The organism is Moraxella sp. VT-16-12, assembly GCF_002224245.2.
Classification (GTDB): Bacteria; Pseudomonadota; Gammaproteobacteria; order Pseudomonadales; family Moraxellaceae; genus Moraxella.
In genome coordinates this window covers 113,368-217,393 of record NZ_NKHK02000003.1, presented here as the reverse complement: position 1 = coordinate 217,393, position 104,026 = coordinate 113,368, and the positions used below count along the sequence as shown (strand labels likewise).

The following is a 104,026-nucleotide window of genomic DNA, read 5'->3' as shown; positions in this document are numbered from 1 at the left end:
CATCAGTTAAATTATCATCAGTTAAATTATCATCAGTTAAATTATCATCAGTTAAATTATCATCAGTTAAATTATCAACTGGCACAGTCATTTGATTGATGGCAAGTGGGCGAAATGCCAACAGCCTTAAAATTCCCATCTCTAATGCCTGTATGGGCGTACTGGCAAGACGTACACTTTCTCTGGATTTGCTGGCAATTTCATAATATAACTGTAGCACATCACTTGGGATGGTTTGTGCCAACGCCAAAAATGCTTGTTTTTGTGCATCATTCATATCCAGTGGCACATCAGGCAAAATTTGCACCAATGCCAGCTGATGAAACGTATCTACCATCTTATCTAGCATACTTGTGGCATCCACCATTTGCATACGCATACGTTGAATGTGTGTTGCCACTGCTTGTCGATTATCCACAAAAATATCACCAACCAATGCCAACACATCAAGACTGTCCACCAGACCAAGCATTTGGGTTACTGTGTCTGTTTGCACCTGACCACCCCCAAAAGCAATCGCTTGGTCGGTCAAAGACAAGGCATCACGCACCGAACCTTTGGCAGACTGGGCAAGTTGCCATAGGGCTGTCTCATCAAAAGCGATTTGCTCTTTTTGCAAAATACCGCTTAAATGTCCATGCAACAGCTCTTGAGACAAAGGACGCAGCACAAATTGCAAACAGCGAGAAACAATGGTAATCGGCAATTTTTGGGGGTCAGTGGTCGCTAGGATAAATTTGACGTGTTCAGGGGGTTCTTCCAAGGTTTTAAGCAGGGCATTAAATGAATGCGTGGAAAGCATATGCACTTCATCAATCAAATACACCTTATAACGCCCTTGGGTGGGAGCATAGGGAACGTTTTCTAACAAATCCCTTGTGTCTTCTACTTTGGTGCGACTGGCAGCATCAATCTCAATCAAATCAATAAACCGCCCACTATCCACACTTACGCAAGTGTCGCACACACCGCATGGCGTACTGGTAACACCTGTTTCACAGTTGAGACATTTTGCCAAAATACGAGCAATGGTGGTCTTGCCCACGCCCCGTGTGCCAGTAAACAAATACGCATGATGAATACGCCCTGTATTGATGGCATGGGATAGAGCTTGCCAAACATGGTCTTGCCCCAAAAGCTCACTAAAATCTTTGGGGCGGTATTTACGAGCAAGGACTTGGTATTCAGACATAGCCGCCCATCACAAAAACATAAAAAATACAATCAATACCAACACAACCACCAAAAGAAAATGGCGAAAATGTTTGGCAAAAACCCATTCTTCAAACAAAAACTTGATGATATTGCATAAAAAATCCAACATCATCATTTATCCCAAATCGCATTTAATCCTTTTTACGCATGTGCGGAAATAAAATCACATCACGAATGCTCGGAGCGTTGGCAAAGAGCATGACAAGGCGGTCAATACCAATGCCCTCGCCTGCAGTTGGTGGCAAGCCGTATTCTAGCGCTTCTACAAAATCGGCATCATAGTGCATGGCCTCATCATCGCCAGCGTCTTTTTCTGCCACTTGCTGTTTAAAGCGTTCGGCTTGGTCAATGGGGTCATTAAGCTCACTAAACCCGTTAGCAAGTTCACGCCCACCAATAAACATCTCAAAACGGTCAGTAACGTGTGGATTGTCATCATTACGGCGTGCCAGAGGTGATGTTTCGGCAGGATATTGAGTAACAAAGGTGGGCTGACGCAGCTTGGTTTCTACCGTTTCTTCAAAGATGATGGTTTGTAGTTTGCCCAGTCCAAAAGATGGCTTGACTTCTTCTTTGAGTTCATTTTTGACAAAGGCTGCCAAAAACTCACGGTCATTTAGATTATCCGCTGTCAAATTGGGATTGTGCTCTAAAATCGCATCAAACATACTAATCTTGGCAAATGGGGCTTTAAAACTAAACACTTCATCGCCATAAGGCACATCGGTGCTACCCAAAATGTCCACCGCCAATTTTTCAAGCATACGCTCGGTCAATGCCATCAAATCGGTATAATCAGCATAGGCTTGATAAAACTCAATCATGGTAAATTCTGGGTTGTGGCGAGTAGAAACACCCTCATTGCGAAAGTTGCGGTTAATCTCAAACACTCGGTCAAAACCGCCCACCACAAGACGTTTTAGATACAACTCTGGGGCGATACGCAAAAACAGCTCCATATCCAAAGCGTTATGGTGCGTAACAAAAGGTTTGGCAGCCGCCCCACCGGGAATCACATGCATCATCGGTGTTTCTACTTCCATAAAGCGTTCGCCAATCAAATACTCACGAATGCCTGAGACCACTTTGGAGCGAATTTCAAAGGTTTTGCGGGTGTCTTCATTGACCATTAAATCCAAATAACGCTGGCGATATTTGACTTCGGTATCGGTCAGTCCATGAAATTTATCTGGCAAAGGACGCAAAGATTTGGTCAAAAGCTCAAACTCTTCCAAATGCACATACAAATCCCCCTTGCCAGAGCGTCCAATAAAGCCACTTGCTCCCACAATATCACCCAAATCCACCGATTTAATCAGCTCCAAGGTGTCGGCAGGTAAACCTTTTCTGTCCACATACAGCTGAATGCGTCCAGTCATGTCTTGTAGCACGATAAACGAGCCACGATTAAACATGACACGCCCTGCCACTTTGACAGACGTTTTGTTGCCTTGTGCCACATCATTTTCAATGGTGACTTTGTCTATGCCATCAAATTTAGCTTGTAAATCAGCACAAAAGGCATCAGGCTTAAAAGTGTTGGGATAAGCAGTTTTGCCCTGCTCGCTTGCCTTTTGCTTTAATACATCTAATTTTTCAAGACGCTGGGCAATGAGCTGATTGACATCGGTCTGTTGTTCAGAAATTGGGTAATGATTGGTCATGTTTTTTTCCAAAGCTAAGAGTGATTAAGATGATTTAAAGTTTAAAAAATACATGATGAGTTTAGCCATCTTTTTGAATGGTCAAATCCACTAATTTTAACACCACAGGTCTTAGTATCGCCACGCACACAAAAGCAATCGGAAAGGCGATTAAATACGCACCCAATACCCGCATGACATAATTACCACCAAAACCCGTATTGACTGCCACCAAGACACCTGACATTAAAAATGCCATCAAAGCTGACATATAAAAAGCAAAGACCACAGGGGTAAATTTTGCAGGGATAAAACCTTTCATAATCATTCTGCTCCCACACTTGCCATCAAATCCGCTTGATGTTCTCTTAGCAGGCTGTCCAAAATTTCCGTCAAATCCCCTTCCATAATCGCATCCAGTTTGTACAAAGTTAAATTGATACGATGGTCGGTCATACGCCCTTGCGGATAGTTGTAAGTGCGAATGCGTTCGGAACGGTCGCCAGAGCCAACCAAATTGCGTCTCATCTCGCTAGATGCGTCCACTTGGGCTTGGACTTTGGCTTGTTGGATTTTGGCAACGAGCATTTTCATGGCTTTGTCTTTGTTGGCGTGCTGTGAACGCTCCTGCTGACATTCTGCCACCACACCTGTGGGAATGTGGGTGATACGCACCGCAGAGTCGGTAGTATTGACGTGCTGACCGCCTGCTCCGCTTGACCGATAAGTATCAATGCGTAAATCAGCAGGATTAAGCTCTACCGTATCATCAATCTCAATCTCAGGCATCACCGCCACCGTACAAGCAGACGTATGCACTCGCCCTTGACTTTCGGTGGCAGGTACTCGCTGCACACGGTGAGCCCCACTTTCAAACTTTAAGCGACCATAGACATCGCTGCCTGATATGCGAGTGATGATTTCTTTGTAGCCTCCGTGCTCGCCTTCGTTGGCAGACAACACTTCCACTTGCCAACCTTGGCTTTGGGCGTATTTTTGGTACATACGAAACAAATCGCCACTAAAAATCGCCGCTTCATCACCGCCTGTGCCTGCTCGAATTTCCAAAAAGGCTGGCACTTTGTCGTTAGGGTCTTTGGGAAGCATAAGAATGTTTAGTTTGTCGCCCAAAGTTTCTATTTGCTTTTTGGCATGGTCTATCTCATCAACCGCCAACTCTTTCATATCAGGGTCAGCAAGCATTTCATTGGCAGTTGCCAAATCGTTTTCGGCTTGTACAAAGGCTTGCCATGCGTCCACCACTTCGGACAAATCACTATGCTCTACCGACAAAGCACGAAATTTTTTATTATCGCTGATGGTGTCAGGGTCAGACAAAAGGGCGGTAACTTCTTCAAATCTATCAACCATCTGGTCAAGACGCTGGCGTAAACTTTCTTTCATGATGTTTATGGCTTATAAAGATAAATAAACGTGGTATTTTGCCATATTTTAGGGAAATTTACCAATTTTTTATCTTTTTGTCAGCCAAACTCCGCTTTCTACATGGTGCGTATAAGGAAATTGGTCAAATAAGGCAAAGCGTTTTATTTGGTGCGTGGCATTTAACACTTGCAGATTATTAAACAAGGTATCAGGATTACAAGAAATATAAATGATGTTATCAAAATTTTGCAAGATATTTAAGGTTTTATCATTTATCCCTGCTCGTGGTGGGTCCACAAATACCGTGTTAAAGTCATAATCTGCAATGTTAATATTTGCTTCATTCAAACGCCGAAATGCTCGCTCGCCCTGATGAGCTTGGCTAAACTCTTCGGCAGACAATCGGGCGATGGCAACATTATCTGTCTGATTTTTTTCAATCGCCCATTTGAGTGCATGAACAGATGATTTTGCCATTTCGGTGGCCAATACTTTATGATAATACTGCGATAAAGGCAACGTAAAATTACCATTACCACAATACAGCTCCAACAAATCTTTTTTATGATGACTGGTGATACCATCTGCCACATCACAAGCAAAGTTGAGCATATCACGGCAAACATCAGCATTCGGCTGACTAAATCCACCTTCTATTTGCTGATAAAAAAACTGTTTTTCATCACCTTTGATATTTACCGCCATTTTTTCAATCACAAAATCATCAGACAACACCAGCTTTTGACCACGACTGCGACCAATCAGTTTAATGCCCAACTGATTTGCCAAATCAGTCGCCAAACTTTGCCAATGGTCATCTAATTTTTTATGATAAATTAAGGTAACCAACATTTGCCCATATAAAGTATTTAAAAAATCAATTTGAAATAATTTCTCTTTTAAAATGGCTGATTTTTTTAGGGCATTTAATAACACTGGCATCAAATCGTTAATATCACGACTGGCAATGGCAAACTCATTGATTTCTATGACTTTTTTGGATTTGCCGTCCTTTTCAAACATGGCATAAAACATGTCGTCCACGCCATCACGCACGGTATGCCAAATCCGAAATTCAGCACGCATACGAAAATGACTGGCAGGCGATGGATAGATTTCTAAGGCAGGTGGATTAAATGGAGAAAATTGATGGTTAATGCGGGTGATTTTTTCGTCAAGTTGGGTTTGGTAAGTGTGATTGATGTCAGTCATGGCGCGCATTGTAAAGCAAGATAAAACGGCATTGTATAAAAAAGCCACCAAAAAATCAAATCCCACATCAATAGCACCCACAAAAAAAGTGCCAATAATTCTATTAGCACTTTTTATTACCACACTTTCACAGTGGTCTTGGTACATACCCAACAAGAGGAATCGTTATGTACTGCTATGGTTTTAAAACTTAGTAACCATGAAATACTATGTTCACCAAGTTAAATAGATTAAAAAATTATTTGCACTCATAGCTTATCAAATAATTTTATCATTTTATCAATGAAAAATCTTCATTATAAGAGTATCATTTTCTAATCATCATGTCAAGTATTTTTTAAACTTTTTTGACAATCACCGAACCAATAGAATATCCTGCCCCAAAAGAGCAAATCACGCCCAAATCACCGCTTTGTACACCATCTTGGTGCTCGTGAAAAGCAACCATTGGACTGGCTGAGCTGGTATTGCCATATTCATAGATGGAAATGGGGGCAATGCTCTTATCTGCATCTTTACCCATGACCGTACGCAATATCAAATCAATCATGTTGATATTGGCTTGGTGTAACCACAAACGCTTGACCTTATCGGTGGGGATGTGATTTTTTGCCAAATGCGTGGTGATGATTTCTGAAACCTTGGGACAAACTTCACGAAACACCTTACGCCCTTCTTGCAAAAATAGCTTATCATAAACAGGCTCAACCATGCCTTCGTGCATCACCTGCTCGCCTGCGGACAAACTCTCGCTTCTGTCCATAAAGCCATATTGCTGAGTGATATTGGTAGAAAATTGGGTGAATAATTGACAATCCACAATCTCATAACCCTTGGGCGTGTCAAGCTCTTCTATGATGGTCGCCGCTGCAATATCGCCAAAAATAAAATGACTGTCTCGGTTACGCCAGTTGAGCTGTGCCGACATAATCTCAACATTGACAATGGCGATTTTTTTGGCAAGCCCCATTTTGATATTGCCCACCGCCTGAGCAATCCCAAACGTTGCCGCACTACACGCCACATTCATATCAAAAGCAAAACCACCCACCATGCCAATGGCGTGCTGAATTTCAATGGCAATCGCTGGATACGCTCGCTGAAAATTAGACCCTGCACAAATAATCCCATCTAGCTCATCGGCTTTTAGCCCTGCATTATCCAACGCCTGCTGTAATGCTTGCACGCCCATCTGTGCCATCACTGACAGCTCTTCACCAATTTTGCGAGCAGGGAAAATCGGTGCCATAATTTCTGGGTCTAAAATGCCTTTTTTATCAATGACATAACGTGATTTTATGCCCGATGCTTTTTGGATAAATTCTGCTGATGAGTGTTGTAAGGCAACCTTTTCGCCTGCTTGTATCGCTTGGGCATGGGTTGTATTATAATTATCCACATAGGCATTAAATGCCACGACCAACTCTTCATTGGTGATTTTGTCTTTGGGAACGTGTAGTCCTGTGGCGGTGATACAAATGGTCATTGTATTATCCTTGTTAATATCAATTTGTGCTATTGTAGCATAAAATACAATAACAAGTTATAAAAAACAAATGTTCACAAAAATTTTTAGCCGCCCTACACCAAATAAAAACGACAAACCGTGGTGGTTTGTCGCTTGATACAGATAAATCATCAATCAAAATGATTGCTTGGATAAATCTCGCTACGTTTCACCCATTTAGCCACAGGATTTTTGACATAGTTTTGGCAGTCGCCTCGATAATCTCTTTGAGTGCATTGCAATTCGGTGGTCTGCACCTGCACAAGATTGCCTTTGATTTCAAAAATCATGCCCTTGCCAGCATCATTACTGGTCTCATAAAAAACATCATCACCTTGGGCAAGTTTTTTACGAAACTCTGCCAGTGATGAGCGTTTGGTCAATACCTTACCTGTTTTGTCAATATAAAAAGCATAAGGTGTTTTGCTATCATCTGCCCCAACTAGTGCTAAGCCTTCGCTAAAATCACCAACATAATCATATTGCAGGGCAATGACCACTTGACCTGTTTTATCAATAAAGCCCCATTTATCGTTCTTTTTAACTACTGCTAAGCCTTCGCTCAAACAATCCACAATGTCATACCCACTTACCTGTGGCTTTTCACACGCCCATACTCCTTGACTGACAGATAATACGCCAATAGTAGCGATGGCTAGGTACAGTTTACGGATTGGATTGGGAGCTGAAATTGTTATCATTTGATATTCCTTACATTAAGATAAAATAATCGCTAAGCAATGGTACTAACCAAAAATACACAATAAACACGCTTTGTGTAAGAAATACTAACAAATCTGTACAGATATTGCAAGTATGTATCTCTTAAAATGTCCAAGTTTTAAACACATCAGCCATCACCGAGTCGTTAACACCGCCCACACCTTTTCTAGCCGTTTGGCAGACACAGGTACAGCGGTTTTCATTGGCTGAGCAAATAGCTGTATGCGATACTCTTCAACAAGCCAGCGATACTCACCTATCTTCACATCATGCACACGATGAGCCAGTCGCTCCATGTGTTCATCAAGCAAATACACGCCGTCCAAATCATTGTCCAAATTATTTGGCAATCTATCAAGACGCACTTTTAGTGCCGACAAATAGCGAGGGTAATTTTGCCAAACCCCATAAGGCACACGATAAATAAAATCCGCCAACGCCAAATCATCAAGCTGGTCTTCGATATCATCCATGCTTTCACCAAAAATCTCACGGTCAAGCATCAGTAGCTGTCCACGCACCGTCTGCCATGTGATGTAGATGTCTTTTAAAACTTTGAGTATCTCTTGTCCCACCAACAAAAACTGACTGCTAATGACCCCTTTGACCGTCTCAAACTCGCCTGCATTGAGCGGTAATTTGTCCAAAAGCTCGCCCATTTGCTCATCACGTACCAATCCGCCCACCTTTTCACGCACGTCTGTTTGAAATGGCGTGGCATATTTATCAAAAGTCGCCTGCAAGGTGGCATCAATGAGCAAACGTTTTAATTTTTCCAAATCGCCAAGCGGCGCAAATGCCAGTTTAAAGGCTTTGTCAATCTGACTGGTGAGCTGTTTTTGTTTTGCTCCAAGGCTAAGTTTAATCAGCGATAGCACCCCTGTTTTGTGAGTGTGTAACGCCTGCGTCAAGTCGCCAAACTCTGCCAGCGACACCTTACCCGTCTCATCAGGGCTTAGAGCATACATCACTTGGGTTACCATGCCCTTTTGGTGTTTGGTTTTGATAAAATCAAAAAACTCTGGAAACTCATCATGAATGCCTTTACTTGGCAAAGCGCAGACGGTGTGTTTGCGATATTTGGCTTGTAGTTTTTCCAAATCCCTACTTTTGTCTATCACTCGCCCTTTGTCATCAATCACACAAATCAATGGCTGCAAATACTTATCAATGCCATGCACATCAAAATCATCGGCTTTGACCACCACACCCAATCGCAACAAGTGATGGCAAAGCTGGTCAAGCAGTCCTGTGCCATTGCCTTGTACCAGTTTGTCCATCAAAGCACACGCCGTATCTGGAATGGGGACGATTTTTCGGCGAATGTCTTTTGGCAAAGTTTTGAGCAATGCTGACACCAGCTCATACCGCCAACCTGCCACCCCCCAGAGCAAATCCACGCCATCAAGCTGAGACAATGCCCCCACCCCCACACGCACACTCACGCCATCATCAAGAGAGCTGGGGTCAAACACATAAGACAATGGCAGTTTGACTGCTCCCACCTGCCAATATTCTGGAAACTCTTTGCCTGCTTTGGCGGTTTCTTTAAAGACATCTTCATCGCTAAAATACAGCCGTTTGTCATCGCCAAGCTCACCCAGCCAATCTTCAAACGCTTTGGCAGAGGCAACATGACTTGGGATTTTTTCTTCATAAAACTGGTACAACGCTTCTTCGTCCACCAACAAATCACGCCGTCTAAGTTTGTCTTCTATTTTTTGGGCGTGTTCTATTTTTTGGCGGTTGTGGGTCAAAAATGGCAATGCTTTTGGATAATTATCCGCCACCAAACCATCACGAATAAAAATCTCACGACTCGCCACCAAATCAATGCTTTCATAAGAAACAAGCTGTTTTTGCACCACAATCAGCCCAAACAAACTAATTTGGGCATAAGCTCGCACTCGCCCTTCTTTTTTTGACCAATGCGGTTCAAAATAATGATATTTAAGCAGCTCGCCTGCACTGGCTAAAATCCACGCAGGGTCAATTTTGGCAAGACAACGCATATACACTTGACTGGTCTCCACCACTTCAAAGGCAATCACCCAGTCTATGCCTTTTTTGTGCAAGGTACTGGCAGGGAAAATGCGTGCTTTTTGGTTTCTTGCCATCAGATACTCGCCTGCCGTGTCTGTTTTGTGTGCCACAAAAGACAAAAGGGCAGTTAATAAGGCTCGGTGAATGTTGGCATAATCTATCGCTGATTTATCCACCGTCCCTTGTACGTTTTTTAGGCTTTTTAATAGGTCAGCTTTGGCAAGTTTGGGGTTGGCAATCTTGGTCTTTAAAGACAAACGCACGCCTTTTTGGGTATCTGCTTTGTCTGCTTGTGTGTGTTTGTCGTCTTTGATGACAAAGCCCAATTCTGCCATCATTTGCGACAGCTGTTCATGCGTTTTTTGCCATTCTTTGATACGAGCAAAACTTAGATAATGTTTTTTGGCAAAACTTTTACGCCCATTGCCAGTGAGTTTCTCGCCCCCATGCATGGCATGGCTACCAAATAGCACGTCAAACAGCTCCACAAAAAACAAAAAGTCTGAATTGTCTTTTTTAAACAAAGCATGCTTTTGGTCAGCCTGAGCTTGTTTGTCCATGGGTCGCTCTTTAACGTCTTGCACCGCCAATGCCGAGACGATTTTAAGCATGGCAGGCAAGCAGGCAAAAGCATCGCCAGCAATGAGCATGCGAGCTAAACGTGGGTCAATGGGCATTTTTGCCATTTGTTTGCCAATGGCGGTCAAAGACGATGGGCGACTTTGGCGTTTTTTGGTGGCGGTTTTGGTGGGTTTATCGCTGATGGCTCCTAGCTCATGGAGTAACTTTTTGCCGTCATTGACCAGACGAAAATCAGGTGGCGTGATAAAATCAAAACTTGCCACATCACCCAGTCCCAAACTTTCCATCTGTAAAATCACGCTTGCCAAATTGGTACGCAAAATCTCAGGCTCGGTAAACTCAGGACGGGCATGAAAATCTTCTTCGTTATACAGACGTATGCACACACCATCACCAATCCGCCCACACCGCCCCTTACGCTGATTGGCGGCCGCTTGGCTGATGGCTTCTATGGGCAGCCGCTGAATGCGTGAGCGGTAATTATAACGGCTGATACGAGCAAAACCCAAATCAATCACATAGCGGATGTTGGGGACGGTCAAAGCGGTTTCGGCAACGTTGGTGGCAATGATAATCCGCCGACCACCTGTGGGATTAAAAATACGCTGTTGCTCAGCAAAACTTTGGCGAGCAAACAGGGGTAAAATTTGCGTGTGGGGCGGTGCGTAAGCGGTCAAAATCTCTTGCAGTTCACGAATCTCTGCCTCAGTGCTAGCAAATATCAAAATGTCCGCTTGATTGGGGTGTCCTTTTTGCTTGGCGTCAAAAAAGCACTCATTGACCGCCGCCGTCAATGCTCGTGGCAATTTGTCCTCAACATCATCAAACACATCATCGTCATGGCTTTTGATAATCTCATCAACAAGTGGGCGATAACGTACTTCCACAGGATAGCTTCGCCCTTCTACATTGATAATAGGTACGTTTGTTTTGACAACCGATTGAAAATACTGGGCAAAACGCTCGGTATCTAGCGTAGCAGATGTGATAATCACTTTTAAATCAGGGCGTTTGGGTAGCAGCCGCTTTAAATAGCCCAAAATAAAATCAATGTTTAAGCTACGCTCATGAGCTTCATCAATGATGATGGTGTCATAACGCGTCAAAAACTTATCTGTGCCAAGTTCAGCCAGCAAAATCCCATCCGTCATAAGTTTGACCAAACTGTCTTTGCTGCCTTCTTCGCTAAATCGTACCTTAAAACTGACCGTCTGTCCCAAATGCTCGCCCAGCTCTTCGGCTATCCGTGTCGCCACCGACCGTGCCGCAAGCCTACGTGGCTGCGTGTGTCCGATTTGCCCTGTTATGCCACGCCCAGCGAGCATGGCAAGTTTGGGCAGTTGGGTGGTTTTGCCTGAGCCTGTCTCGCCTGCCACGATGATGACTTGGTGATTTTGTATGGCGTTGATGATGGTATCAGCCTCTTTGGTAACTGGCAAATCAGCATTGAGTAGCTTTTCTAAATTGGCAGGCACGCTGTTTATTCTATCTTGCACCGCTCGTTGTGAGCGTTCGAGCACGCTTTGTAGATGTGCTTGTTTTTTGGCTTTGTCATCGCCATGGGCGTGCTTGATGTCTTTTGAAAGTTTGGCGATATAATGGCGGTCTTTGGCAAGTATGGATGTTGTCATTTGTTAAACTGGTTTTGATTAAAACGGCGTATTGTAGCCTTTTTTACCATTTAAATACAATCTGTTGGGCAAATTCATGTTTTAATACCCAAAAATCGCCCGCTAAGCCCCAAACATGGCAATTTTATTTAAAAGACGGTATAATAAAGTATTTTTGTCATTTTAAAAAAATCATGAACGAACTCAATATTTTAGACTTAGTCATGGACGCAAGCCTTGTGGTCAAGGCAGTCATGGCGATACTTGTTTTTTTATCACTTCTGGGTTGGGGGCTAATTTTTCGACTGATGGCAAAATTAGGCAGTGCCAAAAAATTTGATGATGAGTTTATGGCGTGGTTTTGGAGTGGCAATAGCCTAAACAAACAATTTCAAGCGGTCGCAAATGAGCCTGAACGCACCGGACTTGAACAAGTCTTTTATGTGGGCTATGATGATTTTTTAAAGTCATCGCCCACCCAAAGCCACGAACGCACCTTACAAAACGTGGAGCGTAAATTTCGTGTGGCACTTGGCAGACAGCAAGCCATTTTAGAAAGCGGACTTGCCACGCTTGCCAGCATTGGTTCGGTCTCGCCTTATATTGGCTTATTTGGTACGGTTTGGGGGATTATGAATGCTTTTATCGGTCTTGCTGATGCTGACAGCGTAACGCTGGCAACGGTTGCCCCCGGCATTGCCGAAGCTCTGATAGCCACCGCCATTGGCTTATTTGCTGCCATTCCCGCCACACTTGCCTTTAACCACTTTACCGCCAAAGCCAATGCTTTATATGAGTCTCGTGCTTTATTTTGTGAAGAATTGACAGGTGTGTTCGCCCAAAAACAACAAGGCGGTCAGTCATGAAAGCCCCCTACGCTCGCCATAAAAAGCCCCTAAACAGTCAGATGAATGTTGTGCCATATATTGATGTCATGTTGGTACTGCTTATCATCTTTATGGCGGTCTCTCCCATGCTCACCACGGGTGTGGATGTCAATCTACCCAGTGAAAAAACCGCCAATATCGCCCAAAGTGAACTGACGCCCATCATTGTCTCTTTACAAAAAGATGGTTCACTTTTTATCAGCTCCGAGCAAGCCATAGACAAAGCGGTCAGTGAGCAAGAACTTCGTGTTACCTTGACGGAGATTGTACGAACCAAAGGCAACAATGCACAAAATTTACAAGTATTCATCAATGCTGACAAAGACAACAAATACAGCAAAGTCATGCACCTGATGGCAATCGTACAAGGTGCAGGCATTACCAAGGTAGGACTACTTAGCACACCCCCAAAAGCAGGTAAATGACATGATAAGCACCAATGTCCAAGAGCCAAGTTTTATCAAGTCCTTTTTGGCAAGCGTGCTTGTTCATGGCTTGGTGATTTTGGGCGTGCTATTTTTGGCAAAACCCAAACCACTGCCCCATGTGGAGACCATGCAAGCTAGCCTTGTGGGTGGCGATGGTTTGGCGGACATTCAAGGTCAAATCGCCCAAGCTCATGCCAAATATCAAGCAAAAAATCAAATCAACACAGACAGCACGCCCACGCCTACCACCACGCCAACACCCCGTCATGATTACCAAGATGATTTTGCTAAACGTGAACAAGCCTATCAAGCCCAAATGCAGGCCTATGCCGAAGCCTTAGACCAAGAGATTGCCTCTGAATTAAATGCTTATCGTGAAGCCCTATCTGCCGAAGAAACCGAACGCCAAAGACAAGTAAAAGAGCTTGAACAACGTGAACGCAGCAACGATGAGATTGCTCGTGAAAACGCCAAAGAACTCAACAAAGCTCGTGAACAAAAACCCCCAACCCAACAAGCCAAAACTGCCAATACAGACAGCTCATCAGATGGCACGCCCAACACACCAACGCTTGGGCAAGGCGGACAAATTGGCGGTGATACATCAGGTGGTGCACACAGTACAGGTAGTGGCACAAGTCAAGCCGATGTCATTGCAGCACTGCAAACACACATCAAACGCCATTGGCAACCCTTAGGGACAAACGCCCAGATGAATGTCCGCTTAAAAGTGGACGCACAAGGTAATGTGCAAAGCGTGCAAGTTACTGGTGGCACAGATGCCCTACAAAACGCCTTGGAAGACACCATCAGGCGAGCCAGCCCCCTAACACCCATTGAAGGCACAAGCTACCGCAACTTAAATTTTAAATTTACTATCAATTAGTTTTAGGAGTTTTTATGACACATATCCGCCACATAAAATCACTACCAAATGCCCTAGCACTTGCTTTATTGATGGCGAGCACAAGCGTATGTGCCAATACAGATTTAAATTTTGAGATTAATGTACAAGGTGTACAAAACCCCTACCAAGTCGCCTTTATTCCTTTTGCAGGAGATGCCACCGTAAGTCGCATTGTATTAAACGACTTACAACACACCGAAATCAAAACCACCAGTCAAAACCTACCTGCCCAAGGTTCATCATCTGCTCACATCAGCCAAAACCTTGGCATTTGGCAAGCGTCAGGTTATCAATATGTTGTGGTCGGTCATGTTGCACCAATGGGCGGTAAAGTCTCCATTAATTTTGAAGTGATAGAAGTTGCCACAGGGCGAGTTATGCAAGGCAGGCAAACACAAATGGCAGACAATCACCAAAGTGCCATACGCCACGCCAGTCATGTGGTGAGCGATAAAATCTATGAAATTATCACAGGTGAGATGGGGGATTTTTCTGGTAAAATCGCCTATGTAGAAGAAACGGGCAACCCAAAAAATAAAGTCTCCACCTTAAAAGTGATGGATGCTGATGGTCAAAATATGAGAGTGTTATTTAGTGAACAAGGCTCTATTTTTAGTCCAACTTGGTCGCCTGATGGCACACGCCTTGCTTATGCTGTTCAAAAACCCAATGGCTTTCCTGTCATTCATGTACAAAGCGTTGCAGGTGGTGGCAGTCGTGTCGTTACCCCCTTTAAAGGTAATAACTTAGGACCTTCATTTTCACCCGATGGCTCAACTTTGCTATTTTCAGGTAGCCACGAAAATAACGACCCTGCCATTTATCAACTTCATTTGGCATCAGGTCAGCTTAAAAAACTCACTCACATGACAGGGGCGGAAAACTCTCCTAGTTACACACCTGATGGTCGCTCATTTGTCTTTACTGCTGACAATGGCTCTCGCACTCCCAAGCTGTATCGCTACAACCTATATACAGGGCAAATCCAATCCATCGGTGGCAACGCCGCCAACCCACGCATGAGTCCTGATGGTCAAAAAATCGCCTTTGTATCGGGTCGCAGTCTCGTCATTGCCAATACCGCAGGTGGCTCTACCAATATTGGTACAACAGGTCTTGATGAGTCCGCCACTTTTTCACCCAACTCCAACCGCATCATTTATTCATCCTACGCAGGCGGTCGTGGACAAATGACCATTCGCTCGCTTAAAACAGGACAATCTTTCACCCTAAGCACACAAGGGACGGTGCGTGAACCTGCTTGGTCTGGTAACAATGTTCGCTAAATTGATTATGGTGGTTGTCATAAGTGTCTTGACGGCTTTAACAGGCTGTCAAACACTTCAAACCACTAAACATCCCCTACCTTTTGGCGTGCATTCAAACCCTAAGACACCCACCCCCCAAAAGCCCACACCCAAACAAAATGACCCATCAAATGATGAGCCGTTTTTTTTGCTAGAAAGGTGGTTTTAGCCAAACTAAGGCAGTGTCGCTACATGGTGGTATTTTAACACCGTCTTTGCCAAATGCTCACCAAACCATACTGCCGTTTGTATGTCGCCTTGACATGGTGTAAGTTGAGGCGATGCATCCATAGATTGAGTCATCAACCCCAAAAAGGACGACAGACGATTTAAATCCGTCTCGCTACTGCCAGTTGGCACAAGGGGAAGCCCCACCCAATTCATGCCGTGCTGCATGGAAAATAGACACAGATGTTGCAAAACTGCCAACTTATCCCCAGATAAACCGCCTGAATTGGCAAATCCTGCGGAAAGCTTACCTTGCCAAGAGCGATTGACCCACCGCCGAGACGTGCTATCCATAAAAGCTTTAAATTCTGCCGTTACGCCACCTAAATACACCGCCGTGCCAAAAACAATCATGTCAGCAGCATCCAAATACTGCCAATCAGATTCGCCGATGGTTGCCACGTCAATCAAAGCAGTTTCTACAATGACATTCGCCCCCAATTGTATCGCTTGGGCAACACGGCGAGTGTGCCCATAATTTGAATGAAACACAATGGCAATCTGGTGGTTTTTTTGCTCAGTCAGCATGATTATCTCATTGATTAATTATGATGTTTTGCCAGCTTCCATCTCACCAGCTTCTAAGGTTTGACGAATTAGCGTATTGATGGTCATCGGACCGACCCCACCTGGTACAGGTGTATAAAATGACGCAATCTCATCAATGCCACCTAGCTCAATATCTCCCACGCCACCATCATCGGTTGGGTGAAAACCTGCATCTACAACGACTGCCCCTTGTTTTATCCAATCTTTTTTAATCAGTTCAGGCACGCCCACCGCTCCTACCACGATGTCTGCTTGACGTACATGTTCAGCAAGATTTTGGGTTTTAGAATGGCAAATGGTTACGGTGCAGTTGGCGTTTAATAACATCATCGCCATAGGTTTACCCAAAATCGCACTACGCCCTACCACCACGGCGTGCTTGCCTGCAAGTGGCACGTCATAATGATTTAATAAATGCATGATACCTTGTGGTGTGGCAGAGCCATAAGCACGCTCACCCATTGCCATACGCCCAAATCCCAAACAAGTTACACCATCCACATCTTTATTCAAAGCAATCTCATCAAAACACGCTCGTTCATCTATGTGATTTGGAACAGGGTGTTGCAACAAAATACCATGCACATCAGGATTGTTGTTTAGCTCACGAATTTTGGCAAGCAACTCATCTGTGGTGGTTTCTTTTGGCATCTCCACACGAATGGACTCCATACCAACACGGCGACAAGCATTGCCTTTCATGCGTACATAGGTTGCTGACGCTGGGTCATCGCCCACCAAAATGGTTGCCAAAATAGGCGTGCGTCCTGTTTTGTCTTTTAGTGCTTGCACACGCTCTTTAAGTTCATTTTCAATTTGAGTTGCGACCGCTTTGCCATTTAATACAGTAGCCATAAATCCACCTTTTATAAAAAATATCTCATTTGGTAAAAAATTATCAAAAACACACTACGCCAATTCTACTGATGGCATGGGTGTTGTATCAAAATGCAGTTTGCCATCTTGCAATGACACCCTGACCACACCACCATCGGTCAGCTCTCCAAAAAGTATCATCTGGGCAAGTGGTTTTTTAAGCTCATCGGTGATAAGTCGTGTCATCGGTCTTGCCCCCATGAGTTTGTCATAACCTTTATCCGCCAAATATGCCTTGACATCGTCATTGACTTCCAAAATGACCTGCTTGGCTTCCAAGGTGCTTTGCAGTTCTATCACAAATTTATCCACCACCGAACCAATAACATCAGATGATAAGGGAGCAAACTGCACTGTGGCATCTAAACGATTACGAAACTCAGGTGTGAAGGTGCGTTTCATCGCTTCAACACCATCTGTGCTGTGGTCTTGCTCGGTAAAGCCCATAGACGCACGGCTCATGTTTTGAGCACCGACATTGGTGGTCATGATAAGTATGACCTGTTTAAAAGATACAGTTCGTCCGTTGTTATCGGTCAGCATGCCATTATCCATCACTTGCAAAAGCAGATTAAAGACATCAGGGTGGGCTTTTTCTATCTCATCTAAGAGTAACACACAATGGGGATGTTGGCTGATTTTTTCGGTCAAAAGCCCGCCTTTATCGTAGCCCACATAGCCTGGGGGAGCTCCTATCAGTCGTGATGCGGTGTGAGCTTCCATATACTCACTCATGTCAAAACGAATAAGCTCCACACCCAATGTAAACGCCAACTGACGAGCAATCTCCGTCTTGCCTACGCCTGTGGGACCTGCAAACATGAATGAGCCTATTGGCTTATTGGCAGGTTTTAATCCAGCACGAGCCAACTTAATGGCATCTGAAACCTGTTTGATGGCTTCGTCTTGCCCAAAAACCACTTGGCACAAATCACGTTCTAAATTTTTTAAGGCTTTGGTGTCATCCACCGAGACAGATGCAGGGGGAATGCGTGCGATTTTGGCAATGGTGGTTTCTATCTGAGCCACATCTATCACCAGATTGCCATCATGCGTGCCAAGTTTTACTCTTGCTCCTGCTTCATCAATAACATCAATGGCTTTATCTGGCAAAAATCGGTCATGAATATGGCGTGCAGACAGCTCCACCGCCACACGAATGGCATCATTGGTGTAGCTGACCTGATGAAATTTCTCATAATGAGATTTAAGACCTTGCAAAATATCAATGCTGTCTTCAATACTTGGTTCTTTGATATCAATCTTTTGAAAACGTCTGGACAACGCGTGGTCTTTTTCAAAAACTTGGCGATATTCTACAAAGGTGGTTGAACCGATACAACGCAACTCACCATTTGCCAAAGCTGGTTTTATCAGATTGGAGACATCCATACTGCCATTCATAGATGACCCAGCTCCGATGATGGTATGAATCTCATCTATAAACAATACAGCATTGGGCTGTTTTTTGATGGCATTTAACAAATCTTTCATGCGGTTTTCAAAATCGCCACGAAATTTCGTCCCTGCCACCAAAGAACCAATATCCAAACTGTAAATCACCGTTTCACTCAGTGGCTTTGGGGCTTTACCACTGACAATCAGCCACGCAAGCCCTTCGGCAATGGCAGTTTTGCCCACGCCTGCATCTCCCACCAACAAAGGGTTATTTTTACGGCGGCGACACAGCACCTGAGCGGTACGTTCTATCTCATCAGCCCGTCCAATCAGTGGGTCGGTCAAGCCTTGCATGGCTCGCTCATTGAGATTTTGAGCAAATTCTTTTAGGGGGTCTTTTTTGGGGGGTGCTTTTTTTGGGGGTGTCTCTGCTTGGGTATCAGTATCATTTTGTAGGTCGCCATGAGCAATGCGTCGCATGACTTTTAAGCCTGACAAGCCCAACTGATTTAAAAGTGCCACCGCATGACTGTCATGTTCCTTAAAAATAGATGACAGCACATCAAGCCCCGTCAGAAGACGGTTGTCTTGGCTGGTCTGCACTCGCCAAATCGCCCGTTGCAAAACACGCATAAAGGCTTTGGTGGTGGTTGGTGGTTTGCCCTGTTTGGATTTTGGAATGTAGTTGGTTAGGTATTTTTTAAGCTCATCTTCCAAAAACTCAACATCAACATCACCATCATCAAACACGCTTTTGGCATCTGCATCATTTAACAAACCCAACAACAGATGCTCCACCGTAACATATTCATGCTTTTCGGCAATGGCAAAATTTTCAATTTCTAGACGTGTTTTTTCAAATTCTTCACTAAACATAAAGCCCACTTATCATGCTGGTTGCAGGGTCAAAAGTAGCGGAAACTCTGCTTGTTCTGCCATCTCTTCTACGGTGGCAATCTTCATCTCTGCAATCTCTTTGGGAAAGGTTGCAATGGCTGCCCACCCTTCATAATGCACCTGCATCATTATATCTACCGCCTGATGTGGCTCATAATCAAACACGCCCACCAAAACCATCACCACAAAATCCATCGTGGTAAAATCATCATTGTGCATGATGATATCATATAAAGGCGGTTCTTGGCTTACCGTTTGTGTTTGTAGAACAACATCAGTATCGTGGGTATATTGTGTTTGTGCCATGAAATTCAAGTCTATTATAAGTTGATGTTAGGGTTTTTGAGTCTCGCTTCCGACAGGTCGCTCATCTAAACCGCCAAGCGGTTCACCTTCGGTCATACCAATCACTTTGCCCACTTGCCAATTATAAAGCTCTTCGGTGTTTTGATTGCCTGCTTGCATAGAAATCTTCATTTGCTTTGGCTCAAACTCATCAGGCATGACAAACCGCCCACGAATCCTAGCAATGCCATTAATCTCATAAGTGGCAGGCTTTAAAGGAATCTCTACCATATTTGTGGCGTTGAGCAAGGTCAGTTTGGGGGTCATCATCACCGCTTTACCTGATCTGTCCACCATCGCCACATCGAAACGATATTCAAAAGTACGGTCTGGCAAAGATGCAATTTCGCTTGCCAACACCCGCAAAGGCACACCCCCTGCTTTGGCAACACTGTCTAATAATAAAGCATTAAATTGGGTGATTTGTAGGTTTTGGGTGGTTAGTACTTCGTTTTGAGTTTCTAAGTTTTCAATATTTGATAGACCAATGTCCCGCTCTTGGGTAACGGTTTCAAGTTGTTTTTTAAGTTTGTCTAGCTCTTGGGTATTGCTTTGTTCTTCGCTTTGAACCACCACCGTACCCGCCTTGCTTGAACCTTGTTTATGACCGATTTTATAGCCAAACACCGCCATCACCATCGCCACCAAAATCAAAGCGACCACAAATAACAGTAAAATCTGCTGAATAGAACCACGTTCGTGCTTAACATTTAACTGATAGTTTTTCATGACTCGTGCTATTAAAAGTAAGGATAAAATTACGCCATTATAACAAATATTACCCAAATATGAATGTCTTTTTGTAAAAGCAGTTTTGAGTAATCTTAGCCAAATATGCTGTAATTTAGGCGTTTTATCTTGGATTAATGTTACGCAAATATTGCTATATGGGCAAATTTATCCTGTGGTAATCAAGTTTGGCTTTGGGCGAGCAATGGCATAAATTACCCCTGTTAAAACAGACCCAATCGCAATCGCCCCAAGGTATAACACAGGCTGTGAAACAAAAGGAATCACAAACAGACCGCCATGTGGTGCTTTTAGCTCAATACCCAACCCCATAGAAATCGCCCCAGCCGTTGCCCCACCGATGATAGACGCCACAATGACACGAGCAGGGTCAGATGCCACAAAAGGCAATGCCCCTTCAGAGATAAAACACAGCCCCAACACAAATGATGCCTTGCCTGCATTGTGTTGATTTTCATTAAATTTACGCTTAGCAATCCAAGTTGCTATCGCCATACCAATCGGCGGTACCATACCAGCTGCCATCGCTGCGGCAATCGGCGTATAAACCCCTGAGGCAATCATGCCCACCGAAAAAGTGTAAGCGGCTTTATTGACAGGTCCGCCCATGTCAGTACACATCATCGCACCCAATACTAAGCCCAAAATAACTGCGTTTGCATCATTCATGGATTTGAGCCATTCGGTCAATGCATTCATCAAGCTTGCCACTGGCGGATTAATGGCATACACCATGAGCAGCCCCACAATGAGCGAGCCAAGCAGTGGCAAAATCAAAATCGGTTTTAATGATGTCAAACTTGGCGGCAGTTTGATTGCACCATTTAAAAATCTAACCGTATAACCTGCCAAAAATCCTGCAATGATACCACCTAAAATCCCCGCTCCTGCGGTATTGGCAAGCATGCCACCAATCAAACCCACCGCCAAACCGGGGCGGTCAGCGATGGAATATGCCACATAACCTGAAAATACCGCAATCATCAAGGCAAAAGCACCGCCACCGCCAATGTCCATAAGTGCTTTTGGCAAACCAAAAGCAATCGCTTGGTCTTTAAAAGCTTCCACGCCAAACATAAAAGATATGGCAATCAGCAGCCCCCCTGCCACAACCAACGGCAACATATGCGACACACCCGTCATCAGGTGTTGATACACGCCCTTTTTTTCGTCGGTTTTGCCATCTGTTTGAGTGTCAGCTTTGGCTTGATAGACGTTGGCAGATTGCAAGGCTTTATCAAATTCTTGGGGGGTCTTTTTAAGTGCCAAAGCAGTAGATGTGCGATACATTTTTTTGCCTTGAAATTTGGACAAATCCACATCAATATCCGCCGCCACAAAGACCAAATCTGCACTTGCCACTTCGTCTGCTGTAATGACATTGCCTGCACCTACTTGCCCACGAGTTTCTACCTTGATGTGCCAGCCTTGGGATTTGGCATAGCTTTCAATGGCTTCTGCTGACATAAATGTGTGTGCCACACCTGTCGGACACGCCGTTATTGCCACCACAGAAAACGGTTTATCCGTGGCTGTCTGGCTTTGAGTAGCGTTGGTGGTGTTAATATATTTATCTAGCAATGTCATCAGATAATTCTTATCAGATAACTGTGATACATCAATGGTTTTGGGAGAGATTTCACCACTTTGCTCGCCAAGTGCGATTAAAATGGCATCTTTTGTGTCTGCTGTGCCATCTGTATCAATACTAACGATTGCTCCTTGTGCTGATAACCCTTTGGCAAGCTGTTTTGCGACCAATAAAGCAAATGCCGATTGCGCACGAATGATGATATGTTGTGAAAATTGCATGATTCACCTATGATAATTTTTCCACTTGGGTTTGGCTAAGAAGTTTATTCATATGCAAAGGCTCAGGCACGCCCACACCCACAATCGCCACCGCATGAGCCGATAGTGCTGTTGCAAAACGCAGTACGTCCGTAGGTGCTTTATTGGTCAATAACCCAAATATCATGCCCGCCACCATCGTATCACCTGCCCCAACAGTGCTTTTGACCGTCATCACTGGTGGTATGCCACGATAAATTCCACCATCAACAAACCAATGTACGCCTTTGCCCCCCATGGAGACCAAGATATTTTTAATGCTTGGAATTTGACTGATGGCTTGTTTTTGAGTGTCCAAGTCTGTCATATCACCGCCAAAGACTGCGGACAACTCATCATTGTTAGGCTTAATCAGCCAAAGTTTGTGCTTTATAGTAACGCTCAGGGCTTCTCCACTGACATCTACCGCCACTTTATCGTGCCTGTGAGTCAAATGGCTTAGAAGTTCATCAAAATCATCGGCATTAAAACCATTTGGCAAACTGCCTGCCACAAGCACAGCATCCACGCCATCTATTAGTGCATCAATCCGCTCTATCAAGGCGGTTTTGTCATCTTGTGCCACAACAAAGCCTTGACCGTTAATGTCTGTGGTGCGTCCATTATCCACCAATTTGACGTTAATGCGAGTGCTGCCTGCCACTTTAATAAAACCATCTGTCATCTTGCCAATGCCTTCTATGCTTTTGATGTCGGCATGGCTGGCAAATAATGCACGAAACAGCTCATCATTAGCACGCCCCAAAAATCCTGATGCCACCCCATTTATGCCAAGCTCAGACAAAACATGAGCCACATTTAAGCCTTTACCTGCTGGCGTGGTTTGGGTATCTGTGGCGCGATTGACTACCCCAAGCGTCAATGTTTCCAAAGTGATGGTCATGTCAATGGCAGGGTTTAGCGTGATACAAAGTACGGTTTTATCTGATGTGATGTGATTTGTCATGTCATTCATGATGGTTGCTCCGTGGTTAAACTACCAACTAAGGCTCTTACTTGTTTGGCAGTTTGACACATTAAGGCTCGTTTAGCAAGCTGTTGGCAAGCTGCTTGGTTGAGCTGTCTGATAAGTGCTTTGGTCAAGGCGATGGATTTGGTGGACATAGAAAGCTCGTCCACGCCCAACCCCACAAGAATTGGCACTGCCATCTCATCACCTGCCAGCTCTCCGCACACACCCACCCATTTGCCATGAGCGTGAGCAGATGCCACAGTATGATAAATCAACTGTAAAATACTTGGGTGCAAGCCATCAGCGTCCTTGGATAAGGTGGGGTGTCCACGGTCTATCGCTAGGGTGTACTGAGTCAAATCATTTGTGCCAATACTAAAAAAATCCACTTCTTTGGCAAAATGCTCTGCCATAATCGCCACGCTTGGCACTTCTATCATAATGCCCACTTGTAGCTTATCATGTGGATAATCGCTTAATACATCATTGAGTATTTTTTTGGCTTGTCGCCATTCTTCTAGCCTGCCCACCATTGGGAACATGATTCTCAAATCTCTGCCTTTGGATGCTTGTATCAAAGCAATTAGCTGATTTTTTAATAGCTCAGGACGTTCAAGTGATAAGCGGATACCCCGCACGCCCAAAAATGGGTTATCTTCTGCTGGCATGGGCAAATAAGGCAAAGGTTTATCGCCACCCACATCAAGCGTACGCACCACCAATGGGCGACCATCTAAGGCATCAAACACTTTGGTATAATCTGCCACTTGCACGCTAATGTCAGGCACTTGGGTGTGAGCCATAAACACAAGCTCAGTACGCAACAGACCCACCGCTTCTGCTCCTTGTGCCACAGCATCTGGCGTGTCATTAACATTACCAATGTTTACCGCAATTTCTATTTGATGACCATCTGTGGTGATGGCAGGCTGATGAGCTGCTGCTAGGGCAAGCTGTTGGCGTTGGGCAATCTCTTTTTGTTTGCTTAAATACTCATCAACAAGCACGTCGTCAGGATTGACCACAAACCACCCTTCACCCCCATCTAACAGTACTGTATCGCCATCTTTAATGTCAAGCACGCCCACGCCCGCTCCCACCACGCAAGCAATACCCAAAGCACGAGCCACGATGGCACTATGAGAGCTTGCACCACCAAACGCTGTAATGACCCCTGCCACTTGTGTTGGGTCAAGTTTGGCAACATCAGATGGCAACAAATCATCTTTTATCAGCACATAAGGCTCATTTGGGGCGTTTTTGGGCTTTTGACCTGTCAAATAGCACAGTACTTTTTGACCAATATCTCTTAAATCAGCCGCACGCTCTGCCAACACTTGATTACCCAAAGAAGCTTGGGCATCTGCCATGTTTTTAATGTGGCTGTGCCAAGCGGCGGCGGCGGACGACCCTTGATGAATGCCATCTTTTGCCCCAAGCACAATCTCATCGTCATCAAGCAATGCCAAATGAGCAGTAAAAATCTTGGTGATGGATGATTTTTGGGTGTTTTTTATCATCGCTTTTAAATCTTCTTTGACATCATCAATCGCCAAATTTAAACGAGCAATCTCTTCTTTTGGATTATTTGATGTCATCGGATAATCAAAATTGGTGTCTTCAAGCACATAAGCTTGCCCCACCGCCACGCCACGAGATGCTGAAATTGCGTGTGTTTTTTGACCATTAATGATGTGCTGAGCTGTTGCTGGTGTTTGAATGGGGGCAGGCAGTACCGATGGTGCTGATGGCACAATCGCAATATCATCGCCCAACCCTTGCTCCACCGCCTGCACTAATTTGGGTAACAACGCCACCGCATCTGTATCAGGCTCTGCCATAAAAGTCAATGTTTGTCCAAATCCTGCCCCAAGCGACAAAAGACGTGCCAAGCTCTTTGCTGAAACAAACTCCCCCTTATCTACGCACACCCTAATCTCGCCTGTGGCAGTTTTGACCAGCTCAGATAAAGCGGTGGCAGGACGAGCGTGCAAGCCTTGGGGCATGGGGATTATCACGCTGACCGACTGCCAAGATGGTTCGCAAGCCACCCCCAAACGATGAGCGATTTGGGAGACATCAAGTGTGCCAATCTCATCAGCCAAATCATGAGCCATCAGCACATCATATATCTTTGATAATGACTGTGTATCTACATTATCATTGCTTGCAATGACCGCCAAAGCACTTAAATCTGACCCTTGATATTTAATGACATCATGAGCCACCATCAATGCTAAGGCTGATTTGTTTATCAATGGGCTTTCTATGACTGCCCCATAAATCGGATAACGCCCCACCGACAATGGCACAAATTCAGCTTTTATGCCCAAAGCACTTTGCAAAACTTGCTTTTGTTTTAAACTTTGCAAAGCAACATGATACAGCTCATCAACATCAGTAGCAGGCACGCCTGTTTCAATCAAGGATTCATGTAACAGCAGTTGTTTTTGGGCGGTTTGCTCTTTATTTTTCAACAAAGAGATGACATCATCGGCGGTTTTTGCCTGATGAATTTTATCGGCAATATTATCCGTCAATGCTCCTGTCAGTTGTTTTAAAATGCTCAAATGCTCATCAGATTTTGCACAAATACCCACCATCAGGTACACTTTATCGCCATCATCACTCCACACCACCCCATCAGCAAAATGCACCAAACGCACACCTGTTTTGTTAATCAGATGACGCACTTGGGGCGTGCCGTGTGGTATGGCAACTCCTTGTCCTAGATAAGTATTCGCCTGATTTTCACGTGCCAACAACCCATCAAGATAGCCATCTTGGGTCAATCCATCATTCACAAAAATCTGAGCCAATAATGTCAAGGCTTCATCTTTTGATGACGCATGAGCATTCATACGCACATCATCACAAGTCAGGCTAAGCATAATTTTCCTTGGAGCGTTTTTACATAAAATTCACTAATTTTACCATCTTTTCGCTAAAAAATACCGTTTATCGCAAAAAATAAACGGCAATCCCATAAGGTGTGTTACATCTTGATACATGGGCGATTTTTGATGAGAGATGTTAAGCATTTTGGGCAAAAACCATTTTTAAACAACAAGCTGTGTTATACTGATAAAATTTTAGGGACTGATGGTGTCATACCAATTTTAAAACCAACAAACATCCCCCTTAGGAGTAATTTATGAGCAATTTAATTCAAACCCTATTATCTATCAAAAGTCCTTATAATAATTTCATTGAACGCCCTGAACTTATTCAAGGTTATACAGAAGATGAAATCAAACAAATAGAACAAAAATACAATATCCCAATCCATGGTCAATTTAAAGAACTATTAATGACAATGGGTAGATGTTCGGGTGGGATATTGCGTGGAGATGAGATATATATATATAGAGCGACATTAAATTACGATGATTTTCACAATGAATTAAATATAGAAATTCAAAATGACCCAGATTGTCAAGAATTTATTAAAAACATGGGTGATATTGATTTGGTAGAAAAAAAATACTTTGCTTTTGCAGGAATTAATGAACACATGCTTCAGTATTTTATGCTTCTTGCAAATCAAGACGACACTATCTATGAATGGGATACCAATGAAGATACTGTTAAAGAATTCGGCACCCTATTTGATTTTTTAAAATATTATCGCCAAATTATAGGTTCGGATATTACTGGTCAAAATAATGAAGTATTTAAAAGACTAACCACAGGTAGATTATTATGAGCAATTTAATCCAAACCCTATTATCCATCAAAAGCCCTTATGACAGTTTTATTGATAGACCTGAGTTGATAGAAGGCTATACCGAAGATGAAATCAAACAAATAGAACAAAAATACAATATCCCAATCCACGGTCAATTTAAAGAACTATTAATGACGATGGGTAAGTGTTCGGGTGGGATATTGCGTGGAGATGATATATACATATATAGAGAGACAAGAGATGAGTATGACTTTTCTGATGCCATGAGACAAGAGATACACGAAGACCTAGATTGCCAAGAATTTATTAAAAATATGGGCAATATCAATTTTGTAGAAAAAAAATATTTTGAGTTTGCAGGCATAAATGAGCATATGATTAAATATTTTATGCTTCTTGCAAATCAAGACGACATTATCTATGAATGGGATACCAATGAAGATACTGTTAGGGAATTCGGCACCCTATTTGATTTTTTAAAATATTATCGTCAAATCATATTCTCACGAATTACTGGAAAGGAACATAACTATTTTAAAGAATTAACCACAGGTAGATTATTATGAATAATCTAATCCAAACCCTATTAAGCATTAAAAACCCACGCAATAATTTCATCGAACGCCCTGAACTGATTCAGGGCTATACCGAAGAAGAAATCAAACAAATTGAACAAAAATACAATATCCCAATCCACGGTCAATTTAAAGAGCTACTGATGACGATGGGTAAATGTTCTGGTGGGTTGTTATTTAGTGATGAGATATACATATATAGTGATAGCTATGCAAATCATTACTTAGATGATTATATAAGAGAAGTTATTCAAGAAGATAGTGATTATGAATATCTCATGCAATTTCTTGGTAATGTAGATTTAGTGGAAAAAAGATTTGTTATCTTTGCAGGCATTAATGAGCATATTATTCAATATTTTATGCTAACAGCAGATGATAACGATACCGTTTATGAATGGGATACCAATGAAGATACTGTTAGAGAATTTGGCACCCTATTTGATTTTTTAAAATATTATCGTCAAATTACCACTTCAAAAATCACAGGAAAGCATCATAATGACTTTAAAGAATTAACCACAGGTAGATTGTTATAATTAATTTAATGACGTATAAACAACAGGCATTTCTTGTATGTTATGTCTGTTTTTTAGATTATGTTAAATAAATTATGAGTCAAAATAAAAGGGCAGAAACAATCTTCCGCCCTTTTGTTTAAATGATTACCATGCTTGTGATAGTGCGGACAACACCCCTTTTAACATCGCTGATACTGTGCTGTTACATACACCAATGCCCGAATACACTTTGTTACCAATATTGAGCTGAATGTATGCCACCGCCGCCGCATGAGTTTGGTTATCGCCCAACTCGTCATCAAGCAGACTTTCGGTTGCCTTGGTGTTAATGGCGTGTTCACTATAATTGGTTACATGAATGTCTCGCCCTGTCGCTTTGACAAGCCCATCTATAAACGCTGATAACGCACCATTACCCTGCCCATCAAGAGTCAGCACATCTGTTGGTGTGGCAACTTGCCCTACAAACGACACTTCCCCACCTGTGTTTTTAATCTGATAATCGCTTAACTTAAAGGTTTCTTGAATTAAAAATGTTTCGGTAAAAATGTCCAAAAGCTCTTGGGTTTTTAGCTCTCTTGCCAAACTTTCAGCACGATTTTGCACCACTTTGGCAAAATCAATTTGGGTCCAACGTGGCAAATCAAATCCATAATGACGTTGTAGAATGTATGCCGCCCCACCCTTACCAGACTGGCTATTAATCCGCACCACGTCTTGATAACTACGCCCAATATGCACAGGGTCAATGGGCAGATACGCCACGTCCCAATGATGTTTGGTTTCATCATGTTTTTCGTTATAATCCAGCGATTTTTTAATCGCATCTTGGTGAGAGCCACTAAATGCCGTAAACACCAGCTCGCCCACATAGGCATGACGTGGGTGCACAGGCAGATTGTTGCACTCTGTAACAACTTGGATAATCTCACTCACATCAGACAAATCAAGCTCTGGGTCAATGCCTTGACTGTACAAATTCATCGCCATGGTCAAAATGTCCATGTTGCCTGTTCGCTCACCATTGCCAAGCAGTGTGCCTTCCACACGGTCAGCTCCTGCCATCACACCAAGCTCGCTGGCTGCCACGCCACAGCCACGGTCGTTATGGGTGTGCAGACTGATGATAACGTCTTTACGGCTTGGCAAATGACGGCAAAAATACTCAATTTGGTCAGCATACAGGTTGGGTGTACTGGCTTCTACGGTGGCAGGCAGGTTTAAAATCACCTTTTGACCTTGTTCAGGTTGCCACACGTCGCACACCGCTTGGCACACTTCTACGGCAAAATCGGTTTCTGTCTGGCTAAAACTTTCAGGGCTATACTGAAAAATCCATTCAGTTTCAGGATAGCGTTTGGCAATGTCGCGTAATAATGTCGCCCCATTAACCGCAATGGCTTTAATGCCTTCTTTATCAAGCTGATACACCTTATCGCGTTGTACTTTTGAAGTACTGTTATACACATGAACAATGGCACGTTTAGCACCTTTTAAGCTTTCAAAAGTACGCTCAATCAAATGCTCACGAGCCTGCACAAGCACCTGCAAAGTAACATCATCAGGCACATGACCACCTTCAATGAGCAAGCGTGTAAAATCAAACTCCACCTGTGCTGCTGATGGAAAACCAATCTCAATCTCTTTAAAACCAACCGCCACAAGCAATTTAAAAAATTTTAATTTTTGCTCAATGGTCATTGGGTCAATCAAGGCTTGATTGCCATCTCGCAAATCCACACTCGCCCAAATCGGTGCTTTGGTAATGCGTTTATCACACCAAGTGCGGTCAGGCAAATGTGGTGCAAACTCAAAGGGACGATATTTGGTAAAATCAAAGGCAGGGTTTTTTGGGGTAATTTTGGGTGTTGGCATGGTTGGCTCACTCATTACTTAATGTTTAACTTTTTACAGTCATATCATATCAAAATTTTAGATAAATTTTTACCAATTTTACAAAAATTTTGCTAAGAATTTATTAAAATTTACCAAAAATTTCTAAAATTATAGTAAAATTCACTAAATTATTAATAAATTTTCATCATGACAATCCCTAGCTTAGATTTTATAGACCACAAAATCCTAAAACTGCTCACCCAAAACGCACGCCTTACTGTGGCAGACATCAGCGAACAGGTCAATTTGTCCGCCACGCCTGTGATTCGTCGCATTAAACGCTTAGAAGAGCTGGGGGTTATCACAGGTTATCACGCCAGCACAGACGCTCATGTTTTGGGTTATTCTCTGTCGGTTTTTGTGGCAGTGAGCATGGACAGACACACCTGCGAGTGCTTTGATGAATTTGAACGTGCCATTTGTGCCTTTGATGAAGTGGTCAGTTGCAGCTTGATTACAGGGCGGTCAGAAGATTATCTGCTTAAAGTTGTGGTGCGCGATATGGCACATTATGAAAAGTTTTTGTTAAATGGGCTAAGCAAAATCAATGGCGTCAGTCAGCTACATACCAGTTTTGAATTAAGAGAAGTGTTTAATCGTGGGGCGATATGAATGATTTTAACATCAAACACCGATTGACCCCTTAAAACTGGTACAATAGCACATCAATGTTTGTCAAAATCCAACAAAAGTACCCCTAATCCAAACCACCAATGACAGCTTCACTCAAATTTAGGCACGCACCCTCTTATTGCCAGCTTTACAAAAAATTTCTTTCATCTCTTGACAAATCCTGCCTGCCTTTTGCTGATTGACTTTGGTCAAGGCACGCTCACCATCAAGCATAAATCCCCAAAAAATACAAGCTGGTAATTTAAAAATTTTTAGGCTATATTGTGGCACTTAAAAACAGTAACACTACATATAGTGTTTATTTTTATGCCGTTTATAAATATAACTGTTTGAGTTATCAGCGATTTTTTAAAAAAGAAGGTAGCACCATGACACACATTGACCTCATCAAGGTACAAAAACGAGATGGCACTTTTGAACCGATTAACCTAGAAAAAATCCACAAAGTCATCACTTGGGCAGCCGAAGGGCTAAATAACGTCTCTGTATCACAAGTTGAGCTCAAATCACACATTCAGTTTTATGATGGCATCAAAACCCAAGACATTCACGAAACCATCATCAAAGCGGCAGCCGATTTAATCTCAGTTGATACACCTGATTATCAATATTTATCCGCTCGTCTTGCCATTTTTCATCTACGCAAGATTGCCTATGGTGAGTTTGAACCGCCCCACCTATATGACCATGTCTCAAAACTGACCAAAGCAGGCAGATATGACAAACATATTTTGGCTGATTATGGTCGTGATGAATTTGATGAGCTAAATGCTTATATTAACCATGAACGAGACATGAACCTTGCCTATGCTGCGGTAGAGCAAATGATGGGCAAATATTTGGTACAAGACCGTGTAACCAAACGTGTGTTTGAAAGCCCACAGTTTTTGTATGTGCTGGTGGGCATGTGTCTATTTGCCAATTATGACAAGTCAGTACGATTGGACTATGTCAAGCGTTTTTATGATGCAACGTCCAATTTTTACATCTCCTTACCAACACCCATCATGTCAGGGGTGCGTACGCCCACACGCCAATTTAGCTCATGTGTGCTGATAGAGTGTGGCGATAACCTAGACAGCATCAATGCCACCACTTCCGCCATCGTCCGCTATGTCTCACAACGGGCTGGCATCGGCATTAATGCAGGAGCAATCCGTGCCTTAGGCTCACCCATTCGTGGTGGCGAAGCCCAGCATACAGGGTGCATTCCATTTTTTAAAATGTTCCAAGCGGCGGTTAAATCTTGCTCACAAGGTGGTGTGCGTGGCGGGGCAGCAACTTTATTTTACCCACTTTGGCATTTGGAAGTGGAAAACTTGTTGGTGCTAAAAAACAACCGTGGCGTAGAAGACAACCGTGTTCGCCACATGGATTATGGTGTGCAAATCAACAAAACCCTCTACACTCGCCTAATCCAAAACAAAGACATTACTTTATTTAGCCCATCTGACGTGGCAGGGCTTTATGAAGCGTTTTTTGCTGACCAAGCAGAATTTGAACGCCTATACACTTTGTATGAAAATGATGACACCATTCGCAAACGTAAAGTACCTGCTCGTGAACTGTTTAGTTTAATGCTTCAAGAGCGTGCCAGCACAGGGCGAATTTATGTACAAAATGTGGACCATTGTAATACACACAGTCCTTTTGACCCAAGTGTTGCCCCCATTCGCCAATCTAATTTGTGCATGGAGATTGCCCTGCCCACCAAACCACTTGATAACATCAATGATGAGCATGGCGAGATTGCCCTTTGTACTTTATCTGCCATTAACTTAGGCAAAATTGATAAAATTGAAGACATGAAAGAGCCTGCCGAGCTGATTGTGCGTGCGTTAGACACATTATTAGACTATCAGGATTACCCTGTCATCGCCGCCAAAAAAGGCAGTATGAACCGCCGTACGCTTGGTGTGGGCGTAATTAATTATGCCTATTATCTTGCCAAAAATGGCACTCATTATTCAGGTCAGGACGCACTTGGGCTGACACATCGCACCTTTGAAGCCTTCCAATACTATCTATTGCAAGCATCAAACAAACTTGCCAAAGAAAAAGGGGCTTGTCCTGCTTTTAAAGAGACCACTTACGCACAAGGCGTGCTACCCATTGATACCTACAAGACTGATTTGGATGACATTTGTGCCGAGCCATTACATCTGGATTGGGAAAAATTGCGTAGCGACATCAAAACTTATGGGCTTAGAAATTCCACCTTGTCAGCACTCATGCCTTCTGAAACATCAAGCCAAATTGCCAATGCCACCAACGGCATTGAGCCACCAAGGGGTTTGGTTTCAGTCAAACAATCCAAAGATGGCATTTTAAAACAGGTCGTGCCTGACATTGAGAATTTGGCAACCCAATATGAATTGTTATGGCAAATCCCTGATAATAGCCACTATCTAAAACTTGTTGGCATTATGCAAAAATTTATTGACCAATCCATCTCTGCCAACACCAATTATGACCCTGCCAAGTTTGAAGGTGGTAGAGTGCCAATGAAAGTGCTTATTCAGGACTTGCTCACCGCTTATAAATACGGCGTAAAAACCCTATATTACCACAACACCAGAGATGGTGCGGACGACAGCCAAGGCGAGCTTGATGGTTGTGCTAGCGGTGCGTGCAAACTATAAACCGCCAAATAAAAAATACCCCTATTTTGGGGTATTTTTTTAATCATAAACTTGCCAAAATCTGTTGCAGTTTTGCGGTGGGGTCTTTTGCGTTGGTGATGGAACGCCCTATCACCAAGAAATCTGAACCATTTGCCAAAGCGTCTTTGGGTGTACAAATACGCTGTTGATCATCAGCACTGTCATCAGGCAAGCGAATGCCCGGAGTAACCAACTTAAAATCTGCACCAAACTTCTCTTTTAATAGTTTGGCTTCTTGGGCAGAGCACACCACGCCATCAAGCCCTGATGTTTTAGCAAGATTTGCCAGTCTTAACACTTGATTTTCTAAGCTGTCATGAATGCCAAGTTCTGTGAGCATTTGTTGAGTCATGGACGTCAGCACCGTAACACCAATCAGCAAAGTATCATAGCCACCTGACATCAAACGCTCTTTGCACAGTTTCATGGTTTGACTGCCACTCATTGCATGCACATTGACCATCCACACCCCCAAATCCGCCGCACTTAGTACCGCTTGGGCGGTGGTGTTGGGTATGTCATGAAACTTTAAATCCAAAAAAATCTCAAAGCCACGCCCTTGCAATGATGTTACCACATCCACACCACAGGCAGTAAACAGCTCCTTACCCACCTTTAAGCGACAAAGTCTGGGGTCCAAACCATCTGCCAGTGCCAAAGCTAATGACAAATCAGGCTTATCCACCGCTACGATGATAGGAGATTGTACCTTTGACATCATTTCCCCTTAGTGCTTAACAACATCAATTGTTGCATCGGTAGGTATAACAACCTGCTCTTTTTGCTTTGCCTGTTCTAGCTCTTGCCCCAAGACTTCCAAATTGGTTTTGCTTTCTAGCAGTCGGCTCTCCAAGGTGCTGATTTCTTTGCGTAATTTGCGTAATTCCAGCTTGTTTTGTAGTACCTTAAACAAAAGCAATGCCAACAGCACCCCAATCAAAATGCCAAGTGCGGTTGTCAAAATCAACACCAAACCCAAATTGGTGGTTGGTGCTTGGGAAAACAGCAAATTTACTGCCACTTCACTATTATTTGCCAACACCAACGCCAACGAATACCCAAAAAATATGAGTAATAAAATCATTAAAAACAAAGACATATAAATACCTTACTGATTATTCACCAATTCACGCAACGCTTTACCTGGTTTAAAATAAGGCACAGCTTTTGCCCCCACTTCCACAATATCGCCCGTCTTTGGGTTGCGAGCTTTACGAGCTTGTCTGTGATGCAAACAAAAGCTACCAAAACCCCGCACTTCTATGCGGCCATCATGGCACAATACATTACCCATCAAACCCAAAATCTCACGCACCGACTCATCAACCAATCGCTCATCTAAATGTTGGCATTTGGTGGAGATGTTGTTGATTAAATCGGATTTTTTGATGATTGTTTGATTGACCTTTCGCATGATTTGCTCTTTTTAACAAAACTTAACTAATCTTAATGATAGCCTAAATTGACCAAAATGGGAAATATTTTTTTAGCTTTTGTGGTTTTTGGCAAGCTCGCTAACTTCCACCGCTTGTAACAAGCCCAGTTCAGGGTGCTGCTTACGTAATGCTTTGACCGCTTGTATTTGTTTAGGCGTGGTTTTGATGATGGCTTGGTAGCTTGCGATATAGCCACCTTTATCCACCGCTCGCCACAGTTTTTGATATTTTCTTCTTAATAAAAAGTTTTGAATGATTAAAAATAACATCAAACTTAGCATGATATGTTCATATTTCATCATCTTTCCTTGTGGTGTTTAAATTTAAATCAATACCTATCAAAGCGTATCGCATCATTGGCAAAACTTTGTACAGGTGGCTGATTTGCCAAATAAGGGGCGGATAAAGGGCGTTTTATGATAATTTTGCCATTTGGCATCAGTTGGTTTTGGGCGATTTTTAAAAACAAACATTCATCATCCATGCTGGGTGGACTGGCAAGTGTATGTAATATTTGCATATTTTTATTGACCTTGGCAGCATAACTGTCGCTTGGAAACATGGGGTCAAGATAAACCAACGCCACTTTTGGCAAAGTTGCCATAAATGATACATTTAAAAAATCATTGTGATGAATATCAATTCGGCTTAATAATTTTTGCCAATTAGGATTATCATTCATCATCTGATATTCACAAAATAACAGCAAAGCAATCATGGGATTTTGCTCAATCATCACAACGTTTGCCCCAGAACTTGCAATTATCAAACCATCATGACCAAAACCTGCCGTGCCATCTATCACACGCATCTGAGCATCTGGTTTGCACGCCTGCAAAATCAGCTCAGACTTTCGCCCCGCAGTTACGATACGTTTAGTCAAACTTTGCCAATTTAAATAAGATTTAACAATGCCGCCATTATCCACCTTAATTAACATGGGGATATTTTTGATGATGGCGATGATGGGTGTGGTTGGATGATTACGCACAAAAACACTGACAAATTTATCACTCAGCTTATTGAGCATATAAAATGATAAAGCCAAGTTTAGCCCTTGCTCATCATTAATCACTTGTAATTTATCAAAAATGGCTTGGTCGTTATCAGTACCGATAACAAACACCGTCATATTTTGCTGATGTAGCATACACACCATCAACCTGAAATTTGATAGCCAAACACAAAATACGCCAGCAGTACAATCACCCCTGTAACAATCCGCAAATAGGCAAAAATCATAAAGTCTTTTTTGGAAACCCACGCCACCATAAAGCGGATACACAATAGCGCCACAATAAACGACACCACCGTTCCCACGCCCAAAATCGCCCAATCTTGGGAAGTTTGCAAAGCGTCTTTTTTATCAAGCAAATCTAATAATGCTGCCCCCACAATCACAGGAATGCCCAAAAAAAATGAAAACTCAGTCGCTGCCTTACGAGACGCTCCAAACCACAACGCTCCGATGATGGTTGAACCAGAACGGCTTGTGCCGGGGATTAGAGCAAGGCATTGAGCCAGTCCGATTTTCAGTGCCATTTTAAAGTCAATGTGTTCGGCTTCTTGGGCTTTGATGGGGCGTGGGTGTTTTTCCACATACATAATCAGTATCGCCCCAATGATAAGCATGGTCGCCACCACCAAAGGGTGAAACAACACCCCTGTGATATAATCTTTCATGGTAAAACCCACCAACATGACAGGCACGGTGGCAATGATGAGTGCCACGCCAAGCCCGCGTGGATTTGCCATGCCGTCAGCCTTGCCTGTGATTAACCCCATAAATGCTGTCCACAGTCGCCCCCAATAATCATAAATAACCGCCAAAATCGCCCCCAACTGGATAAAGACAATGAATAAATCACGTTTATCTTTGTTCCAAAAATCCATCATGTCTGCTGATAAAATGAGATAACCCGTGCTAGAAATGGGTAAAAATTCAGCAATGCCTTCAACAATGCCCATGATGATGGCTTTAATCAATAATAAAATATCCATAAGGTCAGCTTTGAATTTGGTGTGATTTTTATTGGTTGGTCTGATGGGTGGGATTATTTTTGCCTTGCTCTGCAAGTGTTTTCCAAGCATTATGACGCAAATATACAGGCAAAGCGTGTTCGGCTGTTACCGCTTCACCTTTGATAAACAAAGGATAAGCAAGGCGTGCGATGTGCTGGGCGGTTGGTTGTACAACCATTTTTTGAGCATTTGTTTGCACCAAATCCACCCCATCACCCACAACCATGTCCGCTTGTACTACGCCGTCATAATCTAACAGATACTCATCTTTGCTAATCAGCGTGCCATTATCAATGATAAAATCGCCTGCATAAACTTGATTTTGACGTGCGTCCATTACCGCCGTGATGGTCATATTTTGTTCTTTTTGAGCGCTCTGCTCATACGCCATATATGCCAGTGTCATCAAGCTAGATACACCAACACAAGGTGAGTTGTTGGCAATTGACAATGCCTGTACAACCGCAGTATTGATACGAATGCCACTAAATGCCCCCGGTCCACGGTTAAACGCCCAAACACCCACATCAGATAAATTAATATTTGTCTCTTTCAAAGCATTATCTAGCATGGATAAGATAATCTCTGTCTGTCCACGTCCGCCTGCCACCGTCTTGGTATAAATCACATCATCGCCCTGCAAAATGGCGATGGAACATTGGTCAAAAACCGTATCAAAGGCAATCAAAATGGGGGAGTTTGTCATAGCGGTTAAATATCAAAATGGCTATCATAACATAAAGCCAAAATCAGATAAAGCATAATTTATCAGCAAAAACACCAATAAAAACACCGCCCAAAAGCGGTGTCATCTACCAAAATGTCATTAAAAACGCTTTTTAAACTTACCGCCCATCGCATGATTGGCGTTTTGCAGCTCATTCATCTTTTTGCGAATTTCATCTTCGCTCATGTTCAGATTAATGCTACTTGGGTCCAGCCCCATGGCATGTATGTCATTTGCCATTTTTGCAAAATCCTGCTTGCCATGCTGATTGTTGCCGCCAAACAACGGTCCACCACCGCCTGACATGCCCTTAGTCAAACCTTGTACTGCTTTCATCATCTTGGCAATACCGTCAGGACGGCTTATCATTTTCATCATTTTTGCCATCTGTTTGTGTTGTTTTAACAAAGCATTGACATCTTGAATTTGCTTGCCTGAACCAGCTGCGATACGGCGTTTACGGCTAGGTGTGATTTTATCAGGGTTTTGACGTTCAAAAGGTGTCATGGAGTGAATCAGTGCCTCCATCTCTTTGACACGCTCCTCTGGTTTGGCTTGTGCTAAGGCGTCTTGGATATTGGCTCCACTCATGCCCGGCATTTTATCCAAAAATCCTGCCATGCCCCCCATGTTTTTCATTTGTTGAAATTGATTTAATAAATCATCTAAATCAAACTCACCGCCCTTTTGGATTTTTTTTGCCATGCGTTCGGCTTGTTCACGGTCAATTTTATTTTCAACCTCTTCCACCAAACTTAGCACATCACCCATGCCCAAAATTCGCTGAGCAATACGTTCAGGGTGGAACATCTCAAGAGCTTCTAGCTTTTCACCACGCCCCAAAAACTTAATCGGTTTACCTGTAATGGCTCGCACCGATAATGCCGCCCCACCCCGAGCATCGCCATCAGTTTTGGTCAAAATCACACCCGTCAAAGGTAAAGCATCATTAAACGCTTTGGCAGTATTGGCAGCGTCCTGACCTGTCATGCTGTCCACCACAAACAAAGTCTCAGTAGGAGCAACCGCTTCTGTGAGCTGCTTAATCTCTGTCATCATCTCTTCATCAATGGCAAGGCGACCTGCGGTATCAATGATAAGAATGTCGGCAAATTTGATTTTAGCTTCTTCAATGGCACGTTTGGCAATGTCAATGGGGTTTTCACTGATGCTAGATGGCACAAACATCGCTCCGACTTGATTTGCCACAAATTCAAGTTGATTGATGGCAGCAGGTCGGTACACGTCTGCTGAGACAAGCATGACTTTTTTCTTTTGTTTTTCTTGTAAAAATTTGGCAAGCTTACCAGCAGTGGTGGTTTTACCCGCCCCTTGCAAACCTGCCAGCAAATAGACCACGGGTGGCTTACCTGTCATTTCTAAGGCTTGGTTTGCCGAACCCATCATCTCCGTGAGTTCATCATAAACAATTTTAACAAAAGCCTGACCAGGGGCAAGCTCTTTTAGCACTTCTTGACCAAGTGCCTGCTCTTTGACACGAGCCACAAAATCACGAGCCACACCCAATGCCACGTCAGCTTCCAAAAGTGCCATACGCACTTCACGCAAAGTATCTTTGATGTTATCTTCGGTCAATGTTGCTTGACCTGACAGTTTGTGCAACGTACCTGATAGGCGTTCAGTTAAGGTATCAAACATGAGTCTTCCAAAATCATTGATAAAAATTTGGGTTATTTTATGCTAATTTTAAAAATTATGCTATTATTATCGCATATTATTGTCTGCTTTATTTACCTTATGGTTGCATTTTTTGTACCAATTTGACCAACAAAGGGGCTTTTGTGTTTGTCTTATATTTATGTAGCATACTGATTTATGCAGGGGTAGGTTTACATCTGTATCATGCTTTGCTCAAAGAAAAATCCATCAAAAAAGCCCCCACACTTACCATGCTGACACTCGCCATCATCTTGCATGGTATGGTCTTAACACCCCAAATCATCACGCTTTATGGGTTAAATTTTAATATTTTTAACGCCCTAAGTTTGACAGGGATATTTTGTGCGATATTTTTTGTGCTGTTTAGTTTGTATCGTCCGATTTTAAGCTTGGGCGTACTTGCTGTGCCAACCGCCATCATTGGCATGAGTTTTGGACAATTTGGACAAGCCCCCTACCAACCACTCACCAACATGAATTTGGGCTTACAAAGCCATATTTTACTGTCTTTTGGGGCGTATTGCGTGTTGCTGATGGCGTTTGTACAAGCGGTTTTATTGAAACTGCAAATCCGAGAGCTTAAACGCAAAACTCGTCAGCGTTTTTGGGTGAGTAAATTACCAAACTTACAAAGCATGGAAAGTTTATTGTTTGATATGATTTTGATGGGTTTTGTGCTACTTAGTCTGGCACTTGGTTTGGGACTGATGGCAACTTATAATGTCCTAGAACAACACATCGCTCACAAGCTGTTTTTTAGTGCATTATCTTGGTTGGTATTCGGCGTGTTTATCATTGGGCATTATAAACAAGGCTGGCGGGGGAATCGTGCCGCCAACTTTACCATTTATGGTTTTATCCTGCTTGCGATGGGGTTTTTAGGCTCAAAAACTGTAATGGAATTAATATTATCCTAAGCCAATTAAATAAGCTTTTGCACACAAGCACTTAGTGTTTGCGTAACCGCCTTAGTAACAATCCGTGGACGTGCTGAACTGTCAATGACCGCCTGACCAATTTCATTCATGCTGACACTTTTTATCGCTTCATCTGCCACACAGCCACACACTTTATCTTCCAGTTTATTTTTTTGAACATCACTCATCAACAACGCCACCATTTGATAAGTTTTGTTGTCATTAAGTTCACTGCGACATTTTTTATCCACCGCTTCGGTAAATAACTGTGTGCTGACATCGCCCAAAAAATTACCATCTGTACTGGCACAACCCGTTAAAAACAAAGACGTCATCAATGCCATTGTTGCTAATTTTTGCATAAAATATCCCAGATTTTGATTAAATACTACTCATCTACAATACCGACAAACTCCGCTGACAAGACCTTAGCCAAATCATCAGGAGCGATTGCGATATCTAGCCCACGCCGACCGCCACTGACATACATGGTATCAAGTTGTTTGGCACGTTCATCAATGACCGTCTTTAAACGCTTTTTTTGAGCAATGGGGCTAATGCCACCCACAATATAGCCTGTGATACGCTCAGCATCGGCAGGATTTGCCATCACCAATTTTTTCACATTCACGGCAGTTGCCATCTTTTTTAGATTAAGTGTGTTTTGTACTGGCAAAATCGCTACAAAGCACTGTTTACCATCAGTAGTCAGTAAAGTTTTAAACACTTCATCAGCAGATAAGCCTAGCTTCTCACACGCTTCCAACCCAAAATTGGTGTTATTGGGGTCATGTTCATACTCATGAACACTATGGGCAATGTTTTGCTGTTTTAGCAGGCGAATGGCAGGGGTCATGGTTTGCTCTTGTCTTGGTTTTCGCTTGACATTGTGGCAATGTTTGGTTGTCTTGTGGTGCACGTTGCCATCGCACCTGTTACCACACCACTAATGGCTTTGGTGTCTATGCTGCCTTCTTTAAGAAAGCTTGATAATTTATCTTGGCTTAAATTTGCCTTTAATTCATCAGCCGTACAGCCACACAAATTTACTTTTTGCCCTTCTGTCAGTACCAAATTGGCAAAGGCTTCATTGTTTTGTAATTGATTTTCACACTCGGTTTGTACTGCATTAGCAAACATATTGACACCAATGTCAGTGATGTTTTCTACACCAAGATTTTTGGCGGTTTGCTGAATGTTTGGGTCGTTGCAAGCAGTTAAAATCAGTAAAGACACAACAAAGAATGACTTAATTTTCATCAGCTCACCTATTTAATTGGCATCAAAGGCTGCACCACATCAGCGTTTTGGGCACGATGACGCAAATAATGGTCAAGTAGGACAATTGCTAGCATGGCCTCAGCAATCGGCGTGGCTCGCACACCCACACAAGGGTCATGGCGACCTTTGGTGATGACCTCCACAGGCTCACCTTGTAGGTTAATGGTCTTGCCTTTGGTGGTGATACTGGCGGTTGGTTTTAGGGCGATTGCCACACGAATGGTTTGACCGCTACTAATCCCACCCAAAATCCCGCCTGCATGATTTGCCAAAAAACCATCAGGGGTCAGCTCGTCCTGTGCTTCATGACCAAACTGCTCCGCCACGGCAAAACCATCCCCAATCTCCACCGCCTTGACGGCATTGATACTCATCATTGCATGAGCAATATCAGCATCTAGCCTATCAAATACTGGCTCGCCCAAACCCACTGGCACATTTTCAGCAAAAATCTCGAGCTTCGCCCCACAACTGGTGCCTTGCTCTCGTAAAGAGGTGATGAGTTTTTCAAAACGGAGTATGGCGTTTTCATCACCACAAAAAAACGGATTTTGATTGACCAGCTCCCAATCTAATTTTTCCGCCTTTTCATTGCCGATTTGCGTTACATGACCACGAATGACGATACCGAGCCGCTCTTTTAAATACTTTTTGGCAATCGCCCCTGCCGCCACACGCATGGCAGTTTCACGAGCAGAAGAACGCCCACCGCCCCGATAATCGCGAAAGCCATATTTCATGGTATAAGTATAATCGGCGTGATTGGGGCGAAAGGTGCTGGCGATGTTGCCGTAATCTTTGGATTTTTGGTCGGTATTGCGAATGAGTAGCCCGATGGGTGTGCCTGTGGTTCGCCCTTCAAACACCCCAGAGATAATCTCCACCACATCATCTTCACGGCGTTGGGTAGCAAATTTAGACGTGCCGGGTTTGCGTCTGTCAAGTTCAATTTGCAAATCCGCTTCACAAAGTGGCAGATTGGGTGGCACACCATCCACAATCGCCATCAACCCCACACCATGCGATTCGCCACAGGTGGTTACTTTAAACAGTTGTCCTATTGTATTGCCTGCCATGATTGTCCTTTATGATTTAAATGCCAATGGAAACATCACCACTTGACGTACTTGACTGCCTTCATCGTGCTGTTTTTCATAAAAAGGCGTGCCTGCAAGCACCACTTCACCTTCATATTCATAAACGTTTGATTTAGGATTGTTAAATAAGAGTACGGTAACACCATTGGTCCTTGATTGTGCCAAAGTTTTGTTTTGGCCAAAATCAATGTCTTGGTCGCCCTTCAAGCCCATACCCGTATAAAGTAGCTTATCATCTTGCCAACGGTCTTGATAAACACTGTCTTTTTTATGAATTAAAATCAGCAGATTGTTTTTAAGGCTACGCCGCATACCGCCAGAATTAGAGACACCAAACTTTTCCATCAACTCAGCATTGGTAAAAATGGTGCCAATTTTGATAGAAGCCATTTCTATCATAACTCACCTTTTACCCGCACCACTTGTTTTTTAAACTCATCTCGATACTCCAAAAGCTCATCACAAGTCATGGCAAACACACCACTGCCGCCCTTTTCAAAATTCAGCCAGTCAAACTGTATCTGTGGATAGGCTTGACGAAGCGCCCATTCGCTCTCGCCCACTTCACATACCAAAAGTCCATCACGGGTCAGATAATCAGGAGCGTGATACAAAATCTGATGTACCAAATCCAGCCCATCTTGTCCTGCGGCCAAGGCATGCTCTGGCTCATGCAAAAACTCAGGGGGCAACTCCGCCATAATCGCTGCATCCACATAAGGCGGATTGGTAACAATCAGCTCGTACTGATTTTCAGCAGGTAATTTTTCAAACAAATCACTTTGTAATAAATTGACCTGATGGGCAAGCTCATGATGTTCCACATTGGTCCATGCCACTTCTAGGGCATCTTTATCAATATCAATGGCATCAACATTGGCATCTAAAAACTGTGCCGCCAACGCAATGGCGATACAGCCTGAGCCAGTACACAAATCCAAAATCCGCTCAGGGGGCGACAGTTGCATCTCTGGCAAACCATGAACAAAAAATTCGCTCTTTTTGCTGTCGTCCACATCAAAATAAGGATAAAATTTTTGGTTAATCAGCTCAGCTATCGGTGAACGTGGAATGAGTACTCGCTCATCCACGTAAAAAGGCATGTTGCAAAAATATGCCAAATTTATCAAATAACTCAAAGGCTTACGCTGAATGATACGTTCTGATAACAAGGTCAAAACTGCCTGTTTTTCACCATCAGTCAAACGACAATCCAAAATTTGCTCATCTGCTGACCAATCTAAGGATAAGGTATGTAGCACAATCGCTGCCGCTTCGGCAAACTCGTCCGTGGTACCTTGGGCAACCACCACATCATATTGACGCAGTTTGCTGACACAAAAACGGATAAAATCACGAATGGTGCGTAAATTTTGTCCTGCTTCGTCAAGCTCAGCGTACAGCTCATTCATCTGCGATTGACTTAATTTACCATCTTCTAAACACTCGTCTTGAAACTCATCGCTAAACTGGTGCGTATCTGACATGATATTCTCTAAATGACACAAAATAAAACTCCCATTATAAAGAAAAATATCCAATTTTTAAACCAATTTTTAAACCCCATCAGTTAATTTCATCAGCAAAAATGTTTTTAAGACAGAATATTGCTATAATAGTGCAGTTTGAACCCAAATAAGAGCATATTATGAACGATAAACTCCCTTTTTGTTTGCCCAATGACATCACGCCGCAGATTTTTTTGGCAGAATATTGGCAAAAAAAACCACTTTTAATTAAACAAGGTTTGCCTGCATTGGTGGGTATGTTTGAGCCAACAGACGTGCTAGATTTGGCAGTACAAGAAGGGGTATCAGCTCGGCTCATCACCCAAAAAGATGGTAATCCTAATGAGTGGACACTTAAAAACTCACCGCTTAGTGAACATGACCTGCAAAACACGCCAAAACTTTGGACGATTTTGGTACAAAACCTAGAAGCATGGTCGCCAGAGCTGGGGGAATTATGGCAAGCCTTTGATTTTATCCCTAAATGGCAACAAGATGACATCATGGTGTCGGTTGCTCCTGTGGGTGGCTCGGTGGGGGCTCATTATGATGAATATGACGTGTTTTTGGCACAAGGTTATGGGCAAAGACGCTGGCAACTGGGCAAAATGTGCGATGAAAACACGCCATTTGTGGAAGGTCAGCCCATTCGCTTGCTTGATGATATGGGCGAGCTGATTTTTGATGAAGTGCTAGAAGCAGGCGACGTGCTTTATGTGCCACCACGCCTTAGTCATCATGGTATTGCTCAAAATGACTGTTTGACCTTTTCTTTTGGTTTTCGTCGTCCCAATATGGTGCAGATTTTAGATGAAGTGGCGGACGTTGCCACAGGTGAGCAGTCGCTATTTTCGCCATTGACTCTGCCCCAAGCCCTACAAACCAATGCCTATGAGCTTAGCCATGAGAGCATTTTGGCAATCAAAAATAAGCTGATTGACTTACTCAACTCTGATAAAGGCAACACCATCATCACCCAAGCCATCAGCGAGCTGGTCAGCAAACGCCAATATGAGATGATTGCTTTTGAAGATGAGCTTAGTTCTGATGAGCTAAGCGAACGCCTACAAAATGGTGAATGCTTGATGATAAATCCTGCCAGTCGTTTTGTTTTGCAAGATGACAACTGGTACATCAATGGTGAAAACGTGTACTTTACTGATGATGAGCGTTTACTCATCACACGCTTTACCAATAATGATGCAATTTTGTTTGATGATTTGACTGATGACTTGTTGATGAGTGCTGCCACTTGGCTAAATGAACATTGGCTGATTTTAATTTAAATCAACTTGTAAAAATAAGGCGTGTTATCATGAGCATGATGACCACTTTATTAGTTCATGGCAAATAAAACATTCACAAATTTCTACTGTAATAATTGGGTAAATTTAGTTAAAATTTTGCTAAAAAAACTCACTGATTTAGTAAATTTGTTACCACCAAAGCCTGCTATAATACGCCATTAACTTTTAGGAAATCTCAATGAAACAATCAGAACATGGTATCAGTATGTTAAAAATCCTGCCGTGGATTATGGTGTTTGCCCTAGCAGGACTGTTGGCGTGGGTTGCCCAAGACCCTAAAAAAAATGGTGATGAATTACAAAGTTATCTACCCCAAGAATTACATGTCCGCACACCACCCAACGAAAACACCCAAGAACCTGCACAACAAATAGACAAAACTGACACATGGCAACCCATCATAGACACCCAACCAAAAATCAACCCTGACACGCCTGCTCCCATCAACTCCTATCACGATGCGGTGAGCCGTGCATCTGTGTCGGTGGTAAACATTTACACCACCCAAAAAGCATCAAGTATTTACGCCCATGACCCTGTGTTACAGCAGTTTTTTGAATACTATGGGCAAGGTCAAGAACACAGTGAAGGAACAAGCAGTCTTGGCTCTGGGGTGATTGTTTCCGAAGATGGCTATATCGTAACCAACGCCCACGTCATAGAGCGAGCTCACGAGATTGTCGTGGCATTGGCAGATGGCAGAAAAAGCAAGGCAACTGTGGTTGGCAGTGATACCGACAGTGATTTGGCAGTGATAAAAATCGCTTTGGATAATCTGACGCCCCTTGCCTTTCGTAAAGATGCCATTAATGTGGGCGATGTGGCACTTGCCATTGGCAACCCCTTTGGCGTGGGTCAAACCGTTACCCAAGGCATCATCTCTGCCACAGGACGTGCTGGGCTTGGCATTAGCACGTTTGAAGATTTTATCCAAACTGATGCCGCCATCAACCCCGGCAACTCTGGCGGTGCCTTGGTAGATGCCAACGGAGCTTTGGTAGGCATTAACACAGTCATTTATTCACGTTCTGGTGGCTCTATGGGCATTGGTTTTGCCATTCCCACCAGCATTGTTGAGCAGGTCATGAACAGCTTAATTACACATGGTAAAGTCAGTCGTGGTTGGCTAGGTGTCGGTCTTGCTCCCACACCGATTAACCCAACCGATTTAACCAAACATAACGGCGTTACCATTGCCAACGTCATGCCAAATGGTCCTGCTGATAATGCTGGCATTAAAGCAGGTGATGTCATCATCTCTATTGATGGTGTTCAGACCACCGACCCAAATACTTTAGTTGGCATTGTATCCAAAAAATCCCCCAACAGCACCTTAAACACCATGATTTTAAGAGACGGTGTAGAACAAACCCTGTCCATTACTGTGGGTGAACGCCCCACTCAGCAAACCGTCCAAGCCCCCACCCAAAGACAGCTCACCCCCCAAGAGTCTGAACGTCTCAACGAGCTACTTCGTCATCTGCAAGGACGCTAAACCAAAAAGGGCAAATTCGCCCTTTTTTAACATCTCATCATTTAGTCGCCAAAATAACTGGCAAAGCACACATTTGATTTGACATTTGGCAGAATATTGGCAGGTATAATTAGCAGACATAAGTTGCTTTTTTTCTTAAAATTTACTTCAAACCAATTGCACCAAACAACACCTTACAACCATTCATCTGATATTTTTGTCAAGTCGTGCTCACAAAGGCACTGAAAATGTTACAAAATATTACCTGATAATGCCAAATGCTCATAAAAATAGCCATTTGATACACTAGCCATCAAATATTTTTATGCTATAATCGCCATCAACAAACGCCTTTTCACACCATATAAAACACACCGATTTTATACAGCTGCTCTGACATAAAGGCGGTTTTGGCGTTTGTGTTAGTGTATTTTTGGTGGTACAATACCGCTCATTTTAGAGAACAAGTGTATATTATGGTTGATGATGTTCAAATCGCCCAAGTGCGAAAGTTTTTATTACTCTTGCAAGACACCATTTGTCATAGCCTAGAAGTTCAAGAAAGCCTAGGTGGCATAGATGGTGCCAGTCATGAAAAATTCATTGATGATGTTTGGGAACGTGCTGAAGGTGGTGGGGGTCGCTCATGCGTTTTGTCAGGCGGTCAAGTCATAGAAAAAGCAGGTGTGATGTTCAGTCATATCCATATGGACCAAATGCCAGCATCTGCCACCGCTCGCCACCCCGCTTTGGCAGGTCAAAAAGCCGAAGCCCTTGGCGTGTCTTTGGTTGTGCACCCCAAAAACCCCCACGTCCCTACCAGCCATGCCAATGTTAGGCTATTTGTTACCAAACCTACTGATGGCAGTGAGCCGATTTGGTGGTTTGGGGGTGGTTTTGATTTGACACCTTTTTATCCTGTTGTTGATGATTGTGTGCATTGGCATAAAGTCGCTCATGAACTGTGCCAAGCTTTTGATGATGATGTTTATCCCAAATTTAAAACATGGTGCGATGAGTATTTTTATCTTAAACATCGGGGCGAATGCCGTGGTGTGGGTGGTTTGTTTTTTGATGATGTCAATACTGACAGCATGGGGTGGGATTTTGATAAGTGCTTTGCATTCATCAAAGCGGTCGGACACGGCTACCTAAAAGCCATATTGCCCATTTTTGACAAAAGACGAAACACCCCTTACACTCCCCATGAACGTGCCTTTCAGCTTTATCGGCGTGGTCGCTATGTGGAGTATAATTTGGTGTATGACCGTGGTACCCTGTTTGGCTTACAATCCAATGGACGCACCGAATCCATCTTGGTGAGCATGCCCCCTTTGGCAAGCTGGGCTTATCGTTATGAGCCTGTGATAGGCAGTCGTGAGTTTGAGCTGACCGATTTTTATCTTAAACCCAAAGATTGGCTCAGTCTTGATAAGGAAAATTGAACAAATACCAAAAATCTGACATTTATTTGATAATTTGTGATTAAATGTAACGTTTAACAGTATTTGTGAAAAATTGATTGAGTGGCTTTGGTGGCTGTGTTATAGTTTAGCGATTTTTAGCCACCAAATAGGGAGCCATATGAACATCAAACACTTGATGGCTATTACTTTTATTGCCATGACACTTACTGCCTGCGGGGGAGACAAAGGGACAGACAGCCAATCTGACAGCGTAAAAGCTCGCCAAAATCTCATGCAAGATTGGCGTGGAGCGAACGACATCATGAAAGGTATGATGGAAAACCCCGCCACTTTTGATGCTGCCACCTTTAAAGAGCAAGCCAACTTCATCAACGACAGCAACCAAGCCATGTGGTCGCATTTTGCAGATGCCAACGCCAAAGGCAAATCCCAAGATGCTGTATGGACAGATGCCCAAGGTTTTGCTGACAAAAAAGATGCCTTTATGACCGCCAGTGCCAACTTAGCCGTACAAGCAGACACCGCCAAGACCGCCGCCGATGTAGAACAAGCATTCGGTGCAATGGCAGAAAATTGTGGCTCATGCCATAAGGCTTATAAACAGTAAGTTTAACCAAATAAAACACGGTGTCATGACCGTGTTTTATCAGCGTGTTTAAATTTATGCCTTTTTAATGCCAAGCACATCAAGCAGTGCCTGCGTACTAGATGACAAGGTCAAGGCAGGATTAATCACAATGCCCAAATGACGAGACAGCTCCACATCATCTTTCATGTCAATTTTTACCAAATCTTGGTTGATGAGTGTCTCTGGCAGTACCGACCAGCCCAGCCCCACCGAAACCAACATGCGAATAGACTCCAAAGGATTGGTATTCATCGTTGCGTATGGGTGCAGGCTATGTTTGGCAAATTCTGCCAAAGTAATTTGACTGGTAAAGGTATCAGCAGAAGGCAAAATGGCAGGACAACGAGCCAGTTTTAATAAACTAACATCTGACTCTTTTGCCAAAGGGCTAACCACACCTGTTACAAAATATAGTGGGTCAGACCACAAAGTATGATAAGACAATCGCCTATCAAAAGTTGGTGGCAAAGTCAAAAAGGCAAGTGATACCAAACCTTCTATCACCGCCTTATGAGCCGTCTCGCTGTCCATAAACTGCACTTCCAACTGTACCGCAGGATATGTCTGTATGAACTGTTTTAAGACAATGGGCAGATGATGTAATCCGATATGATGGCTGGTACCAATAATGAGCTTGCCTGTGGCGACTTCCTTAGAATACAGCAGATTTGCCTTACACGTTTCGTATTCTTCTAGCCATTTTTTGGCATAAGGCAACAGCTCATAAGCCGAACTGGTTGGCGTAATCCCTCGCCCCACCCCATCAAAAAGCTTGCTACCAAACTCATCTTCTAAACTTTTAATGCGTTTTGAGACGGCAGGCTGAGTTACACAGAGTTTTTCAGCAGCAGCCGAGATGCTCTTGGTCTGCATGACGGTCATAAAAGTAGCCAAATTAATCGTATTCATACATCGTTCATCATCAAAACTCATTATTTGTTCAATTTTAGCAAATTTTTTGTTATTATTTAACACTTTTTCTGAAAAAAATTGCTACAATGCCAACACAACATCGCCAAAATCCTGCACATTTTCCCACTTCTTCGCCCACGCCATCCGTGATTGAAAAACTGACGGTTGCTTTAATTGGTGTTTTTGCATTTTTACAAGTTTATTCAGTACAAGCCATTTTGCCTGTATTGATGAGCGACTTAAATGCCAGTGAAGTCAAAGCAGGTCTATCTGTTGGGGCAACGGTCATGGCAATTGCACTGATGTCGCCTTTTACAGGCATGCTTTCGGACGCTTTTGGTAGAAAACGCTTTATTGTCGGGTCGCTACTGCTTTTAGCCATACCTACCGCACTGATTGCCCTAAGTAGCTCCATAGACAGCTTAATCCTATGGCGGTTTTTGCAGGGGTTGGCAGTGCCAGGGATTACAGTGGTGCTGATTGCCTATATTGGTGAAGAATACAGCGACAATCTGGCAGTCATGATGAGCCTATATGTGATGGGAACGGTGCTTGGGGGATTTTTGGGGCGGTTTTTGGGCGGTCATTTACATGACTTAATCGGTTGGCGATGGGCGTATGGCGTGATGGCGATTTTGACCATTGTTGGTATGTTGTGGGTCATGAAAGGACTGCCAAACTCCAAAAACTTCACCAAAAGCAAAAACTTTCATGTTGCCTTTGCCACCTTATTATCCCACACAAAAAACCGCCACGTACTCAGTGCTTGCTTGCTTGGTGGTTGTGTTTTATTTAGCTTGGTGGGGTGTTTTACTTTTATTAATCTGCATTTGGCTCAAACACCATACCAACTATCAGCGTCCCAACTTGCCAATATTTTTGCCTTATATTTGGTCGGCATGGTCATTACACCTTTATCATCTCGGCTCATCACACGCTTTGGCATGACCAACACCATCATTGGGGCGGTATTATGCTCTATGATGGGGCTATTTTTGACCGCCACCACTCCTTTATGGCTCATCATCTTGGGCTTGACCATCATGTCATCAGGGGTATTTATTACCCAATCTGCCACCATCAGCTATATCGCCAGCCACGTCAAACAAGGTCGCTCATTAGCCTCAGGGTTGTATTATATGGGATACTATGGTGGGGGCAGCGTGGGGGCGTGGCTTTGTGGCATCGCTTATGCACAGGGACAATGGCATTACACGCTGATGACCATTGCTTTGGTACAAATTTTTGCCTTATTGATTGTGATACTGCTTATGAAAAAAGCCATTTGATGAGCAACCACTATTTTGCCCTTTTTTTGGGTAAATCTGCTAAAATAAAGGGTTTTTGATAATTTATAATCATCATGTCTTTATTTTCGTATTTTGAGAAACGTCTTAATCCCTATCCTGCCAGCCCCATGCCTGCCAATAAAAACGGCTTAATGGCTTTTTTTTGGGCGTGCACCGATGGGGCTAGGGGTTGGATTTTTTTGCGTATCATCATCTCTATTTTTTTGGGCATATTTGGTTCGTTGTTATTTGCATGGGTTGGCGATGTCGTGGATTGGCTGACCATTTATACCCCCCAAACACTTTTGCCTGCCAAATCCCAAGAAATCACGTTTATTTTGGGATTGTGTTTGCTTGCCGTTTTTGTGGAATTTTTTGGCAATCTTATCCGCTTTCAGGTTCTACAAGGCGTGCTGCCCATGCGACTTCGCTGGTGGTTTCACAAACACATGCTGGGTCAGTCCATGCAGTTTTATCATGATGAATTCTCAGGACGTGTTTCTGCCAAAGTCATGCAAACCGCCCTATCGGTGCGTGATACCATCATGACAATGGCAGAGATGGTGTCGTTTGTGCTGGCCTATCTGATGACCAGTGGCGTGATTTTGTTCAGATTGGATTTTTGGCTGTTTCTGCCGTTTTTGGGGTGGCTGATTTGCGTGGTCATTATCATGAAGTTTTTTTTGCCACGCCTGCGACAAACCGCCAGTAACCAAGCAGATGCCCGAGCTTTAATGACAGGGCGTATCACCGATGCTTATGCCAACATCGGTGCAGTAAAGCTGTTTAGCCATTCAAATCGTGAACTTAAATACGCCAAATCCGCCATGCAGGATTTTATGAGCACCGTGCATGCCCAAATGCGGTGGGTTTCTATTTTGGGTACCACCACTGAAACACTCTCGCTTGTCATGATAGTTGGCAGTACCGCCATTGGTATGTATCTGTGGCTCATCGGTCAGGTCAGTGTTGGGGCGATTGCTGTTGCAGGGGGGATTGCCTTGCGTTTAAAAGGCATGGTACAGTGGATTATGTGGGAGATGGCAAGCTTATTTGAGCAAATTGGCACCGTTCAAGACGGCATGAAAACACTCACCACGCCCCACGCCATTACCGACAAAAAAGACGCACGACCACTTGTGGTCAGTCAAGGAAAGATTGATTTTTATGGTGTGGCTTTTAATTATGGCAAAGATGATAAAACAATACAGCTTTTTAATGATTTTAACCTACACATCAAAGCAGGTGAAAAAATTGGCTTAGTTGGGAGAAGTGGCTCGGGCAAATCTAGCCTTGTCAATCTACTGCTAAGATTTTATGATGTGAATCACGGCAAAATCAGCATTGATGACCAAGACATCAGCACCATCACTCAAAATTCCTTGCGTGAACAAATCGGCATGGTTACCCAAGATACCGCTCTATTACATCGCACAGTGCGTGAAAACATCGCCTATGGCAAACCTGATGCAACCGATGATGAGATTATCACGGCAGCCAAAAAAGCCCATGCGTGGGAATTTATCCAATCTTTGCAAGACAAACATGGCAATACAGGACTAGATACCCAAGTGGGCGAGCGTGGCGTAAAGCTTTCAGGCGGTCAGCGTCAGCGTATTGCCATCGCTCGGGTTATCCTAAAAAATGCCCCCATTCTCTTGTTAGATGAAGCCACATCCGCCCTAGATAGCGAAATAGAACACGCCATCACCCAAAGTCTTGATATGATGATGGCGGGTAAAACCGTGATTGCTATTGCTCACCGCCTGTCCACCATCGCCAGCCTTGACAAACTGGTGGTGATGGATAAGGGTCAAATCATTGAAATGGGCAGTCATGACGAACTGGTTGCCAAAGGGGGCGTTTATGCCAATCTGTGGGCAAGGCAATCAGGTGGGTTTTTGGGAGAGCTGTCTTAATTTTAACTCATGGACACAAAAAAGGGTATAGACCCTTTTTTATCATTCTGCCCAACCTTGACCATCGATATACAAAACTTCCTTTTTTGGTAGCACATAGCGACAAGGCGAATTTGATTGGGTAAACTGACCGCCCCACTTACGATAGCCTTGGGTATCTAAATGTATTGCACCTGTGGCATAAATCCCCAAACCAAACTGACGATTTTCGCCATTATCTATCCAATACTGACATAATTTGTCCTGAACAGCACTCAACTGCCACGAACCTACCTGATAATTAGGCACCCAAATGTCCATCGCCCCATTGGTAATGTGCTTGCTGGCAGGAGCACCCCCTGCACAACGATTTAACTCAGGACTGCGATACACAGAGCGAATTTGGGTATGAGCTGGCAAAATCCCTGATTTTTTTAGGTCATTATACAACCGAATGGTAGGCACCATTTGATGCCAAAGTTCGCTTGGTGGCACTTGATATGGCTCTGCCCCACATTTTTTCCAAGAGCGGGCAGTGGTCAAAAGTTCATGCATGGGCGGCACATTTTCTTTGCCCAACTGTTTTATCAAAAAATCTTCATACGCTTCGGCGGATTGACGATAATAGTTGCTTTGGTTTAACCACATTTCATAATCTACTCGTGTGCCAACATTTCGCTCTATGTCATGACTGTGGTCGCTGTGGTCTTCTCCTACGTTGCCAACTGTACGCACGATAACACGGCGGTCATCTGTGGTTTGGCTTGGTTGGTTTTCTTTGTCTTTATCAAACAGCCAAGAAAATATGCCCGCCTGAGCTTGACCGCCAAACAATAGTACAGACAACAAAGACACCCTAATGATTACAGATGAGTTTTTTATCATGACAACCCCTTTTTTATATTTTTATGGTGCAAATAGACTACCAAAATGCCCAAAGATGAATTACAATAGACCATTTAGCTACCCATTAAGATGGCTATATTATAACACAAAATACTCAAACTTTCGCCAACTTTCATAAAATCCATGAACACTCAACAATACCGCTTTTCTCGGCACAGTCATCATTTTGTTGGCAGAGACCTAGAACCCACCATTTGGCAACGTTTGCATATTGACCCTTGGCTTGGCATGCTCCTAATCAGCATCTGTTTTATTGGTTTGACCGTATTATACAGTGCGTCCACCCAAGATACTGACATGGTCATGCGTCAAGCGGTCAGTTATGGCATTGCCTTTGTTATCATGTTGGTGATGGCACAGCTCCCCCCAAACTTTTATCGCACATTAACACCAATATTTTATGTGTTAGGTTTGGTATTATTGGTCTTGGTGGAGCTGATAGGTGAAGTGCGTATGGGGGCTCAAAGGTGGATTCGCATTCCCGGCTTTGGTAGTGTCCAACCATCTGAGTTTATGAAACTTGGTATGCCGATGATGTGTGCATGGTACTTATCCAAAAAAGATTTACCCCCCACTCTAAGCACCATTTTTACAACATTAGCCATCATTATTGTGCCTGTGGTGCTTATCGCCAAAGAGCCTGATTTAGGAACGTCTATTTTGGTCATGGCAAGCGGACTGTTCGTATTATTTTTGGCAGGGCTACCTTGGTGGCTCATTGGCAGTGCAGTTGCCGTTTCCGTCCCATTATTGTGGGTGATGTGGAATTTTTTAATGCACGATTACCAAAAAACTCGGGTGATCACCTTGTTTGACCCAGAATCGGATGCTTTGGGCAAGGGCTGGAATATTATCCAATCCCAAACCGCCATCGGTTCAGGTGGCTTGACAGGCAAGGGTTACTTGGAAGGCACACAATCACATTTACACTTTTTGCCAGAAGGTCATACTGACTTCATCATTGCTGCATTTAGTGAAGAGTTTGGTTTGGCAGGTGTATTATTACTCTTGTTCTTTTATGCTTGCTTGCTCATGCGGTCATTTTATATCGCTTTTGTCAATCCTGACATCTATTGTCGATTATTGGCAGGAGCATTGACCATGTCATTTTTTGTATATATTTTTGTTAATATGGGCATGGTCGGTGGCATTTTACCTGTTGTTGGTGTTCCTTTGCCACTCATCAGCTATGGCGGTACTGCGATTATCACGCTGATGGCAGGATTTGGCTTATTAATGTGCATTCATACCCACCAAACAACCACTAATTACTAAATACCTACCTTAAAATCCACAAATCAGTTAGAATAATACTAAGATAAATCTCATCTTGGTATTATTTTTGCATATATTTTCTATCAAAAAAGAAAAAGATGAGTTTACGTTCTTATTTATCTTTAACTTGATTGTAAGTCATTAAAAATACTTGATTGTATTTTTTGACATTTTTTGGTATAAATACATCTTATTTATTTAGGGAATGATAAACTTGATTTTTATCAAAAAAGCCCTACTATAATGATAGATTTGACCAAATGGAACAACTTTTTTAAAGTCAGCTTAGGTATTGAGCGAAGTACACCCATCATCACTGATGATAACCCGAGTTTTTATTGGTTTAGACTTGGGCGGTGTGAAACAAAACCAAGAGGTAATCACCATGAAACAAAAATATAACGCACAATTGTTCGCCATAGCCAGCATTGTGATTGGACTAAATGTATCAACATCAGCCCATGCCGCAGGCTCTAACGGCGATATTGATAAAGTGCTTGGTGAGCTAACTCGCCAACACAATAGCTCATCCAACCTTGTCAAAAACACTCGCCAACCTGCATCATTGGCACTTAGTAGCACCTTGGTAAACCCACCCAAGGCAAATAAAACTGGTGGCAATAACGTCCTAGGTCAGCTAACTGCTGTCGCATCTAGCACAGTAAGCAAATTTAAACAAACTGGCACAGCATCATGGTATGGTCGTCAGTTTCACGGACGCAAAACCACCAGTGGCGAATCTTTTGACATGAATGGCTTTACCGCCGCTCATAGCACCCTACCAATGAACTGCTATATTAAAGTTACCAATAAAGACAATGGCAAATCCGTTGTGGTTAAAGTAAATGACCGTGCTTCTTTTAAGGATAATCGCATACTTGACCTATCTTATGGAGCTGCCAAAGCCATTGGCATGACCCAAAAAGGCACAGGCAATGTCAGCATTGAGCGAGTAGATGCTCCCTGATACATCGCCAGTTCGCTGAATATACCGCAAGTTTCCTTGCGGTTTTTTATTTACATTTATTTAATTTACATAAAAAAGCACCCAAAATAGGTGCTTTTTATCTGATGCATCAATTAGGCATTATCAAAGTTTTCTTGGGCTTTATCCCAATTGACCACATGCCAAAACGCTTTGATATAATCTGGGCGTTTGTTTTGGTATTTTAGATAGTAGGCATGTTCCCACACATCAAGACCAATAATGGGTGTGCCTTCACAGCCTGCCACATCTTTACCCATCAATGGGCTGTCTTGGTTGGCCGTAGAGACCACCGCCAACTTATCACCCTGCTTAACAAGCCACGCCCAACCAGAACCAAAACGAGTGGTGGCAGCCTTTTCAAATTGTTCTTGGAATGCTTCCACTGACCCAAAATCACGCACAATGGCTTCTTTTAGAGAACCTTTTAGCTCTGTGCCTGTTTTTAAAATTGTCCAAAATAGGCTGTGGTTGGCGTGTCCACCTGCGTTATTGCGTACGGCGGTTTGCTTGTCAGCAGGCAACTTGTCAAGATTGGCAATCACTTCTTCGGCTGACTTATCCGCCCATTCTGTGCCTTCTAAGGCAACATTGGCGTTATTGACATATGCTTGATGATGGCGTGAGTGGTGAATTTCCATCGTTTCTTTATCAAAATGTGGTTCAAGAGCATCATAGCTATAACCTAGCTCAGGCAAGGTAAATGGCATGGTAATTCCTTAATAAAATTGTGGGTAAACTAATGACAAATCAATGATTTGCATTTCTAATATAAAGCCAAAAGTAGCAAATTTCAAGCAGATTTTATGCTTTATGCAAAAAATTCTTTAACTGCCTGTTATTTATCAAAATCGCAGTAATCATTTAAATCCGTCTTTTAATCCAACAATCTGATTAAACACAGGATTATCAGCCGTATGCTCCACGCCATCTGCCACAAAGTAGCTTTCACGCTCAAATTGGAATTTTTCATCAGGTTGGGCATTTGCCAAAGATGGTTCAATCACAGCATTCACCACTTGTAACGAATTTGGATTGATGTGTGTTAAAACCCAAAGCGTGTCATCATCAGCAGTTGGATTTTGTGCTTTGACATTGGCGATATGCTCTTCTGTCAGCTCATCATCTTCAAACAACAAATGTTCGTACAATCTGATGGTTGCAGGAACACCAAGGCTTGCTGACACCCAATGAATTACCCCTTTGACTTTTCGCCCTTCTGGGTTGTTGCCCAAAGTTTTGGGGTCAATACTGGCAATAAGCTCGCTCACTTGCCCATTATCATCCACTTGCCAGCTTTCCACTTTTAGAACATAGCTGTTACGCAAGCGAATTTCTAAGTTATTTGGACTTAGGCGTTTATAGCCGTCTGGGGGATTAAGCTCAAAATCTGTTTTATCAATATAAATCTCTTTGGTAAAGGGGATTTCACGCTCACCATTGTCCATATTAGTATTTTTTGGCTGAGTAATCCATAGCACACCATCATCCAAACGAGCTTTGACACTGTCTTTTTTAAGCGTTTCAAAATTTGCCACTGCTTCATCAAAATTACTAATGGTAACTTTTAAAGGACGTAAGACCGCCATGCCACGGTTTGTGGTATTTTCTAGCACATAACGAATGCTAAATTCAAGCTGGCGAAAATCCACCACGCCATCTGCCTTGGACACGCCAATGCGCTGACAGAAGTCTCTTAAGCCTTCGGCAGGATAACCACGCCGTCTCATGCCTGCCACGGTTGGCATACGTGGGTCGTCCCAACCTGAGACCACGCCCATCTCCACAAGACGTTTAAGTTTACGCTTAGACGTCAAAGTATGGTCAAGATTTAAACGACTGAATTCATATTGGTGTGGCGGCACATCAAAACCAATTTTTTGCACCACCCAATCATAAAATGGGCGATGGTCTTCAAACTCCAACGTACACAAAGAATGTGTGATGTTTTCAATGGCATCTGACAATGGGTGTGCATAGTCATACATCGGATAAATACACCACTTATCGCCCGTTTGATGGTGATGAGCGTGCATGACACGATAAATCACAGGGTCTCTCATGTTCATGTTGGCATGATTCATGTCAATTTTGGCACGCAATACCGCCTCACCCTCTTTGTATTTGCCATTTTTCATGGCTTCAAAACGTATCAAGTTCTCATCTATCGTGGCGTTACGTTGGGGAGATGGCACAGATGGCTTGCCAAAACCACCCCGATGTTCACGAATCTCATCAGGTGTTTGAAAATCCACATAAGCATCTCCTTGCTTGATAAGTTGCACCGCCCATTCATACAATTTATCAAAATAATGCGATGCGTAACGCACCTCTCCTGCCCATTCAAAGCCAAGCCACGCCACGTCTGCCTTGATATTATCCACAAAATCTTGTTTTTCAGCAGTGGGGTTGGTGTCATCAAAACGTAAATTGCACACACCCCCAAATTCATCTGCCACACCAAAGTTTAAGCAAATGGATTTGACGTGCCCAATATGCAAATAACCATTTGGCTCAGGCGGAAAACGTGTAACAATACCATTATGCTTACCAGAAGCTAAGTCATCACGAATGATTTGGCGGATAAAGTCGTTTTTCTCAGGTGGATTATTCATGGTGTCAGTCATAAGTTTCTCAAAATTATTGTAAACTTGTTATTTTATCATATTTTTATAATAAATTATGCTGATTTCACCGTATTTTAAGGAAACTTTTCAACAAAAATTTTACTGGTATGATTTTGGTAATTTGTTAATTTTATTTGGTCTTTATGTCCAACTGTCCAAAAACTTTGTTATAATAGGCACGCAAATTCACCCATCAACTGATGAAACATTCACCAAATTTTTATATTAAGGAATCCCTATGGACTTGCCTGTTGTACAATTTGACACCACATACGGTCAAATCACCATTGAGCTAAATGCCGAAAAAGCCCCTGTTACCGTGGCAAACTTTTTGGATTATGTGCAAAGCGGTCATTATGATGGCACGATTTTTCACCGTGTGATTGATGGTTTTATGATTCAAGGTGGCGGTATGGATGCCAACATGAACGAAAAACGCACTGGTACCCCCATCAAAAATGAAGCTGACAATGGTCTAAAAAATGACGTTGGCACCATTGCCATGGCTCGTACTTCTGATCCGCATTCTGCCACCGCACAGTTTTTTATCAATGTAAAAAACAACGACTTTTTAAATTATTCAAGCCCAACACCACAAGGCTGGGGCTATGCCGTTTTTGGTAAAGTTACCGACGGCATGGATGTGGTCAATCAAATTAAAGGCGTGGCAACAGGTCGTTATGGTTATCATTCGGACGTACCTAACGAGCCGATTGTGATTAACTCTGCCAAAATCATCAAACAATAATCCAAAAACCGCCTCACAAAGGCGGTTTTTATCAATCATATCAAGATTTTAGCCCCATGGCGTAGCTTGCCACCAAAGGTTTGATGCCGGGAATCTTGTCAAAGGCTATCAGCCCAACATTGCGAGCAAACTTCATCACAGGATTGGGGTTTGTAAAACTTCCCACCACGGTATCACAAAAATGCACCACGCGTTTTTGGTCCTTTTGGCGTGCCACTTCATACGCCAACAAACGACTTTGGTCGCCAAAATCAAAACGACCCATCCGACCTTGCTCACTATGAGTTTTTAATACATCACCAAGCATATTTGCCAATGCATGAGCATCTCTTAGACACAGATTAAACCCTTGCCCTGCCACAGGGTGCAAAGTATGAGCCGCATTGCCCATCAGCACGCAACGCCCAACGACTTGGCGTGTTGCCAGCACTTTTGACAATGGGTAAGCACCACGCCTGCCCGCTTTGATAAAGGTGCCTGCATCATCACCAAACACGCTTTGCAAAGTGGCTAAAAAATGCTCATCATCTTGCAGATAACGCTGCTCTTCGCCTTTTGGGCAGATAAACACCACTGAACGGCGATGGCTTTGATGGTCATCTACCATCTCATCAAGCAAAGGCAATAATGCCAAAGGTCCTGCACTGCTAAATTTTTCAATGGCAAGATGTTGATGGGGTTTGTCAGTTTGTACCACGCCCACAATACCCACCTGACAATAATCATGAACTTTGGTTTTGACACCAAGTAACTGACGAATGGGTGAATTTTGACCATCGCACGCCACCGCCAACGGTGCTTCTATCAACGATACGTTGCAATTATCTGTGGTTTGCTGACCAACTTTGCAAGCACGCACCGTTACAGATGTGTTATCTTGGGCAATGTCTGTTACTTGTGTGCCATCAAGAAGCGTAATAAATTCACTGGCTCTCACCGACTGCAATAATTGCCTGCCAAGCCAAGCATTTTCCATCACAAAACCAAAACTCTCCACGCCTTCTGCGTTTTTATCTAAGGTGGCTCGTCCAAAGCTGCCCAACTCACTAATCAGCACACCATCAATACGGCAAGCGTGATTTTCAAGGTGTTGCCACAATTTAATCTCTTGATAAATCTGCACACTACGCCGAGACAAGGCAGTGTTGCGACTGTCCAAATAATGCTGACGTTTGGTGTCTTGGTCTGGGGCGATGGCAGGATAGCTAACCGTCTCAATCAACGTGCTATAAATCCCCCGATAAGCCAACAACAACGCAAAAGACAATCCGACATGACCGCCACCGATGATGATGACGTGGTTTTGAGTATTAGGTTTGATGGGTGTGATAGGCATGATGGTTTTTACAAAAAAAATAAGAGAGCATTTACCAAAATATTTTTGTTTAAACATAAAAAAACACAACTTTTTCAAATCCACTCACCAAAGCAAGTTTGACATAGAAAAAGAAGTTTATTCTTTGTGTTTAAATGGGCATTTATGGTTTTAACCACAAATCACTCACTTATAAATACCTGATAAAGTTTTGATGTATGCCAGCTCCAACATAAGGCTGAGCAATATTTAAAATTCATAATTATATCAATAATTCTTCTGCTTGAAAAATACACCCATACTAAAAAAAATGCCGTTAATCCTATATTTATCATCTGTCATCTTGGCTTGCCATGACTTGCCAAAATATCAACTTTAAATCAAGAATAAAATCTATTTTAAAATATAATAATTTGTATTTACAAATAAGAATATCTTACTCATCTCAACTTTTTTGGAAACCTTACAATAATGACAAATCGAATGTAAATTTTGCCATAAATAACGCCTTTAATGAAAACTATCGACCACACGCACAACGTGCTGGCGAAACCACACTTGTAGGAGCAGGTCGTGATTTTCGTGTGGGTGTCAATTTTACCTACTAAACTCAATGTCCAAAAAGTCCGTCATGATTGACGGATTTTTTTGTCTGATAAATTCCCATTTGTTTGATAAAATGGTAGAATAATTCCTTTTGGGACGTTTTTTATTGCTATCTAACGATAAACACCCCACCTTATTCTAGCCAACCGCCAACCCTAGGAAATACTATGCCAACTTATCGCTCCAAAACTTCCACATCCGGTCGCAATATGGCAGGGGCAAGAGCCCTTTGGCGTGCCACCGGCATGACCGATGATGATTTTAACAAACCTATTATTGCCATTGCCAACTCATTTACCCAGTTTGTGCCGGGTCATGTCCATCTAAAAGACATGGGGCAACTGGTCGCTCGTGAGATTGAAAAGCATGGCGGTGTTGCCAAAGAATTTAACACCATTGCCGTGGATGATGGCATTGCCATGGGTCATGGTGGCATGCTGTATAGCTTGCCTAGCCGTGATTTGATTGCTGATAGCGTGGAGTATATGGTCAATGCTCACTGTGCTGATGCTTTGGTGTGTATCTCTAACTGCGATAAAATCACCCCCGGTATGCTGATGGCTGCCATGCGTCTTAACATTCCCACCATCTTTGTCTCTGGCGGCCCGATGGAAGCGGGCAAAGTCTTGGCAAGCAACATCGCTGAAGGTCATATGACCCACGAAACCATCATCAACGAACAAGGGCAAAAAATAAGAAAGCTTGACCTTGTGGATGCCATGATTGATGCGGCGGACGATTTGATTTCAGATACAGACGTTGCTAATGTGGAGCGTTCGGCGTGTCCAACCTGTGGCTCATGCTCAGGGATGTTTACCGCCAACTCCATGAACTGTCTTACCGAAGCCTTAGGTTTGTCTCTACCGGGTAATGGCTCACTTTTAGCCACGCACGCCAAACGTAAAGAGTTATTTTTAACGGCAGGCAGAATGATTGTGGAGCTTGCCAAACGTTATTATGAAGAAGACGATGATAGCGTTTTACCGCGTTCCATAGCCACAAAGCCCGCCTTTTTAAACGCCATGAGCTTAGATATTGCCATGGGAGGAAGCACCAACACCATTTTGCATTTATTGGCAGCTGCCAATGAAGCAGGCGTGGACTTTAAGATGGCGGACATTGACCGTTTGTCTCGCAAGGTGCCCTGTCTGTCCAAAGTTGCCCCTGCCACCCAAAAATACCACATGGAAGATGTGCACCGAGCAGGTGGTGTGATGGGCATTTTGGCAGAGCTTAACCGAGCAGGACTACTAAACATAGATGTGCCAACCGTTCACGCCCCTACCCTACAAGACGCCTTAGACAAATGGGACGTGATGAATGCCAACAATGTGGACGCTCGCAGCTTATATATCGCCGCCCCTGGTGGGGTGCGTACCACCCAAGCGTTTAGCCAAGCCAACGAATGGAGCAATTTGGATTTAAACCGTGAATCTGGCTGTATTCGTGCCAAAGAATTTGCTTATAGTCAAGACGGTGGTTTGGCGGTCTTATTTGGTAACATCGCTGAGCGTGGCTGTGTTGTCAAAACCGCAGGCGTGGACGAAAGTATTTTAACCTTTACAGGACGAGCCAGAGTTTTTGAAAGCCAAGAGTCTGCCGTAGAAGCCATTTTGGCTGACCAAATTGTCGCAGGCGATATTGTCATCATTCGCTACGAAGGTCCAAAAGGCGGTCCTGGTATGCAAGAGATGCTCTACCCCACCAGCTACCTAAAATCCAAAGGGCTTGGCAAAGCGTGTGCCTTGCTGACTGATGGTCGTTTTAGTGGTGGTACGTCTGGTCTGTCTATTGGGCATGCCAGTCCCGAAGCAGCAGAAGGTGGAGCGATTGGCTTGGTAGAAGAGTTTGATACCATCAAGATTGACATTCCCAATCGCACCATTCATCTGGATGTGTCTGATGATGAGCTTATTCGCCGTCGCGAAGCCATGAATGCTCGTGGTAAACAAGCATGGAAACCCATCAATCGCAAGCGTCATATCAGCCAAGCCCTAAGGGCTTATGCGGCTATGGCAACATCTGCTGATACTGGGGCGGTGCGTGATGTGGGACAACTAGAAAGATAATTGATTTTAAAATAAAATCCGTCTATCATGGCGGATTTTTCAAGGGTTTTTATGCCAGATTTATTATTAAGTTTAGATGATGGATTTCTATTAAATAATATCAAAGGTGATATTGGCGAAATAACTGTTCATCATCTGCTGTCTTATCTTAATAAAGATTGTTATTTTTGTATCAATAATTTATTACTGCCCTTAAAAAATGGTGGAACAACACAAATTGACCATGTCATATTATCTCCCTATGGCATTTTTGTGATAGAAACCAAAAATTATCAAGGATTTATTTTTGGTGGCGAACATGCCAACCAATGGACACAAAAAACTTATAGGGGTACTTATCAATTTTATAACCCCATTAAGCAAAACAATCATCACATCAGAACACTGGCAAATTTATTATCATTGGAGCTAAGATATTTTCATTCTATGATTTTATTTATAGGAGAATGTGAAATAAAAACGACATTGCCTAATTATGTGATAGATTGCTGTCTTAACACAGATAAATTTTTTGAATATATTGATAGCAAAAAAGAATTCATGATTAATCAAGAGCTTTTTAAAAAAATATTGCAAACAATATCCAATCATCGCATTAAAAATACCACAGAAAACCAAAATAAACATCAAGAATACGTCAAACATCTACAAAATCTCTGCCCAAAATGCCAAAGCACCATGGTGAAACGTATCGTTAAAAATACAGGTAAAAAATTTCTTGGGTGTAGTCGTTTTCCATATTGTCGTGGTACAAGACAATTTATAGATAAAGAAACTCAAAACCAACAGGAATTAAGCAATTTAATAAAATATCTATTATAATCATGAAAATTTTTATCGCTTTTATTCTCTCTTTATGTAAATCCACAGTTATTTTTATACTATGGCTAATATTAACAGGTATGATTTCTTGGGAACTTAGTCATTTGGATAAAGAATATTACACACAAGCTGACACGCCCCACCCAAGATTTAAAATAGCCACCACCACATACCCCCAAACTTGGCAGGAGCACATTAATCATCCCAAACCTTTATTAGATACGCCTGATAATCATTGTATGGATAATTGCCTTAAAATCTTAGATAATGGCAATTACCAGTACATCAATGACAGCCCACTCATCATGACATTTTCAGAATATCAAATCAATAACCATCAAGTCATTCCCATTTCTTTTAGAAAACATGATATTGGGCATATATTTTTAGGCATGATTTTATCATTTTTATCAATATTACTGCTCAGATATTTTATAAAATATACCAACATCACCACAAAAAGCTTTTTTAAAAATTTATCATAAAGAGTTTACCAAAAATTATGAGCTTGGGCATAATTTTACCATCTTTTTATTTATCATAAAAATCCCCCACCAATAATTAACTGGCGATTTTCTTACCAACAAACATCCATTAGCACACCCACAAACAAAGTATGTTATACTTAACAAAACCTATCTACACGGACAGCTCATGACTTGTTCCATTTTTTATGCCAATTACAAAGTCTATATCAATCACACAGATGCAGGTGGCATCGTTTATCATGCCAATCATTTGACCTTTTTTGAAAATTGTCGCCGAGACTGGCTGACTTCCTTGGGTTTTGATGGCTATTTTTTTGACACAGATGGCATGGCAACAAGCACCAACGGACAGCATGGCAAAGTGCATTTTGTGGTCAGTCGTGCTGATTTGAGTTATAAGTTACCCCTATTTGTTGATGATGTGCTGGTGGTTACAGTAACAGACATGATTAAAAAGTCAGCAAGTTTAATTTTAACGCAACACATTTATCGTAATAAAGACGATTTTCAAAATGGCAAAATGGCAAGCACAGGCATCATCACCCTTGCCTGCGTGATTAATGACAAAAACGGCATTCGCCCACACCGTCTGCCACCTGCTTTTCGTTAAGACTGGCAATGTTACCTTTGCTCACCACCCACAACCTGTCTTATCACACCCAAGAGCGATTGTTGCTAGATAATATCACACTCACCCTACACTTTGGACAAAAAATCAGCTTAATGGGTCGCTCAGGGTCTGGTAAATCCTTGTTATTACAGGCATTAGCTGATTTACTGCCTTTGGATAATGCTAATAAGATTATGTTAAATAAAAATGGCAAATTAATACCCATCTCCCAAATCTCTGCGACTGATTACCGCTCGGTTGTGGCATTATTTCACCAATCGCCAAACTTATCAGACGGCACGGTTTTGGAAAATTTGCACGCTCCTTTTGCGTTTAAACATCATCGTCATCACAGCTTTGATAAAGCGTGGCATTTGGAAAAACTTGATAAGCTTGGCAAAACGGATAAATTTTTAGCACAACCTATTCATGAGCTGTCAGGGGGTGAACGTCAAATCGTTAATTTTTTACGGACATTGCAATTTAATCCCACCATTGCCCTGTTTGATGAAACCACATCTGCCCTAGACCAAGACACTGCCCATAACCTGATACAGCTTGTGTTAGATTGGCACAATAAAAATAAAGCACTGATTTGGGTAACACACAATCCTGATGAGCAACATTTGTTAAAAGCAGAATCTTGGCACATAGAGCATGGCGTTTTAACATTTTGATTTTAAAGGAAAATATGACAATCACGCTCACACTTTGGGACGTACTGACAGCAAGTTTGCTGCTACTGATTACCATTGGTGTGTCAGCATATTTGCGACTTGGTTTGGTTGGCACACTCATCATGGCGGGCATAAGAACAATTGTACAACTGTCTATGATTGGGCTGATTTTGGCATGGGTGTTTGCTCGTGAAAGTGCATGGCAGGTGCTAACAATTTTAACCATCATGACCTTGATTGCGTCTGTTTCTGCCAAAAATCGTGTCAAAAAACCCTATGCAGGCTTACTTTTAGACAGTATGCTGTCGCTAACACTTGCCACAAGCGTGGTGATACTTATTGCCATGATGGTGATTTTAAAGGTGTCGCCTTGGTATCGCCCCCAGTACATCATACCAATTTTAGGACTGATTTTGGGCAATTCTTTGACCGCCATCTCGCTCACCAGTAACGAGCTGATTAACGCCTTGCATGACAAACAAGCCCTTATTAAATCTCGCCTATCTTTATCAGCAACACCTTTTGAAGCCACGCATGACCTTGTTAAATTAGCAATTTTAAATGGACTGACGCCCACCATCAACTCCATGCTTGTGGTTGGGTTGGTAAGCCTGCCCGGCATGATGACAGGGCAAATATTGGCAGGAGCCAACCCCACACAAGCTGTGCGTTATCAGATTATTACCATGTTTTTTATTTGTGCAGGAAGCACGTTATCATGCACATTATCGGCAATGCTGATTATTCGGCGGTTTTTTGATGAGCGTGGGCGGTTTGTGCTCGCCAGATGATATGTTTTGTCCATCAAAATAAATATTGCCACGCACAAAAAAGAGCGAATGGTCGCTCTTGTCATGCTTGATTTACAAAAACTTCGTAATCAACCTTAGTGGCAGATACTTCATGCCCAGTCCGATTGGTAACCACGGCCACGCTGGCACATAAGCTTCATCAACTTTGGCTTCAATCGCCTTAACAATCACGTCCGCCCCTTCGTCTTCTTCCACTTCAAAAGGCAAATATTTAGCACCGATATTTAAATCAGTACGCACATAACCTGGGTAAATGGTAGAAACCGTAATTGGCAATTTTTCGGTGATGGTATCGGCTCGTATCCCTTCGGCAAGTGCGGCAAGACCTGCTTTGGCGGCGGCGTAAGTGGTCAGGTGTCTGGGCAAACCACGCACTGCCGACATACTGGATATGACCACCAAATGACCACTATTTTGACGACGAAAAATCTGCATGGCTGCTTCACATTGAGCCAAAGCAGCGATAAAATTGGTCTCGGCGGTGGCACGATTGATGTTAAAACGCCCATGCCCAATCACACGACTATCACCCACCCCAGCATTGACGATGATTTTATCCAACGCACCGCCATCTGCTTGTATGTCTGCACAAAAGGCATCAAACACCCTAAAAATATCATCATATACCATAACATCAAGCACTTGCACATAAACTTTAATGCCAAATTCTGCTTCAAGCTGCGCCTTTAAGCTCTCCAAACGGTCAAGTCGTCTGGCACAAATTGCCAAATCATAACCCAAAAAAGCAAATTTGCGAGCCATCATCGCCCCAAGCCCAGAGCTTGCTCCTGTAATCAGTACAGTTTTGCCTTGACCTATGCCGCGAATGTCATTTAGGTCTTTAATTTTATTAAACTTATTAGCAATCACTCGTCCAAATTTATCGGCTTTGGCAAACATCTCTTCTAATTTTTTCATATAAAAACAAATCACAAATAAAACAATCAAGAATTTTGACAACGGCCATCTGCTTAGGGACGTTGATGTTTGGCAAGCTGTTCACTCAAGGAAGACACCATCTGTCCGACAAATTCCCCCACTTTAACACCCATTTGGTCAGCAAAACCTAATTTTTCTGCCAAAGTTGGCTTGGTGCGTGAATGCAGTGCAAAGACATCATGCGTGTCCATCAAACTCAGTAAATACGCATCTGATGTGCCAATGTCATCAATCAAATCTTGTGCCAAAGCATCTTTACCAAACCAAATTTCACCTGTGGCGATTTTATCCACATCAAGTTTTGGACGATGCAATTTGACAAAGTCCTTAAATAACTCATGAATGCGGTTAATGTCTGCTTGATGTTTGGCACGGTCATCGTCATCATTTTCACCAAACATAGTAACTGTGCGTTTATACTCGCCTGCGGTAAACATTTCATAACCAATATTGTGTTTTTTGAGCAGTTCATGAAAATTAGGTAACTGAGAAACCACACCCACCGAGCCAATCACCGCAAAATCACTGGCGATGATTTTATCTGCCACACACGCCATCATATAGCCACCACTGGCGGCAATTTTATCCACACAAACGGTCAGTGATAGCCCTGCCGACTTGATACGAGCAAGCTGTGCTGCTGCCAAACCATAGGCATTTACCTGACCGCCGCCACTTTCTAAACGTACCACCACTTCATCGCCTGCTTTGGCAGTTGAAATAATCGTACTAATCTCTTCACGCAAATGTGCCACCGCACTGGCTTTAATATCACCATCAAAATCTAGCAAAAACACACTGTTATCACTTGGGTCTTGCGATTTTTTGTTGTCTATTTTTTTGGTTTTTTCTTTGGCTTTTTTGCAAAATTTACCAAGCAAGCCACATTTTTTGTCATCTTTTTTGACTTCATCAAGCACATCACTGAGCTGTTCTTGGCGTTCTTTTTTGGTTTTATTAAGATGAATGATTTTAAGTTCAATGGGTTTTTTCGATGAATAAAACAGCATGTGTAGTACCTTATTGTGTGATTAAAATGAAAATATGGGGCAATCTGTGTTGTTTTCAAGCCCAAAACAGGCATACATCATTTGGTATCGCTTTTCTTTTTGGCATCGTATTTTAGACCCACGCCACGAAGTCGCCCCTGAGAGTCAATGTCTCTCACCACCAACGACCAATTTTCATTTAAATGCACCCTATCGCCCCGAACAGGCTCAGCCGTAAAATGTTCATTCATAAATTCAGCAATGGTTTGATGTTTAATGTCAATCAAAGTGGCAAGCAAGTCTTTATCTATTGCCATTTGTTTGTTCGGCTGAAAAACCTTTAAGGTATCCAAGGCACTGGCGACTGTGGGGATTTGCTTTGACATAAATTGGGTGGGCAAGGCAAATGGATTGGACAGCCCTTGAAATGGCAAATCCCCAATACGAACGTGGGGCGACAGCAACAGCTCACCATAAAATTCACTGTCTTTTTGGTATTTGGTGGCGGTGTTATTAAAGACATTGGCAATTTTACCTGCATATTCCTGAGCAAAATCATCAGGCAAGGCATACCATACCAAATCCCCCACCTGCAACGTTGTATCTGTTTGCACCTGAACCAAACGTTTATTTCTCACCAAAGCAAATACCATCAGCTTTTCTACATTGACTTGATTTGAGATGTTCATGGGATGTCGCCCAATGGCAAACGCCCCTGCTTTTACTTCAAATTCATACAAGGTAATATTGGCACGGTCGCCCACCCAAATCTCATGCTCTGCCTTAGGCTCGGTATCAGTTGGTACCCAAACTTTAAAGGCTCTTGACATAAACGGAATGGTCGCCCCTTGTAACAGTAGTGATAAAATCACCACACCAAAAACAATATTAAACGCCAAATCCGCCCCTGCCACACCACTCATGATGGGTAAAATCGCAAGCGTGATGGGTACAGCTCCCCTAAGACCAACCCATGAAATAAACCCCACTTCTTTTGCACGAAAACCAAACAAGGACAAACTGCTTGCCACCGCCAAAGGACGAGACACAAACAGCAAAAACAAGAAAATAATGAGTGAATAATGCCACACTTCCCACAAATGCGATGGCGTAACCAACAAACCAAGCACCACAAACAGCACCGCTTGTGATAGCCATGCAAAGCTGTCCATCACTCGCAAAACATGTTCAGTGGCACGCACTTTGGTATTACCAATCACCACGCCTGCCAAATAAATCGCCAAAAAGCCACTGCCACCAAGCAGGTTTGTCGCCCCAAAAACCGCAAGCCCTGCCGATAAAATCAAAATGGCGTACATCCCTTCTGCCAAATGCACCTTTGGTAGCAGTCGTGATAAAGCAAATCCTGCCAAAAGCCCTATCACTAAACCAACCCCTATTTGTTGCATGAGCGTGCTTAAAATGCTCGTCATGTTATGACTGTCAGGGTTTAAGTTTAGGGCAATCATCACCGTAACCAGCAAAATCGCCATTGGGTCGTTTGCGCCTGATTCTATTTCAAGGGTTGCCTGTACACGGTCGTTGAGTTTGACACCGCCATTTCTGAGCAAACTAAATACCGCCGCCGCATCAGTAGAGCCAACAATTGCTGCCATCAGCACGCCCAGTCGCCAATCCACCCCAATCAGCCAAGACGCAAACAGCCCCAAGGTCATCACCGTTGCCACCACCCCCCAACTTGCCAAGACGATGGCAGGTTTTAAGCCCACACGAAAAGATTGCAAAGCGGTTCTTAGTCCCCCATCAAGCAAGATACAAGCAAGTGCCGCTTGCCCCAAAAAATTTGCAAGCTCATAATTTTCAAAATTTATCCCCAAAATCCCTTCATTGCCAGCCAGCATTCCCACACCCAAAAAAAACAAAAGTAGTGGCACACCAAGCCTTGCTGAGATGGTGCTGGTCATGATACTGGCAAAAATCAACAATGACCCCACCAGATAAATAATATTTAATGTATCCAAATGCTTACCCCCTTTATTATTCTGATAAAGATTAGCAAGCCCCATGCAAAAAGTCAATCTACAAAACACGCCCCAAATATAAAAAATTTTGCCAAATATCTTGCACGACAACCAATTTACAGGCATAATGTAGCGTTTACAAATTTATTCTAAAATTCTTATTTTAATTTTTAATAAGGCAAATTTATGGCGATTCGTACAGAATATTGCGGTAGTGTTACCGAAAGTTACATTGACCAAACCATTACTGTTGTCGGTTGGGTACACCGTCGCCGAGACCACGGTGGTGTGATTTTTTTGGACATGAGAGACCGAGACGGACTGTTGCAAGTGGTTATTGACCCAGACACACCCGAAGCCTTTGCTACTGCTGACAAAGCCCGTTCTGAATACGTCCTAAAAATCACAGGACGAGTACGTCGCCGTTATGAAGGCACCGAAAACAAAAACATGAAAAGCGGTCAAATTGAGCTTTTGGCAAAAGAAATTGACACTCTTGCTACCAGTGAGACGCCACCATTTCAGCTCAATGACGAGTTTACCAACGTTTCAGAAGAATTGCGTCTTAAATACCGCTTTTTAGACATTCGTCGCCCTGAAATGCTAGAACGTTTGCGTTTTCGCTCAAAAGTAACAAGCCTAATTCGCAACTATTTGGACGAGCATGGCTTTTTGGATGTAGAAACCCCCATTTTGACCCGTGCCACACCCGAAGGTGCTAGGGATTATTTGGTGCCAAGCCGTGTGTCTAATGGCGAATTTTATGCCCTACCCCAATCACCGCAGTTATTTAAGCAGCTACTGATGGTGGGTGGCATTGACCGCTATTATCAGATTGCCAAATGCTTTCGTGATGAAGATTTGCGTGCTGACAGACAGCCAGAATTTACCCAAATTGACGTTGAAACGTCATTTTTAGATGACAATGACATCATGGATTTGATGGAAGGTATGACAGTCAAACTCTTTGATGAGCTGTTAAATGTCAAATTTGATAAATTTGAACGTATGCCATACTCGGTCGCCATGCAAAAATATGGCTCAGACAAACCAGATTTGCGTATTCCACTTGAACTGGTGGATGTGGCTGACATCATGCAAAACGTGGAGTTTAAGGTGTTTTCTGTCCCTGCGACAGACCCCAAAGGTCGTGTTGCTGCCTTGCGTATCCCCAATGGCGGACAAATCACCCGCAAACAAATTGATGACTACACCAAGTTTGTGGGCATTTATGGCGCAAAAGGCTTAGCTTATATTAAAGTCAATGACACAAGCAACATCAACAACGGCGTGGACAAAGAAAGTGGGCTACAATCCCCCATCATTAAAAACATGACCGATGAAGTGCTGGTAGAGCTTATCAAGCGTACAGGTGCCGAAAATAGCGACATCATTTTCTTTGGTGCCGACAAAGCCAAAGTGGTCAATGATGCGATGGGAGCGTTGCGTGTCAAAATTGGTCATGATTTAAATCTTTTGACTTGTGAATGGGCACCGCTATGGGTGGTGGATTTTCCCATGTTTGAAGAAACCGATGACGGCAAATGGACAAGCGTACATCACCCATTTACTCGCCCCAAAGGCACAGTAGAAGAGATGAAAAACAGCCCAGAGACCGCTCTTTCTATCGCTTATGACATGGTGTTAAATGGCACAGAGATTGGCGGGGGCAGCCTTCGTATCAATACCCTGGAGATGCAAAAGGCAGTATTTGAAGCACTGGGCATCTCAGAAGCAGAAGCCGAAGAGAAATTCTCATTTTTACTCAACGCTCTAAAATACGGTGCACCACCGCATGGCGGTTTGGCGTTTGGACTTGACCGCTTGGTCATGCTAATGACTGGGGCTAGCTCCATCCGTGATGTCATTGCCTTTCCAAAAACCAAAACAGCCGAATGCCCACTCACCGAAGCCCCTGCTGCTGTGGATAACAAACAGCTACGCGAGCTAGGCATTCGTGTGCGTGAAAAAGAAAAGGCAGAATAATTGTCTTTTGCATTTATGTTATTAAAGATTGTGCCAATGTCTGTGTTATCAGTATTGGCACAACTTTTAGCACTGTTTGCCAGATGGCTTAACACAAGCATTTATCGCAGTATTTGTACCAACATCATGCTTGTTCACCCCTTTTTGTCTGCAAAAGAGCGTCAAACCTTAGCCAAAAAAACGCTCACCCATCAGCTAAGCAGCACTCTATATAGTGCCAAAAGCTGGGTCATGCCCCCCGATTGGGCATTGACACAAATCAAAACTGTACACAACATTGAGATTTTACAAAAAGGGTTACTGTGTCCCAAAGGACTGTTGATTATTGCTCCCCATCTTGGCACATGGGAGATGATGAATGCTTGGGTAAGCCAGTTTGGCAAACTCACCATCATGTACAAACCATCAAATCACCCAAAAATTGACCAACTTATCCTAGAAGGTCGCCAAAAACTTGGGGCAACGCTGGTACCCACCAACGCCCAAGGTGTTAAGGCGATTTTTAAAACGCTCAAACAAGGTGGATTTAGCGTACTGTTGCCTGACCATGTGCCTGACAAAAACGGCGGAGAAGTTGTGCCATTTTTCGGCATTCCCACCATGACAGGCACGCTTGCCCCCAAACTTATTCAAAAAACCAACTGTGCGGTCGTGGGCTTATCGTGCATCAAGCGTCGCGATGACGGCTTTGATATTTTTTGTTATGAGTTTGATGATACACGTTTATATGATGATGACATCATCACCGCCACCACCGCACTTAATGACAGCATGCAAACGATGATACATGAGCATTTTAGTCATTATATGTGGGGCTATCGGCGATTTAAAACCACGCCCTTTGGCGAAAATCCTTATCTTTTAGACTTTGACGAACTGCACGACAAAGTCAAACATCTTAAAAATACTCAACCACACGGAAAATCGCATGGCAACTGATAGCAATAACGACAACCGCTATGTCATTTGTATGAAATGGGGCACAAAATATGGTGCCGAGTATGTCAATCGTCTATACAATATGGTCAAACGCCACCTAACGCTTGACTTTCAAATGGTGTGCTTGACTGATGATGACACAGACATTGATGATGCCATCAAATGCTACCCCATTCCTGAGCTAAACCTGCCATCAGATTTGCCTGAACGTGGCTGGAAAAAACTCACCACTTTTAAGCCAGAGCTGTATGATTTAACAGGCACGGCACTGTTTTTGGACATTGATATTGTCATTGTGGATAATATAGACTGCTTTTTTACGCATAAAGCAGAACATGATGACAGCGTGATGATTATCCGTGATTGGAAAAAACCGTGGCGAATGGTGGGTAACAGCTCGGTGTATCGCTTTAAAGTTGGACAAAATACCTATCCTCACCTATTAAGTTATTTTGAACAAAACTTTGAAAAAATCCGTGGAGAAGTTCGCCATGAGCAGGCGTTTTTATCCAACTATCTGCGTGAACATCACCACTTAGAATATTGGGACAGCTCATGGTGCGTCAGTTTCAAATATCATTGCCTACAAAAAATCCCTTTTGCCTATTTTATCCCCCCCAAAAAGCCCATTGGGGCAAAAATCATCATTTTTCATGGTGAAATCAATCCACCTGATGCCATCCAAGGCGGTGGCGGTAAATGGTATCGCTATGTGTTGCCAAGTGCGTGGATTAAGGATGCGTGGCAATGAGTCAAAATAAATACCCCCTATCAGTGGTGATGATAGTCAAAAATGAGGCTCATAATTTGGCACTATCCTTACCAAGCGTGGCAGAGTTTGCTGATGAAATCATCATACTAGACAGTGGTAGCACCGATAATAGTCGGCAAATCGCCGAAAGTTTTGGGGCAAAGTGGTTTGTTAATACCGATTGGCAAGGTTTTGGTAAGCAAAGACAAATCGCTCAAAGCTACGCCACGGGTGAGTGGATTTTAGCCCTTGATGCTGATGAAGTGGTAACAATGGCACTTAAAAACAGCATTTTGCAAACCATCAAAAATCCTCCTGCCAATACAGTCTATGGCATCAAACGGCTTGATTTTGTGTTTGGACATCAAATTGACAATGCTTTGTGGGGTGTCAAAGCCCATTGGCGACTTTATCCCAAACACTTTGGTTATGATAATAATTTAGTACACGAATCTGTTGTTTTGACTGGGGCAAACACCGCAAAACTGGACGGGTTTTTAGAACACCACACTGCACCCACACCAAAATTTTGGCTAGAAAAACGACTAGACTATGCCAAAGCGTGGGCAGATGACCGCCACAATCAAGGCAAAAAAGGTAAATTCTATAAAGTGGTACTTAATCCTTTATGGGCATTTATTAAACAATATGTGATTGATGGTCGTTTCTTGCAAGGGCGTTATGGGCTGATTTATTCTTTATTATTTAGCCAGTACACATTTAATAAATACGCCTGTCTTTATGATTTAAGCCACAATCAAGCCGAACAGGCGTTTTTGCAATCTGTGGCAATGACAAAAAACTTACAGCCCATTGATTTATCACAAAAAAAATCTACGCTCTCATTGGTGATGATTTGTAAAAACGAAAGCAAACATCTCAAAGCGTGCCTAGATACCGTGCATGATATTGTTGATGAAATCATTGTCTTAGATAGTGGTAGCACCGATAACACTCGCCAAATCGCTGAAAGTTTTGGGGCAAAGTGGTTTGTTAATGCCGATTGGCAAGGCTTTGGCAAACAAAGACAAATCGCTCAAAGCTACGCCACAGGCGATTATGTGCTGGTGCTTGATGCCGATGAACGCTTAGAACAACCCCTGCGTCAAGCCATTTGTGATGTCTTACGCAGTCCCTTGCAGACAGACAAGGTGTTTAGTGTCGCAAGAGTAAACACCTTTTGTGGGGTGGAAGTACAGCCACGTTTTTGGTACACTGATAAGTTGGCTCGTTTATATGCCAATCAAGCATTTTGCTACAATGATTTGCAAGTGCATGAATCGCTTGACCAAAAAGGTGTGCCTAGTGTGGTACTCAAAGGCTTTTTGCCCCACATCACCAATGATAATCTCCACCATTTTTTGGTTAAAAACATCCGTTATAGCCATGATTGGGCAAGCGAAAAACACATCAAAGGCAAACGTATCGGTGTGATTGGCATGGTGCTGCGTTCTTGCTTTTCATTTATTCGTGAGTATGTTTTGCGAGCCGATTTTAGCAGTGGGGCTTATGGCTACATCCTAGCGGTTGCCTCTCTTGGCTACACACTAGATAAATACGTCATGCTTTGGCAGATGAATCAGGACAAACAACCATGAAAAATTATGTCATCAGCTTAACCACTGCCAAAGAAAGACGAGCTCATATCATCAAAGAATTTGGCAAACAAGGTGTGGATTTTGAGTTTTTTGATGCCATCACACCAAAAGAAATAGAACATCATGCAAAACGTCTTAATCTACCACTGATAGGCAATCAGCGTTTATCACTGGGTGAAAAAGCATGTTTTTTAAGTCATGTTTGTCTTTGGCAGAAGATGCTAGATGATGATGTGCCATATATGGCAGTGTTTGAAGATGACATTTATTTGGGTGAGCATGCAACAGAGTTTTTAAACCATGAGCATTGGCTTAATGCCATTGATTTTGACCTTATCAAATTAGAAACTTGGCATGAGCTGGTTAATCTAGGTGCTCAGCAAAGCACGCACCATCACAGACACCTACATACTCTTAAAAGCATACATGTCGGAACAGCTGGTTATATCATCACCCAATCAGGCATCAAAAAGCTCCTTGGTTATATTCGCCAACTAAGTAGCGATGAATGTTTTGCCATTGACCACATTATGTTTGGTGCGTTTTTATCGCAAGGGGTGGTGTTACAGATGACACCAGCACTTTGCCAGCAACCACAAAACCCAAATACCCATCACACACTCATCAGCCAACTAGAAAACGACCGTAAAGCCAATACCTTTGTTTATAAAGCCAACGATGGTTTATTTACCTTAATTCATAAATTTTTTAGACGTTTATATCGCAGTATTGGTAAACGCACCTTTTATCAGACGGTAAAATTTCAATAACAACTAATCCAATATCATCAAGCGTGCTTTGCTGTTAGGGTTGGAGCGTGGCTGACTTGGATTAAGGCTCTCGCCTGCCAACACCTTTTCATAGCACTGCAAATAAGCTTTGGACATGGATAAATGGCTAAAATGGTTTTTGGCATGTTCATGACAGGCTCTGCGGTCAAAGCCATCAATACGCTGTACCGCGTCAACCAGCACATGATAATGCTCTGATAAGACCCCCAGATTTTCTTGGCTGATGATATCAGGCAATGCCCCAAACGGCGTAGCAAATACAGGGCAGCCCAAATATAAACTTTCAATCACCGCCAATCCAAATGGCTCATGCCACAAAACAGGGAAAATCAGCCCCTTGGAATTTTTAACCAGCTCATTTTTGCTTGTGCCACCAACCATACCATGAAAAGTTAGGCGTGATGACAAATAACAGTAAGGATTGCGGCGAATATTAAAACGCTTACCACCCAAAATATGCATTGGTATATTTGCTTTTTGAGCAATATGCACCGCACCTTGTAGATTTTTGACACGCCAAGATGCTTTGGCTAAAAAATGCACATAATTTTGGGGAGAACTTAAATTTGGCTCACCATAATCTGCCCAATACAGTCCATTATGAACATAGCAAGTGGCGTGGTAATTTTGAGCGTGTTTTTTGGATAAATAGATGGTGTTAATGTGAAAAGTTTGTTCAACATCGCTGTTGCTATGCTCTGTGCATACAAAAGGCGTGTCAATATCACCATCATAAGGAAAATGAAAATGGATAATATCCGCCCAACCTTGTATTTGGCTTTCCAATGGCTGATGCTCATCATACAACAGTCCATCAGGATGACGGTTATCATATTTGGTCAAAAACTTCACTTGATGGCCCAGTGCCTTTTGCCCTTGATATAACGCCCAAAGCACACGTTCAGTGCCGCCATAATCATTGGGCGGTATGGGCAATGGTGTTAATAATACGTGCAATATTTTCATAATCGTTCATCAAGGCAATAAGTGAAATTGGGTGGGTAAAAACTCACTAACTTTGGGTTCTTGCTCGTGCAAATCATGACCATTTAACACCATTTCATAGTATCTTAAATAATTTTTGCTCATCACCAAATGATTAAAATTATCTTGGGCGTATTCATGACAGATTTTACGCTTAAACTGCTCAATATGTTGCAAGGCATCTATCATGACGGATTTGCTTTGGGTACTGACACCAACCTCTGACACAATCAGCTCTGGCAAAGAGCCACAATGACTGCCAATCACAGGACAACCTAAATATAGACTTTCAATCATCGCCAGCCCAAAAGCCTCATAATTTAATACAGGAAAAATCAGGGCTTGGGAGTTAGCAATTACTTCATTCTTTTTTTGACCGCCCAGCATACCATAAAACGTTAAATCATTGCCAATATAAAAATATGGCTGATATCTGCCATGACTTGCCCATTTTAAACAATAACGCTTACTGCCTATCACGTGCAAATGTTTATTGGTACGGCGAGCTATCTCCACGCTGTCTTTAAGATTTTTATCTTTGTATTTGGCATTTGCCAAAAAATGAACATAATTTTTGGGTTTGTCTAAATTGGGCTTGCCATAATCCTGCCAATATAAACCATTATGCACATAGGCATGACCACCGCTACGCTCTGCATGTAGCCTGCCCAAAAAAATGGTGTTTTTAGGAAATGTTGCTGGCGTGATTTGTTGGTTATGAGTCGTACACACAAAAGGCGTGTTTAGCTCCCCACGATACAAAAAATGAAAATGAACAATATCCGCCCAACCTTCTACCTGTGCTTCTAAGGGTTTGTTGGGATTGTAAAGCAATGCATCAGGATGACGGTTATCATATTTGGTCAAAAACTTCACTTGATGACCCAGTGCCGTTTGCCCTTGATATAACGCCCAAAGCACACGTTCGGTGCCACCATATTTACTCGGTGGAACAGGCATGCGAGTCAGCAAAACGTGCAATATTTTCATAAGTGGTTAATGCAATGGCTTTTGATTGACAAATGGTAACTTTCATCATATATTAGCAGAAATTTTCCAAAAAACAATCAAATCACCAAATTAAACACAAGCTTTATCTTATGAAAAATTATGTCATTAGCTTAATCACTGCCAAAGAAAGACGAGCTCATATCATCAAAGAGTTTGGCAAACAAGGTGTGGATTTTGAGTTTTTTGATGCCATCACACCAGAGCAAGTACCATCTCTTGCCAAAACATTTCATATCAACATTGAAAACAGCCCACTCACCCAAGGTGAGCTTGCTTGTCTATTTAGTCATGTTTGTCTTTGGCAAAAAGCGATTGATGACAATTTAGATTATATTACCATTTTTGAAGATGACATTTATTTGGGGGAAAATGCTAATATTTTTTTGAATGATAGCGAACATTTAAAAAATACAGGTGCTGATTATCCAAAAACCAAAACTTTTTTGCAAAAAATAAAACAGTCTGATAATCTTATTCATCTATCAGACAATAGATATTCCAAAGTCTTACATAAGAGCCATTTGAGTACGGTAAGTTATATCATTAGCCAAAAGCCACCAAGTCGCTTCTTGACCTCATAACAAACCTATATCAAATCAGTTAAAATCAATTGATCACTTAATGCTTAATGATTATAAACAAATGATAACCACACTACCTACTAATCAAATGCTACTTGCCATTGTTGTACAAGAATTTATTTTATACCCTAGTAAATCAAAAATGATCGCAATGAATGCAAAAACATACCCAAACGCAGTTTATCTGCTAAAATTAATTGGGAGTTACCCAATACTTATCGTAAAACTTTGGGTAAAATGGTTAGGATATCGGTTGAATTCAGATAATGGGAAAAATTATGAAGCCATATGATTACATTATTGTAGGTAGCGGTCTATTTGGTTCAGTATTTGCTCATGAAGCAACCAAAGCAGGCAAAAAATGCCTTGTGTTAGAAAAACGAGAACATATAGGTGGTAATATCTACACTGAAGAAATAGAAGGTATTCAAGTACACAAATATGGTGCCCATATATTTCATACCAACAATAAAAAGGTGTGGAATTATGTCAATTCATTTGTAGAATTTAATCACTATAAAAACTCTCCAATTGCTAATTATAAAGGTAAATTATTTAATCTGCCATTTAACATGAATACCTTTTATCAATTATGGGGGAATGAAGCTGATACGCCAACAAAAGCCTTAGCAAAAATAAATGAGCAAAGGAAAGCTTACGCACACATTACTCATCCTAGAAACTTAGAAGAGCAAGCACTTGCACTTGCAGGCAAAGACATTTATGAAAAACTAATTAAAGGCTATACTGAAAAACAATGGGGACGTCCAGCAACACAAATTCCAGCTTTTATCATTCGTCGCCTTCCATTCAGATTCACTTTTGACAACAATTATTTTAATGATAAATATCAAGGTATTCCAATTGGTGGCTATACAAAATTAATTGAATTAATGCTAAATGATATACCAGTCATTACATCAACGGATTATTTAAAAAATAAAGAGCATTGGGACAGTTTGGCAAATAAAATTATCTATACAGGTAAAATAGATGACTTTTTTAATTGTCATTTTGGGAATTTAGATTATCGTAGTCTTAGATTTGAGCATGAAATCTTAAATTTAGATAATTATCAAGGTAATGCTGTTGTCAATTATACCGATGCAGCTACTACTTTTACAAGAATCATAGAACATAAACACTTTGAATTTGGCACACAGCCAAAAACCATCATTACAAAAGAATATCCGCAAGAAAAATCTGATGAAAATGAAGCATACTATCCCATTAATGATGCTAAAAACCAAGAAATATATGAAAAATACAAACAACTTGCCAGTCAACAACAACATGTTATTTTTGGCGGGCGTTTGGCTGAATATAAATATTATGACATGCACCATGTTATTGAAAATGCTCTCAATGTCGCTAAAAAAGAACTGATGGAAACAAAAGATGAAAAATAAAATACTTATTTTTTTCCCACGACAAACCAATATTAATGCAGGCGGTCCATCAGGTTTTCTTGCTCACAATTTGGTAGATAAACCTAGAGAATATTTTAATCTTTCAACAGATTTATTTGAACTCAATAACCCCTTTGAAAAAAACAAATATCGTCTTAATCGCTTCTATCATAATTTAATCTCAAAAAATATAGATAAAGAGACTTTTAAAACAAGATATATCTTTAAAAAGATTCAAGCCAATTCTTATAAGTTTATCTTCTTTCATGAAGACATGGATTACTATCGTGTTGCTGACTTGATATCGGAAAAACAAATTGTAATTTTTCAACCACATTGTCCTGAGTTACATTCAGAAGAGTATAAAACCTACAATCCAAATGATATCGCAATGTATCACCTCATTCAAAATGCTGAACAAGCGGCATTTAATCGTGCGAACATTATTGTGTTACCTAATCTTGAATGCAAACCAATTTACAAAAGCTTAATAAATGAAAGTAATCAATTCTACTATATTCTTAGTGGAGCAAAAAGAACATATCCAGATCAAAATTTGGAACCAAAAACTCTTCCTAAAAATAAAATAAATCTTATGTATATTGGCAGAAGAAATTACACCAAAGGTTTTGATATTGTTTTAGATAGTTTTAGAAAGGCTTACAAAAAAAATCCCAATCTAAACCTATTTATTATAGGTAGTGGAGAAAAAATTATAGAAGATGGCATTATAGATATTGGCTTTTCCAAAGAACCGTTAAACTGGTATCGTTCAGTAGATTATCTTATTAATGCCAATCGTCAAAGCTATTTTGACCTTTCCATCATTGAAGCAATCTCAACTGGTGTTCCTATCATTATGAGCCATAATTTCGGACACTTATATTATCAAAATAAATCATCACTAATTCAAACTTATGATATTGACCAACCTAATTCTTTGACAGAAATTCTATCTGGTCATTTGCAAAAACGGAATTATCAAAATTTAGAAAATATTTCACTATACAACCATGAATTAACAGATGAATGTTATTACGCCAGATTTTCAGAATTTGCCAAAAAAATTCTAGGGAATAATACATGAATGATATTAGTATCGTAACCGCTTTTTTTGATATTGGACGTGGCGAGATTTCAGATGACTATCCAAGCTATCTAAAACGTACCACCAATACTTATTTTGACTATTTTTCCAAACTTGCCACACTTGAAAATGAGATGGTTATTTTTACCAGTAGAGAATTTAAAGAAAAAATTTTATCATTACGTCAAGGTAAAAAAACCACTGTGGTTGAATTTAATTTTCATCACAAACTTAGCTATATTAAAAAACAAATCACCAACATCCAAAACAACCCTGATTTTATTGTCAAAGTTAATCCCAATCAAATCAAAAATATTGAATATTGGTCAGCCGATTATGTGCTGCTTAATAACTTAAAAACCTATTTTGTAAATAAAGCCATCAAAGAAAACTTGGTCAGTCATACACAAATTGCTTGGATAGATTTTGGCTATGTCAGAGATATAGTAACATTAAATCATGTTCAAAACTGGCAATATCAATTCAACAAAGATAAAGTACATCTTTTTAGTATTAATAAAAATATTAAAACTGTTGATAATTTTCAACAAGTGAATAGCTTTATATTTAACAACCAAGTATTTTTAATTGGGGGTTGTATTGCGGCAAGTAAAGAAAAATGGGGTGAGTTTATTCAAACATTATTTGCTTGCCAAAAGGAACTTTTAAAACAAAACATGATTGATGATGACCAAGGACTTTATATCATGTGTTTATGGAAAAACCCTGATTTATTTCAAATTCATTATCTAGGAAAAAATAAATGGTTTGATTTATTTAAAAAATATGATAATACATCAAAAATAGGTATGATTAGAAAAATTAAAGATTATTTTGGGTGGTAATTTATGTCTTTAGCTCTACAACAAATCATTAAAAATTTAGATAAAAAATCCAATCTTAAATCCATCATTGATACATTTGAACAAAAACCATTTAAGATTTTTTATCGTGGACTTCTACCTAAAATAGTAAGAAGCAGACTAAAATTTCATGCTAACATTCAACAACAAAATATGTTAGCACAAAATTTTCGTGCATTGATTGCTTTTTATCATCAAGGTCAATTACCACAATTTCATATCAAACCCAAACAAGTATTCAATCATCAAAAAATCATTTGGCAATATTGGGGGCAAGGTACCAGTGGTGATTTACCAGAAATTGTTAAATTAAGCTTTGCCTCCATAGATAAATATAAAGGTGATTATCAGGTCATACGCTTGGATGATAATAGCTTACATGACTATTTAGAGTTTCCTGATTTTATTTGGGAGAAGAGAAAAAACCCAGAATTTAAACATGCTTTTTTTGCAGACTTATTAAGACTGGCATTACTCAATGCCTATGGCGGTATATGGGCTGATGCAACCATCTTGCTAACCGCACCAATCGATGATAACATTAAATTACAAGATTTTTTTATGTTTCAAAGAAGTGATACTGCAGCAGATAAGGAATTCTGGCAGGCATTTAATGGTGATTATTTTAGTTGGCAAAAGATTCATCACGTTAATGTATTAAATAGTTTTATCGTAGCTAAAAAAGAAAATGTGGTTATATATCACTGTTTAAATTTATTATTAAATTATTGGTACACACAAAACCACATCACACATTATTTTTTCTTTCAAATCATGTTTGATGTACTCATCAAAGAGTTTATACCCGAACACAACTGCCCGATTATTGATGACACCTTGCCACATTTATTACAAACCAAGCTTAATAAAACTTTTAATCAGCTAGAATACAATGACATCATATCCAAAATTAATATCCATAAAATGTCCTACGTTCAAGAAATTCCACCAAACTCATATTACGAACATTTAAAAAAGCAATTTTAAAAACCCACCTTAGTGGGTTTTTCTCTACTGTTTTTTGTCATAAAATGCCTTACTACGAGCTTCTTCAAACTCCACCCACACCGCACTCACCACCGCCAGCAGTACAGCAAAGCCCAAGCCCAGTATCCATGCAAAATACCACATAAATCCCCCTTAGATTAATAGAGCGTATGCTCATTTTCTTTGATATAAGCCTTAGTAACTTTGCCACGCATGATGGCATATGCCCAACTTGTATAACTGACAACAATAGGCAAAAACAAGACCACCACATACACCATAATCATCAATGTTAGCTGACTAGATGCACTGTCCCATACTGTCAAGCTATGATTGGGCATGCTAGATGATGGCATATAAAACGGAAACAATGCCACACCTGCGGTCATGATAATCCCAAGCACCCCAAGACTAGACAGCACAAACGCAAGCAAAGTTCTTCCCATCTTCATAGTAACAACTGCCAAAATGGGCATGACCACACCCAACGCAGGAAAGACCCACAATGTGCCATAAGCATTAAAATTAGCCAGCCATGCTCCTTGTTGTCGCTCTACCGTCTTAGTAATCGGGTCAATAAACGCCCCTTTATCCACTTGACTGGTGATGACATAGCCGTCCAGATTTGCCACCCAAAACCCTGCAATGACAAATAACACCACCGTCATCATCGCAAAAATCGTAGTTAATTTTTTGGTGCGACATTGTATCTCATCTGTCGTGCGGTGTGCCAGATACACCCCACCTTGCATAATCAACATACACACACTTACAAGCCCACACAAAATTGCAAAAGGTGTTAATAAAGCAAAAAATGACCCTGTATAGCGTGATGATAAATACTCATCAAAACCAAATGGCACGCCCAAAAACAGATTGCCAAATGCTACCCCAAAGATGAGTGCAGGCACAAATGAGCCCACAAACAACCCCCAGTCCCATGCACTTCGCCACGTTTTATTTTTGACCATACTGCGATATTTAAAACCCACAGGACGTAAAAATAACGCCCACAATACCGCCATTAACGCCCAATAAAAACCACTAAATGCCGTAGCATAGACAAGTGGCAAAGCCGCAAACATCGCCCCACCTGCGGTGATGAACCACACTTGATTGCCTTCCCAGTGAGCACCAACCGTATTTAGCACCACACGTCTTTCGGTATCAGTTTTGGCGACAAAAGGAAGTAGGCTACCCACCCCCATATCATGTCCGTCCATGATTGAAAAACCAATCAGTAATATGCCCACAAGTAGCCACCAAATGAGTTTTAAGGTTTCATAATCAAATAACATCTTATGCTCCTTGGTTATTATTGACAGGTTTATTATCTACCAAATTTGCGTCATGTTGATAGATGCTTTCACCATAATAACGCCCCGTGCCAAGGCTTGCAGGTCCAAGTAAGATGTATTTTTTCATCAAATAAACTTCAATGGCAAATAACACCGCATAAAACACCACAAAACCCACTAGCGACCAGATGACCGTTTGTACAGTCAAGTGCGACACTGATAAATGTGTGGGCAAAATCCCATACACCGTCCAAGGCTGACGACCATATTCAGCAACAATCCAACCCATCTCCACAGCAATCCAAGGTGCAGGAGTCATGATGATGGCAAGTTTAAGCAGCCATTTTTTATCCATAAAGTTACCTTTAAGTGTAAAAAATAGACTCAGTGCAAATAAAAATAGCATCAAAAAGCCCATTGCCACCATTATCCGAAATGTCCAAAACATTGGGGCAACTTGCGGCACACTGTCATTGGTCGCTTGCAAAATCATCTCGTCAGTAACATTTGCCATGTCATTAGTGTATTTTTTAAGCAACAGCCCAAAGCCTAAGTCGTCCTTATGCTTATCAAACTTGGCAATAACATCAGGCGATGTCATCACGCCATTTGCTTTGTCCGCTCGCATTTGGTCAAGCAAAGCCACTGCCACCACGCCATTAGTAATACGCTCATGGTTGATTTTTTTGATGTCATGAATGCCAAGGATTTGCTCATCAAAAGAGCGTGTACCAATAATCCCCATTGCATAAGGGATATGCACCGCCCAATCATTTTTTTGTTCCGCTTCATTAATATCAGCAATCAGGTTAAAACTTGCAGGAGCAGGCTCAGTTTCCCACATGGCTTCCATTGTAGCAAGTTTGGTTTGCTGAGCAATGCCGATAGAATAGCCTGACTCATCACCCAACACAATGGTACTACAAATAGACGCAAAACCAAATGCTGCCGCCACATGAAAACTGCGTTTGGCAAATTCAATATCACGCCCTTTTAACAGATACCATGCCGACACCGCCAACACAAACATGGCTGCCATGACATAGCCTGCCGATACTGTATGAACAAATTTATTTTGAGCATCAGGATTTAAAAGAATTTGGGCAAAATTTGTCATCTCCATACGCATGGTATGATAATTAAACTCTGCACCGATGGGATTTTGCATCCAGCCGTTTGCCACCAAAATCCACAAAGCCGATAAGTTTGTACCAAGTGCCATCATGATGGTTGCCATCAAATGCTGAACTCGGCTCATCTTATCCCAGCCAAAGAAAAACAAACCGACCATCGTGGATTCTAAAAAAAATGCCATCAAACCTTCAATGGCTAAGGGAGCACCAAAAATATCGCCCACATAATGTGAATAATACGCCCAGTTCATACCAAATTGAAACTCCATGGTAATCCCTGATGTTACCCCCAACACAAAATTGATGCCAAACAACTTACCCCAAAAACGGGTCATGTCCTTCCAAATCTCTTTGCCTGTGATGACATAAACGGACTCCATAATCACCAAAAGCCACGTCATGCCAAGCGTCAAAGGCACAAATAAAAAGTGGAATAATGCCGTTACTGCAAATTGCAAACGGGATAATTCCACCAAAGACTCACTAATCATAATTCCCCCAACAATAATTAGGATAATTCTTTATTTATGCTAACATAATATCTTTATTACTTCAAGGAATATATATTTAAATAAATATATCCTATTTCTTATAAAAATGAAAAACAATAATCACTATAATTTACAAATGAGAAAAATTATTTTATAATTCGCTAATATGTTACCAAAACATATCTTTTATCACGCAATCCAACAAAATGTAACTCATTTTTACCATCTGTATTAAGGATAAAACATGAAAGCCACCGTGCATACCAAAAAAGCTCTGCTTGCTTTGCTTGTGCCTGCACTTATGATGCAACAAAGTCTCGCCCAAACCACCGAAGACCAAGAGCCTACGGTCGCCCTAGAAGCCTTGGAAGGAACCATCAGTAGCCAGCCCCAAGAACAGGTAGGTGAACAAATCTTAACTCGTCGTACGCTAGATGAGCAGATGGTACAAAATAGCCATGACTTAGTGCGTTATAACACCGAGGTGGACGTGGCAGAGATTGGGCGTTATGGCAACAAAGGTTTTGCCATTCGCGGCGTGGATGGCAACCGCATTAATATGAATATTGATGGCGTGGCATTGCCTGAATCTGAGGCTAATGAGATTTTCTCACCTTATGGCTATATGTATGAAGGGCGTTTCAACCCTGATGTAGAAATCATGAATAGCGTGCGTATCCATGCTGGGGCGGACAGTCTTATATCAGGTTCGGGCGCGGTGGGTGGCTCTGTTACCTATAACACCAAACGCCCAACCGACCTAATTAAAGGTGATAAAAACTGGGGTGGCTATGCCAAAGTTGGCTACACTCAAAAAAACGAAGAATGGCTGACAGCAGCAGGTTTGGCACTAGCCAATAACAAGGTGGAAGCCATCATCAACTATGCTCACCGTGATGGTCGTGAAACCAAAAACCATGACATGAGACGCTCAGATAAGGCAAGGCTTGATCCCACCTACCTATTCCCAAGTGAAGAAATGCCACATCGTGCTCCTAATGGAGATACTGCCAGTTCCATCTATCCTGATGCCCTAAAATATGAGCAAGACAGTGTGCTAGGTAAATTTTATTATCATGTTAATGACAGTCATCGTATTGGCGTACATGGCATGTACCAAAAACGAGAAAATCTCATCAATATTGACAGTAAAAACATCACTAACGGTTCTCGTACAGGGGGTGGCGTTAGACGTGCTCACGATACAGAAAAGATAGAAAGTTATGGTGCAAGCTATCGCTACATGCCACAAGGTAGTACATGGCTAGATAATACTGAGCTAAGCTACACACATAATGAAGTTTTAGGTTTGGCAGATACGTGGATTTACGACCGCAAACTTAATGATAATGATACTGCTGTATTGTCTTCTGTTTTAAGCACAAGAGAGTATCGCCCCATCAAAACCACCACCGATCAAACCAATCTTAGTATAAAAACCATGCCACTAAACCTTGGTAAATTTGGTGAACACAGTTTTGGTCTACATAGTAGTTACATAAAACAAGACTACAAAAATGATGCTCGGCGGTTTAACTACAATACAACAACAGGCGAAATAAGTGTTGATAATAGTGCATTTTCTTTTTCTGACGCCAAGAAAAACAACTACAATTTAAGTCTGATTGATGACATTTATATCAATGACAACCTACAAGCCACATTTGGTGTACGTTATGATGATTATAAATATTCCCCCTATTTCAATCAAGATGAAGCCCATCTAAATGCACAAAACTGCCTTGGTCTTATCTCATATGATAAAGATTGGAGAAGCAAAGGTGTGTTTTGCAATAACTATCGTGCAATCGCTGGCTTGACTAATGTAGATAGAGACAAATTTCTTGCAAACCCTGCACTTGCACAGCAATGGATAGCTGAAAATGCTGATAAAGTTATTGGTTTAAACAAAACAAAATTTAACCGTGTAACTTGGGGTGGTAAGATTAATTATGCCATTATTCCCAATAAATTAACTGCTCGTTATAATATTGGCACAGGCTTTCTTGCACCAACTGTTACTCAACTATACAGTAATTTTGGCATGAATGGCGTACAACAAGTCCCCAATAACCATCTCAAACCTGAAACATCAATTAATCAAGAGCTAGAATTTGACTGGAAAGTACAAGATAATATCAATTTAACCTTGGGTGGTTATTACACTAAGTATGATGATTTTATTCACACAAGATATTGGCAAGGCACATCAAGAGACCCAAAAGGCTGTCGGGCAGGGAATACTTGTTTACAATCACTAAATCTAGATGAAGCTAAGGTTTATGGACTAAAACTGGGTGTACATGCTGACCTGTCTGATTATCTAAACAGCAAGGGTAAATTTAACGTCTTTGCTAACTTCCATACCGCCAAAGATAGTGCCATTGTGGAAACAAATAACAGTGGCAAAGTCAAAATCAATACTTTATCTGCTGTACCAACATCATTATTATTAGGGGGTACATATAACTCACCAAATGATAAGTGGCAACTTAATACTCGCATAAACTACATTCAGCGTAAAAAAGCAGATGATGTTAAGAATATTGAATCGGTTGTCAAAAGAACGACCATACCAAATTGCACAAGAACATATTATCCAATATATAACGATTGCACCGAATGGACAACTTCTGAATACATTAGCAGTTACAATCAGGTTCATCGTAGCAAATCTGTCATGCTGTATGACGTTTATGGTAGCTATAAATTTGGCAAAAATCTAATTTTGAATGCTGGTGTTTACAACATCACCAACGTCAAATATATTCCTTGGGAGACCCTGCGTCAATTTGCCACAACCAGTGTCAATAATATGGTTGATAAAGAAGGTCATGGTTTTAACCGCTATACCGCCCCTGGTCGCAACTATGCCGTCTCTTTAACCTATGAATTTTAAACACTTCCAACCAAAACCCATCATCTGATGGGTTTTTTATTTTAGGTAAATAACATCATGACACACCGCACGCAGCACTGCTTTATCATGGCTGATGATAAGCATGGCAACGCCAAACTGAGTGCTAATATCGCGAAGCAAGCTCAAAATTTTCATGGTATTTAGCGTGTCTAGCATGGCAGTTGGTTCATCTAATATGATGACTGATGGTGTTGCTAATAGCACTCTTGCCAAACAAATGCGTGCTTTTTGACCGCCTGACAGCTCATCAGGATATCGCCCCAACACCATCTTATCCAAGCCAAGCACACCAAGCATCTCATCAATGGGCGGTGAATGTTTATGTGTTGCTTCAAGCAAACTTTGTTTTATGGTCAAATCAGGATTTAGACTGCCTGACACATCTTGGTTCATGAGCATGATTTTTTTGCGATGATGGCGAAGTTGCCTGCCTGTCAAAGCCAACATATCCCAAATATGCACCCCATCAGACACCCACACTTCGCCTGTGGCAGTCAAACTGTCATCTAAGCGAGTGATGGCTTTGGCAAGACTGGTTTTACCCACGCCTGACACGCCTGTCAGCCCAATGATTTGAGCGTGGCGGATTTGCAGGTTAATATTTTGTAAAACCGGCACTTTACCAAACCAAGTCTGCCGATATGACACGCACAAATTTTTAACAGACAACACTACATCGGCAGTCATGTCATTGGGTGTGGGTGTGCCATAATTTATCTCATCATGATTTTGCAGATACAAAATGTCATCACACACCATCTTTATGTTTTCATCATGGCTGATGAGTATCACCGCATGAATGCACTCATCATTTGATGAGCTGGCAAAGGCACGTAACAGCCCCAGAACGTCTTTTTTATGCTCATCGCCCAAACTGCTGGTCGGCTCGTCAGCAATGATAAGTACAGGATTAAAAGCAAACGCCAACGCAATCGCCACACGTTGAGCTTCACCACCTGAAAGTTGATGGGGATAGCGAGACAAAAAACGATTTGGGTCAGCCAAACCCGTCTTTGCCAACAGTTTTAACATCATGGCTTTATGATGAGATTTTGGCAAGTTAAGCTGACGCAAGACATTGCCAAATATGCGTTTGATGGTGTGTGTGGGATTTAGGGTGTGTTTAGGGTCTTGAAAAATATAGGCAATTTTTTTACCACGTATCATCTGCCATTGTTTGTCATTTGGGTTGTTAATGGGCAAGTTTTGACCGCAAAATAGCACATCGCCAGAAACGTCCAACCGCTTATCCGCAAGGGCAATCAGTGCTGTCATTGCAAGTGTTTTTCCTGCCCCTGATGACCCCATCACGCCCAGCACCTTACCCTGTGTCAGTGAAAAAGACAACGAGTCAATGATGGGGATTTGGGCATGAGTTATGGTTAAATTTTGTACTGACAAAACGTCCATCACTTGCCCACATCTAATGCTTGGCGAAAGCTCTCACCAATGATGATGAGTGCCATGAGTATCGCCATTAACACGCTCACCCCTGCCATTGCCAAATGTGGTGCATCCAAATGGCGACTGCCTTGATACAAAAGTTCACCCAAACTTGCCGATTCCATTGGTAGCCCAAAACCCAAAAAATCCAAAGCGGTCAAAATGACAATATTTCCTGCCAAAATAAACGGAAACTGAGCCAAACTTAATCTGATTAAACTTGGTAAAAAATGCCGTAAGATAATCCTATGGGGAGACACGCCCAGATTTTTAGCAGTCAGCACAAAGGGGGCTTGACGCAATCTGTACACATGCACACGAGCCACACTCACCAACGGTAGCCAGCCAAACAGTAACATACCCACAAATACCACCAACACAGATGGACGAAACACGCTCATCAATATCATTAAAATAAAAAGCTGTGGCAAGCCAAGCCAAATCTCAATCACCCTTTGACCCAATAAATCCACCCAACCACCAAAATAGCCCAGCACCGACCCCACCGCCAGCCCAACCAATGAAGCAATCAAGGTCAAAGCCAACCCAAAACCCAAAGAAAGACGCAGACCATACAATGTCCGTGCAAAAACATCACGCCCCAAAGCATCTGTTCCCCACACATTATCCCAAGTAGGGGCTGATGGATGGGGCGTGGGCGGATTGAGCACCAACGTATTTTCACCATAAACAATCGGTGGCATGACCATCATGCCATTTTTATTGATAAGCGTTTGTATGGCAGAGTCTTTATAATCAGCAGGTGTCTCAAACACACCGCCAAAAGTGGTTTCTGGATAATCAACCAACATAGGTAAATAGATGGATTTTTGATATACCAAAATGAGCGGTTTATCATTAGCGATAAACGGTGCAAATAATGCCACCAATGCCATCAATACAGCCACCATTAAAGCAACATACGCCCTTTTTTGTTGTTTAATGCGTCCAAAAAATTCGCCCATCATGTATATATCACCCGAGCATCCAAATACTGATATTTGACATCAAAAATAAGCTGCACCATCATGCCAAGCAATGTAAACACATAAAGTAGCCCAAACATCACAGGATAATCACGACTGACCATCGCCTCATAACCCAATCGCCCCAAGCCATCTATTCCAAAAATCACCTCCATGATAAAGTTACCAAAAAACAGCATGCCCATCACCACCATATGCATATCGCTAACCACAGGGAGCATGGCGTTTTTAAATAACTCATTTTTTAAAATCTGTCCATCACTAAATCCTTGTGATTTTGCCAACTTGACATAAGGCTGATTTTTTTCGTGCAACAGGCTAAACTTAGTCAAATATGCCACGCCTGCCACGCCTGATAATGAGCCTGCAATGACTGGCAAAAACAGCTCATATAAAGCGGTGGTTATCTTTTGTAAAAAAGGCAAATTTGCCACATCAAACACCACCTGCATCGGAAACCACTGCCAAAATCTCCCCCCTGCAAACAACACCAACAGACTTACGCCCAACACAAAACTTGGCACAGCATAAAAAAACGCCAACACCACCGTGCTGACCTTATCCACCATCTGCCCATCGTACACCGCTTTAGTTACGCCCACACCCACGCCCACGCCATACATCACAAATAGGCACAAACCACCAAATATCAGTGTCATGGGCAGTTTGTCTTTGATGAGCGTTGCCACAGGCTGACCTTTAAAAAAAGACACACCCAAATCAAACACAAGATAATTTTTAATCATCAACCCAAAACGTTCATGTGCAGGTCTATCAAACCCAAATCGCTGATTTAGCTCGACAGCCATCTCATCCGACAAACCATCAGCTCCTTGATACATAGGCATTTTGGTGCTTTGGGACAAAGCAAGTGTTTGATGATGTATGTTTACAAGCTCGGTATGAATGGGGCTTGTGGGAGCAAGATGCACCAAGGTAAAATTTAGCCCCAAAATCAAAAATAAGGTTGGTATCATCAGACCCAACCGTTTTAAGACATACATCATCATGGCAAAACCCTATCTATCAATGGGGTGGTTTCATTTGTTCATCAGGATTAACTCCAAAATAAAAAATAAAAGTCGCCACCAAGCTATTTACCACCACAAACGCCCAATCTACCCCATCATGACCCAGTAAAAACCGCCCCATCAACAAAGACACGCCAAACATCACCACAAAGCATCCCAAAAGTAGTCCGATGATGACAGGATGTGTCAGCGTATAAACCACCCCTGCTTGACGTTTGGGTTTGAGCTTTTTTAGGTGAATGAATGTACCAATGACATAAACGGCCGCTCCCAACACCAAGTATCCCAAAAAACTCACTCATCTCCCCTTGTGATGGGTGTTAATACCAAGTTTTGTGCTTGCTGCACCACTTGTCTGTCAGCAATGCGTTTTGCCCACGACAACACATATGAATACTCATTTGTACCCAAAAAGGTTTTGGCATCATACGCATGATTGTCATTTTCACCCACATACAGCTTGCCAAGCACCAACGCCCCATACCACGGATAAATCGCCATATCCGCCACGCCATACTCACCTGCCATATAGTCGTGTTGTGCCAAATGTTGATTTAATACATCAAGCTGGCGTTTTGTCTCCATTGCATAGCGGTTGATGGCGTATTCTATCGGTTTGGGGGCATAAGCATAAAAATGTCCAAATCCCCCACCCACAAATGGTGCTGAACCCATTTGCCACATCAGCCAAGATAAGGCTTGGGCATGGTCTTTGGGATTTGTTGGCAAAAATTGTTCGTATTTTTGAGCAAGATACCATAAGATTGCCCCACTTTCAAAGACTGCCACAGGTTCATCGCCTGTATTATCCACCAAAGCAGGGATTTTGCTGTTTGGATTAATCTCAACAAAACCCGAAGCAAACTGCTCGCCTTGCATGATGTCTATTTTAAAAGCATCATAATCTAGCAAACCCAAAGCTTTTAATTCTTCTAGCATGATATTGACTTTGATGCCGTTTGGGGTATTCAAGCTATATAGTTGATAGGGCTTATCGCCTTTGGGTAAGGTCTGGGTGTGCCTTGCTCCTGCGGTGGGACGGTTTAAACCGCCAAAACGCCCGCCCATCTGTGGGGCTATCCATACTTGTGGGGGCAGATAGCTCATACAGCTTCCTTATACAAACGTACACATGTTGTATTTTGACCTGACTCTGGAAAAACAAAATGGTCTTTGTTGATAAATTTTACTTTTGCATCATAAGGGTCTTTATAAAGATTTACCCAATAATCCTTAAAATACTCTTGATAATCAGTATCATAGGGGATTTTTTGGCTATCATAAGCCACATAATCCACAAAATTAAAATCAGAAATATAAAACCTATCGCCTTTAACGTGCCAGCGATTTTTGATGGTAAAATGCTCAATACTCACCAACTGCCCTGTGTTTTCATAAGTTAATATCTCCCACAGTTGCGACATGGTGCCATCGGCATTGATGGTATCAAAAGTTACCGAACGCTCTTTTGAACCATCATTATAGCGAAAGTCGTCTGTGCATTTCCAATCACCAATAAACTGCGATTTGTTGAGTGCATGAGCTTGCATGCCCATCATCAACATTAGGATTAATGCCACTTTTTTCATGATATTCTCACAACAATCAAACTTTGTTATAATAACGCAAACCAAGCAAAATGTACACGAAAAATTTAATGACAATTTTATGACAAAATCAATCATCCAACAAAGACTGCCAACATGATACCCCCAAATACCCAGATTGTTTTTGTGGCGGATTTGCATTTATCTGCTGACACCTGCCATCTTAATGTCGCTTTTTGTCATTTTATCACAGAGCTGATACAACTGCCGTGTTTGTCTGCTTTATATGTCTTGGGTGATTGGCTTGATGGCTGGATTGGTGATGATGACTATCTTAGCTTATCTGATGATGAAAAAGTGCGGCATTGGCTGACCCCCATCATAGAAAAATTAAAAACTTTATCAAAAAAATCAAACATTTATATCATGCACGGCAACCGTGATTTTACCATCAGACAAACACTTTGCAATACCTTTGGTGGTCGGCTCATCAAAGAGCCATTTTATCTTAATCATCAACACATCAATTATCGCCTAGAACATGGGGACGCTTTATGTACAGATGACAAAAAATACCAACGCTATCGCAAAATTATCCGTCATCGTCTTATTTTGTGGTTACTGCTTAAACAACCCCTACACAAACGCCGTCAGCTTGCTTTGCGTATCAAACACAAAGCCCACCAAGACAAATCTCAAAAATCCAGTCGCATTATGGACACCAATCCCCAAGCGGTGGCGGATGCTTTCAACACCTGCGACATGCTGGTACATGGACACACTCACCGCCCAAATGTTCATAAACTTGATGACAAAATCCGTTTTGTGTTGGGAGATTGGCAAGATAATTTTGGTCAAGTATCCGCCATGATTGGTGTATTGACTGATGATAAATTGTCAGCTTACCATTGGCGATGGCAAAATCAAACCGCCTAAACCCCATCAACAGATTTTTTGTGAAAATTTTAAAATAACAAGATAAAATCAATCACTTAAATACAAAAATTAATTCCATTAGAGAAATGATGATTTGTTAAATTTTAAATTAAATTGATGTATTTTTGTGCAAATCCACTTTGGTCAGCCTTAGGGCATTAGCCAACACAGATAATGAGCTTAGTGCCATCGCCAAACTTGCCAGCATGGGATTTAATACCCCCATCATCGCCAGTGGTATGCCCAAACTGTTGTAGATAAAGGCAAAGAACAGATTTTGTTTGATGTTATTTAGTGTTAATCTGGCGATTTTGTGAGCGTGATAAATGCTCATCGCCCCACCTGTATCGGTATTGATAAGACGCACAGACGCTGAACCTGTGGCAACATCGGTCGCCCCACCAACCGCCATACCAATATCCGCAGTCGTCATGGCAAGTGCGTCATTTACGCCATCGCCAATCATGGCAGTTTTGTGTTTTTGTTTTATCTCATTGATTTTTATGGATTTTTCATCAGGAGATAGCCCACCCACACCATCAATACCAAGCTTGCTTGCAACGCTGTCCACCACGCTTTGACGGTCGCCACTTAAAATCATGGCATGCACGCCATCTTTTTTTAGCAGCTCTATCATAGAATAAGCATCTGATTTGATGGTATCAGCAAGGGCATACACCCCCACAATCACATCATTTACACCCACAAAAACAAGGCTTGCTGTGGGGTGTTTTTGACCAAATGCGTCTATTTGCTGACAAGATATACCAGCAAATGCTTTTGTGCCAACCTTCACCACCGCACCATCAATCACGCCTTGCACGCCTTGCCCTGCTTGACTTTTGATATTTTGAGCGGTAAAGTTGGGGGCGTGATAACCATCAGCATAAGCACAAATGGCAAGTGCTAAGGGGTGTTTGCTGTGGCTTTCTATGCTTTTGGTCATGCCAAGCACATCTTTTTTATCAGTCAAAAAAAGCGTGTCTAATACTGACAGCTGTCCATTGGTTAGCGTGCCTGTTTTATCAAATGCCATGGCAGTGATTTGCCCTGTCATCTCCAAAGCAGGTGCATCCAAAAACTGCACGCCATGACGGCTTGCCACACCCATACCTGCCATAATCGCTGTGGGGGTTGCAAGCCCCAACGCACAAGGACAAGCAATCACAAGCACCGCCACCGCTCGCATGAGTGCGGTGTCAAATTGCCCAAGCACATAAAAATTACCCAAAAAAGTCAGCAAAGCAATGATGACCACCACAGGCACAAACACGCCTGCCACTTTATCAGCAAGTCTGGCAATGGGGGCTTTGGTTCCCTGAGCATGAGCAAGTGCTTGGGTCATCTGCCCCAAAGCTGTTTTTTTGCCTGTGGCTGTCGCTTGATAAACAAAACTGCCGTCCACCACCACACTTCCTGCCAACACCATATCGCCCACGCCTTTGGCAACATAATGGCTCTCACCAGTTAAATGAGCTTCGGTGATGTCGCCTTGACCATCGGTCAGCACGCCATCTACCGCCACTTTGTCGCCATGATGAGCCATCAATATGTCGCCAACCGCAATAGATGATAAAGGCACATTGTTCCAGCCACTTTCAGATTGTTTTTTTACCATATCAGGCAATAGCCCCAAAAGATGAGCTTGGGCATTTAAACTGCCTGTTTTGGTGCGGTGCTCTAAATATTTACCAAGACTGACAAAGGACAAAATCATGACGCTGGCTTCAAAATAGACATGATGTAAAGCATGAGTGTGTGTCAGCCAAATATAAGTAGAATACACCCAAATCGCTGTCGTACCAAGCGACACCAATACGTCCATGCCAAGAAGTCCGCCCTTAATGCTCGCCCAAGCCCCCCGATAAAAACCCACTCCCAGTAGCTGAGCAATGCTGGCAAGCACAAACTGCACCCACACAGGGGGCATTAAAGCGTGCGAACCTACCATCATGCCAAGCATACCCACCCAAAACGGCACGGACAACACAAACAGCCCAATCACACGATAAGGCACGCCATCATCAGTATCACCATCTTGGGCATTATCTTGGATAAATTGCCCTGTAAAGCCTGTTTTTTTTACCCACGTCAAAAGCTCATCATCAGCCACCGCTTGATTTAGCTCAATGACCGCCGTCTCTGTGGCAAAATTAACCTGAGCAAGATGAACGCCATCTTTTTTACTCAGCACCTTTTCTAAGCGAGTGGCACAAGCTTGACAGGTCATGCCTTGTATTTTTAGAGTTTTAGTAAGCATTGACATGGTCTTATCTAAATGGTCTTGTTAAAATGGCTGTGAACAAACAAAAGTCAGATACCTAAAATCAAAAACCGAACAACAAGTTCGGTCTGATGAGTTTAAGTGGTACTAAATCCTGCATCTTCCACCGCTTCAATCAGTTGGGGTTTTTGTACTTGTTCATCATCATACTCAATCACCGCTTGTTTGGAAGCAAAGTCCACATTCACGGCGTTTACCCCTGTGATGTCATTTAGGGCGTTTTGCACACTGGTCGCACAGCCACCACAGGTCATACCAAGGACATTTAAAGTTAGAGTTTGAATAGCCATAAAATTACCTTTATTATTAATAGGTTTATACTTTTATAAGATTAAAATCTGACATTTCAAGGCATTTATCTAAGCTTAGTCTCATGGCACAACCGCTACGCCACCCCAAGCCATATCTAGCCCACACGTTTCAGGCAAATCAAACATTAAATTCATGTTTTGTACGGCTTGACCGCTTGCTCCTTTGACAAGATTGTCTTGCACCACCAACAAAGTCAATACATCGTCGTCTTGATGAATGGCAATTTTTAGGCGGTTAGACGCACGCACCGAACGGGTATCAGGCAGAGAGCCTTTGGGCAACACATCAACAAAAAACTCATGCTGATAGGTTTTTTCAAATACCGCCTGCCAATCTACTGCCCTGCCTTTGTCTGTCAAAGTCAAATGAATGGTGCTAAACATGCCCCGTATCATCGGCACAAGGTGTGGCACAAAGCGGATTTTTTGGGGAAATTTTGAGCCAAGCAGTTCATGCACGCCTTGGCTAATCTCTGGATGATGACGATGTCCTGCCACCGCATAAGCACTAAAATTATCAGACAGCTCACTAAATAGCAGATTCATTTTGGCATTACGTCCCGCCCCTGATATGCCTGATTTGGCATCAATGATGATATTTGGTAAAATCAACGGCTCGTTTTGCTGATTTTGCTCATCAATCACAGGTTTTAAGCCCAAAATGGCAGTTGTGGGATAACAGCCGGGATTAGCAACCACTTGGGCGGATTTGATGTCATCTCTTTGAGTGTTGCCAAGCTCTGCCATGCCATAAACAGACTTTGCCAACACATCGCCACAAGTATGCTCCAAACCATACCATTTGCTAAATTCATCCAAGTTTTGCAAACGAAAATCTGCCCCCAAATCAATGACTTTGACCCCTTGTGCAACCAAATTTGGCGTATGTGTCATCGCAACACCGTGGGGGGTGGCAAAAAACACCACATCACAGTTTTTGCCAATCTGTACCATCATCTCATCAGTCATGTCGCTGTATGGCACATCACACGCCCCAAGCAAACTGGGGAAAATGTCGCTGACTTTACGACCTTTTTCACTTCTGGATGTCAAATAACAAATGCGTGCGCGTGGGTGTCTTGACAACAAACGAATCAGCTCAACACCCGTATAACCTGTACCACCAATGATGGCAATATTGATTTTTTGCATGAGATAATCCAATCAGAATTTGGCAAATTGTAACGTGTATTATGCTTTTTGGCAAATAAAACTTGACACATATTACAAGTGATATTTTATCACCAATTCATGATAGACAATTTAATTAAAGGCACTACATTATTGATAAAAAAGGTTTTACAGGCACCCACAATGGCACAAAACTTCAAGGCGGTTTTCACGGCATCAATGCCAGAGAAATCTCAGGCATATTTACCAACGACCAACAAGGCATACAAGGGGCATTTGGGGCAAAACAAAGCCGATAACACCACTTGGCATTTTTGATGGGTACATTAAAATAGTGGTGATTTGCCACATCTTATCATCACAACCCATCAAGACCACGCTTTAAATCATCAATAATATCCTTGGCATTTTCAAGTCCCACAGACAGGCGAATTAGCCCATCATTCACGCCTGCATCTGCTCTTTGCTCAGGTGTCATACGAAAATGCGTGGTGGACGCAGGGTGAGTAATTGTTGATTTGGCATCACCTAAATTGTTTGTGATACTAATCATGCGTGTGCTATCAATCACTTGCCATGCACTGTCTTTATCCGCCACTTCAAAGCCGATAATCGCTCCAAATGCCCCGCCTGCCACATCTAAATACGTGTGTTGGCGTTTGGCAAGCTCATGGCTAGGGTGAGTGGATAATCCTGAAAAATGCACTCGTTGCACCTTGGGGTGGTCAGATAAAAACTGTGCCACCTGATTGGCGTTTTCGCAATGAGCTTTCATACGTAGCGTTAAGGTTTCAAGCCCTTTTAGTAGCAACCACGCATTAAAAGGCGATAAACTAATCCCACCTGTACGCACAACCGTAAAGGCTTTTTCCATCAGCACATCAGAACCAACCAACGCCCCGCCCAACACACGCCCCTGACCATCTATGTATTTAGAAGCTGAATGAATGACCACATCTGCCCCAAGCTCTAAGGGCTTTTGCATGGCAGGTGTGGCAAAACAGTTATCCACAATCAATAACGCCCCATTCTTATGAGCCAGCTTTGCCAAAAATGATAAGTCAGCGATTTGAGCCAAAGGATTTGATGGGCTTTCACAGTAGAGTATTTTGGTGTTTGGCTGAATGGCATTTGTCCATGCGTCATTATCAAAACAATCCACATAGCTGATTTGTACCCCAAAGGCTTTAAAATAAGTATCAAACAATGCCACCGATGAGCCAAATAACTGCTTGGCACACAACAAATGGTCGCCTGCACTTAGATAGGCCAGACACATGGTTAAAATCGCCCCCATGCCACTTGCTGTCGCCACACAACGCTCACCCCCTTCCATCAATGCCAATCGCCTTTCAAAAGCTCGTACGGTGGGGTTGGTATGGCGACTATATACATTGCCTTTTTTTGTGCCATTAAAATGGTCGGCAGCGTCTTTGGCACAAGCATATACATAACTGCTGGTGGTAAAAATGGCTTCACCATGCTCGCCTTCATCTGTGCGATGATAGCCACCACGCACCGCCAAGGTTTGAGCTAAAAAACCCAGTGCAGGGTCTAGGGCATCGGACTGCCAATTCTCATCTAATATCGCCATAAGATTCCTTTTTTATATTCATCATCTAAAACGCAGGGGCTCTTTTAGGAATTGCCCCAAAAAATTCATTGCGAGCTTGTTTATCCGTGCTTAACGCCCCAAGCGTACTTACGGTGCGAGTGGTGGACTGCTGTTTATTGACACCACGCATCATCATGCACATATGACTTGCGTCCATAACCACCGCCACGCCATGACAGTCGGTTAATTGTTGTATGGCGGTGGCAACTTGCTTGGTCAGATTTTCTTGAATTTGTAATCTGCGAGCGTACATGTCCACAATACGAGCCACTTTGGACAACCCCAACACTTTGCCATTTGGCAAATAGCCAACATGAGCCACGCCATAAAATGGCAAAATATGATGCTCACACAACGAATAAAATTCAATGTTTTGCACCAATACCAATTCAGGGTTATCCGATTCAAACACCGCCCCATTAGCCACCACATCAAGGCTTTGGTGATAACCACGGGTCAGATAACTAAATGCCTTGGATGCACGCATGGGTGTATCAAGCAATCCATCTCTGCTTAAATCTTCGCCACAACCTTGTATGATTTGGGCATAATGTTCGGCAATTTTTTGGTCATCAGGAACAAAAGGGGTAAAAATAGGGGAATGTGCCATGTCTGCTATCTGTCATTAAAAATGCTATATCTTAACCCAAAATCTGTGTTTGGCAAGCAAAAATCCAACTTTTTTCATGAAAATTTAGCAATTTATCCTGAAATAACATTCATATAACTTAACAGTTTAGATTTCTTTATTTGTTTACAAATGTTCTGATATTTTTGGCGTTTTTAAAAAAACATGGTATAATTTGCCAAATTTTTATCAATGAGTGATTTTATGCTATTACAGGGTCAAAGATTTGTGGTAACAGGCATTGCCAGCAAACTGTCTATCGCTTGGGCGATTGCTGAGAGCTTGCACCGTGAAGGGGCTGAGCTGATTTTAACCTACCCTAATGACAAAATAAAAAAGCGTGTGGAAATGGCAGCCGAAGCCTTTAACGCCGTGGCGGTGATTGAGTGTGATGTTGGTTCTGATGAGTCCATTGATGCCTGTTTTGCTCAAATTGACCAAATTTGGGGGCAAAGTGATGATGGTGGCATTAACGGCATTGTTCACGCCATTGGATTTGCTCCTGCCGACCAGCTAGATGGTGATTTTACTACTGCCACCACCCGAGCAGGTTCTGCCATCGCTCATGACATTTCTAGTTATAGTTTTGTGGCACTTGCCAAAGCAGGTCGCAAGCTACTTGCCATGCGTCAAGGCTCACTATTGACACTTACCTATGAAGGCAGCATTTCCGTTCTTCCCAATTACAACGTCATGGGCATGGCAAAAGCCAGCTTAGAAGCAAGTGTGCGTTATCTTGCCACGTCGCTTGGCAAAGATGGCATTCGTGTCAATGCCATCAGTGCAGGACCCATCCGTACTTTGGCAGCCAGTGGCATCAAATCGTTTCGCCGTATGCTAGATGTCAGCGAAAAAGTTGCACCACTACAACGCAATGTCAGCCAAGAAGAAGTGGGCAATGCTGCTTTATTTTTGATGTCGCCTTGGGCAAGTGGTATTACAGGAGAGATTTTATTTGTAGATGCTGGCTTTAACACCGTAGCAATCAGCGAACAAATCATGGCAATGGCAGATGATACAGAAGCTTAGTCTGCTACCCACACCCATTAAAAGCACAGATTTTTCTTGTGCTTTTATTTTTGCCAAAAAACTGCTAGAATGTTGATTTTGTGTTAATTTAAAATCACTTTTTTGACATCACAATGCAAGATAAAATCCCCACATGGGTACTATTTGGGGCGGTGGTATTGGCGTTTTGTGCAGGGATTTTAAACACCACCGCTTTGATGGGCTTCACACACATCTCAGCATCTCATGTTACAGGCAATGTCAGTCAAGTAGCCGTAACGTGGTTTTATGGCGACTGGCTAAATCTAAAACTCTTTATCATTTCTATTGGTTCATTTTGGTTTGGCTCAGTATTAAGTGGCATGATTATCGGCAGTAGTGAGCTTCACATCAACCGCCATTATGGCTATGCCATGTATTTGCAATTTGCCCTACTGTCTGGCAGTTTGTGGCTGTATCTTAATAATAACGAATACGGTCAAATGCTCATCGCCACTGCCTGTGGTTTACAAAATTCTATGGTAACCACTTATCATGGTGTGGTGGTTCGTACCACGCACTTAACAGGCGTTACGTCTGATTTGGGGGCAACTGTCGGTCAGTGGCTGGTCGGTCGCAAGGTCAGCAAAAGTAAAATCATGCTCCATAGCGGTCTGTGGTGGGGATTTTTTATTGGGGGCTTTGTGGCGGTGTGGCTATATGCCAAAATTGGCTATTTATCCATGCTGTTGCCCATGATGGTGATTTTATTTTCAGCCATCACCTATCATCGCATGGAACGCTGGTACACCAAATCTGAACGACTCATTAGATTACAACGCTTAAAATCCAAACGCAAAAGACGCCATCAAAAATCACAACCAAAAACTCATCTACCTGATTAAACTAATTTTTAAACACGTTGATTAAATTTACCAACACTGTCTTTTGAGTACTGGTTAAGTCCTGCCAATACCTATCAAGTTCATCATTGTTCCATGTCGCATCTTGCATACAATCAATAAAAAAGTAACTAATTGGTGTCTGTAAAAAATTAGCAATTTCCACCAAATGAGCAACATTGATTTTATTTGTGCCACGCTCATATCTTGATAACTGCTGTTGAGAAATACCTATCATTTCTGACAATTTATCCGCAGAATAGCCTTTTTCTTTGCGTTTTAACTGAATGCGTTTACCAATCAATTCATCTACTTTAACAACAGGCAATTGTGGCATTTTAAACCCTATTTAAAAAATACACTTCTATTGACCATTTTCCTTATTTTCTACGCTTGATTAAACATCATTAATAGTGTAAAATTATAAAAATTTACTCTTTTATAGATTTTTTTAAGGACTTTTTATGTCAAATTCTGATAACAATCAGGAATTAAAAGCTGGTTTTTTAATATTTGCAGTCTTAACAATCAAAATCTTCTTGGGCACGATTATGCCCATTTATGCCATTATCAAAGACATACAGTATGGCAACACAATATGGGTGATTGCTGATTTTATTTTCTTTGTACCTGTTGGCACAATACGTGGTTTAATGTATTTATTTTAATTT

At 42.2% G+C, this 104,026-nt stretch carries 99 protein-coding genes; 43 read left to right on the top strand and 56 right to left on the bottom strand.

Annotated elements, in window-relative coordinates; all coding sequences use genetic code 11:
- The 8 genes from dnaX to hrpA all read right to left on the bottom strand — a co-directional run.
- On the bottom strand, positions 1-1,192 hold a 1,192-nt coding region (gene dnaX / locus CEW93_RS04095), incomplete at its 3' end, for a DNA polymerase III subunit gamma/tau (protein WP_146416640.1).
- Positions 1,193-1,346: 154 nt separating this feature from the next.
- Entirely contained in the window at positions 1,347-2,879 is a 1,533-nt protein-coding gene (gene lysS, locus CEW93_RS04090) for a lysine--tRNA ligase (protein ID WP_089540257.1), read from the bottom strand.
- A gap of 61 nt (positions 2,880-2,940) precedes the next feature.
- The gene (locus tag CEW93_RS04085; RefSeq protein WP_255503934.1) at positions 2,941-3,180 is read right to left on the bottom strand and encodes a DUF2798 domain-containing protein; all 240 of its coding nucleotides are present in this window, start codon (positions 3,178-3,180) and stop codon (positions 2,941-2,943) included.
- Positions 3,181-3,182: 2 nt separating this feature from the next.
- On the bottom strand, positions 3,183-4,262 hold the full coding sequence (gene prfA, locus CEW93_RS04080; RefSeq protein WP_089540261.1) for a peptide chain release factor 1: 1,080 nt from the start codon (positions 4,260-4,262) through the stop codon (positions 3,183-3,185).
- 69 nt (positions 4,263-4,331) lie between these two features.
- The gene (gene trmA / locus CEW93_RS04075) at positions 4,332-5,447 is read right to left on the bottom strand and encodes a tRNA (uridine(54)-C5)-methyltransferase TrmA (RefSeq protein ID WP_089540264.1); all 1,116 of its coding nucleotides are present in this window, start codon (positions 5,445-5,447) and stop codon (positions 4,332-4,334) included.
- Between the two features lie 346 nt (positions 5,448-5,793).
- Complete coding sequence (locus CEW93_RS04070) at positions 5,794-6,942, bottom strand: beta-ketoacyl-ACP synthase III (RefSeq protein ID WP_089540262.1); 1,149 nt, start codon at positions 6,940-6,942, stop codon at positions 5,794-5,796.
- Positions 6,943-7,094: 152 nt separating this feature from the next.
- Positions 7,095-7,664, bottom strand: coding sequence for a WG repeat-containing protein (locus CEW93_RS04065; protein WP_146416638.1), 570 nt, complete (start codon positions 7,662-7,664; stop codon positions 7,095-7,097).
- A gap of 156 nt (positions 7,665-7,820) precedes the next feature.
- A complete protein-coding gene (gene hrpA / locus CEW93_RS04060) occupies positions 7,821-11,942 on the bottom strand; it encodes an ATP-dependent RNA helicase HrpA (RefSeq protein WP_089538847.1) in 4,122 nt (1,373 codons plus the stop codon).
- A 173-nt stretch (positions 11,943-12,115) separates the two neighbouring features.
- On the opposite strand from hrpA, the gene tolQ reads away from it, so the two are divergent.
- From tolQ to CEW93_RS04035, 5 genes are read left to right on the top strand one after another with little or no spacing between them, the layout of a single operon-like run.
- Complete coding sequence (gene tolQ, locus CEW93_RS04055) at positions 12,116-12,787, top strand: protein TolQ (protein WP_089538859.1); 672 nt, start codon at positions 12,116-12,118, stop codon at positions 12,785-12,787.
- Positions 12,784-13,233, top strand: a complete 450-nt coding sequence (gene tolR / locus CEW93_RS04050; protein WP_089538848.1) for a protein TolR — start codon at positions 12,784-12,786, stop codon at positions 13,231-13,233. Before tolQ ends, tolR begins: the two co-directional genes overlap by 4 nt.
- Before the next feature lies 1 nt (position 13,234).
- Entirely contained in the window at positions 13,235-14,122 is an 888-nt protein-coding gene (locus CEW93_RS04045; protein WP_089538849.1) for a cell envelope integrity protein TolA, read from the top strand.
- 14 nt (positions 14,123-14,136) lie between these two features.
- On the top strand, positions 14,137-15,429 hold the full coding sequence (locus CEW93_RS04040; RefSeq protein ID WP_089538850.1) for a TolB family protein: 1,293 nt from the start codon (positions 14,137-14,139) through the stop codon (positions 15,427-15,429).
- A complete protein-coding gene (locus CEW93_RS04035) occupies positions 15,419-15,619 on the top strand; it encodes a hypothetical protein (RefSeq protein WP_089538851.1) in 201 nt (66 codons plus the stop codon). Before CEW93_RS04040 ends, CEW93_RS04035 begins: the two co-directional genes overlap by 11 nt.
- A 5-nt stretch (positions 15,620-15,624) precedes the next feature.
- Here the strand turns inward: CEW93_RS04035 and CEW93_RS04030 are convergent, their stop codons facing one another.
- The 8 genes from CEW93_RS04030 to ptsP form a co-directional block, all read right to left on the bottom strand.
- On the bottom strand, positions 15,625-16,206 hold the full coding sequence (locus CEW93_RS04030; protein ID WP_370511930.1) for a flavodoxin family protein: 582 nt from the start codon (positions 16,204-16,206) through the stop codon (positions 15,625-15,627).
- A gap of 18 nt (positions 16,207-16,224) precedes the next feature.
- On the bottom strand, positions 16,225-17,082 hold the full coding sequence (folD, locus tag CEW93_RS04025; RefSeq protein ID WP_089538852.1) for a bifunctional methylenetetrahydrofolate dehydrogenase/methenyltetrahydrofolate cyclohydrolase FolD: 858 nt from the start codon (positions 17,080-17,082) through the stop codon (positions 16,225-16,227).
- A gap of 54 nt (positions 17,083-17,136) precedes the next feature.
- Complete coding sequence (gene clpA / locus CEW93_RS04020) at positions 17,137-19,377, bottom strand: ATP-dependent Clp protease ATP-binding subunit ClpA (protein WP_089538853.1); 2,241 nt, start codon at positions 19,375-19,377, stop codon at positions 17,137-17,139.
- A 12-nt stretch (positions 19,378-19,389) separates the two neighbouring features.
- A complete protein-coding gene (locus tag CEW93_RS04015; protein WP_089538854.1) occupies positions 19,390-19,704 on the bottom strand; it encodes an ATP-dependent Clp protease adaptor ClpS in 315 nt (104 codons plus the stop codon).
- A gap of 27 nt (positions 19,705-19,731) precedes the next feature.
- Positions 19,732-20,472, bottom strand: coding sequence for a hypothetical protein (locus CEW93_RS04010; protein ID WP_089538855.1), 741 nt, complete (start codon positions 20,470-20,472; stop codon positions 19,732-19,734).
- 168 nt (positions 20,473-20,640) lie between these two features.
- Positions 20,641-22,305, bottom strand: a complete 1,665-nt coding sequence (locus CEW93_RS04005; protein ID WP_222432716.1) for a fructose-specific PTS transporter subunit EIIC — start codon at positions 22,303-22,305, stop codon at positions 20,641-20,643.
- 7 nt (positions 22,306-22,312) lie between these two features.
- Positions 22,313-23,299: a 1-phosphofructokinase family hexose kinase gene (locus CEW93_RS04000; RefSeq protein ID WP_089538856.1), complete on the bottom strand. Its 987-nt coding sequence runs from the start codon at positions 23,297-23,299 to the stop codon at positions 22,313-22,315.
- The gene (gene ptsP / locus CEW93_RS03995) at positions 23,296-26,187 is read right to left on the bottom strand and encodes a phosphoenolpyruvate--protein phosphotransferase (RefSeq protein ID WP_089538857.1); all 2,892 of its coding nucleotides are present in this window, start codon (positions 26,185-26,187) and stop codon (positions 23,296-23,298) included. The genes CEW93_RS04000 and ptsP overlap by 4 nt, the downstream gene beginning before the upstream one ends.
- Before the next feature lie 263 nt (positions 26,188-26,450).
- Here ptsP and CEW93_RS03990 point away from each other — a divergent pair, with 263 nt between their 5' ends.
- The 3 genes from CEW93_RS03990 to CEW93_RS03980 are packed head-to-tail and all read left to right on the top strand — an operon-like array spanning position 26,451 to position 28,098.
- Positions 26,451-27,002 (top strand): SMI1/KNR4 family protein, encoded by a 552-nt coding sequence (locus tag CEW93_RS03990; protein ID WP_089538858.1) that lies wholly within the window; start codon positions 26,451-26,453, stop codon positions 27,000-27,002.
- A complete protein-coding gene (locus CEW93_RS03985) occupies positions 26,999-27,550 on the top strand; it encodes an SMI1/KNR4 family protein (RefSeq protein ID WP_146416637.1) in 552 nt (183 codons plus the stop codon). Before CEW93_RS03990 ends, CEW93_RS03985 begins: the two co-directional genes overlap by 4 nt.
- Positions 27,547-28,098 (top strand): SMI1/KNR4 family protein, encoded by a 552-nt coding sequence (locus CEW93_RS03980; RefSeq protein WP_089539104.1) that lies wholly within the window; start codon positions 27,547-27,549, stop codon positions 28,096-28,098. The genes CEW93_RS03985 and CEW93_RS03980 overlap by 4 nt, the downstream gene beginning before the upstream one ends.
- 126 nt (positions 28,099-28,224) lie before the next feature.
- On the opposite strand, the gene leuA is transcribed toward CEW93_RS03980, so the two are convergent.
- On the bottom strand, positions 28,225-29,955 hold the full coding sequence (gene leuA, locus CEW93_RS03975; RefSeq protein WP_089539123.1) for a 2-isopropylmalate synthase: 1,731 nt from the start codon (positions 29,953-29,955) through the stop codon (positions 28,225-28,227).
- 168 nt (positions 29,956-30,123) lie between these two features.
- Between leuA and CEW93_RS03970 the strand changes: the two genes are divergently transcribed.
- Positions 30,124-30,588 (top strand): Lrp/AsnC family transcriptional regulator, encoded by a 465-nt coding sequence (locus CEW93_RS03970; protein ID WP_089539105.1) that lies wholly within the window; start codon positions 30,124-30,126, stop codon positions 30,586-30,588.
- A 389-nt stretch (positions 30,589-30,977) separates the two neighbouring features.
- Positions 30,978-33,251, top strand: coding sequence for a class 1a ribonucleoside-diphosphate reductase subunit alpha (gene nrdA / locus CEW93_RS03965; RefSeq protein ID WP_089539124.1), 2,274 nt, complete (start codon positions 30,978-30,980; stop codon positions 33,249-33,251).
- A gap of 43 nt (positions 33,252-33,294) precedes the next feature.
- On the opposite strand, the gene pyrF is transcribed toward nrdA, so the two are convergent.
- The 8 genes from pyrF to ffh all read right to left on the bottom strand — a co-directional run bounded on the left by pyrF (position 33,295) and on the right by ffh (position 39,116).
- Positions 33,295-33,993 (bottom strand): orotidine-5'-phosphate decarboxylase, encoded by a 699-nt coding sequence (gene pyrF, locus CEW93_RS03960; RefSeq protein ID WP_089539106.1) that lies wholly within the window; start codon positions 33,991-33,993, stop codon positions 33,295-33,297.
- A 6-nt stretch (positions 33,994-33,999) separates the two neighbouring features.
- The gene (locus CEW93_RS03955) at positions 34,000-34,371 is read right to left on the bottom strand and encodes a LapA family protein (RefSeq protein WP_089539107.1); all 372 of its coding nucleotides are present in this window, start codon (positions 34,369-34,371) and stop codon (positions 34,000-34,002) included.
- A 9-nt stretch (positions 34,372-34,380) separates the two neighbouring features.
- Positions 34,381-34,686 (bottom strand): HU family DNA-binding protein, encoded by a 306-nt coding sequence (locus CEW93_RS03950; RefSeq protein ID WP_089539108.1) that lies wholly within the window; start codon positions 34,684-34,686, stop codon positions 34,381-34,383.
- A gap of 72 nt (positions 34,687-34,758) precedes the next feature.
- Positions 34,759-35,007: a hypothetical protein gene (locus CEW93_RS03945; protein ID WP_089539109.1), complete on the bottom strand. Its 249-nt coding sequence runs from the start codon at positions 35,005-35,007 to the stop codon at positions 34,759-34,761.
- Between the two features lie 29 nt (positions 35,008-35,036).
- On the bottom strand, positions 35,037-35,858 hold the full coding sequence (locus CEW93_RS03940; protein ID WP_186727884.1) for a class I SAM-dependent methyltransferase: 822 nt from the start codon (positions 35,856-35,858) through the stop codon (positions 35,037-35,039).
- Positions 35,859-35,866: 8 nt separating this feature from the next.
- Positions 35,867-36,709 carry an undecaprenyl-diphosphate phosphatase gene (locus CEW93_RS03935; RefSeq protein WP_089539111.1) on the bottom strand — a complete coding sequence of 281 codons (843 nt, stop codon included), beginning with the start codon at positions 36,707-36,709 and terminating at the stop codon, positions 35,867-35,869.
- A gap of 28 nt (positions 36,710-36,737) precedes the next feature.
- Complete coding sequence (gene tsaB, locus CEW93_RS03930) at positions 36,738-37,436, bottom strand: tRNA (adenosine(37)-N6)-threonylcarbamoyltransferase complex dimerization subunit type 1 TsaB (RefSeq protein WP_089539112.1); 699 nt, start codon at positions 37,434-37,436, stop codon at positions 36,738-36,740.
- Between the two features lie 120 nt (positions 37,437-37,556).
- Positions 37,557-39,116: a signal recognition particle protein gene (gene ffh / locus CEW93_RS03925; RefSeq protein WP_089539113.1), complete on the bottom strand. Its 1,560-nt coding sequence runs from the start codon at positions 39,114-39,116 to the stop codon at positions 37,557-37,559.
- Positions 39,117-39,259: 143 nt separating this feature from the next.
- Here ffh and CEW93_RS03920 point away from each other — a divergent pair, with 143 nt between their 5' ends.
- Positions 39,260-40,054 carry an inner membrane protein YpjD gene (locus tag CEW93_RS03920; RefSeq protein ID WP_186727883.1) on the top strand — a complete coding sequence of 265 codons (795 nt, stop codon included), beginning with the start codon at positions 39,260-39,262 and terminating at the stop codon, positions 40,052-40,054.
- A gap of 5 nt (positions 40,055-40,059) precedes the next feature.
- Here CEW93_RS03920 and CEW93_RS03915 read toward each other — a convergent pair whose 3' ends face one another.
- From CEW93_RS03915 to prmB, 6 genes are read right to left on the bottom strand one after another with little or no spacing between them, the layout of a single operon-like run.
- The gene (locus tag CEW93_RS03915; RefSeq protein WP_089539114.1) at positions 40,060-40,416 is read right to left on the bottom strand and encodes a hypothetical protein; all 357 of its coding nucleotides are present in this window, start codon (positions 40,414-40,416) and stop codon (positions 40,060-40,062) included.
- 26 nt (positions 40,417-40,442) lie between these two features.
- Entirely contained in the window at positions 40,443-40,910 is a 468-nt protein-coding gene (gene ybaK, locus CEW93_RS03910; protein WP_089539115.1) for a Cys-tRNA(Pro) deacylase, read from the bottom strand.
- Positions 40,907-41,314 (bottom strand): hypothetical protein, encoded by a 408-nt coding sequence (locus CEW93_RS03905; protein ID WP_089539116.1) that lies wholly within the window; start codon positions 41,312-41,314, stop codon positions 40,907-40,909. The genes ybaK and CEW93_RS03905 overlap by 4 nt, the downstream gene beginning before the upstream one ends.
- An 8-nt stretch (positions 41,315-41,322) precedes the next feature.
- Positions 41,323-42,411 carry a chorismate synthase gene (gene aroC / locus CEW93_RS03900; RefSeq protein WP_089539117.1) on the bottom strand — a complete coding sequence of 363 codons (1,089 nt, stop codon included), beginning with the start codon at positions 42,409-42,411 and terminating at the stop codon, positions 41,323-41,325.
- A gap of 9 nt (positions 42,412-42,420) precedes the next feature.
- Positions 42,421-42,831 (bottom strand): hypothetical protein, encoded by a 411-nt coding sequence (locus CEW93_RS03895; protein ID WP_089539118.1) that lies wholly within the window; start codon positions 42,829-42,831, stop codon positions 42,421-42,423.
- Positions 42,828-43,919 carry a 50S ribosomal protein L3 N(5)-glutamine methyltransferase gene (prmB, locus tag CEW93_RS03890; RefSeq protein ID WP_089539119.1) on the bottom strand — a complete coding sequence of 364 codons (1,092 nt, stop codon included), beginning with the start codon at positions 43,917-43,919 and terminating at the stop codon, positions 42,828-42,830. Before prmB ends, CEW93_RS03895 begins: the two co-directional genes overlap by 4 nt.
- A gap of 161 nt (positions 43,920-44,080) precedes the next feature.
- Between prmB and CEW93_RS03885 the strand changes: the two genes are divergently transcribed.
- The 4 genes from CEW93_RS03885 to CEW93_RS03870 all read left to right on the top strand — a co-directional run bounded on the left by CEW93_RS03885 (position 44,081) and on the right by CEW93_RS03870 (position 48,755).
- Complete coding sequence (locus CEW93_RS03885) at positions 44,081-45,226, top strand: cupin domain-containing protein (RefSeq protein WP_089539120.1); 1,146 nt, start codon at positions 44,081-44,083, stop codon at positions 45,224-45,226.
- A 199-nt stretch (positions 45,227-45,425) separates the two neighbouring features.
- Positions 45,426-46,742, top strand: coding sequence for a S1C family serine protease (locus CEW93_RS03880; RefSeq protein ID WP_255503930.1), 1,317 nt, complete (start codon positions 45,426-45,428; stop codon positions 46,740-46,742).
- Between the two features lie 455 nt (positions 46,743-47,197).
- The gene (hemF, locus tag CEW93_RS03875) at positions 47,198-48,166 is read left to right on the top strand and encodes an oxygen-dependent coproporphyrinogen oxidase (RefSeq protein ID WP_089539127.1); all 969 of its coding nucleotides are present in this window, start codon (positions 47,198-47,200) and stop codon (positions 48,164-48,166) included.
- A gap of 139 nt (positions 48,167-48,305) precedes the next feature.
- On the top strand, positions 48,306-48,755 hold the full coding sequence (locus CEW93_RS03870; protein ID WP_089539121.1) for a cytochrome c: 450 nt from the start codon (positions 48,306-48,308) through the stop codon (positions 48,753-48,755).
- 54 nt (positions 48,756-48,809) lie between these two features.
- Here the strand turns inward: CEW93_RS03870 and CEW93_RS03865 are convergent, their stop codons facing one another.
- On the bottom strand, positions 48,810-49,685 hold the full coding sequence (locus CEW93_RS03865; RefSeq protein ID WP_089539128.1) for a LysR family transcriptional regulator: 876 nt from the start codon (positions 49,683-49,685) through the stop codon (positions 48,810-48,812).
- 89 nt (positions 49,686-49,774) lie between these two features.
- Here CEW93_RS03865 and CEW93_RS03860 point away from each other — a divergent pair, with 89 nt between their 5' ends.
- Positions 49,775-50,977: an MFS transporter gene (locus CEW93_RS03860; protein WP_146416636.1), complete on the top strand. Its 1,203-nt coding sequence runs from the start codon at positions 49,775-49,777 to the stop codon at positions 50,975-50,977.
- A 74-nt stretch (positions 50,978-51,051) separates the two neighbouring features.
- The gene (locus CEW93_RS03855; RefSeq protein ID WP_089540052.1) at positions 51,052-52,896 is read left to right on the top strand and encodes an ABC transporter ATP-binding protein; all 1,845 of its coding nucleotides are present in this window, start codon (positions 51,052-51,054) and stop codon (positions 52,894-52,896) included.
- A 42-nt stretch (positions 52,897-52,938) separates the two neighbouring features.
- Here CEW93_RS03855 and CEW93_RS03850 read toward each other — a convergent pair whose 3' ends face one another.
- Complete coding sequence (locus tag CEW93_RS03850) at positions 52,939-53,760, bottom strand: D-Ala-D-Ala carboxypeptidase family metallohydrolase (RefSeq protein ID WP_255503928.1); 822 nt, start codon at positions 53,758-53,760, stop codon at positions 52,939-52,941.
- A 144-nt stretch (positions 53,761-53,904) separates the two neighbouring features.
- Between CEW93_RS03850 and rodA the strand changes: the two genes are divergently transcribed.
- Complete coding sequence (gene rodA / locus CEW93_RS03845; protein ID WP_089540054.1) at positions 53,905-55,056, top strand: rod shape-determining protein RodA; 1,152 nt, start codon at positions 53,905-53,907, stop codon at positions 55,054-55,056.
- 385 nt (positions 55,057-55,441) lie between these two features.
- Positions 55,442-56,023, top strand: a complete 582-nt coding sequence (locus tag CEW93_RS03840) for a septal ring lytic transglycosylase RlpA family protein (RefSeq protein WP_089540235.1) — start codon at positions 55,442-55,444, stop codon at positions 56,021-56,023.
- A 113-nt stretch (positions 56,024-56,136) separates the two neighbouring features.
- Here CEW93_RS03840 and sodA read toward each other — a convergent pair whose 3' ends face one another.
- Positions 56,137-56,751 carry a superoxide dismutase [Mn] gene (gene sodA, locus CEW93_RS03835; protein ID WP_089540056.1) on the bottom strand — a complete coding sequence of 205 codons (615 nt, stop codon included), beginning with the start codon at positions 56,749-56,751 and terminating at the stop codon, positions 56,137-56,139.
- Between the two features lie 150 nt (positions 56,752-56,901).
- Positions 56,902-58,668, bottom strand: coding sequence for a glutamine--tRNA ligase/YqeY domain fusion protein (locus tag CEW93_RS03830; RefSeq protein WP_089540058.1), 1,767 nt, complete (start codon positions 58,666-58,668; stop codon positions 56,902-56,904).
- A gap of 238 nt (positions 58,669-58,906) precedes the next feature.
- Between CEW93_RS03830 and CEW93_RS03825 the strand changes: the two genes are divergently transcribed.
- On the top strand, positions 58,907-59,416 hold the full coding sequence (locus CEW93_RS03825; protein ID WP_089540060.1) for a peptidylprolyl isomerase: 510 nt from the start codon (positions 58,907-58,909) through the stop codon (positions 59,414-59,416).
- A 40-nt stretch (positions 59,417-59,456) separates the two neighbouring features.
- On the opposite strand, the gene CEW93_RS03820 is transcribed toward CEW93_RS03825, so the two are convergent.
- Entirely contained in the window at positions 59,457-60,752 is a 1,296-nt protein-coding gene (locus tag CEW93_RS03820; RefSeq protein WP_089540237.1) for an FAD-dependent monooxygenase, read from the bottom strand.
- 332 nt (positions 60,753-61,084) lie between these two features.
- Between CEW93_RS03820 and CEW93_RS03815 the strand changes: the two genes are divergently transcribed.
- From CEW93_RS03815 to fetB, 7 genes are all read left to right on the top strand, one after another.
- Positions 61,085-61,339: a hypothetical protein gene (locus CEW93_RS03815; RefSeq protein ID WP_089540062.1), complete on the top strand. Its 255-nt coding sequence runs from the start codon at positions 61,085-61,087 to the stop codon at positions 61,337-61,339.
- 165 nt (positions 61,340-61,504) lie between these two features.
- Positions 61,505-63,406 carry a dihydroxy-acid dehydratase gene (gene ilvD / locus CEW93_RS03810; protein ID WP_089540065.1) on the top strand — a complete coding sequence of 634 codons (1,902 nt, stop codon included), beginning with the start codon at positions 61,505-61,507 and terminating at the stop codon, positions 63,404-63,406.
- Positions 63,407-63,457: 51 nt separating this feature from the next.
- Positions 63,458-64,228, top strand: a complete 771-nt coding sequence (locus CEW93_RS03805; protein WP_186727882.1) for a nuclease-related domain-containing protein — start codon at positions 63,458-63,460, stop codon at positions 64,226-64,228.
- Between the two features lie 80 nt (positions 64,229-64,308).
- Complete coding sequence (locus CEW93_RS03795; protein ID WP_143822779.1) at positions 64,309-64,713, top strand: hypothetical protein; 405 nt, start codon at positions 64,309-64,311, stop codon at positions 64,711-64,713.
- Between the two features lie 169 nt (positions 64,714-64,882).
- On the top strand, positions 64,883-65,326 hold the full coding sequence (locus CEW93_RS03790) for a thioesterase family protein (RefSeq protein WP_089540070.1): 444 nt from the start codon (positions 64,883-64,885) through the stop codon (positions 65,324-65,326).
- A gap of 8 nt (positions 65,327-65,334) precedes the next feature.
- Positions 65,335-66,003: an ATP-binding cassette domain-containing protein gene (locus CEW93_RS03785; RefSeq protein WP_089540073.1), complete on the top strand. Its 669-nt coding sequence runs from the start codon at positions 65,335-65,337 to the stop codon at positions 66,001-66,003.
- Positions 66,004-66,017: 14 nt separating this feature from the next.
- Positions 66,018-66,794: an iron export ABC transporter permease subunit FetB gene (fetB, locus tag CEW93_RS03780; RefSeq protein ID WP_255503926.1), complete on the top strand. Its 777-nt coding sequence runs from the start codon at positions 66,018-66,020 to the stop codon at positions 66,792-66,794.
- 72 nt (positions 66,795-66,866) lie between these two features.
- Here the strand turns inward: fetB and CEW93_RS03775 are convergent, their stop codons facing one another.
- From CEW93_RS03775 to CEW93_RS03765, 3 genes are all read right to left on the bottom strand, one after another.
- Positions 66,867-67,580 (bottom strand): SDR family oxidoreductase, encoded by a 714-nt coding sequence (locus CEW93_RS03775; RefSeq protein ID WP_370511933.1) that lies wholly within the window; start codon positions 67,578-67,580, stop codon positions 66,867-66,869.
- 206 nt (positions 67,581-67,786) lie between these two features.
- A complete protein-coding gene (gene sohB, locus CEW93_RS03770; protein WP_089540078.1) occupies positions 67,787-68,764 on the bottom strand; it encodes a protease SohB in 978 nt (325 codons plus the stop codon).
- A 77-nt stretch (positions 68,765-68,841) separates the two neighbouring features.
- Positions 68,842-70,725: a potassium/proton antiporter gene (locus tag CEW93_RS03765; RefSeq protein WP_089540241.1), complete on the bottom strand. Its 1,884-nt coding sequence runs from the start codon at positions 70,723-70,725 to the stop codon at positions 68,842-68,844.
- A 186-nt stretch (positions 70,726-70,911) separates the two neighbouring features.
- Between CEW93_RS03765 and aspS the strand changes: the two genes are divergently transcribed.
- Genes aspS through CEW93_RS03740 form a run of 5 tightly spaced genes read left to right on the top strand, consistent with a single transcriptional unit; the run spans position 70,912 to position 76,769 of the window.
- Positions 70,912-72,711, top strand: coding sequence for an aspartate--tRNA ligase (gene aspS, locus CEW93_RS03760; protein ID WP_089540080.1), 1,800 nt, complete (start codon positions 70,912-70,914; stop codon positions 72,709-72,711).
- Positions 72,712-72,726: 15 nt separating this feature from the next.
- Positions 72,727-73,650, top strand: coding sequence for a lysophospholipid acyltransferase family protein (locus CEW93_RS03755; protein ID WP_089540242.1), 924 nt, complete (start codon positions 72,727-72,729; stop codon positions 73,648-73,650).
- Positions 73,640-74,401, top strand: a complete 762-nt coding sequence (locus CEW93_RS03750; protein WP_089540082.1) for a glycosyltransferase — start codon at positions 73,640-73,642, stop codon at positions 74,399-74,401. Before CEW93_RS03755 ends, CEW93_RS03750 begins: the two co-directional genes overlap by 11 nt.
- Positions 74,398-75,999, top strand: coding sequence for a glycosyltransferase family 2 protein (locus tag CEW93_RS03745; protein WP_255503925.1), 1,602 nt, complete (start codon positions 74,398-74,400; stop codon positions 75,997-75,999). The genes CEW93_RS03750 and CEW93_RS03745 overlap by 4 nt, the downstream gene beginning before the upstream one ends.
- A complete protein-coding gene (locus CEW93_RS03740; RefSeq protein ID WP_089540084.1) occupies positions 75,996-76,769 on the top strand; it encodes a glycosyltransferase family 25 protein in 774 nt (257 codons plus the stop codon). The genes CEW93_RS03745 and CEW93_RS03740 overlap by 4 nt, the downstream gene beginning before the upstream one ends.
- A 3-nt stretch (positions 76,770-76,772) precedes the next feature.
- Here CEW93_RS03740 and CEW93_RS03735 read toward each other — a convergent pair whose 3' ends face one another.
- Both CEW93_RS03735 and CEW93_RS03730 read right to left on the bottom strand, forming a co-directional pair.
- Positions 76,773-77,756, bottom strand: coding sequence for a glycosyltransferase family 4 protein (locus CEW93_RS03735; RefSeq protein WP_089540086.1), 984 nt, complete (start codon positions 77,754-77,756; stop codon positions 76,773-76,775).
- A gap of 9 nt (positions 77,757-77,765) precedes the next feature.
- A complete protein-coding gene (locus CEW93_RS03730; RefSeq protein WP_089540087.1) occupies positions 77,766-78,764 on the bottom strand; it encodes a glycosyltransferase family 4 protein in 999 nt (332 codons plus the stop codon).
- A gap of 110 nt (positions 78,765-78,874) precedes the next feature.
- Between CEW93_RS03730 and CEW93_RS03725 the strand changes: the two genes are divergently transcribed.
- The 5 genes from CEW93_RS03725 to CEW93_RS03705 all read left to right on the top strand — a co-directional run bounded on the left by CEW93_RS03725 (position 78,875) and on the right by CEW93_RS03705 (position 83,712).
- Positions 78,875-79,366, top strand: coding sequence for a glycosyltransferase family 25 protein (locus CEW93_RS03725; RefSeq protein WP_089540089.1), 492 nt, complete (start codon positions 78,875-78,877; stop codon positions 79,364-79,366).
- A gap of 278 nt (positions 79,367-79,644) precedes the next feature.
- Positions 79,645-80,775, top strand: coding sequence for a UDP-galactopyranose mutase (glf, locus tag CEW93_RS03720; RefSeq protein ID WP_089540093.1), 1,131 nt, complete (start codon positions 79,645-79,647; stop codon positions 80,773-80,775).
- Positions 80,765-81,862 carry a glycosyltransferase gene (locus CEW93_RS03715; RefSeq protein WP_089540095.1) on the top strand — a complete coding sequence of 366 codons (1,098 nt, stop codon included), beginning with the start codon at positions 80,765-80,767 and terminating at the stop codon, positions 81,860-81,862. Before glf ends, CEW93_RS03715 begins: the two co-directional genes overlap by 11 nt.
- Entirely contained in the window at positions 81,859-82,707 is an 849-nt protein-coding gene (locus tag CEW93_RS03710; RefSeq protein WP_089540097.1) for a WlaTC/HtrL family glycosyltransferase, read from the top strand. Before CEW93_RS03715 ends, CEW93_RS03710 begins: the two co-directional genes overlap by 4 nt.
- 3 nt (positions 82,708-82,710) lie before the next feature.
- Positions 82,711-83,712, top strand: coding sequence for a capsular polysaccharide synthesis protein (locus tag CEW93_RS03705; RefSeq protein WP_089540099.1), 1,002 nt, complete (start codon positions 82,711-82,713; stop codon positions 83,710-83,712).
- 24 nt (positions 83,713-83,736) lie between these two features.
- Here the strand turns inward: CEW93_RS03705 and cydX are convergent, their stop codons facing one another.
- Genes cydX through CEW93_RS03690 form a run of 3 tightly spaced genes read right to left on the bottom strand, consistent with a single transcriptional unit; the run spans position 83,737 to position 86,634 of the window.
- Positions 83,737-83,856 carry a cytochrome bd-I oxidase subunit CydX gene (gene cydX / locus CEW93_RS03700; protein WP_089540100.1) on the bottom strand — a complete coding sequence of 40 codons (120 nt, stop codon included), beginning with the start codon at positions 83,854-83,856 and terminating at the stop codon, positions 83,737-83,739.
- A gap of 14 nt (positions 83,857-83,870) precedes the next feature.
- Positions 83,871-85,010: a cytochrome d ubiquinol oxidase subunit II gene (gene cydB, locus CEW93_RS03695; protein WP_089540102.1), complete on the bottom strand. Its 1,140-nt coding sequence runs from the start codon at positions 85,008-85,010 to the stop codon at positions 83,871-83,873.
- Between the two features lies 1 nt (position 85,011).
- Complete coding sequence (locus CEW93_RS03690; RefSeq protein WP_089540104.1) at positions 85,012-86,634, bottom strand: cytochrome ubiquinol oxidase subunit I; 1,623 nt, start codon at positions 86,632-86,634, stop codon at positions 85,012-85,014.
- Between the two features lie 244 nt (positions 86,635-86,878).
- Here CEW93_RS03690 and CEW93_RS03685 point away from each other — a divergent pair, with 244 nt between their 5' ends.
- Complete coding sequence (locus CEW93_RS03685; protein ID WP_089540106.1) at positions 86,879-89,533, top strand: TonB-dependent hemoglobin/transferrin/lactoferrin family receptor; 2,655 nt, start codon at positions 86,879-86,881, stop codon at positions 89,531-89,533.
- 36 nt (positions 89,534-89,569) lie between these two features.
- Here CEW93_RS03685 and CEW93_RS03680 read toward each other — a convergent pair whose 3' ends face one another.
- Genes CEW93_RS03680 through CEW93_RS03655 form a run of 6 tightly spaced genes read right to left on the bottom strand, consistent with a single transcriptional unit; the run spans position 89,570 to position 94,603 of the window.
- Positions 89,570-90,964, bottom strand: a complete 1,395-nt coding sequence (locus CEW93_RS03680; RefSeq protein ID WP_089540108.1) for an ABC transporter ATP-binding protein — start codon at positions 90,962-90,964, stop codon at positions 89,570-89,572.
- Positions 90,964-91,965 carry an ABC transporter permease subunit gene (locus CEW93_RS03675; protein WP_089540110.1) on the bottom strand — a complete coding sequence of 334 codons (1,002 nt, stop codon included), beginning with the start codon at positions 91,963-91,965 and terminating at the stop codon, positions 90,964-90,966. Before CEW93_RS03675 ends, CEW93_RS03680 begins: the two co-directional genes overlap by 1 nt.
- On the bottom strand, positions 91,962-92,993 hold the full coding sequence (locus tag CEW93_RS03670) for an ABC transporter permease subunit (protein ID WP_089540112.1): 1,032 nt from the start codon (positions 92,991-92,993) through the stop codon (positions 91,962-91,964). Before CEW93_RS03670 ends, CEW93_RS03675 begins: the two co-directional genes overlap by 4 nt.
- A 16-nt stretch (positions 92,994-93,009) precedes the next feature.
- A complete protein-coding gene (locus CEW93_RS03665) occupies positions 93,010-93,312 on the bottom strand; it encodes a hypothetical protein (protein ID WP_089540114.1) in 303 nt (100 codons plus the stop codon).
- Positions 93,309-94,121 carry a glutathione-dependent disulfide-bond oxidoreductase gene (gene yghU / locus CEW93_RS03660; protein ID WP_089540117.1) on the bottom strand — a complete coding sequence of 271 codons (813 nt, stop codon included), beginning with the start codon at positions 94,119-94,121 and terminating at the stop codon, positions 93,309-93,311. Before yghU ends, CEW93_RS03665 begins: the two co-directional genes overlap by 4 nt.
- Entirely contained in the window at positions 94,118-94,603 is a 486-nt protein-coding gene (locus CEW93_RS03655) for a hypothetical protein (protein WP_143822780.1), read from the bottom strand. Before CEW93_RS03655 ends, yghU begins: the two co-directional genes overlap by 4 nt.
- Before the next feature lie 114 nt (positions 94,604-94,717).
- On the opposite strand from CEW93_RS03655, the gene CEW93_RS03650 reads away from it, so the two are divergent.
- Positions 94,718-95,497, top strand: a complete 780-nt coding sequence (locus CEW93_RS03650; protein WP_089540121.1) for a UDP-2,3-diacylglucosamine diphosphatase — start codon at positions 94,718-94,720, stop codon at positions 95,495-95,497.
- Between the two features lie 109 nt (positions 95,498-95,606).
- Here CEW93_RS03650 and CEW93_RS03645 read toward each other — a convergent pair whose 3' ends face one another.
- From CEW93_RS03645 to argC, 3 genes are all read right to left on the bottom strand, one after another.
- Positions 95,607-97,763, bottom strand: a complete 2,157-nt coding sequence (locus tag CEW93_RS03645; RefSeq protein ID WP_089540123.1) for a cation-translocating P-type ATPase — start codon at positions 97,761-97,763, stop codon at positions 95,607-95,609.
- Between the two features lie 95 nt (positions 97,764-97,858).
- Positions 97,859-98,071 carry a heavy-metal-associated domain-containing protein gene (locus tag CEW93_RS03640; protein WP_222432715.1) on the bottom strand — a complete coding sequence of 71 codons (213 nt, stop codon included), beginning with the start codon at positions 98,069-98,071 and terminating at the stop codon, positions 97,859-97,861.
- An 81-nt stretch (positions 98,072-98,152) separates the two neighbouring features.
- Positions 98,153-99,244 carry an N-acetyl-gamma-glutamyl-phosphate reductase gene (gene argC / locus CEW93_RS03635; protein WP_089540125.1) on the bottom strand — a complete coding sequence of 364 codons (1,092 nt, stop codon included), beginning with the start codon at positions 99,242-99,244 and terminating at the stop codon, positions 98,153-98,155.
- Between the two features lie 128 nt (positions 99,245-99,372).
- On the opposite strand from argC, the gene CEW93_RS11065 reads away from it, so the two are divergent.
- Positions 99,373-99,522, top strand: a complete 150-nt coding sequence (locus tag CEW93_RS11065; protein WP_186727890.1) for a transferrin-binding protein-like solute binding protein — start codon at positions 99,373-99,375, stop codon at positions 99,520-99,522.
- A gap of 59 nt (positions 99,523-99,581) precedes the next feature.
- Here the strand turns inward: CEW93_RS11065 and CEW93_RS03630 are convergent, their stop codons facing one another.
- Positions 99,582-100,817 carry an O-succinylhomoserine sulfhydrylase gene (locus CEW93_RS03630; protein WP_089540128.1) on the bottom strand — a complete coding sequence of 412 codons (1,236 nt, stop codon included), beginning with the start codon at positions 100,815-100,817 and terminating at the stop codon, positions 99,582-99,584.
- Positions 100,818-100,842: 25 nt separating this feature from the next.
- On the bottom strand, positions 100,843-101,448 hold the full coding sequence (folE, locus tag CEW93_RS03625; protein ID WP_089540130.1) for a GTP cyclohydrolase I FolE: 606 nt from the start codon (positions 101,446-101,448) through the stop codon (positions 100,843-100,845).
- Between the two features lie 222 nt (positions 101,449-101,670).
- Here folE and CEW93_RS03620 point away from each other — a divergent pair, with 222 nt between their 5' ends.
- On the top strand, positions 101,671-102,495 hold the full coding sequence (locus CEW93_RS03620) for an enoyl-ACP reductase (RefSeq protein WP_089540248.1): 825 nt from the start codon (positions 101,671-101,673) through the stop codon (positions 102,493-102,495).
- 113 nt (positions 102,496-102,608) lie between these two features.
- Positions 102,609-103,358, top strand: a complete 750-nt coding sequence (locus CEW93_RS03615; RefSeq protein ID WP_089540133.1) for a YoaK family protein — start codon at positions 102,609-102,611, stop codon at positions 103,356-103,358.
- A 1-nt stretch (position 103,359) separates the two neighbouring features.
- On the opposite strand, the gene CEW93_RS03610 is transcribed toward CEW93_RS03615, so the two are convergent.
- Positions 103,360-103,692, bottom strand: coding sequence for a helix-turn-helix domain-containing protein (locus CEW93_RS03610; RefSeq protein WP_089540135.1), 333 nt, complete (start codon positions 103,690-103,692; stop codon positions 103,360-103,362).
- 127 nt (positions 103,693-103,819) lie between these two features.
- Between CEW93_RS03610 and CEW93_RS03605 the strand changes: the two genes are divergently transcribed.
- Positions 103,820-104,023 (top strand): hypothetical protein, encoded by a 204-nt coding sequence (locus CEW93_RS03605; protein WP_089540137.1) that lies wholly within the window; start codon positions 103,820-103,822, stop codon positions 104,021-104,023.
- Positions 104,024-104,026: the final 3 nt, after the last annotated feature.

Coding starts and splice junctions, on each gene's coding strand:
- tolR (WP_089538848.1), top strand. CDS start 12,784: ATGAAAGCCCCCTACGCTCGCCATAAAAAGCCCCTAAACAGTCAGATG.
- prfA (WP_089540261.1), bottom strand. CDS start 4,262: ATGAAAGAAAGTTTACGCCAGCGTCTTGACCAGATGGTTGATAGATTT.
- CEW93_RS03935 (WP_089539111.1), bottom strand. CDS start 36,709: ATGGATATTTTATTATTGATTAAAGCCATCATCATGGGCATTGTTGAA.
- CEW93_RS04015 (WP_089538854.1), bottom strand. CDS start 19,704: ATGGCACAAACACAATATACCCACGATACTGATGTTGTTCTACAAACA.
- CEW93_RS03615 (WP_089540133.1), top strand. CDS start 102,609: ATGCAAGATAAAATCCCCACATGGGTACTATTTGGGGCGGTGGTATTG.
- CEW93_RS03785 (WP_089540073.1), top strand. CDS start 65,335: ATGTTACCTTTGCTCACCACCCACAACCTGTCTTATCACACCCAAGAG.
- cydX (WP_089540100.1), bottom strand. CDS start 83,856: ATGTGGTATTTTGCATGGATACTGGGCTTGGGCTTTGCTGTACTGCTG.
- sohB (WP_089540078.1), bottom strand. CDS start 68,764: ATGCTGTTTTATTCATCGAAAAAACCCATTGAACTTAAAATCATTCAT.
- CEW93_RS03685 (WP_089540106.1), top strand. CDS start 86,879: ATGAAAGCCACCGTGCATACCAAAAAAGCTCTGCTTGCTTTGCTTGTG.
- CEW93_RS03895 (WP_089539118.1), bottom strand. CDS start 42,831: ATGATAGAAATGGCTTCTATCAAAATTGGCACCATTTTTACCAATGCT.
- ptsP (WP_089538857.1), bottom strand. CDS start 26,187: ATGCTTAGCCTGACTTGTGATGATGTGCGTATGAATGCTCATGCGTCA.
- CEW93_RS03775 (WP_370511933.1), bottom strand. CDS start 67,580: ATGATGGCTCGCAAATTTGCTTTTTTGGGTTATGATTTGGCAATTTGT.
- CEW93_RS03940 (WP_186727884.1), bottom strand. CDS start 35,858: ATGCTACATCAGCAAAATATGACGGTGTTTGTTATCGGTACTGATAAC.
- CEW93_RS03755 (WP_089540242.1), top strand. CDS start 72,727: ATGTTATTAAAGATTGTGCCAATGTCTGTGTTATCAGTATTGGCACAA.
- CEW93_RS04030 (WP_370511930.1), bottom strand. CDS start 16,206: ATGCTGACTGAGCAAAAAAACCACCAGATTGCCATTGTGTTTCATTCA.
- CEW93_RS03985 (WP_146416637.1), top strand. CDS start 26,999: ATGAGCAATTTAATCCAAACCCTATTATCCATCAAAAGCCCTTATGAC.
- CEW93_RS04010 (WP_089538855.1), bottom strand. CDS start 20,472: ATGAAAAACTATCAGTTAAATGTTAAGCACGAACGTGGTTCTATTCAG.
- CEW93_RS03815 (WP_089540062.1), top strand. CDS start 61,085: ATGACTTGCCAAAATATCAACTTTAAATCAAGAATAAAATCTATTTTA.
- CEW93_RS03980 (WP_089539104.1), top strand. CDS start 27,547: ATGAATAATCTAATCCAAACCCTATTAAGCATTAAAAACCCACGCAAT.
- CEW93_RS03750 (WP_089540082.1), top strand. CDS start 73,640: ATGGCAACTGATAGCAATAACGACAACCGCTATGTCATTTGTATGAAA.
- CEW93_RS03820 (WP_089540237.1), bottom strand. CDS start 60,752: ATGCCTATCACACCCATCAAACCTAATACTCAAAACCACGTCATCATC.
- CEW93_RS03735 (WP_089540086.1), bottom strand. CDS start 77,756: ATGAAAATATTGCACGTATTATTAACACCATTGCCCATACCGCCCAAT.
- CEW93_RS03680 (WP_089540108.1), bottom strand. CDS start 90,964: ATGGACGTTTTGTCAGTACAAAATTTAACCATAACTCATGCCCAAATC.
- ybaK (WP_089539115.1), bottom strand. CDS start 40,910: ATGACCCCTGCCATTCGCCTGCTAAAACAGCAAAACATTGCCCATAGT.
- aspS (WP_089540080.1), top strand. CDS start 70,912: ATGGCGATTCGTACAGAATATTGCGGTAGTGTTACCGAAAGTTACATT.
- CEW93_RS03865 (WP_089539128.1), bottom strand. CDS start 49,685: ATGAATACGATTAATTTGGCTACTTTTATGACCGTCATGCAGACCAAG.
- CEW93_RS03950 (WP_089539108.1), bottom strand. CDS start 34,686: ATGCGAAAGGTCAATCAAACAATCATCAAAAAATCCGATTTAATCAAC.
- aroC (WP_089539117.1), bottom strand. CDS start 42,411: ATGGCAGGCAATACAATAGGACAACTGTTTAAAGTAACCACCTGTGGC.
- yghU (WP_089540117.1), bottom strand. CDS start 94,121: ATGAGCTATCTGCCCCCACAAGTATGGATAGCCCCACAGATGGGCGGG.
- lysS (WP_089540257.1), bottom strand. CDS start 2,879: ATGACCAATCATTACCCAATTTCTGAACAACAGACCGATGTCAATCAG.
- CEW93_RS03885 (WP_089539120.1), top strand. CDS start 44,081: ATGAACGATAAACTCCCTTTTTGTTTGCCCAATGACATCACGCCGCAG.
- argC (WP_089540125.1), bottom strand. CDS start 99,244: ATGCAAAAAATCAATATTGCCATCATTGGTGGTACAGGTTATACGGGT.
- folE (WP_089540130.1), bottom strand. CDS start 101,448: ATGGCACATTCCCCTATTTTTACCCCTTTTGTTCCTGATGACCAAAAA.
- folD (WP_089538852.1), bottom strand. CDS start 17,082: ATGGCTACTGTATTAAATGGCAAAGCGGTCGCAACTCAAATTGAAAAT.
- CEW93_RS04070 (WP_089540262.1), bottom strand. CDS start 6,942: ATGACCATTTGTATCACCGCCACAGGACTACACGTTCCCAAAGACAAA.
- CEW93_RS03830 (WP_089540058.1), bottom strand. CDS start 58,668: ATGACTGACACCATGAATAATCCACCTGAGAAAAACGACTTTATCCGC.
- glf (WP_089540093.1), top strand. CDS start 79,645: ATGAAGCCATATGATTACATTATTGTAGGTAGCGGTCTATTTGGTTCA.
- CEW93_RS03620 (WP_089540248.1), top strand. CDS start 101,671: ATGCTATTACAGGGTCAAAGATTTGTGGTAACAGGCATTGCCAGCAAA.
- CEW93_RS03840 (WP_089540235.1), top strand. CDS start 55,442: ATGAAACAAAAATATAACGCACAATTGTTCGCCATAGCCAGCATTGTG.
- CEW93_RS03610 (WP_089540135.1), bottom strand. CDS start 103,692: ATGCCACAATTGCCTGTTGTTAAAGTAGATGAATTGATTGGTAAACGC.
- CEW93_RS03795 (WP_143822779.1), top strand. CDS start 64,309: ATGATTTCTTGGGAACTTAGTCATTTGGATAAAGAATATTACACACAA.
- leuA (WP_089539123.1), bottom strand. CDS start 29,955: ATGCCAACACCCAAAATTACCCCAAAAAACCCTGCCTTTGATTTTACC.
- CEW93_RS03955 (WP_089539107.1), bottom strand. CDS start 34,371: ATGTCTTTGTTTTTAATGATTTTATTACTCATATTTTTTGGGTATTCG.
- hrpA (WP_089538847.1), bottom strand. CDS start 11,942: ATGACAACATCCATACTTGCCAAAGACCGCCATTATATCGCCAAACTT.
- CEW93_RS03715 (WP_089540095.1), top strand. CDS start 80,765: ATGAAAAATAAAATACTTATTTTTTTCCCACGACAAACCAATATTAAT.
- CEW93_RS03690 (WP_089540104.1), bottom strand. CDS start 86,634: ATGATTAGTGAGTCTTTGGTGGAATTATCCCGTTTGCAATTTGCAGTA.
- CEW93_RS03990 (WP_089538858.1), top strand. CDS start 26,451: ATGAGCAATTTAATTCAAACCCTATTATCTATCAAAAGTCCTTATAAT.
- hemF (WP_089539127.1), top strand. CDS start 47,198: ATGGTTGATGATGTTCAAATCGCCCAAGTGCGAAAGTTTTTATTACTC.
- CEW93_RS03725 (WP_089540089.1), top strand. CDS start 78,875: ATGAAAAATTATGTCATTAGCTTAATCACTGCCAAAGAAAGACGAGCT.
- CEW93_RS03805 (WP_186727882.1), top strand. CDS start 63,458: ATGCCAGATTTATTATTAAGTTTAGATGATGGATTTCTATTAAATAAT.
- CEW93_RS04085 (WP_255503934.1), bottom strand. CDS start 3,180: ATGAAAGGTTTTATCCCTGCAAAATTTACCCCTGTGGTCTTTGCTTTT.
- rodA (WP_089540054.1), top strand. CDS start 53,905: ATGAACACTCAACAATACCGCTTTTCTCGGCACAGTCATCATTTTGTT.
- CEW93_RS03880 (WP_255503930.1), top strand. CDS start 45,426: ATGAAACAATCAGAACATGGTATCAGTATGTTAAAAATCCTGCCGTGG.
- CEW93_RS03650 (WP_089540121.1), top strand. CDS start 94,718: ATGATACCCCCAAATACCCAGATTGTTTTTGTGGCGGATTTGCATTTA.
- CEW93_RS03970 (WP_089539105.1), top strand. CDS start 30,124: ATGACAATCCCTAGCTTAGATTTTATAGACCACAAAATCCTAAAACTG.
- CEW93_RS03915 (WP_089539114.1), bottom strand. CDS start 40,416: ATGCAAAAATTAGCAACAATGGCATTGATGACGTCTTTGTTTTTAACG.
- CEW93_RS04045 (WP_089538849.1), top strand. CDS start 13,235: ATGATAAGCACCAATGTCCAAGAGCCAAGTTTTATCAAGTCCTTTTTG.
- clpA (WP_089538853.1), bottom strand. CDS start 19,377: ATGTTTAGTGAAGAATTTGAAAAAACACGTCTAGAAATTGAAAATTTT.
- CEW93_RS03790 (WP_089540070.1), top strand. CDS start 64,883: ATGACTTGTTCCATTTTTTATGCCAATTACAAAGTCTATATCAATCAC.
- CEW93_RS03870 (WP_089539121.1), top strand. CDS start 48,306: ATGAACATCAAACACTTGATGGCTATTACTTTTATTGCCATGACACTT.
- ffh (WP_089539113.1), bottom strand. CDS start 39,116: ATGTTTGATACCTTAACTGAACGCCTATCAGGTACGTTGCACAAACTG.
- CEW93_RS03860 (WP_146416636.1), top strand. CDS start 49,775: ATGCCAACACAACATCGCCAAAATCCTGCACATTTTCCCACTTCTTCG.
- CEW93_RS04040 (WP_089538850.1), top strand. CDS start 14,137: ATGACACATATCCGCCACATAAAATCACTACCAAATGCCCTAGCACTT.
- cydB (WP_089540102.1), bottom strand. CDS start 85,010: ATGTTATTTGATTATGAAACCTTAAAACTCATTTGGTGGCTACTTGTG.
- prmB (WP_089539119.1), bottom strand. CDS start 43,919: ATGTCAGATACGCACCAGTTTAGCGATGAGTTTCAAGACGAGTGTTTA.
- CEW93_RS03850 (WP_255503928.1), bottom strand. CDS start 53,760: ATGATAAAAAACTCATCTGTAATCATTAGGGTGTCTTTGTTGTCTGTA.
- CEW93_RS04000 (WP_089538856.1), bottom strand. CDS start 23,299: ATGAATGACATGACAAATCACATCACATCAGATAAAACCGTACTTTGT.
- CEW93_RS03710 (WP_089540097.1), top strand. CDS start 81,859: ATGAATGATATTAGTATCGTAACCGCTTTTTTTGATATTGGACGTGGC.
- fetB (WP_255503926.1), top strand. CDS start 66,018: ATGACAATCACGCTCACACTTTGGGACGTACTGACAGCAAGTTTGCTG.
- CEW93_RS03730 (WP_089540087.1), bottom strand. CDS start 78,764: ATGAAAATATTGCACGTTTTGCTGACTCGCATGCCTGTTCCACCGAGT.
- CEW93_RS04065 (WP_146416638.1), bottom strand. CDS start 7,664: ATGATAACAATTTCAGCTCCCAATCCAATCCGTAAACTGTACCTAGCC.
- pyrF (WP_089539106.1), bottom strand. CDS start 33,993: ATGATGTCAAAGGTACAATCTCCTATCATCGTAGCGGTGGATAAGCCT.
- CEW93_RS03855 (WP_089540052.1), top strand. CDS start 51,052: ATGTCTTTATTTTCGTATTTTGAGAAACGTCTTAATCCCTATCCTGCC.
- CEW93_RS03705 (WP_089540099.1), top strand. CDS start 82,711: ATGTCTTTAGCTCTACAACAAATCATTAAAAATTTAGATAAAAAATCC.
- nrdA (WP_089539124.1), top strand. CDS start 30,978: ATGACACACATTGACCTCATCAAGGTACAAAAACGAGATGGCACTTTT.
- CEW93_RS03605 (WP_089540137.1), top strand. CDS start 103,820: ATGTCAAATTCTGATAACAATCAGGAATTAAAAGCTGGTTTTTTAATA.
- CEW93_RS03945 (WP_089539109.1), bottom strand. CDS start 35,007: ATGAAATATGAACATATCATGCTAAGTTTGATGTTATTTTTAATCATT.
- sodA (WP_089540056.1), bottom strand. CDS start 56,751: ATGCCATTTACCTTGCCTGAGCTAGGTTATAGCTATGATGCTCTTGAA.
- CEW93_RS03655 (WP_143822780.1), bottom strand. CDS start 94,603: ATGAAAAAAGTGGCATTAATCCTAATGTTGATGATGGGCATGCAAGCT.
- CEW93_RS04005 (WP_222432716.1), bottom strand. CDS start 22,305: ATGCAATTTTCACAACATATCATCATTCGTGCGCAATCGGCATTTGCT.
- CEW93_RS03630 (WP_089540128.1), bottom strand. CDS start 100,817: ATGGCGATATTAGATGAGAATTGGCAGTCCGATGCCCTAGACCCTGCA.
- CEW93_RS03670 (WP_089540112.1), bottom strand. CDS start 92,993: ATGATGATGTATGTCTTAAAACGGTTGGGTCTGATGATACCAACCTTA.
- CEW93_RS03905 (WP_089539116.1), bottom strand. CDS start 41,314: ATGAAAATTAAGTCATTCTTTGTTGTGTCTTTACTGATTTTAACTGCT.
- CEW93_RS04035 (WP_089538851.1), top strand. CDS start 15,419: ATGTTCGCTAAATTGATTATGGTGGTTGTCATAAGTGTCTTGACGGCT.
- CEW93_RS03745 (WP_255503925.1), top strand. CDS start 74,398: ATGAGTCAAAATAAATACCCCCTATCAGTGGTGATGATAGTCAAAAAT.
- CEW93_RS03640 (WP_222432715.1), bottom strand. CDS start 98,071: ATGGCTATTCAAACTCTAACTTTAAATGTCCTTGGTATGACCTGTGGT.
- tolQ (WP_089538859.1), top strand. CDS start 12,116: ATGAACGAACTCAATATTTTAGACTTAGTCATGGACGCAAGCCTTGTG.
- tsaB (WP_089539112.1), bottom strand. CDS start 37,436: ATGACAAACTCCCCCATTTTGATTGCCTTTGATACGGTTTTTGACCAA.
- CEW93_RS03645 (WP_089540123.1), bottom strand. CDS start 97,763: ATGTCAATGCTTACTAAAACTCTAAAAATACAAGGCATGACCTGTCAA.
- CEW93_RS03740 (WP_089540084.1), top strand. CDS start 75,996: ATGAAAAATTATGTCATCAGCTTAACCACTGCCAAAGAAAGACGAGCT.
- CEW93_RS03675 (WP_089540110.1), bottom strand. CDS start 91,965: ATGATGGGCGAATTTTTTGGACGCATTAAACAACAAAAAAGGGCGTAT.
- ilvD (WP_089540065.1), top strand. CDS start 61,505: ATGCCAACTTATCGCTCCAAAACTTCCACATCCGGTCGCAATATGGCA.
- CEW93_RS03825 (WP_089540060.1), top strand. CDS start 58,907: ATGGACTTGCCTGTTGTACAATTTGACACCACATACGGTCAAATCACC.